The 86462-nt window shown below is 59.2% G+C and carries 72 protein-coding genes and 11 pseudogenes; 37 read left to right on the top strand and 46 right to left on the bottom strand.

Annotated elements, in window-relative coordinates; all coding sequences use genetic code 11:
- Window positions 1-204: hypothetical protein (locus NCR93_RS29170; protein WP_250532382.1), on the top strand; the 204-nt coding region annotated here is incomplete at its 5' end.
- 140 nt (window positions 205-344) lie between these two features.
- On the opposite strand, the gene NCR93_RS29165 is transcribed toward NCR93_RS29170, so the two are convergent.
- The 3 genes from NCR93_RS29165 to NCR93_RS29155 all read right to left on the bottom strand — a co-directional run bounded on the left by NCR93_RS29165 (window position 345) and on the right by NCR93_RS29155 (window position 3568).
- Entirely contained in the window at window positions 345-548 is a 204-nt protein-coding gene (locus NCR93_RS29165) for a cold-shock protein (protein WP_250532381.1), read from the bottom strand.
- A gap of 881 nt (window positions 549-1429) precedes the next feature.
- On the bottom strand, window positions 1430-2389 hold the full coding sequence (locus NCR93_RS29160; RefSeq protein ID WP_250532380.1) for a ParB/RepB/Spo0J family partition protein: 960 nt from the start codon (window positions 2387-2389) through the stop codon (window positions 1430-1432).
- Window positions 2390-2401: 12 nt separating this feature from the next.
- Entirely contained in the window at window positions 2402-3568 is a 1167-nt protein-coding gene (locus NCR93_RS29155; RefSeq protein WP_250532379.1) for an AAA family ATPase, read from the bottom strand.
- Between the two features lie 84 nt (window positions 3569-3652).
- Here NCR93_RS29155 and trfA point away from each other — a divergent pair, with 84 nt between their 5' ends.
- A complete protein-coding gene (gene trfA, locus NCR93_RS29150; protein WP_250532378.1) occupies window positions 3653-4630 on the top strand; it encodes a plasmid replication initiator TrfA in 978 nt (325 codons plus the stop codon).
- A gap of 726 nt (window positions 4631-5356) precedes the next feature.
- On the opposite strand, the gene NCR93_RS29145 is transcribed toward trfA, so the two are convergent.
- The gene (locus NCR93_RS29145) at window positions 5357-5638 is read right to left on the bottom strand and encodes a helix-turn-helix domain-containing protein (protein ID WP_250532377.1); all 282 of its coding nucleotides are present in this window, start codon (window positions 5636-5638) and stop codon (window positions 5357-5359) included.
- A gap of 62 nt (window positions 5639-5700) precedes the next feature.
- On the opposite strand from NCR93_RS29145, the gene NCR93_RS29140 reads away from it, so the two are divergent.
- Entirely contained in the window at window positions 5701-6078 is a 378-nt protein-coding gene (locus NCR93_RS29140) for a hypothetical protein (RefSeq protein WP_250532376.1), read from the top strand.
- 1227 nt (window positions 6079-7305) lie between these two features.
- On the opposite strand, the gene NCR93_RS29135 is transcribed toward NCR93_RS29140, so the two are convergent.
- Window positions 7306-7710, bottom strand: coding sequence for a hypothetical protein (locus tag NCR93_RS29135; RefSeq protein WP_250532375.1), 405 nt, complete (start codon window positions 7708-7710; stop codon window positions 7306-7308).
- A 556-nt stretch (window positions 7711-8266) separates the two neighbouring features.
- Here NCR93_RS29135 and NCR93_RS29130 point away from each other — a divergent pair.
- Complete coding sequence (locus NCR93_RS29130) at window positions 8267-8686, top strand: hypothetical protein (RefSeq protein ID WP_250532374.1); 420 nt, start codon at window positions 8267-8269, stop codon at window positions 8684-8686.
- 236 nt (window positions 8687-8922) lie between these two features.
- On the opposite strand, the gene NCR93_RS29125 is transcribed toward NCR93_RS29130, so the two are convergent.
- Together NCR93_RS29125 and NCR93_RS29120 are read right to left on the bottom strand one after the other, a co-directional pair.
- Entirely contained in the window at window positions 8923-9177 is a 255-nt protein-coding gene (locus NCR93_RS29125) for a hypothetical protein (protein ID WP_250532373.1), read from the bottom strand.
- A 5-nt stretch (window positions 9178-9182) separates the two neighbouring features.
- Window positions 9183-9524 (bottom strand): hypothetical protein, encoded by a 342-nt coding sequence (locus NCR93_RS29120; RefSeq protein WP_250532372.1) that lies wholly within the window; start codon window positions 9522-9524, stop codon window positions 9183-9185.
- Between the two features lie 206 nt (window positions 9525-9730).
- On the opposite strand from NCR93_RS29120, the gene NCR93_RS29115 reads away from it, so the two are divergent.
- The 9 genes from NCR93_RS29115 to NCR93_RS29075 all read left to right on the top strand — a co-directional run bounded on the left by NCR93_RS29115 (window position 9731) and on the right by NCR93_RS29075 (window position 16728).
- On the top strand, window positions 9731-9976 hold the full coding sequence (locus tag NCR93_RS29115) for an AbrB/MazE/SpoVT family DNA-binding domain-containing protein (protein WP_250532371.1): 246 nt from the start codon (window positions 9731-9733) through the stop codon (window positions 9974-9976).
- On the top strand, window positions 9973-10371 hold the full coding sequence (locus NCR93_RS29110; RefSeq protein WP_250532370.1) for a type II toxin-antitoxin system VapC family toxin: 399 nt from the start codon (window positions 9973-9975) through the stop codon (window positions 10369-10371). The genes NCR93_RS29115 and NCR93_RS29110 overlap by 4 nt, the downstream gene beginning before the upstream one ends.
- 966 nt (window positions 10372-11337) lie before the next feature.
- On the top strand, window positions 11338-11568 hold the full coding sequence (locus NCR93_RS29105) for a tyrosine-type recombinase/integrase (RefSeq protein ID WP_250532369.1): 231 nt from the start codon (window positions 11338-11340) through the stop codon (window positions 11566-11568).
- A 172-nt stretch (window positions 11569-11740) separates the two neighbouring features.
- Window positions 11741-11908 carry a hypothetical protein gene (locus NCR93_RS29100; protein WP_250532368.1) on the top strand — a complete coding sequence of 56 codons (168 nt, stop codon included), beginning with the start codon at window positions 11741-11743 and terminating at the stop codon, window positions 11906-11908.
- 12 nt (window positions 11909-11920) lie between these two features.
- Window positions 11921-12343: a hypothetical protein gene (locus NCR93_RS29095; protein WP_250532367.1), complete on the top strand. Its 423-nt coding sequence runs from the start codon at window positions 11921-11923 to the stop codon at window positions 12341-12343.
- A gap of 25 nt (window positions 12344-12368) precedes the next feature.
- The gene (locus tag NCR93_RS29090) at window positions 12369-12566 is read left to right on the top strand and encodes a hypothetical protein (RefSeq protein ID WP_250532366.1); all 198 of its coding nucleotides are present in this window, start codon (window positions 12369-12371) and stop codon (window positions 12564-12566) included.
- A 19-nt stretch (window positions 12567-12585) separates the two neighbouring features.
- On the top strand, window positions 12586-13068 hold the full coding sequence (locus NCR93_RS29085; protein ID WP_250532365.1) for a hypothetical protein: 483 nt from the start codon (window positions 12586-12588) through the stop codon (window positions 13066-13068).
- Between the two features lie 393 nt (window positions 13069-13461).
- Window positions 13462-14448, top strand: coding sequence for an HNH endonuclease (locus tag NCR93_RS29080; RefSeq protein ID WP_250532364.1), 987 nt, complete (start codon window positions 13462-13464; stop codon window positions 14446-14448).
- Between the two features lie 1371 nt (window positions 14449-15819).
- Window positions 15820-16728 carry a hypothetical protein gene (locus tag NCR93_RS29075; protein ID WP_250532363.1) on the top strand — a complete coding sequence of 303 codons (909 nt, stop codon included), beginning with the start codon at window positions 15820-15822 and terminating at the stop codon, window positions 16726-16728.
- Window positions 16729-16929: 201 nt separating this feature from the next.
- Here NCR93_RS29075 and tnpC read toward each other — a convergent pair.
- The 3 genes and pseudogenes from tnpC to NCR93_RS29060 form a co-directional block, all read right to left on the bottom strand.
- A pseudogene (gene tnpC, locus NCR93_RS29070) lies at window positions 16930-17869 on the bottom strand (IS66 family transposase); the annotation flags it as partial.
- 313 nt (window positions 17870-18182) lie between these two features.
- Window positions 18183-18410 (bottom strand): ribbon-helix-helix protein, CopG family, encoded by a 228-nt coding sequence (locus NCR93_RS29065; RefSeq protein ID WP_250532362.1) that lies wholly within the window; start codon window positions 18408-18410, stop codon window positions 18183-18185.
- Window positions 18411-18467: 57 nt separating this feature from the next.
- On the bottom strand, window positions 18468-18716 hold the full coding sequence (locus tag NCR93_RS29060) for a hypothetical protein (RefSeq protein ID WP_250532361.1): 249 nt from the start codon (window positions 18714-18716) through the stop codon (window positions 18468-18470).
- A gap of 555 nt (window positions 18717-19271) precedes the next feature.
- Between NCR93_RS29060 and NCR93_RS29055 the strand changes: the two genes are divergently transcribed.
- Both NCR93_RS29055 and NCR93_RS29050 read left to right on the top strand, forming a co-directional pair.
- Window positions 19272-19571: a DUF4148 domain-containing protein gene (locus NCR93_RS29055; protein WP_250532360.1), complete on the top strand. Its 300-nt coding sequence runs from the start codon at window positions 19272-19274 to the stop codon at window positions 19569-19571.
- A 761-nt stretch (window positions 19572-20332) separates the two neighbouring features.
- The gene (locus NCR93_RS29050) at window positions 20333-20929 is read left to right on the top strand and encodes a hypothetical protein (protein WP_250532359.1); all 597 of its coding nucleotides are present in this window, start codon (window positions 20333-20335) and stop codon (window positions 20927-20929) included.
- A 325-nt stretch (window positions 20930-21254) separates the two neighbouring features.
- Here the strand turns inward: NCR93_RS29050 and NCR93_RS29045 are convergent, their stop codons facing one another.
- Entirely contained in the window at window positions 21255-21524 is a 270-nt protein-coding gene (locus tag NCR93_RS29045; RefSeq protein ID WP_350029165.1) for a cyclic-phosphate processing receiver domain-containing protein, read from the bottom strand.
- A gap of 140 nt (window positions 21525-21664) precedes the next feature.
- Between NCR93_RS29045 and NCR93_RS29040 the strand changes: the two are divergent.
- A pseudogene (locus tag NCR93_RS29040) lies at window positions 21665-21826 on the top strand (helix-turn-helix domain-containing protein); the annotation flags it as partial.
- 92 nt (window positions 21827-21918) lie between these two features.
- Here the strand turns inward: NCR93_RS29040 and NCR93_RS32165 are convergent.
- Entirely contained in the window at window positions 21919-22428 is a 510-nt protein-coding gene (locus NCR93_RS32165; protein ID WP_502799864.1) for a hypothetical protein, read from the bottom strand.
- 310 nt (window positions 22429-22738) lie between these two features.
- Between NCR93_RS32165 and NCR93_RS29030 the strand changes: the two genes are divergently transcribed.
- The 6 genes from NCR93_RS29030 (at window position 22739) to NCR93_RS29005 (ending at window position 29818) form a co-directional block, all read left to right on the top strand.
- Complete coding sequence (locus tag NCR93_RS29030; protein WP_250532358.1) at window positions 22739-23662, top strand: hypothetical protein; 924 nt, start codon at window positions 22739-22741, stop codon at window positions 23660-23662.
- Window positions 23663-23683: 21 nt separating this feature from the next.
- On the top strand, window positions 23684-25012 hold the full coding sequence (locus NCR93_RS29025) for a hypothetical protein (RefSeq protein ID WP_502799863.1): 1329 nt from the start codon (window positions 23684-23686) through the stop codon (window positions 25010-25012).
- A gap of 18 nt (window positions 25013-25030) precedes the next feature.
- Complete coding sequence (locus tag NCR93_RS29020; protein ID WP_250532356.1) at window positions 25031-27100, top strand: 8-amino-7-oxononanoate synthase; 2070 nt, start codon at window positions 25031-25033, stop codon at window positions 27098-27100.
- 195 nt (window positions 27101-27295) lie between these two features.
- A complete protein-coding gene (locus NCR93_RS29015) occupies window positions 27296-28264 on the top strand; it encodes an 8-amino-7-oxononanoate synthase (protein ID WP_250532355.1) in 969 nt (322 codons plus the stop codon).
- Window positions 28257-29048 (top strand): GIY-YIG nuclease family protein, encoded by a 792-nt coding sequence (locus tag NCR93_RS29010; RefSeq protein WP_250532354.1) that lies wholly within the window; start codon window positions 28257-28259, stop codon window positions 29046-29048. The genes NCR93_RS29015 and NCR93_RS29010 overlap by 8 nt, the downstream gene beginning before the upstream one ends.
- Window positions 29045-29818: an amidohydrolase family protein gene (locus tag NCR93_RS29005; RefSeq protein ID WP_250532353.1), complete on the top strand. Its 774-nt coding sequence runs from the start codon at window positions 29045-29047 to the stop codon at window positions 29816-29818. The genes NCR93_RS29010 and NCR93_RS29005 overlap by 4 nt, the downstream gene beginning before the upstream one ends.
- On the opposite strand, the gene NCR93_RS29000 is transcribed toward NCR93_RS29005, so the two are convergent.
- The 5 genes and pseudogenes from NCR93_RS29000 to NCR93_RS28980 all read right to left on the bottom strand — a co-directional run.
- Window positions 29815-31083 (bottom strand): sigma 54-interacting transcriptional regulator, encoded by a 1269-nt coding sequence (locus tag NCR93_RS29000; protein ID WP_250532352.1) that lies wholly within the window; start codon window positions 31081-31083, stop codon window positions 29815-29817. The genes NCR93_RS29005 and NCR93_RS29000 overlap by 4 nt on opposite strands.
- Before the next feature lie 478 nt (window positions 31084-31561).
- The gene (locus NCR93_RS28995; protein WP_250532351.1) at window positions 31562-33175 is read right to left on the bottom strand and encodes a hypothetical protein; all 1614 of its coding nucleotides are present in this window, start codon (window positions 33173-33175) and stop codon (window positions 31562-31564) included.
- Window positions 33176-33484: 309 nt separating this feature from the next.
- A pseudogene (locus NCR93_RS28990) lies at window positions 33485-33769 on the bottom strand (transposase); the annotation flags it as partial.
- Window positions 33770-34046: 277 nt separating this feature from the next.
- Window positions 34047-34361, bottom strand: a pseudogene (locus NCR93_RS28985) (IS66 family transposase); the annotation flags it as partial.
- 75 nt (window positions 34362-34436) lie between these two features.
- A pseudogene (locus NCR93_RS28980) lies at window positions 34437-34604 on the bottom strand (transposase); the annotation flags it as partial.
- Window positions 34605-34659: 55 nt separating this feature from the next.
- On the opposite strand from NCR93_RS28980, the pseudogene NCR93_RS28975 reads away from it, so the two are divergent.
- The 3 genes and pseudogenes from NCR93_RS28975 to NCR93_RS28965 form a co-directional block, all read left to right on the top strand.
- Window positions 34660-34899, top strand: a pseudogene (locus tag NCR93_RS28975) (AbrB/MazE/SpoVT family DNA-binding domain-containing protein); the annotation flags it as partial.
- A gap of 184 nt (window positions 34900-35083) precedes the next feature.
- Complete coding sequence (locus tag NCR93_RS28970) at window positions 35084-35311, top strand: hypothetical protein (protein ID WP_250532350.1); 228 nt, start codon at window positions 35084-35086, stop codon at window positions 35309-35311.
- 153 nt (window positions 35312-35464) lie between these two features.
- Window positions 35465-36508, top strand: coding sequence for a metallophosphoesterase family protein (locus NCR93_RS28965; protein ID WP_250532349.1), 1044 nt, complete (start codon window positions 35465-35467; stop codon window positions 36506-36508).
- A 99-nt stretch (window positions 36509-36607) separates the two neighbouring features.
- Here the strand turns inward: NCR93_RS28965 and NCR93_RS28960 are convergent, their stop codons facing one another.
- Window positions 36608-38362 carry a sigma-70 RNA polymerase sigma factor region 4 domain-containing protein gene (locus NCR93_RS28960; RefSeq protein ID WP_250532348.1) on the bottom strand — a complete coding sequence of 585 codons (1755 nt, stop codon included), beginning with the start codon at window positions 38360-38362 and terminating at the stop codon, window positions 36608-36610.
- 857 nt (window positions 38363-39219) lie between these two features.
- Window positions 39220-39912: pseudogene (locus NCR93_RS28955) on the bottom strand (IS21 family transposase); the annotation flags it as partial.
- A gap of 30 nt (window positions 39913-39942) precedes the next feature.
- Between NCR93_RS28955 and NCR93_RS28950 the strand changes: the two are divergent.
- Window positions 39943-40071 (top strand): annotated as a pseudogene (locus NCR93_RS28950) (IS21 family transposase); the annotation flags it as partial.
- On the opposite strand, the gene tnpB (NCR93_RS32075) reads toward NCR93_RS28950, so the two are convergent.
- Genes tnpB (NCR93_RS32075) through NCR93_RS28945 form a run of 3 tightly spaced genes read right to left on the bottom strand, consistent with a single transcriptional unit; the run spans window position 40028 to window position 40909 of the window.
- Entirely contained in the window at window positions 40028-40312 is a 285-nt protein-coding gene (tnpB, locus tag NCR93_RS32075; protein ID WP_350029164.1) for an IS66 family insertion sequence element accessory protein TnpB, read from the bottom strand. The pseudogene NCR93_RS28950 and the gene tnpB (NCR93_RS32075) overlap by 44 nt on opposite strands.
- The gene (tnpB, locus tag NCR93_RS32070) at window positions 40272-40433 is read right to left on the bottom strand and encodes an IS66 family insertion sequence element accessory protein TnpB (protein WP_350029163.1); all 162 of its coding nucleotides are present in this window, start codon (window positions 40431-40433) and stop codon (window positions 40272-40274) included. Before tnpB (NCR93_RS32070) ends, tnpB (NCR93_RS32075) begins: the two co-directional genes overlap by 41 nt.
- Complete coding sequence (locus tag NCR93_RS28945) at window positions 40409-40909, bottom strand: transposase (protein ID WP_250532347.1); 501 nt, start codon at window positions 40907-40909, stop codon at window positions 40409-40411. Before NCR93_RS28945 ends, tnpB (NCR93_RS32070) begins: the two co-directional genes overlap by 25 nt.
- A gap of 177 nt (window positions 40910-41086) precedes the next feature.
- Between NCR93_RS28945 and tnpB (NCR93_RS28940) the strand changes: the two genes are divergently transcribed.
- Window positions 41087-41377 carry an IS66 family insertion sequence element accessory protein TnpB gene (gene tnpB / locus NCR93_RS28940; RefSeq protein ID WP_350029162.1) on the top strand — a complete coding sequence of 97 codons (291 nt, stop codon included), beginning with the start codon at window positions 41087-41089 and terminating at the stop codon, window positions 41375-41377.
- Between the two features lie 64 nt (window positions 41378-41441).
- On the opposite strand, the gene NCR93_RS28935 is transcribed toward tnpB (NCR93_RS28940), so the two are convergent.
- From NCR93_RS28935 to NCR93_RS28905, 7 genes are all read right to left on the bottom strand, one after another.
- Window positions 41442-43010, bottom strand: coding sequence for a coproporphyrinogen-III oxidase family protein (locus NCR93_RS28935; protein WP_250532346.1), 1569 nt, complete (start codon window positions 43008-43010; stop codon window positions 41442-41444).
- Window positions 43007-45667 (bottom strand): methyltransferase domain-containing protein, encoded by a 2661-nt coding sequence (locus NCR93_RS28930; RefSeq protein WP_250532345.1) that lies wholly within the window; start codon window positions 45665-45667, stop codon window positions 43007-43009. Before NCR93_RS28930 ends, NCR93_RS28935 begins: the two co-directional genes overlap by 4 nt.
- A gap of 24 nt (window positions 45668-45691) precedes the next feature.
- The gene (locus tag NCR93_RS28925) at window positions 45692-46405 is read right to left on the bottom strand and encodes a methyltransferase domain-containing protein (RefSeq protein ID WP_250532344.1); all 714 of its coding nucleotides are present in this window, start codon (window positions 46403-46405) and stop codon (window positions 45692-45694) included.
- On the bottom strand, window positions 46402-47322 hold the full coding sequence (locus tag NCR93_RS28920; protein ID WP_250532343.1) for an MbnB/TglH/ChrH family RiPP precursor modification enzyme: 921 nt from the start codon (window positions 47320-47322) through the stop codon (window positions 46402-46404). The genes NCR93_RS28925 and NCR93_RS28920 overlap by 4 nt, the downstream gene beginning before the upstream one ends.
- A gap of 50 nt (window positions 47323-47372) precedes the next feature.
- Window positions 47373-47585, bottom strand: coding sequence for a hypothetical protein (locus NCR93_RS28915; protein ID WP_250532342.1), 213 nt, complete (start codon window positions 47583-47585; stop codon window positions 47373-47375).
- A gap of 499 nt (window positions 47586-48084) precedes the next feature.
- Entirely contained in the window at window positions 48085-49656 is a 1572-nt protein-coding gene (locus tag NCR93_RS28910) for a Dyp-type peroxidase (RefSeq protein WP_250532341.1), read from the bottom strand.
- Between the two features lie 3 nt (window positions 49657-49659).
- Window positions 49660-51015: a DUF8225 domain-containing protein gene (locus tag NCR93_RS28905; RefSeq protein ID WP_250532339.1), complete on the bottom strand. Its 1356-nt coding sequence runs from the start codon at window positions 51013-51015 to the stop codon at window positions 49660-49662.
- A 968-nt stretch (window positions 51016-51983) separates the two neighbouring features.
- On the opposite strand from NCR93_RS28905, the gene NCR93_RS28900 reads away from it, so the two are divergent.
- Entirely contained in the window at window positions 51984-53168 is a 1185-nt protein-coding gene (locus tag NCR93_RS28900) for a hypothetical protein (protein ID WP_250532338.1), read from the top strand.
- Between the two features lie 26 nt (window positions 53169-53194).
- Window positions 53195-53827 carry a hypothetical protein gene (locus tag NCR93_RS28895; protein WP_250532337.1) on the top strand — a complete coding sequence of 211 codons (633 nt, stop codon included), beginning with the start codon at window positions 53195-53197 and terminating at the stop codon, window positions 53825-53827.
- Window positions 53828-53884: 57 nt separating this feature from the next.
- Here NCR93_RS28895 and NCR93_RS28890 read toward each other — a convergent pair whose 3' ends face one another.
- On the bottom strand, window positions 53885-55660 hold the full coding sequence (locus tag NCR93_RS28890; protein ID WP_250532336.1) for a S8/S53 family peptidase: 1776 nt from the start codon (window positions 55658-55660) through the stop codon (window positions 53885-53887).
- 884 nt (window positions 55661-56544) lie between these two features.
- Between NCR93_RS28890 and NCR93_RS28885 the strand changes: the two genes are divergently transcribed.
- Window positions 56545-58398 carry a LodA/GoxA family CTQ-dependent oxidase gene (locus NCR93_RS28885; protein WP_250532335.1) on the top strand — a complete coding sequence of 618 codons (1854 nt, stop codon included), beginning with the start codon at window positions 56545-56547 and terminating at the stop codon, window positions 58396-58398.
- 7 nt (window positions 58399-58405) lie between these two features.
- On the top strand, window positions 58406-59488 hold the full coding sequence (locus tag NCR93_RS28880; RefSeq protein WP_250532334.1) for an NAD(P)/FAD-dependent oxidoreductase: 1083 nt from the start codon (window positions 58406-58408) through the stop codon (window positions 59486-59488).
- 228 nt (window positions 59489-59716) lie between these two features.
- Here NCR93_RS28880 and NCR93_RS28875 read toward each other — a convergent pair whose 3' ends face one another.
- The 7 genes and pseudogenes from NCR93_RS28875 to NCR93_RS28845 all read right to left on the bottom strand — a co-directional run.
- Complete coding sequence (locus NCR93_RS28875) at window positions 59717-60931, bottom strand: NAD(P)/FAD-dependent oxidoreductase (protein ID WP_250532333.1); 1215 nt, start codon at window positions 60929-60931, stop codon at window positions 59717-59719.
- Window positions 60928-62628 carry a ferritin-like domain-containing protein gene (locus NCR93_RS28870; protein ID WP_250532332.1) on the bottom strand — a complete coding sequence of 567 codons (1701 nt, stop codon included), beginning with the start codon at window positions 62626-62628 and terminating at the stop codon, window positions 60928-60930. Before NCR93_RS28870 ends, NCR93_RS28875 begins: the two co-directional genes overlap by 4 nt.
- 38 nt (window positions 62629-62666) lie before the next feature.
- On the bottom strand, window positions 62667-64004 hold the full coding sequence (locus NCR93_RS28865; RefSeq protein ID WP_250532331.1) for a radical SAM/SPASM domain-containing protein: 1338 nt from the start codon (window positions 64002-64004) through the stop codon (window positions 62667-62669).
- Complete coding sequence (locus NCR93_RS28860) at window positions 64001-65689, bottom strand: hypothetical protein (RefSeq protein ID WP_250532330.1); 1689 nt, start codon at window positions 65687-65689, stop codon at window positions 64001-64003. Before NCR93_RS28860 ends, NCR93_RS28865 begins: the two co-directional genes overlap by 4 nt.
- A gap of 99 nt (window positions 65690-65788) precedes the next feature.
- Window positions 65789-67522, bottom strand: coding sequence for a peroxidase family protein (locus tag NCR93_RS28855; protein WP_250532329.1), 1734 nt, complete (start codon window positions 67520-67522; stop codon window positions 65789-65791).
- Between the two features lie 82 nt (window positions 67523-67604).
- Window positions 67605-68567, bottom strand: a complete 963-nt coding sequence (locus NCR93_RS28850) for a hypothetical protein (RefSeq protein ID WP_250532328.1) — start codon at window positions 68565-68567, stop codon at window positions 67605-67607.
- Window positions 68568-69641: 1074 nt separating this feature from the next.
- A pseudogene (locus tag NCR93_RS28845) lies at window positions 69642-69857 on the bottom strand (alpha/beta fold hydrolase); the annotation flags it as partial.
- Window positions 69858-69987: 130 nt separating this feature from the next.
- On the opposite strand from NCR93_RS28845, the pseudogene NCR93_RS28840 reads away from it, so the two are divergent.
- Window positions 69988-70167: pseudogene (locus NCR93_RS28840) on the top strand (SDR family NAD(P)-dependent oxidoreductase); the annotation flags it as partial.
- 694 nt (window positions 70168-70861) lie between these two features.
- Here NCR93_RS28840 and NCR93_RS28830 read toward each other — a convergent pair.
- Together NCR93_RS28830 and NCR93_RS28825 are read right to left on the bottom strand one after the other, a co-directional pair.
- The gene (locus NCR93_RS28830) at window positions 70862-71326 is read right to left on the bottom strand and encodes a hypothetical protein (RefSeq protein WP_250532327.1); all 465 of its coding nucleotides are present in this window, start codon (window positions 71324-71326) and stop codon (window positions 70862-70864) included.
- 403 nt (window positions 71327-71729) lie between these two features.
- Window positions 71730-73862, bottom strand: coding sequence for a hypothetical protein (locus NCR93_RS28825; protein ID WP_250532326.1), 2133 nt, complete (start codon window positions 73860-73862; stop codon window positions 71730-71732).
- Between the two features lie 413 nt (window positions 73863-74275).
- Between NCR93_RS28825 and NCR93_RS28820 the strand changes: the two genes are divergently transcribed.
- The 3 genes and pseudogenes from NCR93_RS28820 to NCR93_RS28810 all read left to right on the top strand — a co-directional run.
- A complete protein-coding gene (locus NCR93_RS28820) occupies window positions 74276-75190 on the top strand; it encodes a fatty acid desaturase (RefSeq protein WP_250532325.1) in 915 nt (304 codons plus the stop codon).
- 37 nt (window positions 75191-75227) lie between these two features.
- Window positions 75228-75416 carry a rubredoxin gene (locus NCR93_RS28815; protein ID WP_250532324.1) on the top strand — a complete coding sequence of 63 codons (189 nt, stop codon included), beginning with the start codon at window positions 75228-75230 and terminating at the stop codon, window positions 75414-75416.
- Between the two features lie 158 nt (window positions 75417-75574).
- Window positions 75575-76101 (top strand): annotated as a pseudogene (locus NCR93_RS28810) (error-prone DNA polymerase); the annotation flags it as partial.
- Window positions 76102-76211: 110 nt separating this feature from the next.
- Here NCR93_RS28810 and NCR93_RS28805 read toward each other — a convergent pair.
- From NCR93_RS28805 to NCR93_RS28775, 7 genes are all read right to left on the bottom strand, one after another.
- On the bottom strand, window positions 76212-76637 hold the full coding sequence (locus tag NCR93_RS28805; protein ID WP_250532323.1) for a hypothetical protein: 426 nt from the start codon (window positions 76635-76637) through the stop codon (window positions 76212-76214).
- A 443-nt stretch (window positions 76638-77080) separates the two neighbouring features.
- Window positions 77081-79333 carry an ATP-binding protein gene (locus NCR93_RS28800; RefSeq protein ID WP_250532322.1) on the bottom strand — a complete coding sequence of 751 codons (2253 nt, stop codon included), beginning with the start codon at window positions 79331-79333 and terminating at the stop codon, window positions 77081-77083.
- A 47-nt stretch (window positions 79334-79380) separates the two neighbouring features.
- A complete protein-coding gene (locus NCR93_RS28795; protein ID WP_250532321.1) occupies window positions 79381-80118 on the bottom strand; it encodes a PaeR7I family type II restriction endonuclease in 738 nt (245 codons plus the stop codon).
- Complete coding sequence (locus NCR93_RS28790; RefSeq protein WP_250532320.1) at window positions 80108-81892, bottom strand: Eco57I restriction-modification methylase domain-containing protein; 1785 nt, start codon at window positions 81890-81892, stop codon at window positions 80108-80110. The genes NCR93_RS28795 and NCR93_RS28790 overlap by 11 nt, the downstream gene beginning before the upstream one ends.
- A 13-nt stretch (window positions 81893-81905) precedes the next feature.
- Window positions 81906-82331, bottom strand: coding sequence for a hypothetical protein (locus tag NCR93_RS28785; protein WP_250532319.1), 426 nt, complete (start codon window positions 82329-82331; stop codon window positions 81906-81908).
- Window positions 82328-84382, bottom strand: coding sequence for a site-specific integrase (locus tag NCR93_RS28780; RefSeq protein ID WP_250532318.1), 2055 nt, complete (start codon window positions 84380-84382; stop codon window positions 82328-82330). The genes NCR93_RS28785 and NCR93_RS28780 overlap by 4 nt, the downstream gene beginning before the upstream one ends.
- The gene (locus tag NCR93_RS28775) at window positions 84375-84980 is read right to left on the bottom strand and encodes a hypothetical protein (RefSeq protein WP_250532317.1); all 606 of its coding nucleotides are present in this window, start codon (window positions 84978-84980) and stop codon (window positions 84375-84377) included. The genes NCR93_RS28780 and NCR93_RS28775 overlap by 8 nt, the downstream gene beginning before the upstream one ends.
- A 312-nt stretch (window positions 84981-85292) precedes the next feature.
- Between NCR93_RS28775 and NCR93_RS28770 the strand changes: the two genes are divergently transcribed.
- Complete coding sequence (locus NCR93_RS28770; RefSeq protein WP_250532316.1) at window positions 85293-85616, top strand: hypothetical protein; 324 nt, start codon at window positions 85293-85295, stop codon at window positions 85614-85616.
- 100 nt (window positions 85617-85716) lie between these two features.
- Window positions 85717-86462 (top strand): tetratricopeptide repeat protein (locus NCR93_RS28765; RefSeq protein ID WP_502799862.1); only part of this gene is annotated, 746 nt, incomplete at its 3' end.

The raw sequence follows: 86462 nt of genomic DNA, 5'->3' as shown, positions 1-86462 counted from the left end.
TACACCGCCGCAATCGCACTGCCCAATGCGCCGACCAACAAGGTGATAGAGGCCCTCATCAACCGCGGCATCGCCAAAGGCGAGCAGAGCGATTTCCACGGGGCAATCGCCGACTACATTGCCGCTATCTCATTGCCCGATGCACCAATTGACTTGCTTAACGTCGCGAGACAGAACCTCGCGGACCTTAAAATGGGTCGCTGATGAATGGTTTGGCTGCGACAATTAGCAGACAAGGCAGGCTTGACTGTTTGCCTCCTTGGCGCCTTCATTGACCGCTTCTTGGCCTCCGCCCCGTCCAAGTGACGCCCCGACGACCGCTTGAATCGCCAGGGTCCCCATCCTTACGCCGGCTTGATGTTCGCCGCCTGCTTACCCTTCGGACCCATCTTCTCGTCGTACGTCACCTTCTGCCCTTCCGCGAGCGACTTAAATCCGTTCGACTGGATTTCCGAGAAGTGCGCGAACAGATCGTCACCACCCGCGTCCGGCGTGATGAAGCCAAAGCCCTTTGCATCGTTGAACCACTTGACCGTACCCGTTGCCATTGTGTTTGACCTAGAAAAAGTTGAAGACGGCGCTCGCTATCTCGCATGCGCCGAAGCCTATCTTCGCCTACCGACCCACGATCAGCAACCGCGAGGATCAAAGGCATGGCCCTGTTCCGATCGATCTAGAGGCCGACTTGCCACAAGGTGATACTGATACATCCCCCATTTGCTCAGCAGGATTTGCCTCGGACGTCAGTAAGGTCGATTTTTTGCCGCACCTTGCCAGCACGGCGCAACGTTCACCTGTGCTGGTCCGAAGACACCCAAGAAAGGCAGCATGAGCCCGGTTGACGGGTGCGAACCCATGACACGCGAGTTCGCCAGCACCCTGTGCATTCATGCCCCAACTAGCAGACGCTGGGCTAGACACTACGGCGACGCCTCCGGCGCCCTCCACCTCGCGCGCGAACGCGCGTCGCCCGAGGGGGTCAGTGCCCTGTGCTCGACGGCCTCGGGCTCCGTCCGACGCGGATTGACGTCGAGGCGTGGAACGTCGGACGCTTATTGGGAAAGAGGGCGCCATACGCTGACGATCGACTATGAACACCGTATCCCGGCCATGACGGATCGACACGTCGGTCAGGCGATGCGCGCGTCCACGCGCGGGACGACCACCTAACGACGCCGGTGCGCCACCAGAACGACATCGCAAGCGAACAAGAGGTATTGGGGGTCTAAGAGAATAGTTGGAGACAATGGCCAAGCTCCGTCGTCGGACAATCGCGCGGCTCAACCGATCAAGCCCCGGGTCGGTCTATGCATAAACGGGACAATCCGCCCGAAGGGCGTGTCTGTTGTCACGATTCACACGTGCTAAGTTCCGGCTTTGTTGCTCTAGGCTCGCCAAGCCGGACGGCGGAGCGTGAACGCAACTGACTTCACTCCGGTGAACTCTCGGACTGCAACGATGTCAAGAAAGCCCGAAGCGACTCCAGTCTTTCTGGACCTAAAGTCGTCTTATCGATGTCGATCGTCGCCTTCTTATTTGTCTCATTCCATGTTCCAAACGAAAAGTTCACCCGGGTGAACTCCTGCGCCGTGCGATTGATAAGTGCTTCGTACACTTCCTTAGGGGGAAGGGACTTTCCTGCGACCGCTTTCGCTGCACTCATCACCGCGGCGGAGTCAACATCAATGACTCGCCTTAGTTTTTCCGCCCACTTCGGTTGGATGTCGCTTGGCGACCGAAACGCATTCACAACAGCTTCAGGTAGTTCAGCAAGTGCGCTGTAGCGACTCATCAAACTTTTGGTTTTCCCTAGCACGGCTGCAATCTCAGACCAATTCCGGTAGAGCTTGAGATCAATGCCTCGTTTGTAATGCATGGCGAGCTCATACGCGGAGAGGTCTTTTCGCTGTTCGTTTTCCCTGCTCATCTCTTCAAACAGATCCTTGTCGGACATGTCGTCTTCAATCATTGCAAGGACCTGTAATCCAAGCTCAAAGCACGCTCGATGTCGTCTGTGCCCGAATACAACTTCGTAGTTTTCCAGGCCGATTCGTCTCACTTTGATCGGCTGCACGTTCCCGCCTGCGCTCAAAATCTCTTGCTTGAAGGCTTCGAATGACGGTCCTTCAAACGACCGCTCGATTCGATTTGCAAACTTCGAAGCTTTAATCGACTCCGGTGAGAGTTTCCGCGTGGGCCGCGCCCCGTCGTGAAGCGCGAGTTTCCTTTGCGCCTCGCTCAGATCTCGTTCAACCTTTTCAAGTTCGCCTGTGAAATCGGTGACCCTGTTCATCGCAATTCGCGGCGTTCTACGTTCCAGGCGAGGCGTGAGTGCCGGATCCAATGCGGCAGCGGCGAGTCGAGCCGCCTCCTCTTTCTTACTTGTCATCAACTAACTCCTTCAATTAACCCAGACACGTCTGATTTGCGCCTCTACTTGATCGACGGCTGCGTCATAGGCAACCCGCGCCGTCTGATAGGTCTTGGCACTACCGGTGTACTTGGTTATGTCGTAGACCGTAGAAAACTTGGTACCGGACGAGCTTGATACAACTGTCTTCGGAATTTCTCCTGTCATCAGCTTGTCCCCGTACGCCACTTTCACCCATTCCCTCACCACACTTTCGTTCACGTTGCCCTGACCCTCGGTCATGCAAAGCAGAACGTCGATGAATTTCCATGTCTTTTCAGCACCTGCCTGCTCGGCAATTGAGGAAGCCAAACCCGAAAAAAGAGTCCAAAACTGGCTTGAACTGGCGAAATCCATGCCGCGGGGCGGTATCGGCATAATCAGCCCGTCAGCAGCGAAGAAGGCGTTCAAAGACAAGTAGGAAAGTGTTGGTGAGGTGTCGATTAAAATGACGTCATATTCCGCTCGAAGGTCGTGCAATCCTTTGTTGAGCACGTCATAAAATCGAAAATCGGGTTCACGCTTCGACTGTCGACTTGGAATGTGGAATTCGGCTGCGAAGGCCACCGGGCTACAACCGACGACGTCCAGTCCATCCCAATAGGTCGGCTTGACTGCATATCGAAGCGAAAGCTCATCTCCGGCACACAACGGCAAAATTGTGTCTTCCTCTTGAACCTGGGTATCTGGCAGGTAGCCGCATAGGCTCGTGAGCGACCCCTGCGGGTCCAAGTCGATGCACAACACACGGTATCCGAGAAGCGACAACCCCTGTGCCATGCACATTGTCGTGGTCGTTTTACTCACACCGCCTTTGCTGTTCCCGGTGGTTACGACGACCGCCCGGTCATCCGGTCCGCGCGTATACGACCGTCCGTAAGCACGTGCCCATCGCCGGGCTTCGGCCAACGTGAAGTCGCGACGGGACTTGTTTATTTCCTTGCCGGCGGGGAGATCGCCCTTTGCAACCCGTCTCGTTAGGGCGCTGCGATCGATGCGGCAAAGAGCAGCAAGCTGGGCGACCGAGAAAGTAGGGGGCTTCTTTATGTAGTCCGGCGAAAAGATGCTGTTCCGAACACGCTCCACAACGTCCGCCACGCGATTGGCCTGATCCTCGATGTCGTCGATTGTGTATTCAGGGCGCAAAGGATCAATCATTGTCCGTCCGATTAAAATTTGTTGTTATACTCGAAAAAAGTAATCGGCACTAGAATACCTGATCGACGCCGAGGAACGAAGCAAATGACAAAGAAAGCAGCGGGTCTGATTTCCTCCGAATTTCTGAAATCCTCAGAGGCGACCGAGAAGGTAGCGCCCAAGGAGACAGCGCTCGAGATTGTCGCAAGGCTTGAGAAATCCCTCGCAGGGAGGAAGAGCGGGAGTCAACAGTCGCCGCGCCCACCGACACGTGTCCAGATTCCGCTATGGTCGGAAGATCATCGGCCCGTGCTGCACGATCTGGTTCGATCCGCGCTCTTCACCTGCGGGCAAAGGGATGCGCGTATGGATCTCAAGGCGAAGCCGATCTATGCGTTGGAACACATCAAAATCACGTACACGGGAGAGGAACTGCGGCAGCGCGACTATGACGTCTACTTGCAAATCCTCCATTTGTCTCGCGGCGCCACTGTTGACAATCGGCAGGAGTGGGTCGACTTCGAGGCTCGTTCTCTCATAAAGATGCTTGGCTGGACTCAAAACTCTCGCAGCCTCGTAGAACTGCGGGAAACCATACGTCGCTTAACCGCATGCGCGCTGGAGGTAACTCGCTCCCGCACAAAAAGCAGTGTTCCGGTCGTCTACGGCGGTCCACTGTTGCTCAAGTACGCCGGTGCGCAAGAGGGTGCTTTTGACGAAGTGACCTTTTGGAAGGTGCAGATCAACAGCGAGGTCGCAGCACAGCTCAAACCTGGCGATTACACACGTATCGATTGGCAAATCAGAACCAAGCTTTCTCCTTTGGAGAAATGGCTGCATGCCTTCTACTCGACCAATCAACATCCGTACCCAATGAAAGTCGAGACGATACATAAGCTATGTGGATCTCGTATGGCTGAGATCAAATTTTTCCGCCGCGCAATCAAGGCAGCACTGGACCGCTTGACGGAAGTAGGGTTTCTTTCATCTTGGCACCTCGACGAAACGGACAAAGTGAGGGTGGTCCGGGGCCAAATGCTCACCTCCAGCGCCGATCGGGTATCGAGCGACGGAACCCGCTGACCCGAAGGCCAACGTAGCCGCAGCCCGGCTCTAGTCAAATGATCACTACCGCCTCAATCAACGGTGACTATTTGACTCTAAAAGCCATCTAGCACGCTGGAAATCAAGTCAAATAGTCACCAACCGAGCGAACAACCGGGTTTTGGGCGGGAAAACGCAGGGTTCGAAGGCCTCAAAATCACAAAAACATGCCAATCTCGGAGCAAGACGGCGAGCCGCCCTTTATCCACAGGCCAATAGTCGAATGCTCACCCATTTAAGTCAGATGTACACCAACGATAGTCAAATACTTACCCAAACGAGTCAGATACCCACCGATTCAAGTCAGATATTCACCTTTGGACTTGCGTAAACATCTGAAGACACAGGGAAAAGAACAAGCGCGGACCGATGCTAGAAGGTTTTAAGAAGGTTCTTAGCTCTTTTTTAGGAAATCCTAGATAACGAGATAACGGACACGGCTTAGCTCCTCCGGACAAAGAAACTTCGAGGTGGTATGCAGAAAGATGTGCAGAAACGCTGAGCCGCCAGGAGGGCAGAAGCAGGTAGCAGATCATCACACAAGCCTACGGGTGGCACCTACTGATCAAACGTCTCGATGATGAGGAACCGACTGTTGTGGCGCGCCTTACTGGGCTCGCCCGCAATCGTTATAGTGCCGCCTTTCGCAGCCACACTAGCCGATGGGAACCGCTGCCGGGAACAGGTTCGCTCGTCCACAACGGCCTATCGTTCCGAGGCGGAGACTGCGTCGTTAGCGAGGATTGCGTCTGCTCGCGCAGTCAACTCAGAGACGGAACAGCGCAAGACCGAACAGATTCGGACGACATTGAGAATGGTGACGTTGCGCTCACCTCGTTCGATTTTGCCCATGTGACTGCGGTCAATCTTAGCCGCGTGAGCTAACCCTTCCTGCGAGAGCCCAACGCCGGCCCTAAGCACTCGAATTGCCCTACCCAAGGCAAGCAGGTACCCAGTTTCGTCTAAAGCGCCAGAGACTCTTTGCATGCCCGTATATTCCCGGTACTATGCATGCAAGACCACGGTATTTACGACCCAAAGGAGGCGCAATGGTGCACCGCGCAATTCGGGAATTGCCGCCCACAATGAACGATGATCTTTTGGAAAGACTGCAACGAGAAGTCGTAGGCTGGGGCCCTGACGCGGCGATCCCACAAAATCTGTCGGACGAGTGGTTGAAGATATTGGTCAAAGACGCGCTCCGCGGTTTGTATAAAACGGGTACGCTGAATGGCGAGGGTCTTCGCACAGGGCCGGCTATGCTTGCTTTCGCGATCTCAATGGCGCAAGCAAGGCTTAATAAACAGAACGAGCGCAAGGCGGCGTCGATCTACATTCAATATCGAACTGCCTTGATCGAAGAACTTCTTGGCCGAGAGACGGGCCTATACCGGCGTCAATATTCGTTGGTGGACTTTTATAGATGATGCTCGGTCGGTGCGATACGCATGAGCAAGCCAGACTTCCGCTTGCGGTCGCGCACCCAGTTGAAGGCCCCGGTCTGGAAGAAGGAGAGTTAGAAGGCGTCCAGCGCAAGCGCGCTGGCTGGCTTACGCCACTGGAAGAAACGCCCCCCGTGCGACTTCGCACAGACGGGCTTCGGCATCGTCCCGGCTGGCGTTGCGGCGCTTACTCACGACAACTCGCTTCGACCAGTTTCGCAGCTTTCGCGCGGGTTACGGCTGCGATTTAAAAGAGTCGAAGGAACCGCTCTTGGGGGCTGCGCCCCCCGCGCTCGGCAACCGCCAACAGCCAAACCGGGCTCGAACCGCCCGGTGCGGAGAAAAGGAGCGCTAGAGACGAGATTCGATCGCAACGGCGCCGTCTCTCGCCGGCGAAGAAAAGCCCGCCTTGCGCTGTCGCACAAGACGGGGCTTTTGACGACAACGCAACTCCCTGACGCGGCGATTAATCGCTGTGAGTCGATTCCACCAGCTTTACCACCTTACTACGCGTCTCAGCGTCGAGTCTCGGCGAGATCGAGAGAAAGTCCTGACCCGCCGCAATCTCCGGCACCTCATCGGGCGACCGGTTCTCGTGTCGGCTGAAAAACGCCGCCCCGATAACCCCGCCAGCGATCGCGAAGAGTAGCCCACCGCCACCACAGAAGTGCCACCAGGCGGTACTTCCATACCGTCAGCTCGTTTTCCCAAACTACTAACGCCACGTCCGTTTCAACATTCGGTACGCGTGTGGATTCAGCGACCGCGTGAAAACCTTCGGCCGGGTCTTGCAGGTTGTCGCCCCCCCACGATTGAGTGAATGAAAGGCGTTTTTCCGGCGTCACGAATCGCGTCGAATGCGCCGTTCGAAATAAAATAGGCCATCAATGGCGAAACGTATTCGCGCCTGTGTCCACCAGGAAATTCGTGCCTCCGGTGATTCGATAATGTCCACTATAAGCTTATCAAACTGCATTGGATCGATGGTACGGTCAGACCGTATCACATTCAGATGAACGACTTCCAGCGCCTTGGAATGCGCGAGCGTAGTGTTTTCTTGGCTAAGTCATACGCTTTGACTGGCGCATGCTGCGTTCTGAACCATTCGGCAAGCATATTGCCAACCAGCGACTTCCTGATGCCGCCTTTGCCTTGCAAAATGAGGTTGACTTTATCTTTGATTTAGATTTTGATGCTAATGTTTTATCCTCGTTATTCGTCCAGGTTTAGTCTTTTCGTCACGTCGCGGTGAAACGTTGGCATCGGATTGCGAAAACCGTCTTTCGAGATGGTCCCAGCGGTTGTCGAAGTTCTCGGCTGCACGTTGTCCACGCTTTTGTTTTGGGGTTCAACGGTCTCTTTTTTGGTTCTTGATATGGGTTCGATACGGTTTTTTCTCAGTCGCTTGATAGAAACCTTCAACGTGTTGAGAGAAACGTCTAGCCCCTGATCTGCCAATCCGCGCAGAATTTCTTCAAGTCGCCAACCTTGCTGTTGTGCCGTCTCGATTTCGTCGAAGAGTTCGCGCAACCTGCCGATTTTCGTCCGCTTCTCGCCCGCTGCGACTGAGAAGCGCGGGAATGGCACCGCCTCTCTTTTGGGTTCTTTGTCGGTCATTTCACAGGCAATCGTCTAAGGAATCGTCGCATTTTACCGTGTTTCCGGCGGGTGTACCTGTCGCGTACCTTTGCCGTACTTCTGGCGTACCCGTTACGTACCCAGCGAATCGTACATCGGAGGATTGGTACCCTGATAGTACCCGCGCCGTACTTTCTGAGTACCCCAGTGCGGGAGCGCCGGGAGTCTTTCTGTACTCGTCACGTACTCGCACAGTACTCGGGCTGTACCCGCGCGGCGCAAAACAGCTCGGGAGGGGCAAATCCGCGACGTCGGCTCGCATGCGGGGCTCGCCGGCCCCGTTTCTCGCGTCGGCCGAACCGGCGCCGGAGCGCCTGGCCTCCCCGGAACCCGGGCATCTACGAGAGCTTTTCCGGGAAAAGCTGCAGTTAGACCCGAAAACAACATGTAGTGGAACATAAAGAGTGTGGCACACACGGCCGAGTTTTTCCGCGCTAAGGCTCGTGGTTAGGTCCGCCGAGCGTGCTACAATTGTATTCATCAGACGTATTCTGTGTTCGCTTTGAGAACACTCCTTTCAGACTGGCTGTAAAAGATGAAAAAGACTCACACAACCGTCCGTTTAGACCCGTCAAGCGTCGAACGGCTGAAGGCAATGGCAGATCAGCGGGCCTCGACCGTGACTGCATTGATTGGGTTGGCAGTCGAACGATTCCTCGCCGACGAGACGGTGCTCGAAGAGATTCGTGATGCTGAGGCGCGGCTCGCAGCGACCGTGGTTCGCACGCTAAACGAGACGGCGCGAGTGGGCGACGATGTGCAGCTCGTGATCGCTCAGGTAGATCAGCTCATCCGTTTTGTCTTTCAGGCAACTCCGGAAATCTTTGACAAAGACGCTGCAGCGATTATCGGCGCACGGCGGTATTCAGGGTTTCTTGAATCATTCCCAAAAGAATTTGTTGGGAGAAAGCGCCGCGCATCGTTTGCGCTGAATGTTGCAGAGGATGAACAGTGAATGGCGATAGTAGCCACGTACTGGTGCGGCTGGACAAATGTCGATAATGTCGAATTAAGTACGATAATTAATCGTTGTAAAAATATTGCCGCGCATTGGAATGATTTCCAATGCTCCCTGCAGTCCGACTGTCGGGAACTACGGGTTCTCGCCTTTTTGAAACAGATCGAGCACGTCATCGGGAAGCGGTGCGTCGAAATCATCCGGATAACGATCTTGCCTTTAAGCCTTCCGAATTAGCGTGGTGTAACATTTAACTCATCAAAATACCGGCCCAACAATGCGACCATTGTCGGACCGTCAATTACCTTAGCCTGACGGAGAGCGATCACTAATTTTTCTGTTTCGTCAGGTGCGACCTCGGCATCGGAAAGGCGCGAAATCTGTCGTGCAAGGGCGCTGTAGTTCGTTTCGATGTATTCCACGTTATGCTTTTTCGCGAGATCAGCGACGAACTCGCGGATGCCGGTATTCGGCAACTTAAGAGACATAGCAGTCATTCCTCAAGATCTGCTCGTTTAAGCCGAATTTCGACGACGGGTGGCTCGAAATCACTCGTGCTATCTTCAGGGTGCTGCGCCAGTGCGTCGGCCAGCGATTGCCGGGATCGGTGCGAAGCGACCGAGATCAGCACCTCGCCACCGTCGACATCAAACGTCACAATCTCACGACGTCCGTCCGGATACTCTTTCACGCAGGTACCGGTGGGAGTGTCCGACTCGGAATAGTAAATCGCGCGACCCGCGGCCAAATGTTCTCTGGCAGCAGAGCCATCATCGTTCGCCAGTGCGCGTTCAAAGTCATCCCAGTCATCTGGGCTCGGATCCTGGAGATTCATCGTGTCTTTTGTTGTCGAGTCCCGTTCGGCTCATTGAAGCACGCTTCAGCGGCGCGGGCAAATGCGACTAACCGTCAAACATAGATGTGCCAGTGCGACGCACGCACTGGCGTGCACTTGCCAATTGCGCGCGTGATCGGCGTCAACGGTTAGCCCTTGTTTTTCGGCTTGCCTTACCATAAAGTAAGGAATAATGGAGGTTCATCATGACAGCAGCAACTATCACCTCAAAGGGCCAGGTCACGATCCCTATAGACGTGCGCAATCAGCTTGGCTTGCAGTCCGGCGACCGGATCGAATTCAGCTTCAATGAGGCAACGGGCCGGTATGAGGTCTATGCGGCCACGCGCTCGCTTTCGTCTCTCAAGGGTATCGTGAAGAAGCCTGCGAAATCAGTCTCGATCGAGGACATGAACCGGGCCATCGCCGAGCAGGGGGCGTCCGCGCGATGATTGGACTGGATACGAACGTGCTAGTCCGTTACTTCGCACAGGACGACGCGGTGCAGTCAAAGAAGGCGACGGCGCTGATGGATTCCCTATCTGCGGAACGACCGGGATACGTCTCGCAGGTCGCACTGGTTGAGGTCGTGTGGGTGCTCGGGCGGTGCTATGGCGTCGAGCGCGAGCAGATGAAGGACATCGTCGATTCGATGATCGGCACCAAGGAACTGGTCGTTGAGGCTGCTGACACGGTGCGAAAGGCTTTGCGCGTTTTTGTGGCATCTGGGAAAGCGGATTTCGCGGACTGCCTAATCGAGCGGTCGGGGCATGTCGCGGAGTGCGAGTACACGGCCACTTTCGACGTGACGGCCTCGAAGGTTGCCGGGATGCAGTTGATCAAGTAATGACGAGCTCGGGCCGATATGAAGTCAGCAGCGCGCGCAAAGCCGGTGAAGAAGTGTGCCTTCTTCGTTTCCGTTCGCTGAACTGAGGGGCCGCACCGGGCCGCTCATGTCTTGTCATTGCTTGACGCGCCCGGGTTCAGGTCGCGTCGCAACTTCTCATCTTCCGGTCAACCGCCTGCGGTCGGAGCGTGTCTTTCAAACGCTGCGCTTGTCGGTGCCGTTGCGTTGTCATGACGGGCGCTCGGGCGACGCTCGAAAGGTTAATGAATCCGGGGAACGTGCCGATTCCCCACGGCGAACGGGCCTCGCCGCGCGCCGAAAGGCCAAAAGGTTAGAAAATCCGGGGCGGTCGCGTCCAGCGGTCGGCATCAGCGTCGCAGCGTCTGCGCCTATTTTACGAGGAAGTGAGACACGGCGGCCGTTATATTGGAAAGGAGCGCCACGCGTTTTTCCTCTCGTAACAGGATCGGTTTTCGAGCATATTCCGAGATAGGAAACACGGAACCCAAACGCGCTAAAGTTCTCACTCCCGCCCGCTTTCGCCATCTGCTTCAGGTCACCGACGCAACCAGCGATTCCCCGAACGAGACACCCTAATTCTCCTACTCGGATTGACGTGCGGCATGCGCACTACCGAAATCGCTCGGCTCGAAGTTCGCGATGTGCTCACAAAGACCGGCGCGCGTCGCGAGAAGTCAGCTTACGCGCCTAAATCGCAAAGGGCTGTCGCGCGCGATGCGTGTACCTGTCGCACCATCTGACGATCAAAGCGTTCGACCGCTACGTCGAATGGCGCTAACAACGCTGTGCAGGCACGGCCATCGACCGACGCGGTTATCGTGGGCTAATGCCGGAAACGCGTCTAATCGTCACGCAGAAGGGTGGTGCATTCGAACTGACCGCCAGACGGCGCACAAACCTTCGAGGTGAGGCGGTCGAATACCCGAATACCTAGCCGCCGACAGTTTGCAAAGCTACGTCACCGGACTGTACAGGGCTGCGGGGCTTGCAGCGGGCCACAGTAGTCACAGCGGCCGTCGAACCGTTGGAAGTCGCCTCGTAGCGCTGGGACACTCGCTGGATACAGTTCAGTTGCTTTTCGGCCATGCGGAACTCGATCATGTCGCCCCGTACGTGGAACTATCTGACCAAGAACTGCGCGACGCTATAGCTGCGTTAGATGCCGGCTTCGACTAAAGAAAACGCCGAGCCTGCCGTTATCACCCTGATACTCCGATGAGATGTCTCAGAGTATCATTGTGCTACTTTGTTCGCGATCATTTTGAGGTAGTAGGTGAGGCCAGCACAGTTCAAGGAGATTCAAGCGGAATTGGGGTGGACCCATGCTCAAACAGCATCGGCGCTTGGCATGTCCGAAGTCAGCGTAAAGCGCATTGCAACGGGCGCTCAGGTCATCACGGATCAGACAGCAAGGATGCTTGTTGGGCTGTTATTGCTACAGAAAGAAGGCTTGACAAAGAAGTACGCCAAGCTCCTTGGCAGGTATCATAGTGATACTAAAATAGAGGCTCGTTGAGTATCCGGAAAAATGAAAGGTTCTGCAATGCGCCGCCACTCCGTGTTGATCGCTGCCGCCGCACTCGCAGCGTGCTCCACCAGCCCCGTGCCGCTGAGCAGCGCGAAGCCCGTGCCGGCCGGTCGCCTGATCTCGACCACGTTCACGACGCCGAGCGACAGCGGCCAGAAAATCACAGTCATCCGCAATGCGGGCGCCTATGCTGGCTCGTTCTCCAGTCTCGTGCTGTCCGTAGACGGCAAGGAGACCGCCGAGCTGTCGCCGGGCGAGGCGCTGCCGCTCTACCTGCCGGAAGGGCAGCATCTGCTGACCGCAACGTTCAAGATCTCCGCGCTCGCACCGGCCTCGCTGCTCGTGGTGACGCCCAGTCGGTTCCCGATCGTGCGCTTTGACATGGACTCGGGCGGCGCTCGTTTGCAGCCCGCGACAGAATAAGACGCCAGAACACGGAAAAAGAGCTATGAGTAACGGCATAACACCGGCCATAGGCGCGACGCTGGAAGCTGCGCATCGTCAAATCATGCAGGAATTCCCGCAGGCCAATCCGGTCGCTGTCGAGGCGTTTGTGAAAGCGCAGTTTCACCAGGCAAATGCAACGCAATCGGTTCTACGCTCGGATGTGATCGTCAGCAATTACCGGCGCGCTACCGCTCAGTAGATCGGAGAACGGGAGAGATATGGGCATACCCAAAGACGATGCGTCCGCCGATCTCATTGCGGCGGTTTTCCAACTGTTGAACTCGTCCGGATTTGGCGATTCGTACGAGAAGGTCCTTCCGAATGGCTGGAAAATCACTGCGTTCGGCAGCTTCGTCGGAAATGCATTTCTCGGAAACGTAAATCGGGCGCTCTACGAGAAGCTGTCGATGAGCCTTGAGGGAAAAGGGACAACTCACGTCTTCTTTTCGGGGGCGGCAGTTGCTCGAGATCTCGGCGAGGCAGTCGCGCTGCTCTCCGCCCTGTCAACGACACCCGACCTCCTTAAGTGCCCGAAATGTGACGTGTGCTTCGTCCATACAAAGTCTCCTATGCACGGTGGAAAGCAGTTTCGGCCGTTCCTGTCATGCGACGGCATGACCATCGAGCGAACCGGCAGGGGAAAAGGGCCGCTTTGCACCGGAGCGTCAAATCGAATTCCTGCGCTTGTGACGCATCGCTAACCCACCGGAAAACGAGGACGCGAAAGCGAAGGACCAGACAATGATGAAGGCCATACTCAGGATAGCAGTGCTCTCGGTCGCAGGCCTAGCAAGTGGCTGTGTGACCGGCCAGAAGATGGGTGATGTTCACGAGGGAATGTCAAAAGCCGAGGTCGTCTCGATTCTTGGAAACCCAGACGGGTTTCAACGAAGCGGCGAGTATGAGGCGTTGCGCTATTCCGATCGCTTGATCAGTGGATGGTCGTGGAACCGGGCTGACTACACGGTAATTCTTCAAAATGACCGCGTGAGCGCATACGGTCCAGGACAAGTGCGCGAAGAGCGGCCCGGCGTATTGATCTTGGTCCCTGCTCGATAGCAAACCGCCGCGTTACGGAGTGTGGAGGGAACCAGTTGACAGAGAACAAACGCGCCTTTCGCAGCACAGAAAGCCTCGTCGAAGAAGCAGTGACACGCGATGCCATCGGGCCGTTCCTAACAGAGCGCGGCTACTCGGTTCTGCGCGATCACCGCACACAGACAGGCACCGCAATTGCGCAGTTTTTGCGTGTGCAGGCGCCCGATGGTCAGACGCTGCAGATGCGAGTTCGCTTGTGCTGGCGCCGCACCGACGAACGTGCGAACCAGGGGAAAATCGCGGCCGCGCAATTGCGCGCTCGATTGATCAATGATAGCTGGGATGACACGCTCGCTTTCGTAGTCGAGCGTGACCGGGCTGAGGGAAATACACATCACCTCTTTGTTCAGCGCGATGGTTTGGACATCGCTTACGCCGCGCTAATTCCCCGAGACGAACTTGCGCCGATTTGGCGCCGTCAGCGCGATGTGAGCGCCGGCTTGATCGCCAAGGGACTGCTCGGCAGGATGTCGAAGAATCACGCGATGAACGGCACTAGCCCGACAATCTGGCTCCAGGACGATCGTAAGGCACATGGTCATGAGGTCGCGGACGTACTCTGGAGCTGGCCCGGTGTTATTGATTTGGCCAAGCTGGCAGTTGCACCGGCAAAGATCGACGAGACCGGTGACGACACTTTCGATGACTGCCCAGTTGGTGACGCGTGGCTCATCGGCAGCGACGGTGCCGAGCGTCGTGGCGTGGTGCGTTCTGAGGTCAAACGCGATCCGCTCGTTCGCCGCGCGGTGCTTGCGCGCACAAGCGGTTGTGAGCGCGCCGGCTGCGGGCAGAAGCTGCATTACAAAGAGTTCCTTGACGTGCACCACATCCTCGGAGTGGAGAAGGGAGACCGCGTCTGGAACTGCGTCGCCTTGTGCCCGAATTGCCATCGGGATGCCCATTACTCCCCTAACGCGGCGGCACTGAACCTCCAGTTGCTGAAATATGCGGAGCAGTACCGTCCACCGCACGACCACGAATAGAAAACAAAGTACCGAATGGCACGAAAGATTTTTATGCCCCAGCACGCCGGCGAGATTGAAACTGCGGTAGAGGGCAACGGGTTCCGCTACTCGATGGCGTATTTAACGGTGAAGAGAGGCCGGCAACGCACTCGGCTGTTCGTGATCGAAGCGTCGCGTGCAGCCCTAGCGGTGCTGAGGCTAACGCTCTCGTCCTCCAACATCAGTCCACTCGGCGGATGGTGATTTGGAACGAAAACGACATGAAAGACGTGAAATTCATGCAAACGTGCGACACCTGCGGGACTAACTATCAGTTCGGGCCGCGCCGGTACGAAGGCAGGACCGTCCCGAAATACCGAATCAATGTATGCATGACATGCTGGCAGGCAAATTCGGATGTGGCTGGGCTCCGCGTCTGGAGCCGAGGTAACGGCAAAGCTGAATGCAAGAGGGGCACCCTTGTCCCCGCGTAACGCGGAAGGCTTGCTGCCTCGCGACTAGGAAAACACGTTCTCGCATGCGAGAACTCGGAAAACGCGACTATCAATAAGCCTTCAGGCGACGAATAGTGGCTGTTGCGAACGGGCTCATTGCTGAGTTCGTGCATTAATAACTCTCTAATTAGAAAAGCGATGGGATCAGTGTTTAGCTACATCATTCTCGCGGCCGTGATCGGCGTTCCGTACTACCACATTCGCCGGAAGCAGAAGTTGAAGGCGAAAAGCTACAAGTGGTACCGGGCGACGTATCCCGAGGCAATGAAGGGAAACCGTGTCGCTTGCCACAGTTGCGGGGACGATCGAGTGCAGGTCCGTAACGTCATGCGAAAGACGTTTATGCGTGAGCACTTCTGCGGACAGTGCGGCGAGAGCCTGTACTACAGCGCGGAAGGGAAAATCTGACTAATCGGAAACTGCATATTGCATGACCAATACCAATAAAACTATGCGTAGAACACTCGGGGAATTTTGCTGGACAAGGTTTGCAGTGCGCGGCTGCTCTGTGGCTGTGGTTATGGCTTTTACGCTTGCGGCGTGTGGAGGCGGTAGCGGCGGTACGACAGCGCAGTCCTCATCACCCGCGACGAGCACAGGCGGCACTGGCGCGACTAACGCACCGTCTGGACAGACTTCGGCAAGCGGAGTCGTTGTTGCTTCGCAATCTCCCGCCATAAAGAACACCATCGCCTCAGGTGTGTTCACGCGTTGGATCGAAGGCACCGTCAATCCGAACGTCGTCGTCGGTTCGGCCGGTAATCAAACGATCGTTGCGTCGCCTAACTACCCGAACGATCCGCCCGTCTGGACTGGAACAGCGTTCGTCGCACACGCAATGTATACGCCGTACGCTCGGCCAGGTGCACCAAATTGGAATGCCTTGCAGGGTACGATGCCGTACCTCTCGTCGTCCGACGGCATCAACTGGACCGCAGGATATACAACGATCCCGAACCCGCTTGGCGCTGGGAACTACATGGAAGTGCAGCATATAGCGTCTGACGGCAAGGGCGTCATTGCAGCATACGGCATCGATGTCTCGGAGAGTTCCACAATCGGTGAAGGAGAGCTTTTCGTCGCCTTTGCAGACGTTGCCACGATGACTTGGCGGGTCGCGTTACTTGGTGTTAAGTCCACGTTGTCGGCGCCGCTCGGAGAGGGCGTGTCATACGCCTACGGCCGGTGGTACGTGAGCTATCCCGCTGTGTCGAGCGACGGAATAACGAGCGCGTATATCGAGTCGGCTGACGGCATCGCGTGGCAACCTTCCGGCGCTCGAAGCGTGAGGTTCCTTAGCAACTTCAAAGGTGACACGCTGTACCGCAGCGAACGAGCCACGTCCACGGATTTGATTACGTGGGTGCCTTACGCGCCTGCGGCGGACCTGAGCTATACCTACTCGACGCCGAACACGAACAGCTCGATCTCGAGCAGCAAGGCAATAGTATTTACGCCGGTCGGCAAAACGCTAGGCGCGGGCACTACGCCCGTTCGAGGCAACACGCTCGTTTCGCTGGACGGGAAAACGTGGCTGGAAGGCGTCATCAACGGGTCCGCAAGTGCGGCGTTCACCTGTAGCGATCGGTTGTTCATGGCGCAGTACGGATACGGGACGGCGGTCGCCTTTCTGTCCGACGACGGGCTGAACTGGACGCAGACTACGCTCCCGACTCTAACGGCGAACGCAGCCGATCCCGCTGCGGGAGAGTACTACCTTACCGGGGGGTGCTTGCCAACGATCGGGCGGGCGTTCCTCTTTACTCGCGGACTCTCGGGAAATCGCGTCTTCTACTCTGGTTAGGAAAACGGGGGAAAGGTAAGCGACTCGGCACGACCGTATCTCAGTGCCGAATATTTCGACGCATGGCGCAAGCAATACCGTGAAGGAAAGCTGGTCATTCCTGCACTCGAAGCTGCGCCGAGCGTGCCCGTGTTTGCCGGCGACGCGTTGAAGCGCGCAGCAGTTGCGAAGTGACGTCTGGCAGAAGGGATCAAAGGAGACGGGTGCAGACCCGTGCAGATGCTTCGCGGCGTTCCAGGGCAACAATTCGTCAATGCGGTTGGCCTGATGATTCAGCAATGTGCGTCAGTACGTATTCGAGGTAGGTGCGTGGATTGAGGTCGTTCAATTTGCACGAGCCGATGAGGCTGTACATTGCGGCGGCTCGTTCTCCACCGCTGTCGGAGCCTGCGAACATAAAATTGCGCCGACCAAGGGCTACACATCTCAAGGCATTTTCGGCGAGCACGTTGCTTATCTCGACGCGTCCATCCTCACAGAATAGTGTGAGTCCATCCCAGCGATTCAGACAGTAGTGAATCGCTTCGACTAATGGCGCCTTCGGCCAAAGCGTCGCTAGCTTCTCTCTCATCGTCATCTCGATGGCGCCGAGCAGTGGTTTGCTCTTTTCCTGCCTGACGCGTTGTCGCTCATCGGGTGGTTTGCCGCGGACAGCCGCCTCGATTTCGTAGAGATCGCCGATCATATCAAGCCATCGCTTCGTGGTGTCCGACGGGGTTGTCTCGTGCACATTGAATAATTGAATACATAGCGTCGAGCGTGGTCCCAGCAGGATGCCAGTCGAACTTTGCCACTTTCGTTCAACTCGTTGAAGCCGGCGTAGCCGTCGCACTGAAGGACGCCTTCGAATTCGGCAAGATGGGTCTGAGGGTGGACACCTTTGCGGTCCGGCGAGTACGCGAACCAGACGGCAGCAGGTTCGCTCGAACCTGAGCGACGATCATCGCGCACGTAGACCCATAATCGGCCGGTCTTGGTCTTCTTGTTCCCGGGTGCGAGCACCGGAATCGGCGTGTCGTCGGCATGGAGCTTTGCCGTCGCCATCGTGTAGCGACGCAAGGCTTCTGTGAGCAGCCTTGCAGAGTTCCTCGCATTGCCCGACCCAACGCGCTGTGGTGGCCCGATCGAGACGCACGCCGTCGCCGCAATGAAGCTGTATCCGGGGATCGACCTGTCACAGGACGCCACCCTTTATAGCCGGCACGTCCAAACCTTTGATAACGACTATGCAGCGATCGATGCGAAGGCAAGCGCCCTCAGGCGGAAGGGAGCGTCGCTTGCGACGAAGGAGGACGAAATGGCTCGCATGTGCCAATAGGTATTGCGCGCCTCCTCGACACTGTGCGCCGCCTGGAACCAGCAGCTGAGCGACTCCGTGCGCTTCCTGTAGCTGCTATGCGTCTCAAGCTGCGCATCGCAGCAGAACGGTGCTTAGCGCCGGCACTCGCCGCTTGTTAAAAAAGCGGCAGTCGTGTATCGGTGCCGTCACTGTCACGAAGAATGACGGTGGCACCCTTCTCCTGTTGAGTTAGCACGAAATCACATACCGCGAGCGCTCGCCGGATCACTTCCGACATACTGTCCGCATGCATGCGATCACGTAGCGCCTCGATCTGTTCCTTGACCTCGACGGACATATCCAGATTGAGGCGAACTTTCGGCTGCTTTCGTGCTGCGCGCATTTGAGTCCCAGTTACTAGATAACGCGCGGCATTCAAGAGACCGCGCGTGCATACCTGCTAGCCGTTCCCCCGTCCGCCGACAATGCCGAGCAATGTGATAGCGACAAGGGCTGCATAAATGATCGATGCCGGCAGATTCTTGTATGCATCGATCCCGACGACGCCGGCGACAGCCACGATGGCCAAGTTAGGCCTCCTGAAACCGGCCAAATGACCAACCATTGCGGCCGGCCAGCCTGCAGTCTCATGCACGTCGAGATCTGCGTATTTATCCAGAAACTTTTCCAGTTCCTTTTTCGGTTCCATTCTTGTTCTCCGGGGCGGTGAACTGCCGCGGAGAACGCGGAGCGCAGCCCCCACGAGTCTCTTCCTAGGTGACCATCACCTTGGATCTCAAGGGCGTACGCTCCGTGTCTCCATTGCGCCCTCAGGGCCGGCAATCGGCTTGCCTGGTCTGGTGGAGAAACAGCGGGGCAGGTACTTCTGCTGCCGCGACGGCTAACCGTCGCCCTTCTGTCTTTTTCTTGCGCTCGCGGCTGGAGAGGGCGCATGACGCTCTACACCGCAAGGCAACTGTATTGTTCATCACAATTCCGTCCTCGGTAACCGAGGACATGAAGATAATATACACAAGCTTTGTGGGTGACACAAGAGTGCGTTAGTGTGAACTGCTACGAAGATTTGACAGCTTGCAGCCCTTTGACGCCTCGCTTGGCTTTAATGCGACATAGGGTTATCCCGTATAGGACAACAATTTGTTGACGAAACGCTCATTAATCTTAAGCGGGCGCTTACCTATACTGAGATCACTTAAACGCAAACAGGGCTGTTTGCGAAGAACAAGATCTGGAGGTAAGCATCATGAAACTCGCAACTCTCATTGTCGCCGCTGCACTCGCCGTCCCGGCAGTCTCTTCCTTCGCGCAAAGCCAACCGCTTACGCGCGCGCAGGTGAAGGCGGAACTGGTGCAGCTTGAACGCGCTGGCTACAACCCGAGCATGGATCGCACGACTTACCCGGCGCAGATCCAAGCCGCCGAAGCGAGGGTCGCCGCTCAGAACGGCCAGAACAGCTACGGTGGGGTCGCGGACACCGCGTCGGCATCGGGCGGTCCCGCGCACACCGGCAACAGCATCGCGCCGGTCTATTTCGGCCACTAAGCCGATCGGAAGCGCCCGAGTCGCAATCTGAAGTACAAGAGAACTGGCCGCTGTCGGAATCGACATTCGGCCAGTTCGCTTTTCAGCACCTCCGCTGTCGCGCCTAAACCGACGGCTTGCCCAGCGAGCCCGCTGGGTTTTTTTCGGCGACCGCTCTTTCCAAAACTTTCGACCTCCCGTCTTTGTAACCGGACGCGCGAAGCCTTGCATCGTATTCTTCAGCGCTGACGTAGCAGTGGGCCCAACCATTGGTCGGGGCCGCCACACCTCAGTTACCTATGGCTCCCTGCCAAAGAGCGTCGAGGACGAGCAACTGATTGCGCAACTCCGATCGCATTCCTCGCGATCTTCGTCAGCACAATCCCCCAGTAGGTCCTCGCGGACTCGACTTCGCGTCGCCATATCGTGCGCCTCGTTCGGTCAGCTTGTTTCCCATCCGGCAACATTAATTGAGGGTAAATGCCGATTGTACTGTTATGTATATAGGCAAACTACACTTTTGCAAAATGTAACGGCGCTTCAAATTTTGGGATTGGTTCCATCGTCCAGACGTGCTACAGATGGCGCGCGGGCGGTTGTTAAAGCGGCGTCTCAAGTATCAGATTCTCACAAAATGTGCGGCGCAACAAATCGCCGAACGTAGCGAAATGTAGTTAAAGTACATTCCATCGCTTCGTTGCAGGCCTTCCAACAAGTGAGGACTCCGAATTTAATTCGGATCGACATCTGAGAGGCCTACCCTTTCATATGTGGAGTTCATCATGGAACGTCTGAATAGCAACGCCCATCGCGTTTCGCTGATTAAGCGCAGTTTTCTCGTGATCGGGATCGCGGCGAGCGGTTTGATCGCAGTGTCGGCACATGCCTGCGATCTCAGTGACGGCGGATTCCTCGCTGCCGTCGGCAAATGCGTCGCGCCTCAAGCAACTCCGCTCTTCAACGCGGCCGATCAGTTCAACGCCCAAACCAAAATTGCTGAACGTGCCGCCATCGCGGGTGCCAACGCAATCTATCCGGGCGCGGGCAATGTGCTCGGAGCTGGTATGGCGCTACAGCAGGCCGGCGCGTTCTCGGGGGGAGCCGGTTTCCAACCGCGCCCCATGCCGCCGATCGGCCCCTTGCCGGCTCCCATGGGCGGCATGCCGCCTTTCGGGCAGCCGAGTTTCGGCGGAGTTCCGTTTCCGGCTCCGATGCCGGCGCCGATGGCGCAACCGTTTCAACCCCCGATGACTGTGGCAATGGGCACGCATTGCGCAGCGCCCAACTTTGGTGTGGTCCCGACCATGCCCGCGCCGGTCGGCTCGTTTTGCGTTCTCCCGACTCCGATTGGAGCGGTGCAGGGCCGCATGGTCTACTAAACAGATGAAACCGATTAGGCCAGTTCGGATCGAGCTGGCCTAATCGAACGTCACGAGATCGCCAAGACCGTCCGACGGCTACATCACTCTGCCCGTCGCTGTCCCATGCCCATCACTCTTGCTTTCTCAGCCGGGCATGTTGGGGATAGGGCGCCTATCGGATGCAGTTCGGCCCATACGAGCACCATGTAACCCGTCCATCCGGTGCAGTGCACCACCACGGTCGCCTCTGCTTCTGTTGCGTTAGCATGAAACCGCAAACGGCGAGCGTCCGGCGGATCACGTTCGACATGCACACGCGTGCATGCGGTTCAGTTTGAATGCGCTAGCTGCGTGGAGTACGGTCTACGTCAGTCCCAGCAGGTCGCTGACGCTGCGCAACCAGCCGTTCGATGGTCGCGATACCCGCTCGCATCTTGAGTGTGGCCGACGAATTGGCCGAATGTACGGCGATCTTTGGTGGAGCGAATCCATGAAGCGCGACCGCTTCCTCAATCCAAAGAATCACGTCATAGCCGGTACCGCGTGCATCATCGCCCAAGTCGTGATCGAGACTGAGTTCGTCGACTTGGCCGGACTGAAGTAAGGCAATCACTTCATCTGGCCAGCGGGCGCGAACCCAACGTCCGGCGTCGCACGCTCATCATCGAGAAAGACCTTCATTGACGAACGCCTCGCGCGGCAGTTTGATTGGACGATTCAAGTCCGAATGTGCCGCATGCACAGGTGCAAGCCATGCCTGGAACCTACGTGACGGACCAGCAGGTCCGACTCTATATGAGCAAGCGCAAACATCACACTCAGGAAGTCGCCGCGGCGATGGCGGGCATGAGCGTTCGCACGGCCCGGCGCATTGAGCATGACGACCGTCTGCCGTCGCAGAAGCCACCGCGCGCGCAAAGCGACCCGATCGGTGCTGCTAAGCGTAACCTCGACACCTAGCGCCGGTGCTTGGTTCGGTGTCGATTAGAGATGGTAACTGATGAAGCTTAACGAGCCGCGCCAACTGATACTGGCCCTTCCAAACGCAACGAGAACAGGCCACATCGAGATGGAGCGAGGATCGCAGCAAAATCTTTGAATACATCGCCGAAGACAACCCCACGGCCGCGATCGAGCTGGACGACGAGATAGGAAGGAAGACCGACGCCCTGCCGCTGCATCGTGAAAAATACCGCATCGACCGCGTGCGCGGCACCCGCGAAATGGTGTTGGCTCTCAATGGCGTATCGCATCCTGAAGCGCAAAGCCGTTATTGAAATTGTGCGTATAGTCGGCGCACAGCAGAATACGGACGGCGGGCGAAAGCATGACGAACGGAAGCATCGGCCTGGGCGACGTGGCAGCGCGAGCGAGCTGTCCGCTTCTTGTTCGACGCGATCAGCCATCGTAAAACCCGCCACTCCGGCGCCGCCGGTAGTTCGTCGTCTCCGGTGGCCAAGGTAACTGTTAAAGGACCGGCTAAGATAGTTGTTGTTCTCTAAATCGGTCTGCTTCATCGTGGCGAACTTCGATTTTGCTGCGAATCTCACACGCCAACTGAGTCTGGATTCGTCACCGCGTCGGTCTCGGCGAAGCCGAGTTGCAGGCACGGCGAGCCGGTCTTGCCTCGATCTTACGAAACTTGCTTCGCATTTCGCGCTATGTGCTTGCCCGTCATGCGAAGGGAGATTCGCGCAAGCGCGCCTCGCGCATGTCGACCACCCCGAAAATCAAGGCTTATGCATTTCACGGCCGCTTGGTACGACCTGTGCAATGACGAAAGCGCGCGGGACTTCGCTCTCGCCAATTTCGGTCAAGGAGAGGCAAATGCACGATATCGGCACTTCCAGGCCAGGCGGTTGGGGCCCTGGCTACAACGAGTTGGAACAGGAGCTGTCCCCGGAACTGGCTGGCGAGTTCGGTCAGGAACTGGGAGGCGAATTCGAAACGGAATTTGGGTCGCAGTTCGAAGCGGGCGATAGTGAATTCGAGAACGAGTTCGAGAGCGAGGTGTCCGGCGAAATGCAGGAACTTGAACTCGCCGCCGAACTGTTGGCGGTCAACAATGAACAGGAGCTCGAACAATTTCTCGGCGGCCTAATCAAGTCCGTTGGAAGGGTCGCAACGAACTTCGCAAAGTCGTCGGCCGGCAAGGCGCTAGGCGGGATTCTCCGCACCGCGGTTAAGTCGGCGTTGCCTGTGGTCGGCAGCGCGCTCGGCAACATGGTCGTGCCGGGGGCCGGTGGTCTGATCGGCGGCAAGCTGGCCGGTATGGCGGGCAGCGCGCTCGGCCTCGAGCTTGAGGGACTCAGCAACGAGGACCGCGAGTTTGAGGTCGCTCGCCGGGTGGTGCGCATCGGCCAGCACGCCGCACGTCATTTGGCAACAATGCCGCCACATGTCCCTCCGGCGCGGGCGGCCCGCATCGCGTTCCTGCGCGGCGCCCGCCAGGTGGCGCCGGGGCTGCTGACGGCGATGCGGACGATCTCGCAGAACGGCGTGGCAGCCGCACGTCAGGCCGCGACACCGATCTTCGGGCCGCCGACGACGCAGGCCTTCACGCCGCTGCCGACTGGCAACGGCATCGCGCGTTACGGCCAGCCGGGTGTAATCGAGAGTGGCGTGAGTTGCCCGTCCTGCGGGACGGCGGTCCAGCATGTGACGCAAATGCCACGCAGCGGCGTCTGGCGTCGCTCTCGCAGCGGCCGCGCAATCATCCTCTATCTGGCCGCGCCGCGTCCCGCGTATTGACGGCATTCCGAGGTCGGCACTATGAATTCCTGTACCCAGGCCATGCGGCTGCTCGAACAGGAAGTGCTCGGTATCCGGGCACGCCTCGACGCGCAACTGCCCTATGCGCTGCAAATGCCCATGGTGCCCGCCGCGAACATCAGTGATGAAGCGATGAGCGCGATTGAACGCCATATGCAGGCGGCCCGCCAGCAGCTGCGGCTGCGCATTGCACACTTCCTGCATCGGCTGCGACAACTGCATCCGACGCCGCACAACACCGCCGTCGCGCAACGTCACTATGCGCTGCTGAAACTGTATTTCCACGCGGCACTCACGCACTTCGAAATCTTTGCCGAAGTGCTGACGCAGCGCGGCCAGCACGGCACAGGCATCTGGCTCGCGGGCCTCGATGTCGCCGCGCAGGACGGGCTCAGGCAGGCAGGCGTCACGCCGTCGACACCGCCGGTGATCTGCTATGTCGAGCGCGGACACGGTGGCGCGATCCGGCGAGCCCGCACGCGCCTACCGGGCGGCGGGGCAAATCCGGTGGCGGTGATCCGGATTCCACGCGAGCGCATGGTCGGCACGGGTATAGCGGCTTCGCTGTTTCACGAGGTTGGGCATCAGGCGGCCGCGTTGCTGGACCTCGTGAACGCGTACCGGCGCGCGTCCGTCCCGCGGGTGGCCAACGGAGCCGAGTGGTGGCGCGCATGGGACCGCTGGATTAGCGAGATTCTCGCCGACCTGTGGGCCGTGTCGCGGGTCGGTATCGCCGCGACTTGCGGACTGATGAGCGTCGTGAGCCTGCCGCGCGCATTCGTGTTGCGGGTCAATCTCGACGATCCGCATCCCGCGCCGTGGATTCGCGTCAAGCTGTCGATCGCGATGGGCCGCGCACTCTATCCTCATCCCCAATGGAACGAGCTCGAGCAGGTCTGGGAGCGGCTCTACCCGCGCGAGCAGATGAGCGCGAGCCAGCGCAAGACATTCGACGCGCTCGATAGGAGTGTGCCAGTCTTCGTCGACACCTTGTTGGCGCTGCGTCCGCCCGCGCTGCGCGGCCGCAGCCTCGGCGACGCGCTGCACCTGCCCGACCGGCATCCGCAACGTCTGCTCGAGCTCTGGCAACACGTTAGGTTGCGCCCGCAGCAGCTTCTCGCAAACACGCCGACGCTCGCGTTCGCGGTACTCGGCCAGGCGCGATACAGCGGCATGCTGCCGGCCAACGACGAACTGCGGATCATTGCCGCTCTGCTGCAGCGCTGGGCGCTCGCCGGTTATCTCCCGTGGAAAGCAGACAGCATGCAGCTGAGCGTGGTGCTGAACCAGCGCCGTACGGCGCCGCTTTCGATGGCCGCACATCCATGATTTACCAGGAGAGACGCGATGGAACCCATCCGTGTGCATTACAGACTCAAACCGACCATTGACGAACAAGCCGGCACTTTCACGGTGCCTGATATCGAGAAACTCACCGCAGACCACAAGTGGGTTCACATCACGCTCGATCCGACTCTGCCCAAGCGGACGTATGCCCTGGGCGAACAGGCGGAAGAGATGGTCGGCGTGAAAGCAGATCAAGAGGGCCGGAGCAGAAGCAAACAAGAGGTTTCGAATGAGATCGACGCACTGCTATTCGAACTGCTCGACGGCGACATTGACACCATTCACGTATTCAGAAAGATCAAGAGCCGGCTGATGGAAGAAGGGCGCGTCGAACTCCTGGGCAGCTTTACCATACCGCTCCCGCAGTCGGATCCGCAGGCGGCGGATGCTGGTCAGTCGGCCGCACCGACAGGGGCCGCCGGGGCTCCGCTACCTGTCTTCACGGCATCCGCCGCGGGTTCCGGCATTCTGCCGCCGCCCGTGCCGGACCTCGATCCAAACTCGGGCCCAGTGGCGCCCAACAGCTATGTGATCAAGAACCCGATCACGCTGCAACGGACCACCCGTCCGCTGAGCGGCGACATTGCGCTGTGGCTGATGATCAAACTGAACGCGGACATGCTCGGCTGGCGCAACTACACGGACAGGCTCGCGCTCCTGTTCGGTCCGGATGGGATGGGCGCGCCTGCGCCGACGTCGGCGAACGATCCTTCGTTTCCGATCTTCAGTGGCGCGCAACAGCTGAGTCGGCGTCGCTTCCTGCCCTTCACCGACACCGAGGCATATCGCGCGTTGCGCGTCGCCACCGAAGCATTCGTCGTGACGTGGGGCGGCGTGGTGCCAAGCAGCGACGACTTTCCGAAGATCGCGGAACTACTCGGCAGCGATCCTTACGCGCTCTATCTCGCGAGCACGCGTCTGGGCATCAGCATCGAGCAGCCCCAGGTCAATGCGCTCGCCAAACAGTATTTCGGAATGAGCCTGCCGCCTTCCGTGCCGTACCTGCAGCGCGTGGTCGACGGTCTCAACGGTACGGACAGCCAAGTCCCCGCGCTGGCCGCGCAGTCGGCCAACGCGGCAGCGCCACAGATCGTAATGCAGCCGCAGGCGCCGATCGTCCCGTCGCCGGTCAACCATTGCGGCGAAGGGTGCCTCTGGCTCGGCCATCTCAATCAGGATTTCTCAGCGAAGCTGATGCGCCCACCGCTGATCGAACTGATCTGGAGCTACTGGATGGAAGAAATGCAGCTCGTGCAGACGATGAACGCGATCTCGCGGCGTTTCCAGAACGTGTCCGGCGGCCCGCGTGATCCGCTGATCCAGCTCGAGCTCGACGCCGTTCGTCCGCTCAACAACATGATCTGGGGCTGGGTGCAGGACGAGCAGTCGCGGCTGCCGATTGAGCGGCGCGCCGCCGAATATCAGCACGAGTACGGCTTCCGACTGTTTGGCCGCGCCGTGCCGACGACGCATGCGGCAGACGTGCGCAGCAAGTTCCTAGCAGCCTTCCATACGCTGCTGAACCTGTGCGTGCCATTCTTCCGCCAGGCCGACGACACGACCGTCGTGCCGGACGGCTTCCCGCTGCTCAACGCGCTGCGCGAAGTACACCTGATCCTGTCGGAAGGCGCGCACAACCAATTCCGTGAATTGCCGAGCACCTCGCGCATTGAGATGCTGATGCAGCAGTGGATCTTGGCGCGGCCGGAGTTTCGCGAATTCTTGCCGCGCCGCGCGATGATCGCGTATCCGGAGCCGTGGATGCATTCGGTCGAAAGCATGCGCAAGCTTCAGGGCTGGGGCGACACCAACACCTACCAGTTCTGGCAGCTGGCCACGACCGGCGAGCAGATCGTCTCTTCGATCCGCTGGGGCAACTGGAATTCGATCGACGACCCGAACAACGCGGCGAACTGGGCCGCCTTCTTCCGCCCCGAGATCCAGACCTACATCCACTCCTATCGTGCCGTAACCGGCGTCGATGTCAGCGCCGACCCGGTCGACGTGCAGGTGCCTGGCATGCATCTGATGCGCCGGATGCAGGAGCAGCAGAGGATCAAGGCGGCGTGAGCGGACGCGCGACTACGGAACCACGACGCCATGCTCGACTTCGCCTCTGCGCTCTATTTCGGCCTGCGCCATCCGTCCCTTCAGACGGGAGACTATGCCGCGTTGACGACAGGTGTGCCGGCGTCGCTCGCGGTCGCGCCGCTCGCTCGCATGGTCGGCTCGCGAGCCGCGGCACTGCAAGGATGCGAAGCAGGCATGGTCGCGCCATCGACCCTGCATTTATCGATCGACGTGATCGAGTGGCTCGGCGGGACGCACGCGCTGCTGGCGGACGAAGCGCTATATCCGGTGCTGCGGTGGGGGCTGCAACGCGTGATGGGCATTGGCGTGCCGGTCCGCTGGTTTCGCCACGGCGACCCGGCCGACCTGGCGCAGCGAATGCGCCAGCAGCGCAGCGGGCTGCCGCCCGCGATCATCGTCGATGCAACCTCCGCGGCGGGCGAGCCCGCGCCGGTCGCGCGTTATGTGGCGCTCGCGCGCCGGCGCGGCGGCCTCGTCGCAATTGATCAGAGCCAGGTGCTCGGGCTGTTCGGCCACCGTCCCTCGGCGTCGCATCCGTGGGGCATGGGCGGCGGCGGGCTGCTGCCCTATACGGGCATTGGAGCCAACGAACGCGTGCTGCTGATCGCGTCATGGGCGAAGGCGTTCGGCGCGCCGCTCGCGACCTTATGCGGCCCCACCGCGATCGTCGGCGCAATCGCGCGAACCGGCCCGACACAGTCGCATTGCAGCGCGGCCTGCGAGGCAGCATTGCACGCCGCGCTTAACGCGATGGCCGTCAATCGACGCGATGGCGAAGTGCTGCGCGCGGCGCTGATCGAGCGCATCGCCCGCCTCGAGTCAGGATTGCGCACGCTCGCCGTCACCCGGCTGCACGACCTGCGCGCGCTGCGGCGCGGACATCCGTTGCAACAGTTCCGGCTCGGCTCACCGGAGCGCACTCGGGCGCTGCACGCGAGCCTGCGGGCGCAAGGCATCCGCACCGCGCTGCTGCAGCAAGAATCTCGCTATGCCATAGCGGTCGTAGTTCGGGCCAATCACAGCGGGACGGATATCGACGCGCTGATGCACGCGATGGCATCGCTTGCGCACACGTTGCCGCGGCCGGCGGTCGCGCGCGCCGCTACCCGTTCGCTACCGATGGAGGAGTTCGAGCATGTTTAAGACCTCGGAAGGTGAAACGCTGGACCTCGCGCCGTGGCGGATGCGCCGCTTCGTCAGGCTCCTCGCCGAAGCCCGCAGCTATCCTGCCGACACGCCGCCTCACGTGCTGATCCAGGACCTGCGGCAGATCATCGCCCGGGCGCGGCGCGTAAAAACAGAACCGCGGATCGGCACCGCCCGCTTCCAGAGTTCCGCTGCCTGCTGCAATGCGTGCCTGCTTGCCCGTCAGCGTGATGGCATGCTTTCGCTGCTCGGCCTGAGCTTCACGCCGGGACCGTATGGTATGCGAACCGATTCGTTCGCCTCATCCGGATCCAGCACGCCGGCTCGCGACTTCGAACTCGAATTTGAGGATATCGTCAGGTCTGCTAGGCTGGACCTCGCATGGTCCAAGTGGCAACCGCTCGCCGATGCAATATCGGGCGTGAGCGGGTCCGGCGTCTACCTGCTCACGCGCAATCAGCGGCCGGTCTATGTGGGGCAGTCGGACGCGCTGAAGCTACGTCTCGGACAGCATCTTTGGTTTTCGCAATGCCACCGTGACCCCGGCAAATTCGGTGTATGGACGGCTAACGTGCCCGCGAAGCATATGAGCACGGTCGAGCATACGCTCGTGCGCGCATTGCGCCAGCGCGTGTCGAACGTCCTGCTGCAGAAGCAGTTCACTGTGGGGCCCGGCGGACTGAGGATCACAAACCTGCTGCCCACGGGAGTAGACTCGCCTCACGCCCCCGGCAATCAGGCGGTTCGTAACAAGGATGAAACTTTCGAGTGGTCGCCATGATCATCGACTTCCACGTACACGCGGGCGATGGCGACGGCATGACCGGACCTTGGGACACGTGTGCGCCGCTCGCCGCCTACATACGCCGCGCCGACGAAGCCGGCATTGCGCGCTCGGTGCTGCTGCCCGTGTTCCAATCGGACTACGTGTTGGGCAACCGGCAGGTCGCCGCGATCGTGCGCAGCAATCCCCGACGCTGGATCGGCTTCGCGATGGTGCATGCCGATCGCGACCGCGAGCGGATTCACGAAATGATTCGCGAGGCGGTTGTTGATCTCGGCCTACGCGGCATTAAGGTGCACCGTCATGATGCACGCATTCATCGGCAAGTCTGCGACGCGGCGCGCCGTTGGCGACTGCCGGTACTGTACGATCCGGGCGCTGAAACAGGCGCCCTGAACCTGCTCGCGCAGACTCATCCGGATGTCGCTTTCGTCTTCGCCCACCTGGGCAGCTTCGCCGACGACTGGGCCGCGCAACGACAGGTCATCGAGCTGATCTCCCGTCACCCGAACCTTTTTGCGGATACCGCAGGCGTGCGCCGCTTCGATCTGCTTGAAGAGGCGCTAGGGCGGGCCGGACCGGGCAAGCTGCTCTTTGGTTCCGATGGGCCGTGGCTGCATCCCGGACTCGAGCTCGCCAAGATACGCGCGCTGCATGCACGGCCCGGCGCGTTCGCACAGATGACGGGTGGCAACGCGGTCCGGCTCCTGCAGCGCGTGCGCGTTGCTGGAGCTGCTCACGTCGCGCGCGCGGCGACGATTGCCTAACCGGCTTCGGAACTGCGTCCCTGCCGGCGCAGTTGCAGCGCGCGCGGGGTGATCTGCAACAGCTCGGCAGTGCGGCCGGTACTGCCGGCCCGGCGTGCAGCAGCCTGCACCGCGAGCGACTCGGCCAGTTGACCGATGTTTTTCAGGCCGAGCCCCGCGTCGAGCGCGCTTTCGACCGCTCGGGCGAAGACCTGTTCCCAGTTATGCGCCCCATCCGGCGCGAGGACATCGAAGTCCGGTTCATCCAGGCAGCCGGTACTCAGTACGCGATAGCCACGCTGCCGGTCGGCCATGCGCAGCACGACGTTGCGCAGCTCCCGCACGTTGCCGCGATACTCGGAATCGACAAGTCGGTGCATCACTTCGGGCATCACTTCGGGAGCACTGTCGCTCTGTTCGGCCAGAAAGTGCCGCACCAGAAGCGGAATGTCGTCGCGACGCTCAGCGAGCGTCGGCGCGCGCACCATCCACTGCGCGATGCGAAAGTACAGATCGGCGCGGAACCGACCCGAGTTCACATCCGTCTCGAGGTTGCGGTTCGTCGCGCAGACAAGACGGAAGTCTGACCGCCGCCAATGGTCTTCGCCGACGCGCTTATACATGTGCTCCTGAATGACCCGTAGCAGCCGGGCCTGCAATGGCAGCTCAAGTTCGCCCACTTCGTCGAGAAACAACGTGCCGTGATCGGCCAGCGCCACGGCACCGTCGCGTGCAGTGAGCGCATGGGTAAAAGCACCTTTCACGTGTCCGAACAACTCGCTGCCGGACAGTTCCGGATTCAGTGTCGTACAGTCGACCACGACGAACGGGCCGCCGCGCCGCTCACGGTCGAGATCGTGAATCAGGCGGGCGAGCAATTCCTTGCCGCAGCCGCTCTCGCCGAGCAGCAAGCATGCGCCGCTGCCGAAGCGTCCGACCTCCGTGATCGCACGCAGGGTCTTGCGCCATACGGACGAATTGCCGACGGCACGCTTGCGCAGCCAGTCGGAGGCGAGTATGCCCTCCGTTTCCGCGAGACGATTGAGGCGCAGCGCCACTTCGCTGATCAGCGTGTCGTCCGTAGCGGCGACGATCAGGTCCCAGATCCGCGCCGGCCACCACTGCTCGTGCTGACAATGCAGTCTCGTGGTTGGCGTGCAGGCAATGATGAACGCGTCAGCCTGTGCGGCGTCGCGCAGCCATTCGCCCGCTGAATCGGACATATGCCGCGGGTGCGCGAACACGACGACTACAAGCGTTCCCGAGCCCGCGCCGGACAGGTCCACGCTGTCTTGCAGGCCATGCGAACGGAGCGAGGCGCCTAGCTTTTTCGGGTCTTCGTCACATAGAACGACACGCATCCCGCACCTCACAGCCAGCCGGTGGAGGGCGCTCCAGCCGCCCCTCGACCCGCTCATGCTAACGTTTCAGGCATGCCGGCGCACGCCCGGAAGCAGAACCAGGTCTGTATCGACATGCCGGAACGATCTTCTTTCGCTTAGCAATGCATAAATAGATGCGAAGCGACATCACCCGCCGCAAGATGCGCACGAGCTATCGTAGCCCACCTCGCCATCAACATCTTGAAGGCCACAATGGCGCCATTTCACGCCATGGCCTAGTGTCGATGGACGTCGTGTCGAACCTTCATAATATGTTGGCACGGCACAGGCGTACAACGTGATGGCACTCATTTTCTCCTCCTTGAACCCGTCGGCGAACGGCCCCACGTACGGCGTGACTCGCTGCGCTCGCCTTAATCTCCTACGTTCTGTCCGTTTGCTGTGAACGTGCTATGCCGCATGAGGCGGCATCAACCGCTTCGTCATCGGAGTGATTGGGCGCGCTACAACTGCGCCTGTAGAAGTGCGGGATTAGAAAGCCGATGCAAAGACCAATAGCAGCTGAATTGATGTAAATCTGACTTCGGTTCGGTTCTAGCCGCAGCTGGTAAAATGCTCGCAAATTATCGTCATTCTTAAAAAATTGCAGGACCAAAAACTGCACGAGGACTAAGAACCCAGCAAGCGCAAGGGCTTCTGCATAACGCAGCCATTTTGGAGGATCAGCCACTCCGAAATAGTCGTCCGCCGCCCATGCGATAGCGATTGTAGTAAAGAACGTCCCAACGTACCAAGGCCACCGTTGTATCGACTCATTCAACGCACGCGAAAACAGTCCCTCTTGGATAAGTAAATCCAGTGGATTTCCGGTGTTCGACCATACCATTCGGAGTATCAGAGCAGCGGGGGCCGATGCCGCAACGGCGAGGACGCCGCAAATCGCATACGCTGCGATCGGGCGGCGGCCGGGAAATTTCATTCGTGCGTATGGCCACGCGGCCTTGGGATAGATAGCCGCTGCGATCGAGATTCCGTAGATCATGGGAAGCAAGACCGCCAACCGAAAACTTGCTGCATCGGCGGCTCCATTTATTGCGCCAAGCAAAACAATTACGACTACCACTACAAAAAAAATCAAACCAATAACAAGGACGAGATCGTCGGCCCGCATTGGGTTAATCGGTTTGCTGACACTACAGAAACCAAGCTTGGCCAGAGTTGAGTAGCGACTATTTGGTGCCCACTCACATTCGAGTACGCCGCCGCTGACGAAGTCACACAACTCCTTGTAAACGGTATCAATTTCAGTGAGCAGTTTCTGTCTAAGAGGCGCCGCTAGGGAAGCGTGCTCGCTCATATCGAGCATCGCAAGCGTGTCACCTCTCAGGCTGATGCCCAACTTTTCGATCTGCTGATCGAACTCGGCCAGTTTTTCGCGCTGGCGGTCGGCAAACCTTGCAAACCGTGAATCCGGCCATCGGCGGACTGTTGCATAAAGGGCGACAGTTCTCGCCCATTTTCCAGACAGGGTGTTTTTTGGCAACGCGAGCCAGTCCGTTTTCACACCGAGACGATCTAGCGAGTCCCTTATGCTTTCTGCCGCCTCTTTCGGCGGCATGAATTCCCCGTTACGCAGTTTGCCGCTAAGTTCGCGGACTTCATATGGAATATTGCCGATTCGTTCGAACCATCTCTTCACCACTTCATCCAATTTTTTTAGAATCGGTGAATGCGGAAGGATAGAAGTGAGAAACAACGCCGTCAAAAGCGGCTTTGGCAGGTTATTTAATGTGGACGGGATTTCATCAATGCCGGCGAACGCTGCGAGCGCAGGCGCACTGGAGAATGCCTGACTAAGCACATAGTAAAGTAATAACATTGAAAGAACATAACCACTGCGAGCTATCCAATACCGAACGAAAGTCGTCGTCGGGCGCATCGGAAGTGGACTCTCGAATCTGTCGTTTGCGTATACCACGACGACAAACACGCCGATCAACCACTGCCAAAGGACCACTTCCTGACCGTGTGACATTTTGATTACCTCATTACGTCAGCCGAACCGGATTTCCTACGCGAGACCGCGGAGACGGGGTCCTGATTCTCTTCGATAATAGTTGAGCTAAGGGCGCTTTTTAAACTGCCTGCGCACCATAGTTGCGGTAGTTCTTTGTCCGACACGGTCTCTTAATGAGAGAGGCGATGGGCCCACACTTTACGTCCCTCATCGAGAGCGCGGGAGTGAGTTCAACCTGCGGTGTCTTTTACGCTTCGCGCATCATCCATAGATTGCCCAACGCAAATAATGTGGTGATCTGAGCCGCGTTCTTCGCCAGCCCACCGGACGGGTCATTGCACCGTCGAGGCCCGCGAATTCGCGATACAGCGGCACATCGTATAGGGCTGCTTCCATCGCTGGATTCGACAGACCGAACAACTGCCGCATGAAGTGAATGTGTAACATCGTCGCGATTGGCAATGGCGGCCGGCCGGTCTTCCCCATTGGGTGATGCGGCTCGATAAACTCCATCGGCCGCGACCACGGCACCACTCGTCTCATCTCGTCCAAATAACCCCGCTTGCGCGTGCGCTTGGTTGACATGTTCAATCCGAGATGAAGTTGTGTCATCGCGATGCCTCCAAGTCGCTGGTTCCGTAATAGTACTCCTTACGACCATTGCAGGCGGGTGCCAGAGGTTTCCTAACGTCTTGACATATCTTTTTTTCAGGACGAGCGTTCGCATCACTTTCGGATTCGAGATTCGCGTTCCTAAGGAAAGACGAAGTGGCTGATCAGATTTTCAAAGACGAACGGAAGACGACCCAGCAGGCGTTGGCAACTTGCAACAGGTGCAGGGACAATCCCGAAGTGAGCGGTGTATGGACGCACTCCTTCGTTCCATCGTTTCGGCATGCAGTACCGCCTGCTGCAACACTTCTTCGCGAAGTGCATCGACCAGAGGCTGCAGGCGCACGCCACACGCGCCAACCCAGGCGCCGAGCGTCGATTGCGCGATCGCCAGACCCGCCCGTGCAAAGATGCGCTCCTGTCGATATAGCGGCAGGTGATCGCTGTACTTGGCGACCAGCACCTGAGCCAGCAAGCCGGTGGTCGGGATGCCCTTGTCGATCACGTGCGGCGGCACCGCAGCCCGCACCAGCGCCTCGCATGTTTTGCACGCCCATTTTTCCCGGATGTGCCGCTCTACCGTGAACACGCCGACACGCCGGGCAAGCCTCCAGGCTGAGCATGGGACGGTTCCTCAAACTACTACAGGCAACTCAGAAATGCCGCTGCCCAGCGCCAGATACACCGCTTTGTTCTTGACAGTGCCTTCATCGCGAATCTTCAGCCGCAGCGCGTCGAAGTACACGATCGGATACATGGCCTCGAGCGGGCGTTGCTGCCATTGTTCGACATCGGCCAGCACCTCGCCTGTGACCGTCGAAATCAAATCGGGAGCAGGGGATCCCGATTCCCCATGTGTGTACCATAGAGTAAGGAAAATGGAGGGGTCAATGACAGCAGCAACTATCACTTCAAAAGGCCAGGTCACGATACCTATAGACGTGCGCAATCAGCTTGGCTTGCAGTCCGGCGACCGGATCGAATTCAGCTTTAACGAGGCAACGGGCCGGTATGAGGTCTATCCGTCCACGCGCTCGCTTGCGTCTCTCAAGGGCATCGTGAAGAAGCCTGCGAAATCAGTGTCGATCGAGGACATGAACCGGGCCATCGCCGAGCAGGGGGCGTCCGCCGACGATCGGACTGGATACGAACGTGCTGGTCCGTTACTTCGCATAGGACGACGCGGTGCAGTCGAAGAAGGCGACGGCGCTGATGGATTCCCTATCTGCGGAACGACCGGGATACGTCTCGCGGGTCGCACTGGTTGAGGTCATTTGGGTGCTTGGGCGGTGCTATGGCGTCGAGCGCGAACAGATGAAGGACATCGTCGATTCGATGATCGGATCGCCAGGCCAACAGCATCGACGAACTGTTGCCCTGGAACGTCGCGAAGCATCTCCTCCCATCTACACCTGCCTCGTTTTGATCCCTTCTGGCAGCGGCACGATGCGCCTGCCGCGTTCTTCGACGCTGGTCCAGGGAATTCTCAACGGCCCTCACGCGACGCTTCCTGCGAGCGCGCGTTCGCCAGCGGAGCGGTAGCGCACATTAACATGCAATGTTCATTGCCAAAACGTTGTTGCATCACTAATGTTTGACGGTTGTCTGCCGTCAGTTGCACAGATGTTCACATACTGCTTCGAGGATGGAAGGCGGCGTAAACAAGTTGAAAGAACAGCTCCAGTGGCTCCGCGTGTGATCAACCATTCGGTGTTCCAGACTTCCATGATCCTTATCGCGCACATTTCCGATTTGCACTTCGGCGACAAGCTTATCAATCGTGGCCGCGGCCTCGTGCCTCATCAACGCCCGCACGATATCGGCAAGTGCATGCAGTTACCGTTCGACCTCGACACGGCGATGATAGAAGCGGGCGCGCCCGACGACGCCGACATGCACGTCATCGTTTCCGGGGATCTGTCAGTATCGGGGACGAGCCAACAACTCGCGGTTGCACATGCCTTCCTCCGTTCGCGACCTGCGATTTCCCGTCTTACTGGTCCGCACGGCAAGATAGGCCTCGATGTCGCCGCCGATTTACTCGGCGCCATACCGGGAAATCACGATCATTGGGATGGCAATCGCACTACGCTGACTGCCTACAATTCCAATCTCTTCGTGGAGCAATTCCGAGCGACTCCCTGGGCGAAAACCTGGTCTTCTTCCTCCTCTGAACTGGAGATCGACGTATTCGGCATTGATTCGAACTCCGGATTGAAACCCTCGAACCCATTCTCGGTGGCGAAGCGGTTGACGGGTTCGATGGCCCGGGGGCGCATCTCCGACGAAGAATTCAAACAGCTTGAATATCACCTGACCCAGAGCGTCACCAAGCCGTCGCAGACACCGACCGTGCGGGCGATAATCTGCCATCACTCGGTCAGTCATCATGGAGGACTGCTAGGTACGCTCGAACTCGAACCGGCCTCGCGAGACCGATTACTTACGATGGCGGCGGACTATTGCGTGTCGGCCATTCTGACGGGGCATGCGCACATTTCGCATTACTGCGTGGTGCCTGCCATCGATTCCACAGGTTCCGGCTGGAAGGTGCATGAGTTGAGGTGCTCGGCGACGGTGGGTTGGCCATCGGGCAAGGAAGAGACCGGGTTTCTCTTTCACCGCATCACTCACGATGGTGACGACTGGACGTGGGATGTCTGGCGATACGGCTGGAATGGAAGCGGTTATGTCAGCGCCCTGCCCCGTCCCTGGCAGACCATTCATGGAACGTTCTGACGCATAGCCGCTCAGCCGTTGCGGATCCTTTCGCGCGCAACCCGCGTCTGCAAGCGTCAGGCCGCGGGCCACATCAGCACGCTCAGGGAGCGTGCCAAATCAGGCGTCGGCATAGGGACGCGTCCACCTAAGGACGATCCCGCCATCCGTATTCGTCTCTTCCAGTCTGAATTTCGGCAGAATGCCCCATCCTTCCTGTAACCCTCTGACAAGGCATTCGGCCAGCAAAGTCAATCCGGGCCCGCTGAAATCACCGATGACCGAGAGCCTGTGGCGCACCAGCGAAAGCAGCGGCACGGGTTCGACGTCGAGGCCTTCACCCGTCCAGTCAAACACCGCGTCCTCGGGACGTTCGCCAAAACGGATTACCAGCGTGCCGCTGCCTTCCCTCCTGCTTTGTCGCGGCATGGATTGCTCGAGCGACCCGCTGACGGCGACGAGACTGTCACGCACGCGTTCGGCGAGGTCTTCGTCATTGAAGTCGACGCGGACGCCCCAGTCCCTGGCCTCGCGTTTCCATCGTTCGACAAATGGCCTGACGCTCTCGAGCGATTCCTGCGCGGCGTTGAATAACAGTGTTGCCCATTGTTGATCTTTCTCAGATACATCAGCGCGCGGCACCTCAGGCGCAAAGATCGTTGCAAGGTCAGATTCGAGGGCTTCGCCGGCATTGGCGAGCCGGTCGAGCTGACTGATCAGCAGCTCACGGGCGCGCGCAAGCGAGATCGGGCGGGGCAGCCGTTCGCCGCTGATGCGCACATCGTCCTCGTCATGGCGTTCGAACTGCAAACGATGGTTGAGGAGTTCTTCAGTTAATATCAAGGCAAGAGAATCAGATTCGTTCGACATTTTCAAAGCTCCTCTTGATGCATTTGGTTTCGGCAAAACTGTCCGTCGCCTGAGCGACGCGGCCACCTTATTTGCAACGAGGGACGCTCGACGTTTCAGTTCAGAACGACTTAACCCCAGCCTGCGCGCGGCAGCGTCGATATCGTCGTTCTCTCTAAGCAATATCCTTGCGAGCTTCAAATCTTCGGCGGAAAGCAACCCCTCGACGCGCAGTTCCGCAGCCAGATTCATGACGCCCGAGCTGACTGCGAGGCGCGCGTAATAGGTATTCGTGCGCAGCCTTGCGGCCACTTCCCTGACAGCATGCTCACGGTCCGACAAACCGAAGTAGAGCGTCACGGCTTCCTGCTGCAGGCGCGGGAGACGATTCAGCGCGGCCGGCAAAATTTCCAATGCACGATCCCATTGCCTGGCTTCTAGCAGTTCGTCGGGCAAGGGCGACGGGTCCGCGACGTCGAACGCCAGATCGAAATTTGCTTCCAAACGATGCGCCAGCACCGCGTGGCGAAGCGCGAACCTGTACAGGACCGTGCTCAGCCATGCGCCCTCTTTGCCTTCTCCGCGTATCGGATCGAAACTCCTAATGGCGGTGCGCAAGTGCGCGTTGACAAAAGCCGTCGAGATATCGTGAAGCTCAGGATAGTCCAGCCCGACACCCGCCGAATTCAGACGCCGCTTGACTGAATGAATGGCGAACGCGCCGCAGTCGACGATCATCAGTTCGGACAGCGCCGCGTACGGGTCCCACGCCGGTTCGAAAGGCAGGCGCAACGCGGAAAGCGGCACCAGCCGCTTGTCGGCAAATTTCGCCGCGCCCTTGCTGATGGCGTCGTCGACTAGCGACTCGGGAGCGTCGCCCTGCTCTGACGGTCCGATCCCGTGCGATGCCGCCATCGTCAACGCGTTGGCAATCACGAATACCTTGCGCGCAGGCGAAAACGAGCCTCGCTCGGCGAGGCTCCTCGCCCAGGCGAATATGCCGGTGTCGGCGTAAAGCGAAGTCATGGCCTGATGCTGCCGCGGTGGCGGCTGACTCTAGGTTTCATTGTGCTAGTTGGGCAGAATTCTGGCTTGTATAGGGATAATTGGAGCCATCATCGAGTTATTCAAAAAAACGCGCAAAAAAAAGAGGGCACGCCGCGCGGCGGAGCGACTGAGCACGCCACAAGCTTTCTTTCATGCGTTAATTCGGCAAAAATTTCCGAAACGGCGATGCGCCAGGGAAATGTCGACGTTTTCATTGTTCTTTTTCTAAGGCTGAGTTCCGTGCGCCGGTAGACACATCGATGCAGGGCCGAAGCCGCGCCATGTGCGCCGCGCCGCATGCCGATCGATCGCGCTCGGGCTTCTGCGACAACACTCTCACAGCCCGATTGTTTTACGATAGTCTCAGATATCGTTCATACGCCGACGAGGCATCGGTCTATCGCCACCACATCGCGCGCGATGCCAGATAGGATCGATGGCGCTTGCCGTCCGTCGGCTCGATGCGCGCCGTCTGCTCGGGCGCGCAATGCGGAAACGAACCGACTCGTTTAAGTACGCTGCGAGTGTCGCCTCATGGCCCGGTCGCTGCTGGATGAGCCTGCGTGTCGTCCAGTTGACCATAGCCAAAACTGACGGTCCAACGGCGCTGGCTAGCCGTCCAAATTTTGTCAGAATAAGGTGATTCGTGATGGCACAGTGATCGCAGTAACCTGTGTTAATAATTTAGAATAACGTACGATGAACAGACGATAAATTCATTTATGTAAGGCGTCCGAGCGGGTGCTGAAGACAGAACGCGTGATAACTCTCGTTATCAACGGTGCGGTTTTTCGGAAAGCGAGAATCCTTGAAACGCTAAAAACCATACACGCGCACACCTTCAGACGATGACCGATGAGGCGCGACGGCGCGCTGTACGGAATGCCGCGTATGGTGAAGGTGCTGCAGCGTGTAACGCGCGCTTCTTCCTCGACGAAATCGGTTGTGCGCCTTAACGGCAGATCCATGAGCAGTTCCCGCTCAAGGCGGAACGCGGCTGCGTTCCGCCGGTTGCGACGCATGACGACCCCGCGCAGAAACTCATCATAGGCCGCACGATCAACGAAGTCCCGATGGCCGCGCAACATCAACGCCTGGTCGACAGCTTCCTTCAAATAGCGATGCGATGACTCCACGCTACCGTTCTCGTGGCCCAGGCCGCGATTGTTGCGCGTCCCGTTCGTACCGTAGTGCTCGTCGAGCAGCGCCGCATAGCGCACCGTGAAGTCGTCTTCATCCGCGAGGTTTCTGAACGCCGCGGACAGACTGTCGGTGCGATGTTCGCGCGGACATCCCCCGGCCTGCCATAGTGCATTTTGCAATCCCATGGACAGTGCTTCGAAGCTCTCGCCGCCTTCAACGACATTAGCGTATTCCCAGCGCGAGAACACGAGCACGAAGTGGTACAGCCGGTGTTTGAATGGCACGCCAGCGATCGTCACTTGCAGTTCGGCCATGTCGGTGAAGTCGGACAGGCCGCGTGCGCCAAGCTCATGCAACTGCGGGAAGAAGACTTCCTTCGGTGGACCGGGCGTGAATACTCGCTCCTAAGGCCATAGCACATCGTCTACAACGCGAAGCTCGTCGCATTCGCGCAGCACTATGGCTTTGCTCCGCGCGCATGCAAGGCATATCGCGCAAAGACTAAGGGGAAGGTCGAACGCTCATTTGGCTCGATCCGGCACAACGGATGCCGGAAGACGCCGAGATTGCCAACGTCTTTAACAGCGTCCCGAGGCAGGTGCCAAGCAATCCCTTCTGATCCATTGAGCCGGCCATGAATCCGAGTCCCGAACTGAACACTATCCTCAAGCAACTACTGCTGCTCTCCAATCGTTTTATCAAAAGCCAGAAACCACTGCCGTCCCAGCCAAGAATCTTTATTCGGTCACGACGTCGGTTTCCGAAGATGTAAAGCGACGTGTCCATCGGATTTAGGATTTAGGCGCATCGACTGCTCGACGAGAATCGACAGACTGTTCATGCCGTAGCGGAAGTCGACAGGATCGCGGTGCAGGTAGACCTTCAGATTATCGTCGAACCGGAACACGGCATCCTCCCGAGCATCTGGACCACGGTGGTCAGCTCGTCGATGGTCGCCTCTGCGATGTCGGACTCAACACCGTTGGGCAAACGTATGTGCAAGGCAACCGCGATCGATGGTGCGCGCGCGGACACCGCAGGTTCAACCGTCACAGTCCCCGGAACGACCGGTACAAATGGTGATGACACGTCGGGCGCGTGAGTCCGCAGGGTCGGCGGCATGGCATCAAGCGATGCCCTGTCTGCTGGCCTCAGTTCCTTCTCCGCCGAATTCTGCGCCGCATGTGTCTTCTGATAGCGCGTGATCCACTCGCGCAACAGGTTCGGGTTCAAACCGTATTCCATCGCCGTACGCGCTATCGAAACGCCGGACGTCATGCACAACTGGACCAGTTCCTCGCGGGCTTGCGGATCGTATTCCCGGCGACCATCCCGCTTCGCGCCGACTACCAGACGGCTACGCAAATCTCGATCTTCTGTCATGTACTCTCATCCCAGCTGTCCACGTGGACAGGTAGCATCAGAAGCATCAGAGAATCACTCGTCCATTGCTAGGGCGTCCATGAAGGACCGCATACTGCGAAATCGAGGTGGAGATCGCAAACGGCGTGTGAGGATTCGCGGCCTGTCTGCCGAGCGCGCTGAAGCGTTCCTGCAGGAATGCCTGAAGTGATCGCGCTGCCGGCAGGTACGCGCGTTTGGCTCGTGGCCGGCGTGACAGACATGCGCTGCGGCTTCCAGGGGCTGGCCGCGAAAGTGCAGACAGCTCTCGAAGAGAATCCGCTGGGTGGCAACGTATTCATCTTCCGCGGCCGCCGCGGCGATCTCGTGAAGCTGCTTTGGGCGACCGACGATGGGCTCTGGCTGCTCGCAAAACGATTGGAGCGAGGTCGGTTTATCTGGCCCCAGGCTGACGGTGGAAAAGTCCAAGTCCATCTGTCGAGCGCATAGCTGTCGATGCTGCTCGAAGGCAAAATCTCGCGGTGATTTTTTAGAAGAGCGCTCAGGGATCAGGTCAGGCTCGTATCATCGGCGGGGGCGATGCGCGGGCGGCTACTAGATGCACGGGTCGTACCGCTGGATCCAGCCGGGCCGCCAGCGCCTGCCGCACGGCCGGACTGAAGAACAGTGCCAGAGTCTCGTCCTCGAACAGTCGGCCGAGTTCAGTCAGCCGCAAGCCGGATGCGCCGTTCCGGCCTCCATCGGGTTCGAGAATTCCGAGCGCGCTCAGCCTGTCGGCCTGTTCCCGGTAGAGTGCAGACTGGTGCGGCATGCTGGCGGCGATCGCGCGCAGCGCGGCATCCTCGACGCGGCCATTCCGCAGCCCGGTCGCGTAGGACATCGCCAGCCGCTCCGCGTCGTCAATGAGGCGTCCAGTGGCGATCGGGAGCACACCGGATGACAGGCGCTCGGCGTACGCCCGGAGCTGCGTCGCGTTGCGAAACACGTAGCCGTGGCAATCATGCTTCTCCGGCGACGCGCCGACGTGCGAATAGGACGCGACGCCGACGCCGATCAGATCCCGCGACGCCGACGTGCGGATCCGCTTGAACGGGTCGGCATAGTGGCGTGCCCGCACGAAGCGGTTGCCGTCGCACCGGTGATAGCCGAGCGCTGCCATACCTTGCCAGATCAGGATGCGCCCAAGCAGCGTCGCGTGCTCGTCCTCGAAATCGTCGCGCCGGTCTTCCGACTGGTACCAGTCGCGCTGGGGGCGGTCGGAGAAGCGGCCGTGATACCACGTGAGATGGGCCGGGCGCAGTTCCGCGATCACCTTTAGGTTTCTCCAGGTTTCTTCCGGTGAGCCTTTGTACAGACCTTGGATAAGATCGAGATTCCAGTTATCGAAGGTGTCGTTGGCGATGCGTGCGGCGCGCATCGGCACATCACGCTTGTAGCCACGCCCGCCGTATTTCAGCACGTCGTCGTCGAACGATTGCACCCCGAAGCTCAGGCGCGTGAAACCGTGCTCCGTCAGAAAGCGCAGCTTGTCGAGGCCGTCGGGGGCGGTGATGGTGAGCGGGCTGCCTTCGATGCATACCTCGGCGCCGGGCAGGATGTCATAGCAAGCGCGGATCGCGCTTATGAGATCTCGTAGTGCCGCCTGTTCGAGTATCAGCGGCGTGCCGCCGCCGATGTAGATTGACGACAGCGCCGTGCCCGATCGCGCGAGCCGTTCGCCCCACAGGGCCAACTCTCGTTCGAGCGCGTAAAGGTAGCGCGTCACCGCTTCGTTGTCCGACTTCGATGCGCGGGCCTTGCCCGGATAGTGCCGCACCGTGTAGTGGCAGAACGTGCAGCGGGTCTCGCAAAACGGCACGTGCACGTAAAGACTGGCATCGCGACCGAAACGAATAGCGTTCAGGACAGCGGCTGGTTCGACCGGCGTCAGCGCGTCGATCGGCGGATATATCGCCAATGAATGGGAGCCGCCGAGCACGCTGCGGCTGATTTGCAAGCCAGCGGCGTGCAACGCCGGCAGCACGTCGGGGATGCCGAAGCGGCGCAGGGTTGCACGTGCCGCGCTAAACGCGTCGGTGCGCGATTGCAGCGCGGTCCGGCAGGGGAGTGCATCCATGTTCATCGAATGCGCTCCGCAATGATCGTGAAGCATACGTCCGCGTGCGGACCCGGGTCCCCGTCCTCAGTGTAGGTGACCTCGAACGGATTGACGAGGCGCGGCATATAGTGCTTGCGCCACGCGGTCGCCCTTTCGCCGACCAGCGTCGACGTGGTTTGCCCCCACACTCGCTCGACGACGATCGCCAGATCCGGGCGGGCGAACGCGTCCTGCATCCATGGGTAGATGTCGTCGAATTGAACCCACGGCCGGGCGAGCCGGGTCAGCGGCAGCCGCACCAGCCGGTGCGTGACGGCGATGCGGCCGCCGGGGCGTACGACGCGGGCCATCTCGGCGACCATCGCCGGGCCGAGCCCCAACTGCCAGATTGCGCCGGTCCACTCGTTGACCGCGGCATCGGCAGCGCCGTCGGGCAACGGCAGGCGCTGCGCCAGCCCGGTGCGGAACTGCAAGTTTGTATAGCCCAGTTCGCAGCCGAAGCGGCGTGCCCGATCGGTCACGCAGCGCAGCATCTCGATCGACACGATGAGGCCGTCGGGACCGACGTGTGGTGCAAGTCGGCGTGCCACACGACCGTTGCCGCCGCAGACGTCGACGACGACGCTACCCGCCGTCAGGTTTAGCAGTTCCGGGTGGTTCGGCAACAGGTCTTCCCGAAGCCGCACGAGCTTTTCCTCGGCGCCCGGGCTCTGGCTGAACGTGTTGTCGCCCTCGAAGGTTTTCAGTAGCGGTACGCGCCAGCGCAAATAGGCAAGACGAAAACGCCGGGCGAGGTCGGATAGCGCGCTGGGGCGGGCCGACGACGCGTGGCCGAGCAGCACTTCATCGCTCGGCAGGTTGACGACGCTCACGTCGCCCAGCGCGTCGTCCATCGCGCGTACGGCCTCGAAGACGCTGACGAAATCGGCCGGACACGGGTCGCGCCCGGGCCAAACCACGTCGGCTTCGAGGGTCAGGCACAGGCCGCAGAGGAACGCCGATTCCGCCCATGCGACCGCGCGCTCGCGCGTCGCGGCGTCGAGAAACGTGCGATCTGGCGTCATCCGCGCGTGCACAGGCACGCACGCGCGCGTCAATGCGTCGAGCCCGCTTATCGGCCGCTCTGGCGCGGGCCACGGCACATCGACGATCATCCCGGCGCCGAGGCGGCGCAGTGACTGGATGACTTCCGCATCACAGGCCGGTTCGGCGACCTGTACCACCGCGTGATGCACGCGCAGCCGGCCGGCTTGCCGCAGATCAGCGAGCGCGGCGAGTGTCGGGGCGTGGTCACCGGGACGCGTGCAGCGCAGATGCAGCAGCGGGGCGGTCGGCTCAGCCTCAATCCGGGCGCTGATTATGTCGACCGATGCCCTATCCAGCCTGAACTCGACGGTGTGGCAGAGCCCGGACCAGCGGCGCGCCGCGGCAGCGCGGCGCAGTTGCGCCAACCTCTCGGCCCACGGCGCTTGCGGCGCGATCACGTGGAGGAAGCCGTGCTCCTGCAGCGCGGCCAGCATCGTCTCGACCAGATGTCGGTCGTCGAAGCCGTCGCGCAACTCGCCGACGCGAACTGGCTGACGTGCCAGCCGGGCAACGAAGTCCGCCAGCCCCTCGCCGGGCGGCACGGCCATGCCGACTTCGACGTAACCGTGGCAGAGAAAGCGATGTTCGGCGATCTCGTCGTCCAGCATCTCGACGGCCGGATCGAGCATGACGAACTGGTCGTCGCCCAACGTATCCTGCCGCGTCCGGCGCCGCCTCTCGTGTGCACCCTCGTGCTCTTGATGGACTACGCCGAGATCCGCGAGCTTGCCGATCACTTCACGTGCTTCAGCGTTAGACAGCGTGCCCAGTGCCCGCGTCACGTCGGAGGCGGTTCTCGGCGTGGCGAGCTGTCCGAAGACGCACGCCGATCGCTCGGATAGCTCTGCGTAAGCCGGCGCACTGTCGGCATCCGGGAAATAGATCAGCCAATGCCGGGGCGACGGGGCCAACGCTTCGGCGGGATCGTAGCCGTAAGGGTTCTCGAGCCACGACGTGAGATCGTGGCGCGATGTGGCGACGACGGCGGCCTGGGACGCGACAAAGCGAGTGGGATTCGCGTAGGTCGCGTCGCCGAAAGCCGCGGCACTCGCGTTCGGCCAGCGCTCCACCGCGATCTGGCCGAGACGGCGGGCGAGCGCGATCAGTGCTTGATCTAGGCCCAGTACGTCTTGGTGACTATGCGCGGCGAACTCGGGACGCGTCGCGAGGTATGCGACGAACACGCCGGCGAGGCGCCAGAAATTCGGACCATCATCGATGTAGCTCTGCCTGCGGGCCAGTTCGTCTGCAACGGCGTCGACGTCTAGGCCGCTCGTCAGCAGCAGACGCTGCGTGAGCGGTACACGGCTGAGCGCAATGCGGGCGATGCGCACCAGGCTGCGGCGGTACATCCGTATGTTGGTTGCCGTCGCCCGCGGCGTGCGCGCGTAGTCGGCAGCGACGGCGCGCTCGGCGGCGCTCAGACGCGCGAGCACCGCGCCGTCGGCATGATTCTCGCGCGTGACCGCATCCGCCAGGCGATCGTCGCTAAGGATTCGTCGCCACGTGTCCCATACCAGACGGGCATCTAGGACGCCCTCGTCGCGATGCGCGCTTGCCGGCTCGCGAGTATGAAAATCGCTCCGGGTATCCATGCTCGAGGGTCCCCTCGGTGAACGCTACTTGATGGCCAGGAACCCCTCGAAACACAGATATTTCATGACGGTCGTCACGTCGACGAATCCCGCACGCTTGAGCAGTCCTAGGTTACCTTCCGTGGAAAACGGCTCTAGGACGCTCTTGAGGCTCGACGTCTTGTTCAGGATCTCGTCTGCCGAGAATCCCTCGCGCCGCTTGTAATCGTTGTAGAGCGACACGATCATGTCCTGGAATCGCGCATCCGGTGCCCGGACCTTCTCGAACAACATGAAGGCGCCACCCCAGTTCAAGCGCGTGTAGATCCTGTCGAAAACCTGCTGTCGGTGCTTGGGCGGGATGAACTGTAGGCAATAGTAGGACACGATTAGATCGGCTTCCTTCTCGAAGCCGTATAGCCGCGCGTCGCCGGGCACAAGCTCGATGTTGGGGAATTCCACGCAGTATTGTCGCGCCTTAGCGATCATCGATTCGACGGGATCAATGCCGATCCACGTGATGCCCGGCTTCGACGCATGATGCTCCGCCAGCTTGCGCAGCAACTGGCCGGTCGACACGCCGATTTCGTAGCAGACGCTATCGTCGTGGCAGAAGAAGTCGCTGAGTTGGCAGACCAAATCATGCCCCGCGTCGTAGTGTGGGACCGATCGGCGGATGTGTTCGACGAACGTATCGGCGACGTTGCCGGCAAACGTCCAACTCGCCGGTGCGACTTCGATGTCCTGTCCGACTTTCATGCAGCCTCCTGGCAAGTCGTTTGACGGCTACCGGGACCATACGCCTGATCCCACGCGCTGCGTGCGCGTTCAAGATCCGCGAGGATGGCGTCAACGGAGCGGGGGATGTCGAGCACCCCGTCGCAACGATGCAGCGCGTCGGTCTCGTATTCGAGGATCACCGCGCCGGGGCGGGTGCGCGACAGCACGTCGTCGAGCAGATCCCATACGGGCTCGACGACGGGGGTGTCGTGCAGGTCGTGATACTGGTTGTCGAGCCAGCGTCCGCCTGCCATGTGAATGCAGGTGACGCGATCAAGTGGAATCGTGTCGAGGAAGCGTGCGATCGAGTAGCCAACGGCGCCGTGGTTTTGCGCATTGGCGTATAGGTTGTGCAAGTCGAGGTGCAGATAAGTGCCTGCCCGCTCGACGAGGCGGGCGAGAAAGTCTTCCTCCTGCATGTCACTGCCGGGACACGTCCGGTAATAGGCCGCGTTCTCGTGCGCGAGCGGGACTCCGTAGAGTTCTTGCAGCGCGCGCGCGCGCGCCGCGAGCCGATCGGCCTCGTCCCGCGTGAACTGCAGCGGGCTACTCCATACGTCGCACCATGATGCGTCGCTGTAGAAGCAGTGATTAGAGACCCACGGGACGCCGAAGGCCCGGGCGAGCGGCACATGGCGCCGCACCGCCGGCGTGCTCCCCAACGCATCGAATCCGAAGTCGCCGCCGTAGTTCGAGTGCCCGACGAGCGGAAAGCGCGCGGCAACCTCATGCATTGTATCGACCATCGTCGGCAACATGAGTCCTGGTCCGTCGAGCGGGGCCATCATGCCGTCGAATAGAATTTCCAGAACATCGAGGGGCTGATCGAGAAAAGGAAACCAGTCCATCAGCGACGGATTGAACTGTAGTCCGACTCCAAGTATTGGAACGCCCATGACCTCGTCTTCCGTCCGTTAGTCCTGGAGCCGGTCCCGTGCGACGCGGGTCAGCTTGCGGCGCATTTGGCGGCGCTCGCGGCGCAGTGCGCGGCGTTGGCCGCGCATTTGGCGGCGGCCGCCGCGCATTTGGCCGACGCTGCCCGCGCCACCGCGGCGTGGTAGGCGGCTGCGCATTTCGCCAGTTCCGCCGCGCACTTGGCCGCAAGTTCGGCCGCTTCGGCCGATTTCACCGATAGTTTCTTCACGTCGTCTTTCGCCATGGGACTCTCCTTTTCCAGTTGTGGAGCGCACGTGATCCCAGACATCGCTGACCGATAACCGCAATCCATCAGGACCGGGAAACCCTCACTGAAAAGGTGATCGACGGAACTTTCGAACTTTCAGTGACGGATGAAAGGGATATGAATAACTTCATATCCGCAAATTCATTCAATGAAGACGACAGGTTGAACCAGGGGAGTCGCATCACGTGACTGGGTCGGTCCGTTGTGCGCATGCCGGGGTGTCGACATGATTTTCTCCTGCCTTGTCGCGGGCAATCGGCATTATCCTCTCTTAAACGAGAATAGCAGATATTCCCTGCAAATCCAGATCGTTTGCACACCTCACTGCCGCGCAAACGAGCCGATCTGCAAATTCTACGGATGACTCGATTCGGTATACTAAATATCAATAACTTTATACAGGATTCTGACCCGTAGAAGGGCTGGATATTGCCGTTCGTTTCACCTGACCGATCCAGAACATCTTCGATTCCAACTATGCGAGCAGGACTTCTTCTAGGGCCGTTTTCGAGGGCGTAAAGAAATATCCGCCGCCTGTAGCCGTAACCCAAGGGGTGTGGGGCAGATTTACCCGCTGTTGCGATGCCCCCAGAATGATATAGCGTTGAGGAGAGTTAGCTAGCTGGCCGAGGATGGGATCGATACCGTTTCCCGGGGGGGGTGCGAGACCAGCATTGGGGTTAGCCGTATTGTTCGCCCACTTCTGAAGTAGAAGCTCGAATTGTTCGCCGATCGACGCCTGATAGCTCAGGAAAAGCAGACCGCGATCTGCTCCTGCGTCTGCGTCTGAAGCGCCGGTGGCAAGTGGCGGCCCATACGCTATTCCACGGCGCAGAATTCGATGGTTCAGAGTCGTCGGAGGGGGGCCTTGATCAGTTCCCAGCTTGCGGGGATTGACCTTTCGAATGTGCGCTGCTTGCGGGCAAATAGTGCCGAGAGCATCGAGTTCATTGAAGTCGAAAGCATTGTTTCGCTTGTCATCGTCAGCGAGCGTCTTATCGTCATGATCGGTTGCTAGCAAAATCGGTGCTCCGCTCTTCCAACGCCCCACGAGCATCGCTCCGACATGATCCGATGTAAGTGTGCTGAATTCGGCGCTCTGACGAAGTTGTGCCCGGGTTGCTTCTAGGAAATTTTGAAACGCACGGACGTCCTGCCGAAGTCGCCGATAAACAAGGAACGATCCGTTGCGGGCCCACCATGGCCCAACGACGTTCGGCACGTCGGCGTAAGGTTTCGGTCCAAGCGGATAAGGATCGCGCGACGTACGGAAGTCACCACCGGCTTGGCAGTCGTAGCCGAGCACGAATTCTCCAGGCCAAACAAGAGGTGCTCCCGTGGTCGATAATTCGGGTATTGCGACGCTCGCTTCCTGATTCGTCGGCCGATCGGTTAAATAATCGCTGATACCTTGTGACACGCGGCCGCGAACCGCAGGCTGGGACACCCCGTCCTTAAATCCAAAGTGCTCGTGACCGGCTAGTTCAGGGCGCCCGTACGACTTAAGGTTTCGGCCGATATCTGGATGGCGGCAAGCGACGGCATGCTTCGCAGCCTTCTCAATCGTAGCCGCGACGCACGCATCAACTTCGCCGGCGACGTCACCTGCGACGATAATGAGCGCATCGGGGACGTTGCCACTCTGACCGAATTTCCAACTGCTCGCCTCGCCAGGCGTACCGATGGTAAGGGGGTCGAAGATCCGGCCCGTCGCATCCGGCAGGCCCGCTTTGAAGATCGGATCGAACGTACCGGCCTGCGGTGTCAACTTGGCGATGCCTGGCCAGGACAACGAAATGTTCGTCCACAAGGAGGTGAGGCCGATCGGTTCCTCACCCGTTAGAGCAAGGCCCGCCTTAAGAGCCTTCCGAAAACCATGCACTTCGGAGAGCCAGGTAATGCTCGGCAAAAGTTCCGCGAGCCACTCCTTCGTCTGGCGCACGTCGTCGCCGAACCAAATCGGCAGCACACCTTGAAAATCCTTATTGAAACCCTCAAGAATATTGCCTTGGATTTCGTCGGTATCGAGAATGGGCTCTTCGATCATGATCTATCGATGAGATGCGCGGATGAGACCGCCGGATGGTTGTAGCGACACCACGTCGCTAGGCGGCAAGACAAATCCTGCAGCAAGGAGGGACTGTTGCGCCGTTGCGTGGCATGGCTGCCCGAAGGGTACCGCGGTGATCAACTCCGGATGGCCGTGCGTAGGACACGGGCTGAACTTGCAAGGAATGGCGTTCTGAGCAGGCGCACCTGAGACGGCAATCGCGTAAAGCGTCATCTGCACAAAGTCCGCGATTTGCCCGCCATATTTGATCTGCTCACCCTTGTAGGTGAGGTCTCCGACACGTAGTTGCTTGCCTTGATGCATCGTACCCGGCGGAATTGCGAATCGGGCGCGCACGATCATGTCCGTCACCTCGGCAGGACCTGGTCGAAGGACGGTCCAGCAGGCCGCTTGATCGGGAAACGGCGCGCCGTTGAGTGAAAGCTGATTGTCGACCAGCCCTGCTATATACAGGCCGATGGGATTTCTCAGCGCTACGCGACGGCCAAACTGAATGACTTGTTGATTAACCGCGTGGCCAATCGTCGGATCACTCATCCGATTAATTCCACCGTAGGCTGCGCAGCAAGCCAAAGCGGGGTCATCGGTGACCCGATTCGGAACACCATAAGCTTTAGTCGCATCTTGGGCGAGGCGAATTTCCGCACCAAGCGTGTTGGCAGTCTGTGTCAGATGGACGGCGTTTTTAGAATTCCAAATATTGTATGGGTTGTAGTCTCCTTTTTTGTACGTTCGAGACACCGGCTTTCGAGTGTTCGGATCGAATTCATTCGGATTGGTCCAAATTAGATCCTTAGGAAAGACTAAATCATCAATTGTAATTGCAGTTGAATGACATATTTCCTGGTACATGTCGACAACAAGGCGATCGTCTTGCGAGATCAGATTCCAATATTCTGGCCCTTCGCAAGTGAACTCGACTTCTGTGACAACACCGTCGGAGTCAGTTCGCGTTACCCATTCCAGATATTCGTCCTGCGGTCGATACCATTGGCCCGGAACAGCCTTACCCATACTGTCGCGAAACGGCACCGTGAAATTGCCCTGCGCGAGCGGATCGAAGCCGCCCATTGCGATGGGATGTTCCACCATCGCAGCTGCCTCGCTAATAGTGCTGGTCATTCGCTTTATCGTTCGAGGCAGGCCAAACCAGATCGGTGCTGCCTGCTGAACCGCTTCGTCCATCGCCGGCAGTTCCAGCGCGTCGAAAGCTGCAGGATAGCCCTCCACGTTGACGGCATCAGACATAAGCCGGTGCCACGCGTCATACATATCCTGAGGCTTCGCCGATTTGTCAAAATCCTTTAGCCTCGCCGGCGGCAGATATGTGTTCATCTAAAATCCCCTAGGTGTCGCGAATGCGATCGACTTGACACTACCAAGGCACGAGGACATCGCTATCTATCCTGTCAGTAATGGCGCAAGTTCTCGTCCGGGCGCGGTCTAGCTGACATCCCGTCTGCTCTCAGAAGCGGCAACTCCGAATAGCACGTTCGATCTCAATGTTGAGTGCGAACCTGCGAGCAGGACGTTATGGAATGTGACAGTTTATGACTCGACTTTCAGCCGCCTACTTTCAGGACTTCGCGATCGAGCCGTGCGTGCCGATTCGGGCCTAAGGCACCGTCAGTCCCCGCATAGTCTTGACCGAAGTTCTGTACGAACGCATTGATGAAGTAAGCAGACTTTCATCCGTCCGATTAGCGGAATGATGGCGCGATCAATCACGCCACTCGTCGGTACAAACCCTCTGAGACTTGGCGCATACGGCGCACCTGGTGGACCCGTAAATTGAGCACGCAAGTTCCGAAGCTCTTTCGCGATGATCTCCACTTTCTCTCGAAAAACTCTTGTCAACATACCTCGTCTCTTGCGCTACAAAAGCCTTTGACTATAAGGAATAGTGCACCTCGCGCGATTCAGCAAATTTTTTTACAGTGAAGTCGGAGTGAATGCCGCCTCTGACCGTTCAGAAGCGTCGGACCAATGTCTACGTGTTTTGAATGGCCGCAGCGAACAGCGCCACGATACGATGAGTCGCGCCGCCGTAGAACATCTTTTATCTTACGAGTTCTTGTTCAGGTCTATTAAAGCCGTTCGCTTCGGCTAAATGCAACAACCTCAAGTAGTCCTTGTCATACTCAAGTAACACCTTGGCAGGTGTCGGCTCCGGTATGTGCGGAAGCCAACAAAGAAGGTTGCCTTGACGCTCGTTCCCTTGTCACGTGAGTCATAGACTGTTTGCGTGTGACCCGTACGATGCCTGAGGATGTTTCAGACAGTGGAGAAGTATGGAGGAAAACATGCCCGCAGAAAAGCGAAGGGTTTCTGGATATGATAAACCAGCTCGCATGCGCCCGGTGTCGATGTTCAAGTCAGGACCGACGAGGACCGCCGTCGAAATCCGTGGAATCGAAGTCGTCCAGTGCGTTCAGGACTTCGCGAATAGCGTGGATCTCATTGCCGGAAAGGCAACGATTGCGCGTCTGTACGTCGATCCTGTTTCAGTCGACCGGGCAGGGGAGATCACAGGCGAAATCGCTTGGAGTCGCGGCGGAGCCGAGACATATCTTCCCTCCATGAACACGGTCCGCATCGATCCAGGCAAACCGATCGAAATTGGCCGGCAACGCACAGATGTCAATGCAAGCTTGAATTTCCGGCTTCCATGCCAAGCCGTCGCGGCTGGGCCGTTGCGCCTACGCCTGAGCCGCCTATTTCAGCCCGGCGGCGGCAATCTGCCCATCGGCGCGCCGAAGCCAGTGGACGTGTCGTTCAGGACCGGTCCGCCGCTCCGCATTCGCGTCATCGGGCTGCGCTACAACAATGGCGAAGCAGCCATATCGCCCGCCGCCATCCATTTCGCGTTTCTGAAGTCGTTCTTGCTGCGAGCCTATCCGATCGCGTCAATAGAATGGTCGCAGATCGTGGTGGATGCCGATTTCAGGGCACCCCTCAATGAATCCACAGCCGACCTTGCTAATGCTCAGCTCGCCGCGCTGCGTAGCCGCGAGGTCAGCAGCGGCATTGATCCGCGAACGCATTATTTCGGCCTCGTCGACGACGACGGTTCGCGCAACTTCATGCGTGGCAAGGCGTTCACGATACCCGGCACACCTCAGCCCGATGTTGTGGCATCGGGACCTGCGGGCGTGCCCAAAGGCTTGGCTGGCGACCGCGACGCCTCCTATGCAGACTGGTATGGGGCTCATGAACTGGGACACACCTTCGGACGCTACCACCCAGGCTTCCCGCCCGGCCAGCAGGATGCAAGTGACGCGAACTTTCCCTATGAAAACGGCTGCATCAGCCCGCCGGACGGAATGTTTGCCGGACTCGACGTGGGCGATTCCGCGCTTAATCTAGCGATGGTAGCTCTTGGCGGAACCGAGCATCACGACGTCATGACCTATGCTGATGACCAGTGGCTATCGCCCTACACCTACAAAGCGATCCTCGATAGACTGATTGCGGAAGACGCCCTCTGAGAATGCCTCCTTCAGGACATGATGCCATGACTGCAATCAGGAAAGGAACGTTCGTTCATGTGGTGGCGATAATCAATACGAAAATGCGTGAAGGCAGGATTCTCTACGTCAATCCGTCAACTTCGACTGTCGCGAGCGATGCCCCCGCCAGCGACAGCGTGCAACTCGTAGTTCTAAATGACGATGGTCATGAGTTGTACCGCGAGGCTGTTGTCGTTCGCAGATCTTCCTGTTCTTGCGAGTCTCCGCAGGATGACGTAGGCCTCGTGCAGGCCGATTTGCCACGCCTGCCGGGGATGAAATCGGTTTTGCTAACAATTGACAACAAAGAAGCCGACCGTTATCACGCAGGCACGGCGCTCGTCCAGAATGCCGCAAACCTGGTGCTGTCCGGCGCAAGTCCCGAGGCCCCGCACAGGCGCACGATCACCCTGGCGCAAGCAGCGGAGCTGAAAGCGGAAAGCGGCGTCACATACTCGGTTCAGGTCAAAGCGGACAACGGCGCGTATTGGAATACGATCGCAGTGGGGCGTCCCGTACCCCAGGTCGACATTGACCGAAATCAATTCAGCGGAGCGAGAAAGGCAGATGTCAGGGTACTGCGAACGACGGGTTTCGATGAGGACGTGATCGCACAAGAAACGATTGACTTGTTCTGAGTGTGTCGGAAAATGCGCGAGGAGCGAGGCGATCCAACGGTCGCCTTTCCAGCGAAGCTATTTGCTTTTCGACGCCTTGCTGTCAAGAAAACGTCTCAGTTCGTTCGATATGTTCGCGTTCCGCAGGCGATTCAAGAAGTCGGCATCGCGGTCAAAAGGGGTTCCACGTGCTTCGAAATCGGATCCGTCGCCGGTGTAACGTGCTAGCTTCGGGTCTTGGAGCGATATCTGCAACGCTTCGAGTTCTCGCATTTCGTCCTCCGAGGTCAGGGGCGCATCGGGCTCGTCAAGGCCGAATAAGAGTCTCCAGAACGGAAAACTGACCTTGGCGGCCTCGTGTTTCGGGAAGGGTGGTCTGGGAGAGGTGTCCATCGCATCATTCGCCCGCAGAAGTCCACGGCCGAAGAACAGTTTCGTCGTCTTTGCGTCTGCCCTCGTCTTATCGGCGGACCGTAAAATCGCCTCCATGCTCGCATCGACCCGGTCCGGTCCCAACGCAAGATGATCTTGATTGGCATGTGCCTGGAGCCACAACGCGAATGCTGCCGCAACTTGGGGCGTCGCAGCAGACGTTCCCGCCCCGTCCAGATCGTACGTGCTGGTCGTTCCCCATCGCGCCCACGGAATATTCGGTGTGTAGGCAGCAACGGCTTTTCGCATGACCGATGGCGGACCGTAGTTGCCTTGCATGGTCTTGTCTGCTTTGGGCGGCGCGACGTACGGCATGTAGTCCGCCATCGCACCTGGCACCGTTACGACCCGGGCGAAACGGCTTGGATACACGACGAAGCGAGTCGGCAGGTTATTGAAGTTGTTGCCCGCAGCCGCGACGACCACGATTCCCTTCTCATACGCCTTATTGACTGCTGTGGCCCACTTGCGCGAAGGCAAGCCGCCCATGCTGATCGACACAACGTCACAGAATTGCTTCGAGCCAGCTTCAGGCAAATCGACAGCGTAGTCGATTCCCTGCGCCATTTCCTTCGTCCAAAAGTGAATCACTGAATCAGATATCCGGACGGGAACGATGCGCGCGTCCGGCGCGCCGCCGAGATCGCCCTCGAATCCGTCATGGTTTCCCGTTACTTCGACCTTGCCCCCTGCCAGAATGCCGAGCGTTCCGGTTCCGTGCGTCGGGTTTTTGAGCAAACCTGACGGTTCACCTGGATCGGTGGCATTGCCTGACCCGCGCGTCCGGGGATCGAAATAGTTTCGCTGAAGGCTTCTCTCCAATCCGCGTGGCGTGCTTTCGTGCCGCGGGTCATAGCCAGTGTCCAGTATCGTTATTCGCGGCGTACAGCCGCCCGGGCGGATAGCCCGCTTTCTCGCGGACGAAAGACCGGTGTGTTCGTCATCGAGGTGCCATGCAAAATGCTTGCCGTTAGGCCAAGGAGGCTCGAGCGGTCCCGCTCCCGCGGGTTCGCTCGCTGTTTTACTTTCGACGTTCGGTTCGACGTAGAAGTTGTCCGCCGTCAAAGCGCTATTCGGTGCCACCTCGGCGCCGCGGAGGATCCGGGCGGCGAAGTACGCATCGTCCCACGGATTCGTCTCGACGAGCGGAACGGATTTCGGGGTGGCAAGATGCCATTTACCGGTGTCGCCGTTACTGAGGATGTCCAGATCCGTGCCAGGCGACAGAACGGAGATGATGTAGAGATTGGACAGTGCGTCGAATCCGGCAGGCTTGCGGGTGATCGACCTGTCCTTTTGCGGCACGAATATCAGCAACTCGTGGCGCCGGATCACGTCTTGATCCGCGTTCGATATCTGTGGCCAGGCGGGCATCGGCGCGAAGATCGCGCAGGCCGCGATTGCAAGGGTTCGCCGACGCATCGTGCCTCCATGCTAAATGACGAGAAAGCGTCGCTTCGCGAAAGTCTGCACCGGGCGATGTGTTACGGGGCGAGATTCCGAGTTTGGTCGAACCGCCTCGTGCGGCCGTTTCTCTCTAAGAATTCCCGGACTGACGCGATGCCTACACCGAAATCATGCGGCATCCTTGGGATCCAGGGTTGCTTTGCTTCGAGGTCACCGGTTAAGTCGTCGACGTTTCCCGGCGGATCAAAATGATCGTATCTCATCTGGCCGTGTCCGCGTACGCGTTGTCCATCCGGGCCAGCGCTTGATCGGCATGCATCACCCATCGCTACATACGTCTCATAGTAGGGCATAGTCAGTCAAATCGACAGCATATTTCGGGAGCCGAAACATATCATTGCACTGATAGTGGCACGTGTCGACAACGCGCGCCAAATCATGGATATGGCGGATCCTGTCGTCCCTATACTGCGGCACCTCAGGTCATTTTCGATCGCAAAACTGACACCTTAGCGGTCAGCGACGCTTCGTCGGTTGGTAAGCGAGCGAAAAACCTGGCTCTCTTGACTTTCGTGATGTGAGACTCTAATTTCATTTGCAGTAGTCCTCTCCTGTTACTGAACAAAATTTCGACTGACGCAAAACAATGCTATGACGAAGTCGTTAAGGGGGATGCTGCTGCAATTCATCGCGCGCATTTCTCGCCGCTGTCGAGCCACCCATGCAGCTCGACTGTCGCGTCGACCTGATGACCTCGGGAACGCACTCGGGCCTCGTCCGTCGCGTATTCGTGCGACGCGACGGCTTTCGGGCCACGTCACAACGTCATGCGTCAGTCTGTCCGTCCGTGACAAGGTATCGATTCCAAGCGAATTTTCTTACGTGCAGGAGCTTGTCCCATGAAGATCGAGCGGGCAGCGATCCATCCATGTATCGGTATCGCGCGTGTCGGGAACAGTCGTGAGGCAGGCGCGGCCGGCTATTTCATTGGGCCCGAGACAGACGGCGGTCCGACGCTTCGCAGAGGCGATTACAAAGACGCCCACGGTGCCCTTCGCAGACAGGCTGCTCGATTCAGAATCTACGGTTACACCGCCGATGGCGAAGTCGTTGCGGAGTTGACGCCCGAGAACTCGCAAATCGAGTGGACGGTGCATCTCGCGAACAAGAAGGCCGCTTGGTATGAGTTCCATATCGCATTTGACAATCCGCTGGCATCAACCGTCACATCGAGGCGGCGCAATCCTCAGCTCGTGGGAGCCGCACGTGCAGCGCTCGTGATCGACCCTGGCCCCCGCTCCATCGAGGGCGTCAATAAGGAGGGGAAAGCATTCCATTTCGACAGCGGCCGATTCATGAACGCGCCCGTCGAACTGGGCGAGATCCGGACGGACGAACAGGGGCGATTGCTGGTGCTAGGCGGCTTCGGAAAGTCACACTCGGTAGCCGGCATGCCACCGCTTGACTTTGCTAACAACAACGGTTGGTGCGACGACATCTCGGACGGTCCGGTGGACGCCCGAGTCGTGATTGATGGCAAGCCGATCCGGGTCGATGGCGCCTGGGTCGTAGTTGCGCCGCCCAATTACGCACCAGGACTGCGCACGGTGCGCACACTTTATGACTTGATGTACGACCTTGGATCGCGTCCGTCCTGGAAGTGGTTTGGGCCGGACGATCAAGTCTACTTCTCGGAGCATATCCAGCCGATCTTCGAGCGCCTGTCGCGGCTGCAATGGGTCAATAACGGATTTGCCTCGGTCTTTGGTGCTGGTGCACCGTACGACGCTGCCGCGCTGATGACGAGACTTGCGGACAATTCAGCCCAGAACGCCGAGTACAGGCAACAAATCTTTTCGCGTTTTCGCCCGCCGGACGTCAGCCGAGCGGATGCTTCCTTGTGGCCTTATTTCTATGGTGATGGAGTCGACGCTCCCGACGACAAGTCGAGCCTGTCCACGATATCTGCTGTGCAGTATCAGCGCCTTAAGGCGTGGAGCGTCGGAGCATTCAAGAGTGATCTGCAGGGTGTCGCCGGCAAGCCTGTGGCTTTTGACGCACTCCCGCTCGCCGAACAACCATCCAAATTGGACCGCGCCGCACTGGACGATTGCCTTGCCGACGCGTTCCATCCCGGCTGCGAGCTTACGTGGATCGTCAGGGCTCGTTCCCTCTATAGCGGTCCTTTAAGATTTAGACGGCGTCCCGCCGAATTGCCGGAACAGGACTACGGCGATGTTCTTGCGAAGGACGTGGCGCTTGGCGTGAGCGGACCGCTCAACATGTCAGCGGCAGGTGATCTAACGCGCTGGATGGCATTGCCGTGGCAGACAGATACAGCCAGTTGCCTTTCAGGATACGCGAATTTCAAGACGACCGACAGCCTCCCCACCTTCTGGCCCGCGCGGGTTCCCAATCAGGTCCTTTCCGATGAAGACTATAAAGTCCTGATGGATCGCACGAAGCCGCGCGAAGAACGACGCAGGGCGTTTTTCAGGCGCAAAAACTGGTTTAGGAATTTTTCCGACACTGATCCGATTGCCGCGATGGTCGAACAGTTCTATCGGCTTGGCATCATCGAAGAATGCGCGGGTCCTAATGATTTGCCGGGCATTCCTCCAATGGTCTGGGTGGAGTCGTGCCCCGGAGCGCTCGCACCGATGCTCCCTCCGACGCATAAAAGCGCAGAGGGCTTGCCGAATGGGTATCTTTTGCGCCGACTTGGATCGACCAGCACAACGCCTGACGAGTGAACGACCCATGCAGCAGCATCCGGATGTCATTGTCATCGGCGCAGGTCTGGCGGGCACGTGTGCTGCGATAGCGCTGGAGCGCAAGGGTCTTCGTACGATGCTGATTGAGCGTTGCGCGCAGCCGTGGCGAAAGCCGGGGGAGACGCTCGCTCCCGAATCAACATACGCCCTGGACACGATTGGCCTGGCATCTATTCTCGATGGCGGCGCGCATTTGCCATCGCACGGCACAGCTTCGGCGTGGGGCGCATCGACACTCGTCAGTTCGGAATTCATCTCCCGTCTTAACGGATCCGGGTGGCAATTGAACCGGGCACAGTTTGAGGCTTCGCTGGTCGACGCGGCCCGTCTTGCCGGAGTCCGCGTAGTGACCGGGCTGAACGTGCGCGATCTTCACCGGCAGCACGAAGCGTGGAATTTGGAAACAAACGAGAGGGTGTTGCGCACAGCGTATCTTATTGATGCGAGTGGCAGTGCGCGTGTCGCGGCGAGTCGCCTGGGTGTTCGTCGTTTTTCAGTTGATCGCCTGGTGTCAGTCTATGTCCGCCTCTCGGGTGCGTCCTCTGCCGATCGAGACGGTCACACGCTCGTCGAATCGACAGCCGACGGCTGGTGGTACACGGCAATCACGCCCTGCGACGAGCGCGTCGTGTCTTTCCAGACGGACGCGGACTTGCTGAGCAAGCGTTCCTGGCAGAACGCTGGTTGGCTCGCCGAGAAAATTGGGATGACGAAGCACGTTTTTGAATTAATACGTTGTAAGGGCTATGTCCTCACGGCAGTTCCGCTACTCGTCTCGGCGAGGTCATCGCGGCTCGAGCATTTTTTTGGTGCGGGCTGGATAGCCGCTGGCGACGCTGCACTGTCGTTCGATCCGCTGTGCGGACGTGGCATGTTAATGGCGATCCGAACAGGCATAGCGGCCGCTGACGCCGTCGCCACAAATACTTCGCAGGCGATCGTCAATTACGGCGCGGGTCTAGATCTGGCATGGAGCCGTTATCTCGAAGCACGGTCTGCTCATTACCGTGATGAGGCACGATGGCCAACTCAGCTGTTTTGGAGAAGGCGTCATATGTGGCCCGACTAGGGGTAATCCAATGGAAGGAACTTTTCATTGAAAACGAGGCGGAGGTTTGATAGACATTGCGATATAACCGATCTAGCTCTCGTGAACATAGCGGGCGCGTCAATCTCGAGTACTTGGAGTGGCAGAAAGTCGAACTCATCATCGCCCATGGTCTGCGTCTGCAATGTAGGTTGCGGACGCGATCGTCGCTCTTAAAAGCGACGAAGATAGGAGTGCTCGCTTTAGCGCTTACGCTCTATCTGACGACACGGGCGTTCCCGGTTCCAACGGACGGCGCTGTCGCCGGGCTTCTATCGAGCTTGTGAAAGTTAGATCGGAGCGCTCATGCCGACGTGGTGCCTCATCGGCGGCACGTAACGGCATGCCCCGCACTGCTGCCTGCAGCGCGCCGAGCTCCGCCTGATAGTAACGCCATAACCCGGTGTTGCACCACTGTTCCCGCGCCATGCGCAAAAGCGCCGCAGCATGTGACTCACAGGCGAGGCGCGAGCGCTCGGCAAGGGCCTGGCGGTCATGGTCGTTCGCGACGTGCGCAGCGTAGCGCGCATCCGCCAGACTGCATGCCAGGCCCTGCGAAGACAGCGCATCGCGCGCGAACGCCGCGTCACCGATCGCAACGGTGTTGTCGAACTCGGCCCATTGCAGCGACGCCGGTCGCGAACCAATGCTGCGCCAGGCGCGCGCGGCGAGATCCACGACGGCCCAGCGCGCCGTGCTGTCCAGCAGACGCAAGCACACGTCGCGCCCGCTTCCCGCGAGCATGGATCCGCGCCCGACAACGCCCACGGTTGTCGAGCGGGCTCCGGCCGCCCGATATAGATATCCGTTTGGCAGCGCCGCCACCATGAGCGGAGCGACGCCACGCCGCGGGTCACACTCTACCGCGAACGTACGCGCGATCCATGGCCGCCGAGGACGATGAACACGCGTTGCGGTGAGCGCGCGTCGGCCCGAGGCATCGATGATGTAAGTGCCGCTTCCCGCACGCGTCGGACCCGCCTGTGACCAGGACGCGAGCGCATCGTGCGGCACGAAGTCGATACGCCGGTGGCGCTCGGCGAGCGCGAGCAGAGCGTGTTCGAGCGCGGGTCGTTCGAGATGAGCCGCCGGGTAGGTGTCCATGATCTCCGGCTCCGGTGAGCGCCAGGCAATGGCTCGCGTGTGCACGAACTCGCGCACGCCCAGATCATGTGGATGAATGCCCAGCGCGACAAGTTCCGCGATAGTCCGCGTTGGAACTGCTTCGATCCAGGCAGCGTCGGTTTGCGAAGACGCCTTTTCTGGCCTGACCACGAATACCCGTCCGTGCCGGGCACGCCATAGTGCGCAAGCAAGCGCGGCGGGGCCCGCGCCGATGACCACGAAATCGGCCGTGTGGGCCGACGGAGCGCACGAGGGCATCGGGCCGCGCGGCACGGCATGATCGGACGAAGCGCTGTTCAAGGTGCGTCCAGAGGCGCGAAGCGCTTGTCGCCGATGACGTCGAAGGCGACGAGGAAGCCTGCGTCCGCGACCGCCTGCATGGCAGGCTGCAAGCCGCCGGTCTGAGCGATCATCGTCATGCGCGCCTGGTTGATGTCGACCGCGCCGCCCGGCAGCCCAAGCGTGTAGCCGTTGTAAAGGTGGGTGAGTGTCTGCACGTAGAGCGTCTGCAGCGTCGCGTGAGCGGCGTTGTGCGCAGGCGGCGCGGCGAGGTCCGTCCGGATCAGATAGTCGGCGATCGGGTGGCGTCCCAGCCATTCCTGAATGAATTCGAAAGTCTCGAAGTGATCTTCGCCCTCGGCGATGACCGCGGCGATTGTCTGCTGCTCGTCGTGCGTACCGTTCGCTTCCAGGGTCTTGAGGATGCGCGCATAGAGACCATCGACCGACTGCGAAGGCGCTTCGAGCGCAAGAAAGGACACGATCGCCTCGGGTGTGGCCGCGCGTGCCGTCCAGGGTCGGCCACCTTGGCCGGGCAGCACGCGCGCGACCTGCAACGCCGGATCGAAGGCGATCTGCGCTCGCCGCGACATGGAAGCGAGCACGTCGTTGACCGCACGCAGGTGCTGCATCTCGCCGATCGCGATGCGCATCAATTCGGCATGAGCCGCCTCCACATCGCCAGCCAGTGTGCCGCCGGCGGCCGGTTTGACCAGTGAAAACGCCGCCGTGAGGTAGATCTGCATCGCCGCCAGTTCGACGCCGGCTGCGTAGCGCAAGTGAGCCGTCAGTTCCTGCAGGCTGTCGAACGCCTTTTCCTGACGTTCTTGTGCGACATAGGGGCCGGTGTGCTCGCGCCCTTCGAGCACAAAGTTCAGTTCCTGCCAGCGCGAGTTGATCTCGTAGTGGTCCAGTTCCGTGCCCCGCAGGTCGGCGGTGGCCGGCGCCGGCAGCGTGTCGGCAGCGCGGGCGGCACGCTCCCAGGGCACTTCGGCATTCCATTCGGGAGCGGCGGGGCTTGCCGCAGGCTCCGGCGGCTGCGCAATATCGGGATGATTTGAGGCCCAGTAAAAACACGCGCAGTCGCGGAAGTCGTGCGTCCACGGGCTGCACAGCGATTGCGTCAGTTCGCCGGGAAGGAACATGGCGGCGAGCGCGCCTTTGTCGTCGAGGTAACGCTGGCGAAGGCCAGAAAGCGCTTGCGACCGCGAACCGCGCCGGAAAGTAAGCGTGACCGGCGTCTCTTCCCTGAGCAGACGAACCGCGGTCCAGACATCAGGCGGATCGTCTCTGCCCTCTCTGGGACCGAGCGAAGCAAGGTCCAGCGTGCGCACACCCAGCCGACCCAGGTCGCCCTTCAGCGTTGTGATGCGCCAGCGGCGGCCCTGCGCGAGATCGGCCGCGATCATGTCATAGATGCGCGCACGCGCGGCCTCGAGTGCGCCGGTGTCTTCCGCGTTGGCCACACCGTCCCTGTCCACCGAAATCACGTCGATCGCATTGTCGAACAGATCGACTTCCAGAAACGGAAAAAAACGCCGCTCCAGATTACGCAGGTCGCACTCAAGGCCCGGAAAGCAGTTGCCGACACCGGACTCGAGCAGGGTCGAGACAGGATTGCCCGTGACAGGGCTTGCGAGCACCGAGGTCGAAGTCGCGTTGGCGTCGCGGCGCAGTGCCGCGACGTTGCGCGGCAGGAGTTTGACAGGGCGGTTCACGGAATCCCCTTCGGAATTGGACTATAAACGGAATGCGGCTAGCGGCCGTTGAACCATCCCGGACGGCTCGTGCTCAGTTCGCAGTAAGCTGCAAGGCAGAACTCGAGCCAGCCGCGAATGAAATCGCATGAAGCCTCGGTGCGTTGCGCGGCTTCCTGATGACAGCCGCCCGCGCAGAGATAGCGCGCCCAGCACGTTGCGCACTCAGTCTGGGCATGGACATGGCGGGCCTGCAGGAAGCGCTTGCGGCGCTCGCGATCGAGACCGGTAGAATCTCCCGCCTTGAAGCCCGCATCGCCGATCGCGCGATGGCACGTGTACCAATCGCCGTTCGCGGCGACCGAGAAATAGCCGCCGCCGGCGCCGCACGGGTAAGGCGAACTCGCGCCGCGATGCAGTTGCTTCAGCGCGACCGCCAGATTGGTGAGACGTAGCGCACCACCGTTCGTGACGCGCGTCAGTTCAGTGCGCGCTACCGCCGCCAGCGACCGGGAATAGACCGGCCAATCCTCGGCCTGTAGCACACCGGATCCTTCGGGGCCGCGCCGCAGCGGCGCGAATCCGGCCTCTTCAAAGCCGAGCGCCAGAATGGCATCGAACGAGTGCGCGATGTCGAGTTGCATGCGCGTGGCGGTGGCGCGCGCGGCGATACGCGCCTGGCCAGGTCGATCGAGAAGCGGGGCGATGGTCTCGCGCAGCCGTGCATGGCTGCCCGTGCCGTCGCCGGAGTTTCGGAAGAACGGCCGTAGCCGTTCATGCGTCGCCGCGCCGCCATCGACACTGATCGTGACTGCAAAGGGATGGCTGCGAAGCAACTGCCGGTCGGCTTCGTTGAGCAGCGTGCCGTTCGTCGTGACGGAGAAGCGCACATCGAGCCCCGAGCGCCTGCCCGCTTCCGCCGCATATGTGACTGCCTGGTGCACGAGATTGCGATTGACGAATGGTTCGCCGCCCAGGAAGCCGACCGTCACCGGCGCACTAGCATCGGCCATGGCCAGCAGGCGATCGATCGCCGCGCGTGCTGTTTCCCAGCGCATCGGCTTGGGTTGGGCTCCGTCGAACTCGCCGCGCCCGGCATAGCAATAGCTGCACGACAGATTGCAGCTCGAGCTAACGTTGAGCGAGATGCTCTGCGGCGCCGGCGCGACCACCTGCGACAATGCGTCCGCCACGGGCTCGTCGAGGAGAAACGTCTCCGCGAGTGCGCTCACAAGGTGCTCGACGTCATCACCGTGTTCGCCGTCGCCGCTGGAGTCCGTGAGGTCATAGATGCGCGACCCCGGCACGAATAGGACGTGCGTGCCGATGCGCGACGTGAAGCGCCTCACGAGCGGCGCCTGTTGCGGCGCGGGCAGGACCGTCAGCCGTTCCATCATTGCCCCCTGTTGCGCGTGCGCGCAAGCACCTGGTTACGCCGCCGCTGCGCACGGTCGGATAAGGGTTTCGCGGCCGGATGCAGCGCCAGTGCCAACGGTTCGGCCGCCGCGGTTTCCTGCACCGTACCCGCGCCTACCGCAATCTTGCCTGCCCATTCCATCAACAGGTCGTACTGCCATGTCGACAGGCTGAGCGGATAGGCGTTGGAGTGGCGCATGAACGGCGGCATTGCCATTGTGGTCAGGTTCGTGTTCTCGTTCCGCCGGACCTCGAACGGACCGCGAATCAGGGCGCGCAGACGTCCCACGCCCGCGCCCTTGTCTTTACTCTCGTTCCCCTGGATGAGCCCGATGAGGGCCTGCAGATTCGCCAGATTCAGATGGCGCATGCGTGCATGCCGGGTCATCGGCAATGGGTCGTCGTTGCTTGGCGCGGGGAGCGCGAACATGCGATTGCGCAGCGCGTCCTCGGCCCCGGCAGCACGCTTCGGGTCGGGAGTCTTGTCATCGGGGATGCCTTCCGCGAGTTGCTCGCCGTCAAGCGTGGCGGCGCGTGCGAAGCGCCAGCCGTCGACGTTGAGCAACGAAACAGTTTCGTAGATTCGTTCGAACAGGTCCTCCACCCAAGCATCGCGTTCCGGCGTGGTCATCGCGGCGGAGCGCGCAGCGGCATCGCCCGCGCGATCGTTTATCTCATCGGCCAGTGAAAGGAATGGTCGCCGGTCCGGCGCAAAATCCGGCGGCGCGACGAAGACGGAAGCCGCTGCCGTGGCCGCGCGACCGCTGCTAGGCAGCGCAAGCCGGACTTCAATTCGAACCTCGCACGTGTCGTCGACGATCCCGAGCGATTGATTGAGATCGACACTCGCGCCATCGTAGGTGTCCGCTGGCTGGTCGGGTGCGGTGGACTGCGCGTTCGCGCCGGCCCACCCCGCGGCGGGATCGAGAAAGGCACGGGTCGCATCGACGGGTGCGAAGCTGCTGCCCAAGCGCGTGGTGGGGCGAGGCCATGCGGTCTCGGGCGGGCCATAGAAATGACCTCGCGCCGGAGTGAAACGAAGACGCATCACCGACACATCGACTATCTCCGCCCAGTCCGTGGTGCCCGCCGTCGGCTGACTACGGGGGCGCAGCACCTGCACCGAGCCGAGCGGAATCGTGCGACCGGCCGGGATCATGGCGGGATTCGCGTCCGGAGGACTGGTGGCCAGCAGCGGCTTCGCGATGTGATCGGCGGCGGTGATCTCCACAGGCGGAAAAGTGCCGAAGCGCAACGCCGGATTGCCGGTGCGCCGCGCGGCTTTGGCATTCATTGCCGTCACCCGGAACCTAACGTCGCGCGGCCGGATGCGCTCGGCTTGCAGCCGCGCCGGCGTGAGCGGGACTTCTCGCCAGGTCGCGGGCGCGCTGCCCGGTTCGCCGACGAGCGCCCACACTTCGATGAAGGGGGCCACCGGACGGATCATGGCGCCGTCCCTGAAGCTCAGCGTGGCCGGCTTGGTCGGCGTGACGGTGGCGTCGGCTTCCACGGTCAGCGACCAGTCTGGCGACACCACGGTTTCACCGCCCGAGCGGGGATCAGGCGGCGTGATCCAGCGAAACGAATCCTGCGGCACGCTGCCGCCGCCCAGCCGGGCAACGGCGAAGGGCGGATTCATGATCAGATCTTGAATGACTTCAGCCATGTTCATCCTTTGCGCAGGGGCGCCCGTGGGCCCGGTTCCGCCGTTCATGCAGCCGTGAGGACAGCCGCCTGATCGACGATCACCGGGCCGTCGCTCAACTCAACTCAACGCGAACTCGGCGAGCGTGGCGAGCGTGAAGTCTCTGCCGTTCGACAACTCGTGAAGCGGCTTGAATGGCCGATGCGCGTGCAGGATCGAGTTCTTGTCCTGCCAGAGCAGGCCGATGAGCGTTTCGGCGACGATGCGGCTTCCGACCGGCCCCAGATGCTGACCGCCGAATGCGATCGCCTCGTCCTTGGGCACGCGCTCCACGCCGAAGTATTCGGCTTCCCGAAGGATGTAGTACCAGAGCGGCGTATTGCCGGCGAACGCCTTATGCCGTTCGACCCACTGCTCCTTGATCTTGCGGCGTCGCTCGCGGGTCTCGTCGAGTTCTTTCTTGAACTCTGGGTCGAGGCTCTCTTGGTCGAGCCGACAGGAGCCCGCATCCCACAACACATCGTCGCCCAGGGGCTCGATGTCGAGCGCCGCCGCCGCACGCTGGCCGGACGGCAGACCGAGGTTCTGACCGCGCAGTAGATTGCGAAATGCAAGATGCCCGATCAGCGAATCCTTCTTGCCGGCATCGGTGTCCTTGAAAAACTCTGGCAGGTCGGCGAGCGGATTCACCAGCAGCGCGTCGATTCGATACGAGTGCTGCGGCAATTGACGCTGGCCCTTCAGTCTGGAATCGATGGAGGTGGGCTGGGCCGGACCGTCGAGAAAAAAAGACCAGTCGATGCCCCAGGGCGAGACCACGGGCCCCGGGAAGCCGTTGAGATCCTGAAAGTTCCCGTCCGCGACCGGGAGGCCCTTGACCGGACGCGCAAACGTGGGAATGCGTCCCTTGGTCGGATCGCCCAGGTCACCGGATCGCACGGGAGTAAGCGCCTTTTGATTCAACGAATAGCTGGGCCTGACCTGCGAATGGCCGAAGCGGAACGCCGCCCCGGAAAATTCGATGGGCATGTACGCGAAAGTCGCCTCGGCATGCAGGTAATGCCGGAGCAGAGGCGTTCCTCCCGGGTTCAGAATCTCCTTCACGGTCCCGGGTTGTGTGATGCGCTCGAGGTAGTCGTGCAGCACGACCCATTGATAATGCCAGCGCACGAGATTCGCAGCCGCGCGAAAACGGGTGTCGGGGCGCGCGGCATCAAAGCCGAAGTGTTTGAGCAGGGCGGTGTCTCCAACCACCTTGTTATGGAACGCGATGAACATTCCATGAATCTGGGAGACGATCTTGTTCTCGTCGTTGCGCTTGTCGCCAAGTAACGGCGTGTTGTCGTCCAGGCGAAACAGGTCGTTCCTAGTGCCCACTGAGGCGTCGCCGTTCTCGACTTCCTTGCCCACGCGAAGCCGGACCGTGCCCGGCTCATACAGATAAGGTTGATCGTCAGGACCTCGGCCATAGACGCTGTCGAGATCCAGTGCCGGCGAGCGGAAATCGGTCAGCGCCATTGCATCCCGTTCCGCCGTCGCGAAAGGCGTCGGATCGAACGTGATGTCATGGTCGACGAACTGGCCGAAGTATGTATAGCCGGCGGGAAGCGCCGGGTTCTCGTCCACGACCTCGCGCTCAGTGATGGGCGTATCCTTGTCTTCGCTCTTGATCATGGCCAGTGCCAGGTCGTGCATTGCCGCTTCCGGCACGCGGCGGGCAGGATTGCTCGGCAGCATGTTCCCGAAACGACCGTACGCGACCCCGGGTAAGGCGCCCGCAACGAGACCCCGGTTGCTGTTGCCATGCGATGAAGGAAAGTGCGCGTCAAGCGCCTTGTCGGAAGTGTTGGTCATGAGATCTCCTTGCGTTCAGGCCGCAGCCTGATTTGGAGAACACGAGCCGTCCGGACGACATGCTCGAGACGGCTCCGCGGCTTCACACGAGTTCAGCGGCTTTTGCGTGCGGTTTTGCAATCGGACCTTCGGCGCCGTGCACCGCGTTCGAATAGAGCAACTGCACCGGCAGGAGAACCTTGCGCGGACGATCGCTGATCTCCTTGAAGACTTGATTCAATTTCGAGCCCGCCTGAAAGATCGGCTGATCGCCGACTTCCCGGCCGCGTCTGGAGGACCAGCCAAGAAAATCGTTATCGTTTTTTTCGATTGCGTCGTTGACATCGGCATCGGTCCGGAACTCGTTGATCTCGTGATACAGCGTCGCGACCACGCTTTTCCATGACTGGTCAAACGCGACGATGCCGTTCTCCTGACCGTCAGGCAGTCTTTCAGAGAAGGCGTTGGCCGAGAAGTACAGCGTGCGCTCGTGGCCGTCGCGGCTGACATGAAGCGAACTGTGATAGCCGCCCAGTCCCTCGAGCGAACTCATGTCTTCGAACGCCAGCACCGTTCCGGCGGGCAACAGCAGATTAAACAGACAGCTGTCGAGATCGCGATCGGCGATGTGTTTCGCCTCGAGCAGCGCGATAACCTCGTCATGGATCTGCTTGTCAGTCAGTCTGGCGGGTTTGCTCTGGCTGAGAAAAATGGATGGACGCATCTCGCAAGCTAGTTTGGCTCCGGGAAAATACTGCTGCATCACGTTGTTCATCTGCTTGTGCTCCATTGCATGCTGGATCGTGTCGTCGATGAACTGGACATCGCTCTGCGTCCACGAACCGGTGCCGCCCAGATAGATGTTCTGAAACTCCATGTGCGGCACGACCTTGCCGCCATGAAAAATTAGATCCTCCATCGGCGCCGGCGCAATATCGGGCGCGATGGCACGTGGCATCGGCCAGTCGAGTCCGGGCAGTCCGGATTTCGCGAAATACGCCTGCTCTACCTTTGAGCCTGCTCTCGCCTGAATCCGCATCGGTACCTGCTTTTGATAAGCGGACATCTTCACACTCCTGATCAGTTGGCACGGTCAGAGGCGCAGAATTGTCAGAAAGCGGCGGATTCGAGCGACAAGCCGATACTCGACTCTGCTCGAGCCCGCAACAGTCCAGATCCATGACTGGTCGGCAGGCAAGACCCAGGACGAACCGGTAATATCTAATTAGAAGGCCAGGGAAGCGCGTTAAATGGATCGCCAAAGCGCTGTGGTCGTGTCGTCGGCGCGACAGTGAAACATCGATCCTCCAACGCGATTATTGTTAGTAGTTCAACCGGGATTCGGTTTGACGTCGTCGCGATCCGAAGGACCTATTTGATATGAAAGTGTTGTAAGCGATGACGGTCATTCCGGCAACCGATTAATTTTGCGGAGCAGGTGGGCATACGCACAGACTTTCGATTTTCTTGACATGCAAGCAGAATGATCTACTTTGTCTTACTAATGGCTTCGTGGCAATGAGGGCTCGACGAGTCAATCAACTCGCCGCCGGCGTCACCGATATGCGCGCTGGATTCAACAATCCCGCCGGCCTCGATCTTGGCAGAGACCCAGCGACATCTGGACGTCTTTGGCTCGAAACAACGAATATGCAAAAACTCTGATGGTGCCCGATGGTTCCAGACAGATTTTCGACACACCCGCTAAGTTGCAAGGGTTACTTTCCTTGTCCCTCCAGATGGACGAACTCCTTCGCCGCGTTGCTGCCGAACAAGGCGTGATTGCTATATCGCTGGAAGACTGCCGCAATGCAATTCGGTACCTGAACCAGTAGCGCTTTTAGGGACCTCCAAAGAGGGGGCAGCTATTAGGAGCCAACGCCTCGGGTTTCCCGCAACGCTCGGAGTAAGGTGAGTGGCCTATCCGAAGCCGACGCTCGCAATCGTCCGCTTCTGGCCGTGCTCGGAAGTCCGCGCTGTGTCGACTGTTCTAAAGCTTTTGCGCCGTCCACCACGCACTGTCGTGCTCGGGCAGTCCTGCTCCAGCTCAGTTGATGTCGGAAGTCCACGGCCGGAATCGATCGTGGACAACGCCTCTTGGATAGCTGTTTTGCAAAGTTCCGCTCACTGCGATGAACCAGTTGTCCGCGAGCGCCTTACGGAAGCCATCGAATACCTCGATCGGCAAACTCTCGGGGTTGGCGTCCGTCTTGACCATCAGCGGCGGCACGGCACTCACGAGTACGGCTTCGGCCGCGCGGCCTGCAGGTTGGCCGTGCTTCGCCACATAGCGAGCGACTTCGCCGCCCCCGGTCGAATGACCGATGTGCACCGCGTTGCGCAAATCGAGCTTGTCTTTCGTTGTCACGTACGGCATGGTCATTTCCTTTTGCGTTGTTGTTAGCAATGGCCGGCCATCTTGTTCCGGCGTCCGTCTTCCGTACCGCTCGCCGGTTTGGCTTTCTGAGCAGCGTGAGGCGACGGGAGAAGATTACGGGCGCAAGCTCGACGTCCTGTTTGCCAATGCGGGCGGCCGCTCGATGGTGCCGCTCGGCGATATCACCAAAGCGCACTACCACGACACCCTTGACCGCAACGTGAAGGGCACGCTCTTCACGGTCCAGAAGGCACTGCCGCTGCTGTCGCAGGGCGCGTTGGAGATCCTGGGGGCTCCACAGTGACTCCACGCTGCCGTTCTCGTGACCCAGGCCCCGATTGTTGCGCGTGCCCTCCATGCCGTAATGGTCGAGCAGCGCTGAGTAACGTTTCGTGAAGTCCTCCTGCTCTGTCAGATTCTTGAAGGCAGCCGACAGGCTGTCACAGCTATGTTCGGATGTTCGCGCGGGCAGCCTGCCGGCCTGCCACAGCGCGTTCTGCAATCCCCGCGGGTGCCAATCGAATCTTTCGCGGTCGACGTGCTGCGGGAATATCACAAGGCGCGCAGCCGCATTCAGGCATTCAGGCCCCGACGCAATGGCTCTTCATAGCCACTGCGGGCGGCAAGCCGATGCTGCCGGATACGATGCTCAAATGCTCAAATGTGTCCGCGTAGCGCTAGGCCGCGCTGACTTGTCGGCGGCCGACGAGAGCCCGCGCTTGCCCAGAAACACGTTTGGGCGTCGGCAGATCCTCGTCGGCAAGACCAACGAGCAAGTGAGCAATCTCATGGGCTTGTCGAGCCATCGCACGGCGACTCGCCTTCGTCAAACACTTGGGCCGTGCGAGGCGTCCGAAGCACGGGCTTAGTAGCTTGCGGCCGGCGTCGGCCACAACCGGTGATCGGGCGTTATAACGCGCTTGTCCCTGTCACCTGGTCCGTGCAGGATCAATACGTTGATTCCGTCGTCGCAAGTCATCGCGTCATCGCTTGCCCTTGCCAGATGCTTTGTCCCGGTCTTCCTGCAAGCGCAAACGACCGGCAGACTCCGCGCGTCGAGCCGGCGCACGCGTCACGCTGGAACCACCCTTGAGCCACCTTTCGACGGCTATATAGCTGTGTGAGAACTCGACCATTTTCTCGACCGCGTTCTCTGTCTGGATTTGTTGCACGATTTCGAGAGGGATTTCACCACAGGCGATTAACACGCCCTTTCCGCTGATCGCCTTCTCTATCGTCACCCCATGAAAGGAAAGACGTACACGAAACGACGGCTGCTCATCTGCTTCTGGCGAATACGCAACGTCAAGTGTTGAGTCCGCAAAATCGGTCCACAATTCGGCGAGTTCAGGGCACCCACTGCCAGTCAGCTCCGCGGCACGGTCGAAGCCATCATTCACCTTGATTATGGACCGGCTGTCGGCGTCAATCAGGTAACACAGAAACATGTCGCCTCCGCAGTTTGACGTCCATCGTCCATGTCCGAATCGCAGCTTTGAGCTCGCGATTACGGTCGAATGGCTTGCCATCCCACCCGGGGACGCGAGCCACGGTCTGCGGAAGCGCGCTACGCCGCGCCGTTTTGCCGCTCTCCGCTTTAAGCATAGGAGCAAAAAAGAGCCTGGGCGCGGCTTCGCGTTCGCAAGACTAAAATCGCGTTGGTCGCTTAAGGGTTTTTCGCGGCGCGATGCTGGTGAGTCGGGCAGGATGGGCCACGTCAGACTCCGTTCGGCCAGCCGCCGGTCGAGGTCGAGACGACTTCCCACCGGTCCGTTGCTTTGCTGAGACTGCTCTTGTTGGGAGAGGTCCCCGATCTGGACGTGACTTCGCATTCCCACGCAATGTTCTAACTTACTTCTTCCATATCGTTAGATCTATATCCAACCAATCGACGCCACGAAAACCAACAGCGGAGTTGCGGAGCGAACGAGTAGGAGTAGCACTGTCAATGTTGTACTCCTTCAATCGATTTTTAATCGTTTCAAAAAACGCCGGCTGTCTCTCTGGATCTAGCAGCATATCTTCGAGATATTGAACCGTCTCCACCGTTCGACCTTTTCGCTGTTGTGTTTTTGTCACTAAGCCTGTGTCTACAAACTCTCTGAACTGATTAACCACAGAAACTATCAACGGCTCCGTAACATTATGCCGGTACATTGTGACTAGACACGCAACGAAATATGCAGTTGGAATGTCGCCGAGAGTGTGAAATGTCTTGTCGCGTCCGGATTCTGAAACACTCTGTCCATCGACCACCAAATCTACTGCCGTTCCTTTTAGAGTAACCCGAATTCTTTTCAGCCGCATCCCAGGAATCCAAGAAATGCGGTTGCCAATCGCAATTCCGGAAATGACCTGAAATCTATCCAAACCAGCTGTCTCTCTGGAGCGAACGATAAGCGGATCGAGCACTGGGTGCGTTAGGAAAATGCTCGATTTCGGAACCGTTTGTTTGTCAAAGGAATTGATTCGAATCTGTCCCTGGAACCGCTGAAGAAGTCCCTCGCTGACGACTCCAAGTAATCCACGTCGGTAGAGGTAGGTAAGTGGATTATTAGCGTGCCAATTTCCCGAGTTGGCCACTGTTTCGATAAGCGTTCTTGCATCGTCATCCGTTAGTATGTTTTTGGGGATATGCTGAAGGACAGTAGCTTCAAAATCACGGTCCCACTCTTCATCCATGAACTTAAAATAATCAAGGAGAATCATCTCCGTGCTTGAGACGACGATTGAAGCCACGGCATCGAAGTCTCGGCGGGCAGCCTCCGGGAGATGCGACAACTGTCCGCCGATTAGCATTAGCTCGCGCGGCTCTTCAAACGTGTGCCTGCGCACGTATTGGAAAATAGGTTCGTTCACACCGTTAAAATTATTGTGCAGATCGGCAGTCCCGAAAAACCGAGAAATCTCATCGTCACGACTTGGTCTGTCCAACTGAATCTTCATCGCGGCGCGAAGATTCGCTCGGAAAATAGCTTCGAGGTGGTCGTGAGTGTAGGTAATGGCTTTTACAATATCTGCCCTCTGAACCCCTCCCACCTGCGACCCTTGGTGGCTGGCTTCTAAGTACGCCTCCGAACGCATCGAGCCGATTAGTGTTATCCAGCCATCAGATTCAGTCAGAAGCTCTGTTGAAACGGAAAGCAAACTGGTCTGCGCGTTGATCCAGATCTTTTTCGCAAGCTGGTTTGGATCAAGCCCGGAGTTACGGCCTTGCTGTGGCAGATGCAGCTCCATTTCGCGCTCTTTCGCGAGCTTTAGAAGGGGAGAGCCGCCTGGACCGCAGAACGTCTCGTCTATACCGTCGACAAATACGAAGATCTGACGTCTTAATCTCTTTACCGCTAATGCAAGTTGCGAGCGCACTTCAGATTCATAGATCTTCCTTAGCGTATCTTCGGCATTCCCCTGTGTATTTTCAACGAGGTGTTTGAAGCACGCTACCCATCTTTTTTCGTCGAGTTTTGTCTCGGAATTCGCCCCTCCCAGAATTTGAAGTAAGGTTACGCTCAATAGCGATGGGGCTGAAGGAGACAGTTTTTCGAAATCACGGTCCACAGCGTTGAGACAATACGCGCCGAGAAGAATCAGCCACGCAAACTTCCACGCTTCGCGCGTATGAAAGCCTAGCGCTTCCCACGACGAAAAACTGATCGTCGTTGCGTCCATAAATGGCGAAAAAACGTATGGAAAGCCGCTTGGAACGCACAACAACTTTCGCTCCGCGACCTCTCCGTCCAGGAGCGCACGCTTCGCCAAGAGCAGGCTGGTCTTCCCAGACCCTTTCAAGCCGTGAACGAACTGTGTTGAGCATGTTTCAATTTGGTGCGGGGATAAAAAGTCGTCAAGATCAACCGGCGGGACCATGACCAATCCAACTTTGTGCCGCTTCAATAGGACGCTTCTTGGGTCTGTCTGCCATGGTTGAATGTCCTGACGATTGCCGATTTGAAAGACCGGAATGTCCCGCCAACGCGTAACCATGGTACCTCCGGCTCGTAAAAACGTATGAAAAGCGTCTATCGCATGCAAGGTTGCGGTTCCACTACGTTTTCCTTCGTACCCCTCCGTAGATAGCATATCGGATCTGTCGTGATTTGGCCGCAAAGCTGCCTTACCTTAAAGCTGCCTTCCCGAGGTTGAACAGTTTGGAGCAGCTATGGACCAAAATCGAGAGGATCCCCGCGAGCGACTTAACCGCATGTTCCCGCGGTGGTTGCAACCAGGCATCACATGGTTAAGCGGAAAAGCGTTACCAGGTCAGGCAGCTTTATTAGGCCTATCCTGCACTCCAAAGGGTAAGATCCTTGTTGCCTTCTTGACGGTCGGTTTGGGCATGATGATTGGCGCTCAATTCATGAGCACCATTGTGGCCTAGCCCATTGAGGATTGTTATCATGTACATAACGTTTAGTCTTCTTAAGCTTTTTCTTGCATGGCTCCTGATCGTCGGAGGCGCGAGGAGATTCCAAGTAGAACTCAATCACTACGCCGTACACAATCGCCTCTTCATATCAAAGGTGATGAACCGCGCGTTCATTCAGGTGACAAGCACCATCCTGTTCCTTCAAGACTACGCTGGTTATCAGCACGACCACGTGCGTATGCACCACAACAAGGAGGTGTTCGCGGGTCCCAACGACCCCGACTGGGTGTTCCTAAGGTCCCTTGGCCTGGCTCCAGGGATGACGAGAAAGGAATGCTGGCTGTGGCTTGCGCGAACAGTCGTCAGCCCCGAGTTCCACGCTAAGTTCCTTAGCTCGCGCCTCAAGGCCAATTTCTTGTCGCCCGATACGTACCGTCGCTGGATGTCAGTCGGATGGACCGCCGCATTACTGGCGACCGTTTCACTCTGTCATGAGTGGATTGCCTTCATGGTCCTTTGTGTGTTCCCGCTAACCGTGCTTTATCACATCGCGGCGTTGGTGCAGTTTTCCTGTGAACATAAGTGGAACGCCCCCGTCATCGCCGGTGAATCGGCACGGTCTCGAAACGCTCGACTGTCGCTGGCACGTTATTGCATCACGGCGCCGCCACTGCTCGAGGAAGATGCTTCGCGCGGTGTGAAAGTTTGCGGCTGGTTAGTCTGGTTGGCGGTTGTAATCAGCATCGATTTGCCGTGGCGGGTGTTCAGCATTGTTGGGGATATGCCTGTACATGACAGGCACCACAATTTTGCGGCAAACACTGAGTGGGCAAACGTCGTGTACTTGGACCGTGACGGCGGTACGCTGGCGTCCCCCGAATGTTGGGGCCTTATCCAATCACTCAATCACGTGTTCGACCATATTGCGGCTCTTCCTAAGGAGTAGATTAGGACCAGTCGCAAAAAAGGTAGAGGTGCGAATTATGAAAATTTGGGAATGTAGGATTTGCGGGTTTATTTATGACGAGTCACAAGGGCTACCAGAGGATGGCATTCCGCCCGGCACGCGGTGGGAGGACGTTCCTCAAGATTGGCGTTGTTCCGTATGCGGGGCCAAAAAGACGGACTTTGACATGATCGAACGACGTGTCCAACGCTTCCGGCGAGCTTAGCGTTGTCAACGGTGCGGTTTTTACCAAGACGGGAAGCGGGGCGGGGTGCACTGGCGAAAAGTACTCGCAAAAGCGAGGGCCTGTCGAGTGCAGGCGTCGCGCTCCTACCTTTGCTCGGTATCCGTCATCTATTGGGCATGGCCGTAACCGACATCATTAACCGACGCGAGGCCCTCTGGTAGGCGGTGGCGGCGGTACCCGACAAAGACTTGTTGCGCGCGACGACGCGCGAAGAGGAGTTGCCGATGCTCGCCGCGCCGAACGAGGCGCAGGAGATCGTCAGCGACTACCGCTCGACCGGCCTGACACTGAACCGGCACCCTGTCGCGTTGCTGCGCGAACGGCTCAACGAAAGAAGATCTTTCCGGCGTCGAACCTCGCCACGTATCCGAACGGTCGGCTTGCCAAGGCATGCGGGATTGTCACCGTGCGTCAGCGGCCGGGCACGGCGAACGGTGTGCCTTTTATAATAAGCACTCTAGAGGATGAGACCGGCCAGATCAACGTGATTGTCTGGCCGTCGTTAGTCGAGAAGTTCAGAAAAGAAGCGCTCGGCGCTCCCCTCCTCGGCGTCTATGGGGTCTGGCAGAAAGAGGGCGAAGTGAAGCACCTTGTAGCGAATCGACTCGTCGATATGTCTGCGCTCCTTGGCAACCTGGCCACGTCGAGCCGAAACTTTCATTGAAGGTCAAAGGACCTGTTGTGGTCGGTCTAGCGGTCTCCGACTGTTCAGTTCCTCGCTTGGATAACCTGCCGTAGCGCTAATGTTCAAGGCGAACTGACACTAAGTAAGCGTCACTTCTTGCCGGTCGTAGATCGCTTCGCAGCGGCCTTTTTTCTCGCGGTTGCAGTCTTCGTGGCCGTAGTCCCAGTCTTCACGACGCCTGATGAGGACGCCTTCGTCGGCGACTTTTTTGATGCGGCGAGCTTTTGAAGACGCTTGCCACCCTCCGCACTGGCTCGCGCCATCATACGAAAATCGTTAGCGGCCTCGCGCAAACCCTTCGGCGTTTTCGCCGCAGTAAACAAATGCTTGGCAGTAGCGGGGTTCTTCAGTTTGGCGACAGTGTGTACAGGCCGTGATTGCGTCTTGCGTCTACGTTCGTAGACGGTATCCGCCTCCTGATTGACCCAGTCCGGCTGTATGGAGCCGCGAGTCAAGGCGTTGACGACGGCAGTCCCCAGGCGCGTTGGAAGACGCATAGTTGATTTCGTATCCATCGCCATCCTTGACAGCCTGCGCAGTCCCGGCGTGCAAAGACGAAAACAGTCGAGCAACTGCAGAGTTCGCGATACCTTGATGCAATAGATCGGACGCCCGAGTGTAGGCTTGTGGAATTGTTCTTTTCGGCGGTGTCATACCGTAAGAGGCATCACATCGTTCGAAAGCGAGTTGCACGCAATGGCGCATCGAGTACTTCGTCAGATCGCCGAACAATGTCGTCCGAAGGAGATCAGTGTCAAAATGTCCAATGAATCCCAAACGCAGACTATCCTCGAAGACCGTTGCAATATGCCATAAAGAAATGTCGCGCGAAGGATGTGGTACAGGAAGTTTTAAGATTTCCTCATCGGCGTGAGATTCGACTGCAAAAAGTTAGCTGAGAGCTGAGGATCCCAATTTATTTCCACTCCTCGGTCCGTTCTTCCTGGTGCACTTGCGCTCAGTTGTGGATTAACTGCGATCGCAGCGTTTTTGCTTGTCTCACTAATTGCTCGAACCGCTTCTCTTGGATCTCCCCTGAACTTGAGTTTTTCGCGGCCGTGAGATCGGACAGCGCAGCCTCGATCTCGCGGACAGCCGCATCGTTCGAAAATCGTGACCGCGCACGCTGAGCCAGAGCAACGCGGATCTGGGCGCGCCGTTCATACCAACGCGGCCGGTCGAGCTCCAAACCTAGCGCTTGCGACGCGACTTCCAGAGAGTCGTCGAATCTACCTCTCCCAGACTCCGCTTCAAACCATAGTTCAAACAGCAGCGGCTTCCTTTGTCCCAATTTAAACGCCTCGTTGAATGCCTTACTCGCCTCTTCGAGATTTGGATTTGGTAGATTCATATTGAAACGACCTGCCGCTAGGAGAAGGTCCGGATGGGGCCGACTTAACTTCTTGGACGCGGCAGTGACCACTTCCAAAGCCCCTTTGCTGTTTCCAGCCTTCAACTGAGCCATAGCTTCGCTAATAGCAAGACCGACAATCCCTGATCGCTTTTGAAGCCCGAGGCCAATCGCATCCGACTTCGAACGTTTCGTTGCGGCGACGAGTGCGGCGTGGTCGATACCGAGGGTCGCTGCTAGTTCGATAACTAACAGTCCTGTATTCGGCTCAACAGTGTATCGCGCCTCTTTCGCGATTGACGGAGCACTGATGAGGAACAGGCCAGACAACTCCTGCAAGGCGTCGCCCAACGTCTGATCTGTGTAGTCCACAATTTGTGCAAGCTCGGTGTAGCTACAGTTCCTCAGCGTACTTATCACGAAGAGGACGCGCTTCGCCTCCCTGCTTAACTGCTGGACTTCTCGGGACAAGGCCGCCTTGCGCACTTCGAGACCACGCTCCCCTTTCCATTGGACCATCGCCTTATCAAGCGACATGCCTCTACGTTCGAGGCGAATCAAGGAATCGGTGTACAACGGAGAACCGCCAGTTACATCCCGTAAATGTTCAATTTTCGAATCATTGATAGCTGGGAGTCTGTATCGATCTCTTAGTACAACGACATAGTCCTTGAATTCTGCGCTTTCGAGACCGTCGAGCTTGAGTACGTTGTCAGGTGAGTACGAGAAGTTGACTCTTGTTGTCAAGAGCAATTTTGTTCCCGGCGGTGCACGCATTCCAAACTCAAGAGCCCGAAGCTGATCATCCTGGCTGAGCGAGTCGATATCATCGACAACTACAAAGCTTGAAATCAGTGAGCAGCTTTCAATGGCAGTCTGCATCGACGCCCTGGCATCAAGACTGGAAAAATCGCCCTCATTGCAACCAAGAGCTGTTCCGATGGCTCGGAACAGCGATGCTGCGTCATCAAAGTCCACGTGAGTCGCCTCGTGGAATTCGTCTTTCGCAGCAATGAATTGCTTTTTCTTCGCGGTTAGCCAGACGACCTTTAGGAATGGTTTTGTCTGCCTCACGGATAGTTCTTCGGAGAATCTGTAGGCCAGACTGGTTTTTCCCAAGCCGCCCTCTCCCGCTATCAGACGCACGCGCGAGAAGTCGTCGTCCAACCAAGCCCACAGTTCGCCAATATCGTTCTTTCGCCCGACGAATTTGGGACAAATCAGCGAACGGTCAGGAAGATTGTTCTCGATGATTTCCCCGGCGCTTGCGGTGGCTTTGGGAACGATCAAGGATGGCGGGTTTCGTGCCGAGAAAAGGAAATCATAGTCCTCAGCTCTTTGTGCGATGGCGTTACTCTCGATTCGCCGGAAGACAACGTCTCCTTTCTTGAACGACGGCTTGCCGGGCTTATCATCTGGTCCGTTGCGGACGAAACGAACTGGACGTTCGCCCTGCCCCCGCTTTGCGACCCAAACGGCTTCCAGTAAATTACCAGAAACGATGATCGAATTGACTTGCACTCTGATGTCGACCTCGCAGTACGCCCGAACGTTGTCCCGGATCTTGTTGATCTGAAGAACGTTCGGCTCGACGCCGACCAATTCGAATCCACGGTCTTTCTCAGTTTCAGCAATACCAATAACAACAAAGCCGCCATACGAATTGTGAAGCGCGACCAAGTCACGAATCAATTTTGCGTATTCGGCGTCGGTCGTGGGCAACTGGCGCTTGAAATCGAGAACCTCGCATTCGTTCACCAGTGCGGGGTCGGCGGCAAGAGTCAACACCGTCGCCTCGCTTAGCTTGCCGTTCAGGGTCGCCTCGTGCAGCTGGGTTACTATGCTTGTTATTCCGTCCATGCTTGTTTTTTACTAGCGAATTGGTAAAAACGTTTTGAAGCCCGGCCTTACCTTGCCGCTTCGGCCGCAATATGCCCGGCGAAACTGGCGATAAACGATCGCAAGCTGGACAGCTCGGACATATCGGTGAATTCGCCGGTCGTAACCGCCTCGCGCGGCGAGGCCAAAGTACAGGCGGCGGAATACAGGTTTTCCTTCACCAGCTTCTGGCAGAGAAGATCATACCGTTGCAAGTACGAGGCGTTTTTGAATTCCGGGAACACGGGAAAATGCTGTGACGCCTCTCGCTTGCCAGGCCGGCGAGATTTTTCAGCGTCTTCGATCATGGCCAGCCAGCCGACGAATGGCTTGGGTTGATTCCCGAAAGCGCCGTCCCGGTATGCCGTCCAAAAATCGTGCGCTGTGCCAATTGCCTCCTCTGCCCGGTTATTCGCGTTGTTGCCAAAGGAGGGACCCACGTGGCTTTTCATCTCAACCGCCGCGACCAGCCGCTTGTCCTGAATAACCAACACGTCCCAGAGTTTGGTCGGCCGAAAGAATCCGGGCAGCGTCAGGGCTGCCCGGTTGCGATAAATCGAAGCATGACCGAGTCCGTTGGCATGAACTAGATCGATAATGAGCGCGACGAAGCCGTCCATCGTGTTGCCAGCCGTAACAGCGCCACGTTCCCCTACGTCTGTCGTACCGGCCGCAATTTTCGCCTCAAGCGCCTTTTGCCGATTTCCCCAAAAGGCCATCGTGGCCTCACGCGCTTTTCGTTCGTAATCAGCGAGATCAAGCGGCATCGGCTACCTGCGAAGTAACGCTAAGCGCCAAGCGGTCAACCGCCGTCAATTTATAGAGCTCCGCAGCCGCTTCGTTGCACGCTTCCACGTCGCGAGATTTCGCGGCCTTGATGAGGGCCGTTCTTAATGGCTTAGACACGTTGTTCCAGTGTGGTATACGCAAGCGGCGGAGATATTGAGCCTGAAACCGCAAAAAACCTCCGCGCATCTTTGTTGAATAAAGTGAGATAAAGGTGCGGGTAACGTCGGATAGCAGGACCGCTTGGAGCGCCTGCAGATCCCATTCGGTTGAGGTCACGAAATACAGATTGTGATGCGGGTACAGCTTGCCGGACTCATACACGATATGGGCCTCCCCCTTGATGTCGGGAATGAGCAGTTTCGGCACGGCAGTAAGTTCGGGATAGATGCGGTCGATCGTCCGATACCAGCCTTGGGGGTTCTTTTTCGACACATGTCGTGCTTTGACAGCTGCGCCATGTCGCTGGAAATAGGCGGCCAGCTTCGGATAGTTGCCAAGCGGAACCAGCTTCCCATCAGGCCCGAACGGATTGATGACGCCGAAACCACGCCATTGCACCGTGCCGTTGAGAATGTCGCGGGTCATGGCGAGAGGCACCTTGCGGTCAGGTTCGACGTCGAGATCGTCATAAGGGCCGATGAACACTTGGTCCGCGCCCGTGGCGACGCCAATTCCGACCTTGCAGCCCGCCTCCTCCACGGTTGGATACTCCGCCTCAATGCGACGGACCAGATCGAGCTGGGCGGGCGCTTCAAGCATCCAGGGTTCGGCGCCATCGGCAACTCTCGCCACCTCTGTGACGCGCTTGTCCTTGCCTAGCCTTTGCCGGGTCATGGATTTGGCGAGGCTTTGCAGTTCAGCAGCGTCGATAGCCGGTTTTGCAGCCACGCGCGTCGGGCCGCTTTTTTCACGGCTGATAACGACGATGCCGGGATAGGCGATCACGTCTGAGGTGAAGGCGTCGGTATCCACCATGTCTACGAAATGCCGGAGGTGGAAGTTCTCGGCAACGTAGCGTCGAAGCGGGCCGCCATAGCGGTTCTTCAACCAGCGATCGGCGCAGATGAAACCGAGCGTACCACCCGGAGCAAGCAGCGAAAGCGACTGTTCGATGAAGGGGATATAGATATCAGCCCGGTCGTAAATCGTGTGGTATCGGCGACGGTACTCGGCCATCAAAACGTCTGGGATCATTTCCTGACGGACGTAAGGCGGATTGCCAATGACGTGCGTAAACGCCCGCTCGTGGTCGAGCAACAGAAAGTCGCCTTGCTTCAACCATCGATCCGCGAGGCCGGCGCTTTGTTTCGTCGATACACCTTTGTCCCTAAGCTGCGCTGCAACCTGCCGCCAAGTCTTCGTGTAGCTTGCCTGATGCAGCTCAACCGCGAGAATGCAATCACCGAGATCCTCGAGCGGATTGCCATGAGGAACATCACGCTTGTAGGCCTCCAACAGACGGTCTATGACGGGGCCAAGAAAGTCGCCTTCACCCATAGACGGCTCAAGCACCCGCATTTGATGCAGCGGCTGGTCAGCCGTGTATCCCGCTAAATCGAGAATGAAGTCGACGACTTCGCGCCGTGTGAAGACGGCCCCGCGCTCTTCGACGCCAGCGGCCGCCATATCGGCGACAGCATCGTCAAGCAAAGACGTGCCTTCGAGGGAAGGTTGAAATGCAACTGAACGCAGCGCCATGTCTTGATTTTTCAAATTTAGTTCCGATGCATATTTTACGTGAAGCGAACGCATGGCTTCACGTCATTCAGCGTGAGAATCGCCCCGTAGCGACTCTCCACGCCTGCAGGTCGCTGTCATCGATCCAGCTTGCGGCTAGTTCACACGCCGCTCGCGCAGCGGCGCTCACGACATCATCGCGTTTAATAATGATATCCACATGGGTGCTCCCGTCCTCAGCGGCAATAACACCGTCGCCGGGACGTGAAAACGAGATGCCGGTCTCGACCAGCAGCTTGATCAGATCACCGCGCGAGTTCAACGGATCAAACTGATCGAGGTTCACGGCGACCACGCAGTCCACATCGGAGAACGCCGCCAGTCCGGCGCGCAGGTTGATTTCTTTATCCGTTATCGTGTTTTTCCTGTGTTCCGGCGCAAATGCACGAGAAAGCGCCGGAAAGTGATTCGTTTTGTCAGTGAGGCGTGCAGCGCCGACTGCGCTGCTGCTCACTGCCCCGTCTTATGCCCGGCGGCGCCGGCATAGTAGCGAGCCACCTCTTCCACCACGCGCTGCTTTTCGGCCTGGACATAAATGGTCGTCGTTTGCAGCGACGCGTGACCGAGCACCTTCTGCACGACATCCACCGGGACTTCATGCGCGACGGACTGGGTGCCGAATGTATGGCGGAACGCATGGGCATTCGACTGCCCGAGCCTCACGCGTTCATCAAGGCTCAACCCATCCATCGTCTCGACCAGTTCGGTGACCATTCGACTAATCAGCCGATTGAGTCCGTCGGCGGTGTAGCCCGCCTCTTTCACAGGCTGCCCCTCCCCGCCCTCGGCGCCCTGCCCCGCCCGATGTCGCCGGCGTGACGCGTCAGTCCACGGAATGACGATGGGGCTCAACAGCGGCCCGCTCTGTTCATCTTCTTCGGTCGCCCCGTCAAAATCTTTAGCCCGATCGAGCCAATGCGCGCGCAACGCGTTGAGCGTCGCGGCGCTCACAGGCACCGTGCGTTCTCGCTGGCCCTTGCCGACGATCGTTAGCTCCCAGACGGGTCGCTCCGGCGTTCCAAAGGATGAAGGGCGCAGATCTGCGCGCCGGGCGCTTGCGGCTTCTTCCCGCCGCAAACCCGAATCGCCCATCAACAGAATCGCTGCTCGCACCGCGCGCCATTGAACAGCGCCCTGCTCTTCCGACCGCCATTCGAGCTCATCGCGCAGCTTGCGCCACAGATCGGCCGGCAAGGCGCGTTCGATCTTCATCGCGCGTTCCCGCTTGACCACCATCGGATCGTTGACCGCCTTCCACGGATTGCCGGCGAGATAGCGGACGTCCACCCACCAGGTGAACGCCGTGCGCAGTACTCGAACGGTATAGCGCTGCGATTCGGGTGAAAGCGTCGCGGACAGTGATGCCTGACCGTCGGCGGCCGCAGAGGAGTCGGACAAGGCGAAGGGTCGCCAGCGCGGCGAGTGCCGCGGGAAACGCTCGCCGACGAAGCGCGGATCGGGGCTTTTCAAAAAGTCCTTGTAGGCCTCGCAATCGTCCACGCGCAGATCACTAAGCGCCTTGCCGCGCAAGACGACCGCCCATAACAGGAAGCGTTCGAGCTCCTTGGTGTACGCCCGCAGCGTTTTAGGCTGATCGCGAAAGCGGTTCAGATACGCGCGCATCGCATCGAGATCGTGGTTCGCCCGGATATAACAGAAGGCGGCCGCGCGGTTTTCGCCCGCGGCGCCGGAGAGCGCGTGCGGCACGGCGAGACGCTCGAGCGGCGCCAAGGTCAGCCGGCTTGCAGACTCTGGGGCGCTTGGACCGCCGCCTGTGCCGCTTTCCGTCATCTTGGCAGCCGGCACCACCTCGACCAGTTCGGCCGCGATCAACGGCACGCCGTCTCTTTCATTAGAGTGGACGTCGGCATCGATCGTTAGTTGCAGGGATGCCTGCTGCCTGCGTAACCAACTGACGATGGCTCGCGCCCGGCCCGGGCCGACGCGCGGGATCGAGCGCCACCAGCTGCCGCCGCGCCGGTTGCAGAACGCGACCAGGTCGCCGAGCGTCGCCAGCCCCTCGCCTTTCAGGCGTCGCGCCACGCGCGGACGCAGCCAGGCGCCGATCGGGTGGTCGGCCCGCGGCGGCAGCGCCGCCAGTTGCGCCGCCTCGGTGACCATCCGAAACGTCACCGCGGTGAGCAACGGCCGCCCGTGCTGGCGGATCGACGCACGCAGGTGATTGGCGAGCGTGGTCGAGCCGTGCGCCAGCGCCAGCGCCACCAGCGCGTCGAGCATGGTGGTGAGATACCGCTCCATCGCGCCGGGCGTGGCCGCGTGCGCATCGTCGTCCCGGTCGTAGTAGGTGCGCGCGATCACCGCGGGCGGGATGCGCTGCACGTACGCGCGCAGCGCGGTGAAGTCCTTGCTCGTGTAGCGCCGCTCAAGCGCGGGTGACTCGGTGAGCTTTTCCGGGGGACGCGTCGATTTTTGGGTGAGCTTTTCCGGGGCAGCATCGGGGCGTGCTTTTTGGGTGGCCCGGGCGGCGATGACGCGCTCAGCCATCGTCGCGTTCTCCGTCATCCGATTCGAGCGGGGGCACAGCCGGCGGCGGCTTCCGCGGCGCCGCCGGTGCGCGCAGCCGGGGCAAGCCGAGTTGCGCGAGCGCCTCGCTGGCCTGCGCCATGAACGCCTCGGGCCAGGTAGCGCACAGGAATTCGAACGCGGTGCGGGCCTCGCGCATCAGCTCCGCCAAGCGCGCATTCTCCGCGGCATACGCGGTCACATCAAAATCCGTCGTGGGCCGCGCGCCGTACATCACGCGCTGCACCAGCTTGACCGCCCCATCGTCGGCGATGAAGTCGAGCACCGGCAGGAAGCGCGGCAGGGAGCTGAGCGCCGCGCCATAGGTTTCGGCCAGTGCGATGATGACCGCCAGTTCGAGCCGGGACGGTTTGACCGGCAGCAGCGGCACCGCATCGCCGTGGGCGGTCAGCGACGCCGCGGCCGCCCTGCGTTTCAAGGTAATGGCTTCGTCGAGTTCGAGCACCACGCGCGCGACCGCCGCGGTCGGCGCCTCGTTGGGCCAGCGCTCGGGTTCGCCGAAGCCGTCGCGATCGCCGTCGCCGTCATCAGACGGAAAGTCCTCTGCGCCTTGTCCCACGGCCCTCTGTCCTCTCTTGTAAATGTGAATTCGAGGATTCTACCCCTGAAACGCTATCCCGATAATAGACGTTATCAGGCTTGACAAGCCAATCCGTTCCACCGAATTCAGGCCTGGCAACTACACTCAAACGATGACTCTGATCGGCCAAAACTCTTTCGAAACAACTTTTCCAGTGCACGAACGGAGAAATAAGATGAGGGTGCCCTTTTCCGATCGGCGCGAGCGGCTGTTTGGGCGGATGGCGGATCTCATCGCGTAACCAACCGCGCCCGACAACGTGGGCTCACAGCGGTCGCCGCCCGACCATTGATGGGCAAAACCTGGACGCTGACCGAAGTCGCGCGTTTGCTTGAGGAGGAAGGCCAGTTCCTGGTCGGATATCACGAGTCGAAGGGCACGGAGACCAGCCATTTGCTCTACGCGGTGTCGAATCTATATGCGCGCTGGCTGGCGGACAGCGCCATGCGAGAACAAGCGATCATCTTGTGGGAACAGCACAAGGACAATCTCGTCCCGCGCATCGGCCAGATGGTGGGTGGGCTATTGAAAAGCTCGTCGGCAAACAGATGCCGGTCGCGGGCGTGGTCCGCGCAGCCTTCGATGGCTTGGCGAAAGCTCAGGAGGAGCTGCTGAGCGGCGGCCTACAGCTCGCCCCCTTGGCCTATGATGAGGCGCTTTCCCTGACCGAGTTGGTCGCGAAAGTCAGCCAGCGGCGGATCGCGCTGGTCCTCGCGTGCCGGCCGAGTGGTTAACATGGTCCCTATTCAATCGCGGGGTTACAAACGAACAGCGAGGCGACGTCGACCAGGCAATTGCTGACTACGCCGCTACTATCGCGCTGCCCAATGCACCGGCGGAGCCGATCGCACAAGCATTTGTTAATCTTGGCTGTTTAAAGCACAAACAGGGTAACCCTATTGGGGCGATCGACGATTTCACCCTCGCCATTGCATTGTCCAACGCGCCAGTTGAGTCAGTCGCTCGAGCACTCGTCAACCGCGGCCTCGTGAAGGCCAAGTTGGGCGATTCCGACGGAGAGGTCGCCGACTACACCGCTGCAATTACTCTACCCAACGCACCGTCCGAGCGCGTAGCGGAGGCTCTCGTCAACCGCGGTATGGCTAGGCAGCGACATGGCGAGCCCGACGGGGCGACTGACGACTATACCGCCGCCATCACCATGTCTGACGCCCCAGCAGAACAAGTGGCAGCGGCATTCGTCAACCGTGGCCTTCAAAAGGACCAAGGCGGCGACGCTGACGGGGCAATCGTTGATTACACTGCCGCAATCGCGCTACCCGGTGCCCCGACCAAACAAGTCGCGCGAGCGCTCGTTAGCCGCGCTTTTAACAAAGGCCAGCTCGGTGACATCGAAGGTGATACCGACGGGGCGATCGCCGATTACACCGCCGCAATCGCACTGCCCAATGCGCCGACCAACAAGGTGATAGAGGCCCTCATCAACCGCGGCATCGCCAA

The sequence above is a fragment of the Caballeronia sp. ATUFL_F1_KS39 genome, from assembly GCF_023630985.1.
In the GTDB taxonomy this organism is placed as follows: domain Bacteria; phylum Pseudomonadota; class Gammaproteobacteria; order Burkholderiales; family Burkholderiaceae; genus Caballeronia; species Caballeronia zhejiangensis.
Note: the sequence above shows the minus strand (reverse complement) of the source record. Positions and strands in the feature narration are given on the sequence as shown.

Bases quoted from the DNA above. Each gene is read 5' to 3' on its own strand.
- NCR93_RS28905 (WP_250532339.1), bottom strand. From the start codon at position 51,015: ATGAACACATATCTGCCGCCGGCGAGGCTAAAGGATTTTGACAAATCG.
- NCR93_RS28925 (WP_250532344.1), bottom strand. From the start codon at position 46,405: ATGAAAGTCGGACAGGACATCGAAGTCGCACCGGCGAGTTGGACGTTT.
- NCR93_RS29160 (WP_250532380.1), bottom strand. From the start codon at position 2,389: ATGACAAGTAAGAAAGAGGAGGCGGCTCGACTCGCCGCTGCCGCATTG.
- NCR93_RS28920 (WP_250532343.1), bottom strand. From the start codon at position 47,322: ATGGGCGTTCCAATACTTGGAGTCGGACTACAGTTCAATCCGTCGCTG.
- NCR93_RS29030 (WP_250532358.1), top strand. From the start codon at position 22,739: ATGCACGATATCGGCACTTCCAGGCCAGGCGGTTGGGGCCCTGGCTAC.
- NCR93_RS28780 (WP_250532318.1), bottom strand. From the start codon at position 84,382: ATGGCTGAGCGCGTCATCGCCGCCCGGGCCACCCAAAAAGCACGCCCC.
- NCR93_RS28825 (WP_250532326.1), bottom strand. From the start codon at position 73,862: ATGGTTACGCGTTGGCGGGACATTCCGGTCTTTCAAATCGGCAATCGT.
- NCR93_RS29145 (WP_250532377.1), bottom strand. From the start codon at position 5,638: ATGCAAAGAGTCTCTGGCGCTTTAGACGAAACTGGGTACCTGCTTGCC.
- NCR93_RS29125 (WP_250532373.1), bottom strand. From the start codon at position 9,177: ATGTCTCTTAAGTTGCCGAATACCGGCATCCGCGAGTTCGTCGCTGAT.
- NCR93_RS32165 (WP_502799864.1), bottom strand. From the start codon at position 22,428: ATGAAGCAGACCGATTTAGAGAACAACAACTATCTTAGCCGGTCCTTT.
- NCR93_RS29015 (WP_250532355.1), top strand. From the start codon at position 27,296: ATGGTCGCGCCATCGACCCTGCATTTATCGATCGACGTGATCGAGTGG.
- NCR93_RS28770 (WP_250532316.1), top strand. From the start codon at position 85,293: ATGGGCAAAACCTGGACGCTGACCGAAGTCGCGCGTTTGCTTGAGGAG.
- NCR93_RS28795 (WP_250532321.1), bottom strand. From the start codon at position 80,118: ATGCCGCTTGATCTCGCTGATTACGAACGAAAAGCGCGTGAGGCCACG.
- NCR93_RS29025 (WP_502799863.1), top strand. From the start codon at position 23,684: ATGAATTCCTGTACCCAGGCCATGCGGCTGCTCGAACAGGAAGTGCTC.
- NCR93_RS29130 (WP_250532374.1), top strand. From the start codon at position 8,267: ATGAAAAAGACTCACACAACCGTCCGTTTAGACCCGTCAAGCGTCGAA.
- NCR93_RS28935 (WP_250532346.1), bottom strand. From the start codon at position 43,010: ATGAACATGGATGCACTCCCCTGCCGGACCGCGCTGCAATCGCGCACC.
- NCR93_RS28890 (WP_250532336.1), bottom strand. From the start codon at position 55,660: ATGCGTCGGCGAACCCTTGCAATCGCGGCCTGCGCGATCTTCGCGCCG.
- NCR93_RS28960 (WP_250532348.1), bottom strand. From the start codon at position 38,362: ATGACTTCGCTTTACGCCGACACCGGCATATTCGCCTGGGCGAGGAGC.
- NCR93_RS28880 (WP_250532334.1), top strand. From the start codon at position 58,406: ATGCAGCAGCATCCGGATGTCATTGTCATCGGCGCAGGTCTGGCGGGC.
- NCR93_RS28855 (WP_250532329.1), bottom strand. From the start codon at position 67,522: ATGACCAACACTTCCGACAAGGCGCTTGACGCGCACTTTCCTTCATCG.
- NCR93_RS28900 (WP_250532338.1), top strand. From the start codon at position 51,984: ATGCCCGCAGAAAAGCGAAGGGTTTCTGGATATGATAAACCAGCTCGC.
- NCR93_RS29085 (WP_250532365.1), top strand. From the start codon at position 12,586: ATGGGCATACCCAAAGACGATGCGTCCGCCGATCTCATTGCGGCGGTT.
- NCR93_RS28945 (WP_250532347.1), bottom strand. From the start codon at position 40,909: ATGACAGAAGATCGAGATTTGCGTAGCCGTCTGGTAGTCGGCGCGAAG.
- NCR93_RS29135 (WP_250532375.1), bottom strand. From the start codon at position 7,710: ATGACCGACAAAGAACCCAAAAGAGAGGCGGTGCCATTCCCGCGCTTC.
- NCR93_RS29020 (WP_250532356.1), top strand. From the start codon at position 25,031: ATGGAACCCATCCGTGTGCATTACAGACTCAAACCGACCATTGACGAA.
- NCR93_RS29010 (WP_250532354.1), top strand. From the start codon at position 28,257: ATGTTTAAGACCTCGGAAGGTGAAACGCTGGACCTCGCGCCGTGGCGG.
- NCR93_RS28815 (WP_250532324.1), top strand. From the start codon at position 75,228: ATGAAAATTTGGGAATGTAGGATTTGCGGGTTTATTTATGACGAGTCA.
- NCR93_RS29140 (WP_250532376.1), top strand. From the start codon at position 5,701: ATGGTGCACCGCGCAATTCGGGAATTGCCGCCCACAATGAACGATGAT.
- NCR93_RS29090 (WP_250532366.1), top strand. From the start codon at position 12,369: ATGAGTAACGGCATAACACCGGCCATAGGCGCGACGCTGGAAGCTGCG.
- NCR93_RS29110 (WP_250532370.1), top strand. From the start codon at position 9,973: ATGATTGGACTGGATACGAACGTGCTAGTCCGTTACTTCGCACAGGAC.
- NCR93_RS28800 (WP_250532322.1), bottom strand. From the start codon at position 79,333: ATGGACGGAATAACAAGCATAGTAACCCAGCTGCACGAGGCGACCCTG.
- NCR93_RS28995 (WP_250532351.1), bottom strand. From the start codon at position 33,175: ATGTCACACGGTCAGGAAGTGGTCCTTTGGCAGTGGTTGATCGGCGTG.
- NCR93_RS28915 (WP_250532342.1), bottom strand. From the start codon at position 47,585: ATGGCGAAAGACGACGTGAAGAAACTATCGGTGAAATCGGCCGAAGCG.
- NCR93_RS29005 (WP_250532353.1), top strand. From the start codon at position 29,045: ATGATCATCGACTTCCACGTACACGCGGGCGATGGCGACGGCATGACC.
- NCR93_RS29120 (WP_250532372.1), bottom strand. From the start codon at position 9,524: ATGAATCTCCAGGATCCGAGCCCAGATGACTGGGATGACTTTGAACGC.
- NCR93_RS28910 (WP_250532341.1), bottom strand. From the start codon at position 49,656: ATGATCGAAGAGCCCATTCTCGATACCGACGAAATCCAAGGCAATATT.
- NCR93_RS28885 (WP_250532335.1), top strand. From the start codon at position 56,545: ATGAAGATCGAGCGGGCAGCGATCCATCCATGTATCGGTATCGCGCGT.
- NCR93_RS29100 (WP_250532368.1), top strand. From the start codon at position 11,741: ATGTCCGAAGTCAGCGTAAAGCGCATTGCAACGGGCGCTCAGGTCATC.
- NCR93_RS29115 (WP_250532371.1), top strand. From the start codon at position 9,731: ATGACAGCAGCAACTATCACCTCAAAGGGCCAGGTCACGATCCCTATA.
- NCR93_RS29060 (WP_250532361.1), bottom strand. From the start codon at position 18,716: ATGGAACCGAAAAAGGAACTGGAAAAGTTTCTGGATAAATACGCAGAT.
- NCR93_RS28790 (WP_250532320.1), bottom strand. From the start codon at position 81,892: ATGCGTTCGCTTCACGTAAAATATGCATCGGAACTAAATTTGAAAAAT.
- NCR93_RS29065 (WP_250532362.1), bottom strand. From the start codon at position 18,410: ATGCGCGCAGCACGAAAGCAGCCGAAAGTTCGCCTCAATCTGGATATG.
- NCR93_RS28970 (WP_250532350.1), top strand. From the start codon at position 35,084: ATGAAGGACATCGTCGATTCGATGATCGGATCGCCAGGCCAACAGCAT.
- NCR93_RS28865 (WP_250532331.1), bottom strand. From the start codon at position 64,004: ATGATGGAACGGCTGACGGTCCTGCCCGCGCCGCAACAGGCGCCGCTC.
- NCR93_RS28830 (WP_250532327.1), bottom strand. From the start codon at position 71,326: ATGTTTCTGTGTTACCTGATTGACGCCGACAGCCGGTCCATAATCAAG.
- NCR93_RS28930 (WP_250532345.1), bottom strand. From the start codon at position 45,667: ATGGATACCCGGAGCGATTTTCATACTCGCGAGCCGGCAAGCGCGCAT.
- NCR93_RS29095 (WP_250532367.1), top strand. From the start codon at position 11,921: ATGAAAGGTTCTGCAATGCGCCGCCACTCCGTGTTGATCGCTGCCGCC.
- NCR93_RS29155 (WP_250532379.1), bottom strand. From the start codon at position 3,568: ATGATTGATCCTTTGCGCCCTGAATACACAATCGACGACATCGAGGAT.
- trfA (WP_250532378.1), top strand. From the start codon at position 3,653: ATGACAAAGAAAGCAGCGGGTCTGATTTCCTCCGAATTTCTGAAATCC.
- NCR93_RS29075 (WP_250532363.1), top strand. From the start codon at position 15,820: ATGCCGTACCTCTCGTCGTCCGACGGCATCAACTGGACCGCAGGATAT.
- NCR93_RS28805 (WP_250532323.1), bottom strand. From the start codon at position 76,637: ATGGATACGAAATCAACTATGCGTCTTCCAACGCGCCTGGGGACTGCC.
- NCR93_RS28850 (WP_250532328.1), bottom strand. From the start codon at position 68,567: ATGTCCGCTTATCAAAAGCAGGTACCGATGCGGATTCAGGCGAGAGCA.
- NCR93_RS28860 (WP_250532330.1), bottom strand. From the start codon at position 65,689: ATGGCTGAAGTCATTCAAGATCTGATCATGAATCCGCCCTTCGCCGTT.
- NCR93_RS29165 (WP_250532381.1), bottom strand. From the start codon at position 548: ATGGCAACGGGTACGGTCAAGTGGTTCAACGATGCAAAGGGCTTTGGC.
- NCR93_RS29050 (WP_250532359.1), top strand. From the start codon at position 20,333: ATGGAACGTCTGAATAGCAACGCCCATCGCGTTTCGCTGATTAAGCGC.
- tnpB (WP_350029164.1), bottom strand. From the start codon at position 40,312: ATGGACACGTCGCTTTACATCTTCGGAAACCGACGTCGTGACCGAATA.
- tnpB (WP_350029162.1), top strand. From the start codon at position 41,087: ATGCCTGAAGTGATCGCGCTGCCGGCAGGTACGCGCGTTTGGCTCGTG.
- NCR93_RS28895 (WP_250532337.1), top strand. From the start codon at position 53,195: ATGACTGCAATCAGGAAAGGAACGTTCGTTCATGTGGTGGCGATAATC.
- NCR93_RS29055 (WP_250532360.1), top strand. From the start codon at position 19,272: ATGAAACTCGCAACTCTCATTGTCGCCGCTGCACTCGCCGTCCCGGCA.
- NCR93_RS28820 (WP_250532325.1), top strand. From the start codon at position 74,276: ATGTACATAACGTTTAGTCTTCTTAAGCTTTTTCTTGCATGGCTCCTG.